The sequence below is a fragment of the Ensifer sp. LC11 genome, assembly GCF_001695835.1.
Taxonomy (GTDB): domain Bacteria; phylum Pseudomonadota; class Alphaproteobacteria; order Rhizobiales; family Rhizobiaceae; genus Ensifer.
In genome coordinates, this window is sequence record NZ_MBSO01000022.1 from 1 (window position 1) to 81,474 (window position 81,474).

82 protein-coding genes and 2 tRNA genes are annotated in these 81,474 nt (G+C 62.1%); 41 read left to right on the forward strand and 43 right to left on the reverse strand.

Annotation, left to right across the window (positions count from 1 at the left end; genetic code table 11):
* Positions 1-164: 164 nt before the first annotated feature.
* The 5 genes from dxs to BBX50_RS15960 all read right to left on the reverse strand — a co-directional run bounded on the left by dxs (position 165) and on the right by BBX50_RS15960 (position 5,627).
* Positions 165-2,078, reverse strand: a complete 1,914-nt coding sequence (dxs, locus tag BBX50_RS15940) for a 1-deoxy-D-xylulose-5-phosphate synthase (protein WP_065776312.1) — start codon at positions 2,076-2,078, stop codon at positions 165-167.
* Between the two features lie 246 nt (positions 2,079-2,324).
* Positions 2,325-3,248 (reverse strand): pirin family protein, encoded by a 924-nt coding sequence (locus BBX50_RS15945; protein WP_065776313.1) that lies wholly within the window; start codon positions 3,246-3,248, stop codon positions 2,325-2,327.
* A 160-nt stretch (positions 3,249-3,408) separates the two neighbouring features.
* A complete protein-coding gene (locus tag BBX50_RS15950) occupies positions 3,409-3,660 on the reverse strand; it encodes an exodeoxyribonuclease VII small subunit (RefSeq protein WP_043619815.1) in 252 nt (83 codons plus the stop codon).
* 2 nt (positions 3,661-3,662) lie between these two features.
* Positions 3,663-4,592 (reverse strand): histone deacetylase family protein, encoded by a 930-nt coding sequence (locus BBX50_RS15955; RefSeq protein ID WP_065776314.1) that lies wholly within the window; start codon positions 4,590-4,592, stop codon positions 3,663-3,665.
* A 63-nt stretch (positions 4,593-4,655) separates the two neighbouring features.
* Complete coding sequence (locus BBX50_RS15960; protein WP_065776383.1) at positions 4,656-5,627, reverse strand: zinc-dependent alcohol dehydrogenase family protein; 972 nt, start codon at positions 5,625-5,627, stop codon at positions 4,656-4,658.
* A gap of 16 nt (positions 5,628-5,643) precedes the next feature.
* On the opposite strand from BBX50_RS15960, the gene BBX50_RS15965 reads away from it, so the two are divergent.
* The gene (locus BBX50_RS15965) at positions 5,644-6,045 is read left to right on the forward strand and encodes a thioesterase family protein (protein WP_065776315.1); all 402 of its coding nucleotides are present in this window, start codon (positions 5,644-5,646) and stop codon (positions 6,043-6,045) included.
* On the opposite strand, the gene BBX50_RS15970 is transcribed toward BBX50_RS15965, so the two are convergent.
* Genes BBX50_RS15970 through BBX50_RS15990 form a run of 5 tightly spaced genes read right to left on the reverse strand, consistent with a single transcriptional unit; the run spans position 6,042 to position 10,602 of the window.
* On the reverse strand, positions 6,042-7,235 hold the full coding sequence (locus tag BBX50_RS15970; protein ID WP_065776316.1) for a thiolase family protein: 1,194 nt from the start codon (positions 7,233-7,235) through the stop codon (positions 6,042-6,044). The genes BBX50_RS15965 and BBX50_RS15970 overlap by 4 nt on opposite strands.
* On the reverse strand, positions 7,213-8,718 hold the full coding sequence (locus tag BBX50_RS15975) for an AMP-binding protein (RefSeq protein WP_065776317.1): 1,506 nt from the start codon (positions 8,716-8,718) through the stop codon (positions 7,213-7,215). Before BBX50_RS15975 ends, BBX50_RS15970 begins: the two co-directional genes overlap by 23 nt.
* Positions 8,719-8,722: 4 nt before the next feature.
* A complete protein-coding gene (locus BBX50_RS15980) occupies positions 8,723-9,286 on the reverse strand; it encodes a biotin transporter BioY (protein WP_065776318.1) in 564 nt (187 codons plus the stop codon).
* 36 nt (positions 9,287-9,322) lie between these two features.
* On the reverse strand, positions 9,323-9,928 hold the full coding sequence (locus BBX50_RS15985) for an energy-coupling factor transporter transmembrane protein EcfT (protein ID WP_065776319.1): 606 nt from the start codon (positions 9,926-9,928) through the stop codon (positions 9,323-9,325).
* Positions 9,922-10,602, reverse strand: a complete 681-nt coding sequence (locus BBX50_RS15990) for an ABC transporter ATP-binding protein (RefSeq protein WP_065776320.1) — start codon at positions 10,600-10,602, stop codon at positions 9,922-9,924. The genes BBX50_RS15985 and BBX50_RS15990 overlap by 7 nt, the downstream gene beginning before the upstream one ends.
* A 187-nt stretch (positions 10,603-10,789) precedes the next feature.
* Here BBX50_RS15990 and BBX50_RS15995 point away from each other — a divergent pair, with 187 nt between their 5' ends.
* Both BBX50_RS15995 and tldD read left to right on the forward strand, forming a co-directional pair.
* On the forward strand, positions 10,790-12,004 hold the full coding sequence (locus BBX50_RS15995; protein ID WP_065776321.1) for a winged helix-turn-helix domain-containing protein: 1,215 nt from the start codon (positions 10,790-10,792) through the stop codon (positions 12,002-12,004).
* A 158-nt stretch (positions 12,005-12,162) separates the two neighbouring features.
* Positions 12,163-13,578, forward strand: a complete 1,416-nt coding sequence (gene tldD / locus BBX50_RS16000) for a metalloprotease TldD (protein WP_065776322.1) — start codon at positions 12,163-12,165, stop codon at positions 13,576-13,578.
* Between the two features lie 136 nt (positions 13,579-13,714).
* Here tldD and BBX50_RS16005 read toward each other — a convergent pair whose 3' ends face one another.
* Positions 13,715-14,923: a D-alanyl-D-alanine carboxypeptidase family protein gene (locus BBX50_RS16005; protein ID WP_244513168.1), complete on the reverse strand. Its 1,209-nt coding sequence runs from the start codon at positions 14,921-14,923 to the stop codon at positions 13,715-13,717.
* Between the two features lie 273 nt (positions 14,924-15,196).
* On the opposite strand from BBX50_RS16005, the gene BBX50_RS16010 reads away from it, so the two are divergent.
* A complete protein-coding gene (locus tag BBX50_RS16010; protein ID WP_065776324.1) occupies positions 15,197-16,246 on the forward strand; it encodes a polysaccharide deacetylase family protein in 1,050 nt (349 codons plus the stop codon).
* Positions 16,247-16,256: 10 nt separating this feature from the next.
* Here the strand turns inward: BBX50_RS16010 and pdxH are convergent, their stop codons facing one another.
* A complete protein-coding gene (gene pdxH, locus BBX50_RS16015) occupies positions 16,257-16,877 on the reverse strand; it encodes a pyridoxamine 5'-phosphate oxidase (RefSeq protein WP_065776384.1) in 621 nt (206 codons plus the stop codon).
* A 140-nt stretch (positions 16,878-17,017) separates the two neighbouring features.
* Between pdxH and BBX50_RS16020 the strand changes: the two genes are divergently transcribed.
* The 4 genes from BBX50_RS16020 to BBX50_RS16035 all read left to right on the forward strand — a co-directional run bounded on the left by BBX50_RS16020 (position 17,018) and on the right by BBX50_RS16035 (position 20,462).
* Positions 17,018-17,470 (forward strand): RT0821/Lpp0805 family surface protein, encoded by a 453-nt coding sequence (locus tag BBX50_RS16020; protein WP_065776325.1) that lies wholly within the window; start codon positions 17,018-17,020, stop codon positions 17,468-17,470.
* Positions 17,471-17,690: 220 nt separating this feature from the next.
* Positions 17,691-18,809 (forward strand): DnaJ C-terminal domain-containing protein, encoded by a 1,119-nt coding sequence (locus BBX50_RS16025; protein WP_065776326.1) that lies wholly within the window; start codon positions 17,691-17,693, stop codon positions 18,807-18,809.
* A gap of 209 nt (positions 18,810-19,018) precedes the next feature.
* The gene (gene fabI / locus BBX50_RS16030; protein ID WP_065776327.1) at positions 19,019-19,837 is read left to right on the forward strand and encodes an enoyl-ACP reductase FabI; all 819 of its coding nucleotides are present in this window, start codon (positions 19,019-19,021) and stop codon (positions 19,835-19,837) included.
* Between the two features lie 40 nt (positions 19,838-19,877).
* Entirely contained in the window at positions 19,878-20,462 is a 585-nt protein-coding gene (locus BBX50_RS16035; protein ID WP_065776328.1) for a histidine phosphatase family protein, read from the forward strand.
* Between the two features lie 97 nt (positions 20,463-20,559).
* On the opposite strand, the gene BBX50_RS16040 is transcribed toward BBX50_RS16035, so the two are convergent.
* Positions 20,560-20,820: a DUF1344 domain-containing protein gene (locus BBX50_RS16040; RefSeq protein ID WP_065776329.1), complete on the reverse strand. Its 261-nt coding sequence runs from the start codon at positions 20,818-20,820 to the stop codon at positions 20,560-20,562.
* A gap of 295 nt (positions 20,821-21,115) precedes the next feature.
* On the opposite strand from BBX50_RS16040, the gene BBX50_RS16045 reads away from it, so the two are divergent.
* From BBX50_RS16045 to ribB, 3 genes are all read left to right on the forward strand, one after another.
* Entirely contained in the window at positions 21,116-24,289 is a 3,174-nt protein-coding gene (locus BBX50_RS16045; protein WP_065776330.1) for an EAL domain-containing protein, read from the forward strand.
* 114 nt (positions 24,290-24,403) lie between these two features.
* The gene (aroC, locus tag BBX50_RS16050; RefSeq protein ID WP_065776331.1) at positions 24,404-25,501 is read left to right on the forward strand and encodes a chorismate synthase; all 1,098 of its coding nucleotides are present in this window, start codon (positions 24,404-24,406) and stop codon (positions 25,499-25,501) included.
* 43 nt (positions 25,502-25,544) lie between these two features.
* Positions 25,545-26,645 carry a 3,4-dihydroxy-2-butanone-4-phosphate synthase gene (ribB, locus tag BBX50_RS16055; protein WP_065776332.1) on the forward strand — a complete coding sequence of 367 codons (1,101 nt, stop codon included), beginning with the start codon at positions 25,545-25,547 and terminating at the stop codon, positions 26,643-26,645.
* Between the two features lie 148 nt (positions 26,646-26,793).
* Here the strand turns inward: ribB and BBX50_RS16060 are convergent, their stop codons facing one another.
* A complete protein-coding gene (locus BBX50_RS16060; RefSeq protein ID WP_034801218.1) occupies positions 26,794-27,324 on the reverse strand; it encodes an invasion associated locus B family protein in 531 nt (176 codons plus the stop codon).
* 367 nt (positions 27,325-27,691) lie between these two features.
* Here BBX50_RS16060 and coxB point away from each other — a divergent pair, with 367 nt between their 5' ends.
* From coxB to rnhA, 13 genes are all read left to right on the forward strand, one after another.
* The gene (gene coxB, locus BBX50_RS16065) at positions 27,692-28,573 is read left to right on the forward strand and encodes a cytochrome c oxidase subunit II (protein ID WP_065776333.1); all 882 of its coding nucleotides are present in this window, start codon (positions 27,692-27,694) and stop codon (positions 28,571-28,573) included.
* 20 nt (positions 28,574-28,593) lie between these two features.
* Positions 28,594-30,282, forward strand: a complete 1,689-nt coding sequence (gene ctaD, locus BBX50_RS16070) for a cytochrome c oxidase subunit I (protein WP_065776334.1) — start codon at positions 28,594-28,596, stop codon at positions 30,280-30,282.
* Positions 30,283-30,380: 98 nt separating this feature from the next.
* Entirely contained in the window at positions 30,381-31,337 is a 957-nt protein-coding gene (locus BBX50_RS16075; protein WP_065776335.1) for a heme o synthase, read from the forward strand.
* Positions 31,337-31,477 (forward strand): zinc metallopeptidase, encoded by a 141-nt coding sequence (locus BBX50_RS29925; RefSeq protein ID WP_139108510.1) that lies wholly within the window; start codon positions 31,337-31,339, stop codon positions 31,475-31,477. Before BBX50_RS16075 ends, BBX50_RS29925 begins: the two co-directional genes overlap by 1 nt.
* A gap of 10 nt (positions 31,478-31,487) precedes the next feature.
* A complete protein-coding gene (locus BBX50_RS16080; protein WP_065776336.1) occupies positions 31,488-32,081 on the forward strand; it encodes a cytochrome c oxidase assembly protein in 594 nt (197 codons plus the stop codon).
* Positions 32,082-32,145: 64 nt separating this feature from the next.
* Positions 32,146-33,024 (forward strand): cytochrome c oxidase subunit 3, encoded by an 879-nt coding sequence (locus BBX50_RS16085; RefSeq protein ID WP_065776337.1) that lies wholly within the window; start codon positions 32,146-32,148, stop codon positions 33,022-33,024.
* 106 nt (positions 33,025-33,130) lie between these two features.
* Complete coding sequence (locus BBX50_RS16090; protein ID WP_065776338.1) at positions 33,131-33,616, forward strand: L,D-transpeptidase family protein; 486 nt, start codon at positions 33,131-33,133, stop codon at positions 33,614-33,616.
* A complete protein-coding gene (locus BBX50_RS16095) occupies positions 33,613-33,996 on the forward strand; it encodes a DUF983 domain-containing protein (protein ID WP_065776339.1) in 384 nt (127 codons plus the stop codon). The genes BBX50_RS16090 and BBX50_RS16095 overlap by 4 nt, the downstream gene beginning before the upstream one ends.
* Entirely contained in the window at positions 33,989-34,732 is a 744-nt protein-coding gene (locus tag BBX50_RS16100) for an SURF1 family protein (RefSeq protein ID WP_065776340.1), read from the forward strand. Before BBX50_RS16095 ends, BBX50_RS16100 begins: the two co-directional genes overlap by 8 nt.
* A gap of 56 nt (positions 34,733-34,788) precedes the next feature.
* Positions 34,789-35,154 (forward strand): DUF1304 domain-containing protein, encoded by a 366-nt coding sequence (locus tag BBX50_RS16105; RefSeq protein WP_083213702.1) that lies wholly within the window; start codon positions 34,789-34,791, stop codon positions 35,152-35,154.
* 3 nt (positions 35,155-35,157) lie between these two features.
* A complete protein-coding gene (gene ispH / locus BBX50_RS16110) occupies positions 35,158-36,168 on the forward strand; it encodes a 4-hydroxy-3-methylbut-2-enyl diphosphate reductase (protein WP_065776342.1) in 1,011 nt (336 codons plus the stop codon).
* Between the two features lie 40 nt (positions 36,169-36,208).
* Positions 36,209-37,189, forward strand: coding sequence for a homoserine kinase (locus tag BBX50_RS16115; RefSeq protein WP_065776343.1), 981 nt, complete (start codon positions 36,209-36,211; stop codon positions 37,187-37,189).
* Positions 37,186-37,653: a ribonuclease HI gene (gene rnhA, locus BBX50_RS16120; RefSeq protein ID WP_065776344.1), complete on the forward strand. Its 468-nt coding sequence runs from the start codon at positions 37,186-37,188 to the stop codon at positions 37,651-37,653. Before BBX50_RS16115 ends, rnhA begins: the two co-directional genes overlap by 4 nt.
* Positions 37,654-37,699: 46 nt before the next feature.
* On the opposite strand, the gene BBX50_RS16125 is transcribed toward rnhA, so the two are convergent.
* Together BBX50_RS16125 and BBX50_RS16130 are read right to left on the reverse strand one after the other, a co-directional pair.
* Positions 37,700-38,185, reverse strand: a complete 486-nt coding sequence (locus tag BBX50_RS16125; RefSeq protein WP_065776345.1) for a peroxiredoxin — start codon at positions 38,183-38,185, stop codon at positions 37,700-37,702.
* A gap of 74 nt (positions 38,186-38,259) precedes the next feature.
* Positions 38,260-39,102: a protein-disulfide reductase DsbD domain-containing protein gene (locus BBX50_RS16130; RefSeq protein ID WP_065776346.1), complete on the reverse strand. Its 843-nt coding sequence runs from the start codon at positions 39,100-39,102 to the stop codon at positions 38,260-38,262.
* Positions 39,103-39,270: 168 nt separating this feature from the next.
* On the opposite strand from BBX50_RS16130, the gene BBX50_RS16135 reads away from it, so the two are divergent.
* Positions 39,271-39,876 (forward strand): YqgE/AlgH family protein, encoded by a 606-nt coding sequence (locus BBX50_RS16135; protein WP_065776385.1) that lies wholly within the window; start codon positions 39,271-39,273, stop codon positions 39,874-39,876.
* Positions 39,877-39,996: 120 nt separating this feature from the next.
* Here the strand turns inward: BBX50_RS16135 and BBX50_RS16140 are convergent, their stop codons facing one another.
* The 4 genes from BBX50_RS16140 to thrC form a co-directional block, all read right to left on the reverse strand.
* On the reverse strand, positions 39,997-42,906 hold the full coding sequence (locus BBX50_RS16140; protein WP_083213699.1) for an EAL domain-containing protein: 2,910 nt from the start codon (positions 42,904-42,906) through the stop codon (positions 39,997-39,999).
* Positions 42,906-43,517, reverse strand: coding sequence for a GNAT family protein (locus BBX50_RS16145; protein WP_065776347.1), 612 nt, complete (start codon positions 43,515-43,517; stop codon positions 42,906-42,908). Before BBX50_RS16145 ends, BBX50_RS16140 begins: the two co-directional genes overlap by 1 nt.
* Positions 43,518-43,812: 295 nt before the next feature.
* Complete coding sequence (locus BBX50_RS16150; RefSeq protein WP_139108509.1) at positions 43,813-45,114, reverse strand: pitrilysin family protein; 1,302 nt, start codon at positions 45,112-45,114, stop codon at positions 43,813-43,815.
* 16 nt (positions 45,115-45,130) lie between these two features.
* Positions 45,131-46,531 carry a threonine synthase gene (gene thrC, locus BBX50_RS16155; RefSeq protein WP_139108508.1) on the reverse strand — a complete coding sequence of 467 codons (1,401 nt, stop codon included), beginning with the start codon at positions 46,529-46,531 and terminating at the stop codon, positions 45,131-45,133.
* A 280-nt stretch (positions 46,532-46,811) separates the two neighbouring features.
* Here thrC and BBX50_RS16160 point away from each other — a divergent pair, with 280 nt between their 5' ends.
* Complete coding sequence (locus BBX50_RS16160) at positions 46,812-47,363, forward strand: hypothetical protein (RefSeq protein ID WP_065776389.1); 552 nt, start codon at positions 46,812-46,814, stop codon at positions 47,361-47,363.
* 69 nt (positions 47,364-47,432) lie between these two features.
* On the opposite strand, the gene BBX50_RS16165 is transcribed toward BBX50_RS16160, so the two are convergent.
* Both BBX50_RS16165 and BBX50_RS16170 read right to left on the reverse strand, forming a co-directional pair.
* Positions 47,433-48,539: an ABC transporter substrate-binding protein gene (locus BBX50_RS16165; RefSeq protein ID WP_065776348.1), complete on the reverse strand. Its 1,107-nt coding sequence runs from the start codon at positions 48,537-48,539 to the stop codon at positions 47,433-47,435.
* A 297-nt stretch (positions 48,540-48,836) separates the two neighbouring features.
* Positions 48,837-49,532 (reverse strand): HAD family hydrolase, encoded by a 696-nt coding sequence (locus BBX50_RS16170; RefSeq protein ID WP_065776349.1) that lies wholly within the window; start codon positions 49,530-49,532, stop codon positions 48,837-48,839.
* Positions 49,533-49,711: 179 nt separating this feature from the next.
* Between BBX50_RS16170 and BBX50_RS16175 the strand changes: the two genes are divergently transcribed.
* Positions 49,712-50,380, forward strand: a complete 669-nt coding sequence (locus BBX50_RS16175; protein WP_065776350.1) for a GntR family transcriptional regulator — start codon at positions 49,712-49,714, stop codon at positions 50,378-50,380.
* Positions 50,381-50,450: 70 nt separating this feature from the next.
* On the opposite strand, the gene BBX50_RS16180 is transcribed toward BBX50_RS16175, so the two are convergent.
* On the reverse strand, positions 50,451-51,131 hold the full coding sequence (locus BBX50_RS16180) for a winged helix-turn-helix domain-containing protein (RefSeq protein WP_065776351.1): 681 nt from the start codon (positions 51,129-51,131) through the stop codon (positions 50,451-50,453).
* A 98-nt stretch (positions 51,132-51,229) separates the two neighbouring features.
* Between BBX50_RS16180 and BBX50_RS16185 the strand changes: the two genes are divergently transcribed.
* From BBX50_RS16185 to BBX50_RS16195, 3 genes are all read left to right on the forward strand, one after another.
* Complete coding sequence (locus tag BBX50_RS16185; protein WP_065776390.1) at positions 51,230-51,550, forward strand: NIPSNAP family protein; 321 nt, start codon at positions 51,230-51,232, stop codon at positions 51,548-51,550.
* 3 nt (positions 51,551-51,553) lie between these two features.
* On the forward strand, positions 51,554-51,904 hold the full coding sequence (locus tag BBX50_RS16190) for an antibiotic biosynthesis monooxygenase (RefSeq protein WP_065776352.1): 351 nt from the start codon (positions 51,554-51,556) through the stop codon (positions 51,902-51,904).
* A gap of 135 nt (positions 51,905-52,039) precedes the next feature.
* A complete protein-coding gene (locus tag BBX50_RS16195; protein WP_065776353.1) occupies positions 52,040-53,170 on the forward strand; it encodes a site-specific DNA-methyltransferase in 1,131 nt (376 codons plus the stop codon).
* A 131-nt stretch (positions 53,171-53,301) separates the two neighbouring features.
* Here BBX50_RS16195 and BBX50_RS16200 read toward each other — a convergent pair whose 3' ends face one another.
* From BBX50_RS16200 to mutY, 3 genes are all read right to left on the reverse strand, one after another.
* Complete coding sequence (locus tag BBX50_RS16200; protein WP_139108507.1) at positions 53,302-54,240, reverse strand: hypothetical protein; 939 nt, start codon at positions 54,238-54,240, stop codon at positions 53,302-53,304.
* A gap of 102 nt (positions 54,241-54,342) precedes the next feature.
* Positions 54,343-54,960 (reverse strand): HAD family phosphatase, encoded by a 618-nt coding sequence (locus tag BBX50_RS16205; RefSeq protein WP_065776355.1) that lies wholly within the window; start codon positions 54,958-54,960, stop codon positions 54,343-54,345.
* A gap of 23 nt (positions 54,961-54,983) precedes the next feature.
* The gene (mutY, locus tag BBX50_RS16210) at positions 54,984-56,075 is read right to left on the reverse strand and encodes an A/G-specific adenine glycosylase (RefSeq protein WP_139108506.1); all 1,092 of its coding nucleotides are present in this window, start codon (positions 56,073-56,075) and stop codon (positions 54,984-54,986) included.
* 89 nt (positions 56,076-56,164) lie between these two features.
* Between mutY and BBX50_RS16215 the strand changes: the two genes are divergently transcribed.
* From BBX50_RS16215 to smc, 3 genes are all read left to right on the forward strand, one after another.
* Positions 56,165-56,671 carry a DUF721 domain-containing protein gene (locus BBX50_RS16215; RefSeq protein WP_065776357.1) on the forward strand — a complete coding sequence of 169 codons (507 nt, stop codon included), beginning with the start codon at positions 56,165-56,167 and terminating at the stop codon, positions 56,669-56,671.
* 118 nt (positions 56,672-56,789) lie between these two features.
* A complete protein-coding gene (locus tag BBX50_RS16220) occupies positions 56,790-57,629 on the forward strand; it encodes a DsbA family protein (RefSeq protein WP_083213700.1) in 840 nt (279 codons plus the stop codon).
* Positions 57,630-57,731: 102 nt separating this feature from the next.
* On the forward strand, positions 57,732-61,193 hold the full coding sequence (gene smc / locus BBX50_RS16225) for a chromosome segregation protein SMC (protein WP_065776359.1): 3,462 nt from the start codon (positions 57,732-57,734) through the stop codon (positions 61,191-61,193).
* A 63-nt stretch (positions 61,194-61,256) separates the two neighbouring features.
* Here the strand turns inward: smc and BBX50_RS16230 are convergent, their stop codons facing one another.
* Positions 61,257-63,104: a caspase family protein gene (locus BBX50_RS16230; RefSeq protein ID WP_065776360.1), complete on the reverse strand. Its 1,848-nt coding sequence runs from the start codon at positions 63,102-63,104 to the stop codon at positions 61,257-61,259.
* A gap of 328 nt (positions 63,105-63,432) precedes the next feature.
* On the opposite strand from BBX50_RS16230, the gene ppdK reads away from it, so the two are divergent.
* The gene (gene ppdK, locus BBX50_RS16235) at positions 63,433-66,099 is read left to right on the forward strand and encodes a pyruvate, phosphate dikinase (RefSeq protein WP_065776361.1); all 2,667 of its coding nucleotides are present in this window, start codon (positions 63,433-63,435) and stop codon (positions 66,097-66,099) included.
* A gap of 54 nt (positions 66,100-66,153) precedes the next feature.
* On the opposite strand, the gene BBX50_RS16240 is transcribed toward ppdK, so the two are convergent.
* Together BBX50_RS16240 and BBX50_RS16245 are read right to left on the reverse strand one after the other, a co-directional pair.
* Positions 66,154-66,426: a hypothetical protein gene (locus tag BBX50_RS16240; protein WP_065776391.1), complete on the reverse strand. Its 273-nt coding sequence runs from the start codon at positions 66,424-66,426 to the stop codon at positions 66,154-66,156.
* A gap of 357 nt (positions 66,427-66,783) precedes the next feature.
* The gene (locus tag BBX50_RS16245) at positions 66,784-67,167 is read right to left on the reverse strand and encodes a hypothetical protein (protein WP_065776362.1); all 384 of its coding nucleotides are present in this window, start codon (positions 67,165-67,167) and stop codon (positions 66,784-66,786) included.
* Positions 67,168-67,424: 257 nt separating this feature from the next.
* Between BBX50_RS16245 and BBX50_RS16250 the strand changes: the two genes are divergently transcribed.
* Positions 67,425-68,333, forward strand: coding sequence for a DUF1499 domain-containing protein (locus BBX50_RS16250; protein WP_065776363.1), 909 nt, complete (start codon positions 67,425-67,427; stop codon positions 68,331-68,333).
* 9 nt (positions 68,334-68,342) lie between these two features.
* On the opposite strand, the gene BBX50_RS16255 is transcribed toward BBX50_RS16250, so the two are convergent.
* Genes BBX50_RS16255 through BBX50_RS16265 form a run of 3 tightly spaced genes read right to left on the reverse strand, consistent with a single transcriptional unit; the run spans position 68,343 to position 70,035 of the window.
* Positions 68,343-68,795: a DCC1-like thiol-disulfide oxidoreductase family protein gene (locus tag BBX50_RS16255; RefSeq protein ID WP_065776392.1), complete on the reverse strand. Its 453-nt coding sequence runs from the start codon at positions 68,793-68,795 to the stop codon at positions 68,343-68,345.
* A 2-nt stretch (positions 68,796-68,797) separates the two neighbouring features.
* A complete protein-coding gene (locus BBX50_RS16260; RefSeq protein WP_065776364.1) occupies positions 68,798-69,721 on the reverse strand; it encodes an MBL fold metallo-hydrolase in 924 nt (307 codons plus the stop codon).
* A 17-nt stretch (positions 69,722-69,738) separates the two neighbouring features.
* The gene (locus BBX50_RS16265; protein ID WP_065776365.1) at positions 69,739-70,035 is read right to left on the reverse strand and encodes a cupin domain-containing protein; all 297 of its coding nucleotides are present in this window, start codon (positions 70,033-70,035) and stop codon (positions 69,739-69,741) included.
* Between the two features lie 214 nt (positions 70,036-70,249).
* On the opposite strand from BBX50_RS16265, the gene BBX50_RS16270 reads away from it, so the two are divergent.
* Positions 70,250-70,324, forward strand: a tRNA-Gln gene (locus BBX50_RS16270).
* A 127-nt stretch (positions 70,325-70,451) separates the two neighbouring features.
* Positions 70,452-70,634, forward strand: a complete 183-nt coding sequence (locus BBX50_RS16275; RefSeq protein ID WP_057250604.1) for a YegP family protein — start codon at positions 70,452-70,454, stop codon at positions 70,632-70,634.
* 66 nt (positions 70,635-70,700) lie between these two features.
* On the opposite strand, the gene BBX50_RS16280 is transcribed toward BBX50_RS16275, so the two are convergent.
* Positions 70,701-71,135 (reverse strand): hypothetical protein, encoded by a 435-nt coding sequence (locus BBX50_RS16280; RefSeq protein WP_065776366.1) that lies wholly within the window; start codon positions 71,133-71,135, stop codon positions 70,701-70,703.
* A 317-nt stretch (positions 71,136-71,452) separates the two neighbouring features.
* Here BBX50_RS16280 and BBX50_RS16285 point away from each other — a divergent pair.
* A tRNA-Pro gene (locus BBX50_RS16285) sits at positions 71,453-71,529 on the forward strand.
* Positions 71,530-71,614: 85 nt separating this feature from the next.
* Here BBX50_RS16285 and BBX50_RS16290 read toward each other — a convergent pair.
* Positions 71,615-72,217 carry a hypothetical protein gene (locus tag BBX50_RS16290; RefSeq protein WP_201723489.1) on the reverse strand — a complete coding sequence of 201 codons (603 nt, stop codon included), beginning with the start codon at positions 72,215-72,217 and terminating at the stop codon, positions 71,615-71,617.
* Between the two features lie 74 nt (positions 72,218-72,291).
* Between BBX50_RS16290 and BBX50_RS16295 the strand changes: the two genes are divergently transcribed.
* Positions 72,292-72,486 carry a hypothetical protein gene (locus tag BBX50_RS16295; RefSeq protein ID WP_065776367.1) on the forward strand — a complete coding sequence of 65 codons (195 nt, stop codon included), beginning with the start codon at positions 72,292-72,294 and terminating at the stop codon, positions 72,484-72,486.
* Positions 72,487-72,523: 37 nt separating this feature from the next.
* On the opposite strand, the gene BBX50_RS16300 is transcribed toward BBX50_RS16295, so the two are convergent.
* Positions 72,524-72,769, reverse strand: coding sequence for a hypothetical protein (locus BBX50_RS16300; RefSeq protein WP_065776368.1), 246 nt, complete (start codon positions 72,767-72,769; stop codon positions 72,524-72,526).
* 172 nt (positions 72,770-72,941) lie between these two features.
* Between BBX50_RS16300 and BBX50_RS16305 the strand changes: the two genes are divergently transcribed.
* The gene (locus BBX50_RS16305; RefSeq protein ID WP_065776369.1) at positions 72,942-74,144 is read left to right on the forward strand and encodes a methyltransferase domain-containing protein; all 1,203 of its coding nucleotides are present in this window, start codon (positions 72,942-72,944) and stop codon (positions 74,142-74,144) included.
* Between the two features lie 390 nt (positions 74,145-74,534).
* Here BBX50_RS16305 and BBX50_RS30505 read toward each other — a convergent pair whose 3' ends face one another.
* The 6 genes from BBX50_RS30505 to BBX50_RS16355 form a co-directional block, all read right to left on the reverse strand.
* Positions 74,535-76,157 carry a hypothetical protein gene (locus tag BBX50_RS30505; RefSeq protein WP_065776371.1) on the reverse strand — a complete coding sequence of 541 codons (1,623 nt, stop codon included), beginning with the start codon at positions 76,155-76,157 and terminating at the stop codon, positions 74,535-74,537.
* Between the two features lie 827 nt (positions 76,158-76,984).
* Positions 76,985-77,221 (reverse strand): hypothetical protein, encoded by a 237-nt coding sequence (locus BBX50_RS16330; RefSeq protein WP_065776374.1) that lies wholly within the window; start codon positions 77,219-77,221, stop codon positions 76,985-76,987.
* Complete coding sequence (locus tag BBX50_RS16335) at positions 77,221-77,562, reverse strand: P27 family phage terminase small subunit (protein ID WP_065776375.1); 342 nt, start codon at positions 77,560-77,562, stop codon at positions 77,221-77,223. Before BBX50_RS16335 ends, BBX50_RS16330 begins: the two co-directional genes overlap by 1 nt.
* 123 nt (positions 77,563-77,685) lie before the next feature.
* Positions 77,686-78,207 carry an HK97 family phage prohead protease gene (locus BBX50_RS16340; protein ID WP_065776376.1) on the reverse strand — a complete coding sequence of 174 codons (522 nt, stop codon included), beginning with the start codon at positions 78,205-78,207 and terminating at the stop codon, positions 77,686-77,688.
* Positions 78,204-78,383, reverse strand: coding sequence for a hypothetical protein (locus BBX50_RS29935; RefSeq protein ID WP_065783953.1), 180 nt, complete (start codon positions 78,381-78,383; stop codon positions 78,204-78,206). Before BBX50_RS29935 ends, BBX50_RS16340 begins: the two co-directional genes overlap by 4 nt.
* 559 nt (positions 78,384-78,942) lie before the next feature.
* On the reverse strand, positions 78,943-79,341 hold the full coding sequence (locus tag BBX50_RS16355; RefSeq protein WP_139108504.1) for a hypothetical protein: 399 nt from the start codon (positions 79,339-79,341) through the stop codon (positions 78,943-78,945).
* A gap of 562 nt (positions 79,342-79,903) precedes the next feature.
* On the opposite strand from BBX50_RS16355, the gene BBX50_RS16360 reads away from it, so the two are divergent.
* Complete coding sequence (locus BBX50_RS16360; RefSeq protein WP_065783948.1) at positions 79,904-80,464, forward strand: hypothetical protein; 561 nt, start codon at positions 79,904-79,906, stop codon at positions 80,462-80,464.
* Positions 80,465-80,476: 12 nt separating this feature from the next.
* Here BBX50_RS16360 and BBX50_RS16365 read toward each other — a convergent pair whose 3' ends face one another.
* A complete protein-coding gene (locus BBX50_RS16365; protein WP_065776381.1) occupies positions 80,477-80,704 on the reverse strand; it encodes a hypothetical protein in 228 nt (75 codons plus the stop codon).
* A 22-nt stretch (positions 80,705-80,726) separates the two neighbouring features.
* Positions 80,727-81,371 carry a hypothetical protein gene (locus BBX50_RS16370; RefSeq protein WP_065776382.1) on the reverse strand — a complete coding sequence of 215 codons (645 nt, stop codon included), beginning with the start codon at positions 81,369-81,371 and terminating at the stop codon, positions 80,727-80,729.
* Positions 81,372-81,474 lie beyond the last annotated feature (103 nt).

Sequence of the window (81,474 nt, forward strand, 5' to 3'; positions counted from 1 at the left end):
CCGAGACCGGCGTGAGCGCAGGCCGCCACTTTTGCCACCCGGAAACCCGCCCCAACGTCAGCACCAAATCCACAAAACAAAACCCGCCGAAAAATCGACGGGTTTGTCAGCGGTCTGACCCCGGCGATGAGCCGGGGTTTTTGTTTGATGCCGATGCGAAAGGATTAGCCGGCGGCGCCGATGTCGATGTCGTGCTTCTGCCCGAGCGCCTTGAAAACCGTCGAGACGATGCCGGCGCGGTCGAGACCGGCGGCGGCATACATCGCCTCGGGTTTCGCCTGTTCCATCCAGATATCCGGCATGACCATCGGGCGCACCTTGAGGCCGCCATCGAGCAGGCCGTCTTCGGCGAGGAACTGCAATACGTGGCTGGCGAAGCCGCCGACGGCACCTTCCTCGATGGTGATGAGCACCTCGTGGTGGCGGGCAAGCTGGCGGATCAGGTCATGGTCGAGGGGCTTCGCGAACCGTGCATCGGCAACGGTGGTCGAAAGACCGGCCGCGTCGAGGTCTTCTGCCGCCATCAGACAGTCGGCAAGGCGGGTGCCGAAAGAGAGCAGCGCCACCTTTGAGCCCTGCTTGACGACGCGGCCCTTGCCGATCTCGAGGATCTGGCCGCGCTCCGGCATTTCGACGCCGACACCTTCACCGCGCGGATAGCGGAACGAAATCGGCCCGGCATCATAGGCGGCAGCGGTGCGCACCATGTGTTTCAGTTCCGCCTCGTCGGCGGCAGCCATCACCACGAAGCCGGGAAGCGTCGCGAGATAGGTGGTGTCGAAGGAGCCGGCATGGGTCGGGCCGTCGGCGCCGACGAAGCCGGCGCGGTCGATCGGGAAACGCACCGGCAGGCCCTGGATCGCGACGTCGTGCACCACCTGGTCGTAGCCGCGCTGCAGGAAGGTCGAATAGAGCGCCGCAAACGGTTTGTAGCCTTCGGAAGCAAGGCCGGCTGCAAAGGTCACGGCATGCTGCTCGGCAATGCCGACGTCGAAGCAGCGCGAGGGATGGGCCAACGCGAACTTGTCGAGGCCGGTGCCGGAGGGCATGGCGGCGGTGACGGCGACAATCTTGTCGTCGAAGCCCGCTTCCTGTGTCAGCGCTTCGGCGAAGACGGAGGTGTAGGCCGGCGCGTTCGGCTTGGCCTTCGCCTGGGCGCCGGTGATGACGTCGAACTTGTTGACGCCGTGATACTTGTCGGCGGCCGCTTCGGCGGGCGGATAGCCCTTGCCCTTCTGCGTCACCACATGGATCAGCACCGGACCCTTGGCGTTGTCGCGCACGTTGCGCAGCACCGGCAGCAGATGGTCGAAGGAATGCCCGTCGATCGGGCCGATATGGTAGAAGCCCATCTCTTCAAAGAGTGTGCCGCCGGTGACGTAGCCGCGCGCGTGTTCGACCGCGCGGGTGATCGCCCGGTCGACGGTCTTGCCGAGATAGGCCGTCAGCTTCTTGCCGACCTCGCGGATGCCCATATAGGTGCGGCCGGAGGCAAGGCGCGCCAGATAGGCGCTCATCGCACCGGTCGGCGGAGCGATCGACATGTCGTTGTCGTTGAGAATGACGATCAGGCGGGCGTCGAGCGCGCCGGCATTGTTGAGCGCCTCATAGGCCATGCCGGCCGACAGCGCACCGTCGCCGATGACGGCGATGACATTGCGGCTCTTGCCGTCGAGATCGGCAGCGACCGCCATGCCGAGGCCGGCGGAAATCGAGGTCGAGGAGTGCGCAGCGCCAAAGGGGTCGTATTCGCTCTCGGCGCGGCGGGTAAAGCCGGAAAGGCCGCCTTCCTGGCGCAGCGTGCGGATGCGGTCGCGGCGGCCGGTCAGGATCTTGTGCGGGTAGCACTGGTGGCCGACGTCGAAGATCAGCCGGTCATGCGGCGTGTTGAAGACCTTGTGGATGGCGATCGTCAGCTCGACGACGCCGAGACCCGCGCCAAGGTGGCCACCGGTGCGCGACACCGCGTCGATCATTTCTGCCCGGACTTCTCCGGCGAGCTGCGGCAAATCCTTGTCGTCGACCTTCTTCAGATCGTCGGGATAGGTCACCTTGTCGAGCAAGGGAGTAGCCGGCATCGGATTGGTTGGCAGTTGTGTCACGCTGCATGCCTCATGCGCGCCCCAAAAGTCGGGCGCGCGATAGTTGGTGGGTACCGTCGAAGCGGCTCTTTAGACGCAATCGTTGCTGAATGCAAAATTAGGCGTTCGTGCGTCGTCGACCAAGAGACTAGCGCATGATTCTGTGAATCGAAATCGATTCAAGCGGGATGAGGCAATGTTGCGCGGTTTTCCGCAGCCACTCCATTCCACTTTAGGTCGAGATCAGCCTTCGGGCAGCGGAACGAATTCTTCCTCGTCGCCGGGCACGATATCGAAGCGGCCGGTGCGCCACTCTTCCTTCGCCTTGTCGATGCGTTCCTTGGAAGACGAGACGAAGTTCCACCAGATGTGGCGGGCAGACCCGAGTGCCGCACCACCGAAGAGCATGACGTGACAACCCTTAGGCCCGGCCGTCACCGTGATCTCGTCGCCCGGGCGGAAGACAAGCAGCTGGTTGTCGGCGAAATGGTCACCGGCGATGATCGCCTCGCCCGAGAGAATGTAGAGGGCGCGCTCTTCCCACTGCGCGGTGAAGGGCGCGCTTTTGCCGGGTGCGATGTTGAGGTCGACATAGATCGTGTCGGTGAAGACCGAGACCGGCGACTTCGCGCCCTCGAAACTGCCGATCACCACGCGCGCCTTGATGCCGTCGTCGCTCATATGCGGCAGCATGCGTTCTTCGGTGTGGCTGAAGATCGGGTCGATTTCTTCCTTGTGGTCGGGCAGCGCCAGCCAGGTCTGGAGACCGGAGATCGAGCGGTCGTGGCCGCGCTGGTTTTCGGGCGAGCGTTCGGAATGCACGATACCGCGGCCGGCCGTCATCAGGTTCACGTCGCCCGGACGGATCACCATCTCGGTGCCGAGGCTGTCGCGGTGCTTGATCTCGCCGTCAAAGAGATAGGTGACGGTGGAAAGGCCGATATGCGGATGTGGGCGCACGTCGATCGCCTCACCGGCACGCAACAGCGCCGGGCCCATGCGGTCGAAGAAGATGAAGGGGCCGACCAGGCGGCGCTTGGCCGCCGGCAGCGCGCGGCGAACCTGCAGCCCGCCGATATCGCTGGTGCGCGGCACGATCAGGTGTTCGATGGCGTCGCAGGCGGGCTTGTCGCCTGCAAGCGGATCGGGGCCTGGAAAGAAGGACATTGCGCGTGCTCCCGTTTATGCTGTCATATCAATAGCTAGCGCCTGCACTCCCAGGCGGCTAGGGACCAGGCCGATACGCAGCGTTTCCGCGGAGCGATCAATCCCCTGGAGCGCCAGGCGTTCAAGTGAACGCATGAGGACGCTTCAGCGCTTTAACGCGCTAGTCCGCGTCGAGCGGTTCAACGCCCTGCGGCTTGCCGGCGCGGTCGAGGCGGATCTTTTCGATGCGGTCCTCGGCAGCCTTCAAGAGCGCCTCGCAATGTTTCTTCAGCGCTTCGCCGCGCTCGTAGATTTCGATCGACTTGTCGAGTGCCACGTCGCCGCGTTCGAGCGCCGAGACGATCCGCTCGAGCTCCTCGACGGCCTGCTCGAAGGAGAGGGCGGAAACGTCCGGTTGCGTGGTGGTGTTCATGGTTACCCTCTCATCAGTCTCAAGATGTGCAGGCCGGCCGATTCGGCCAGGCCCTGAAGGTCATAGCCGCCTTCGAGCAGGCTGACCATGCGGTTGCCGGCGCTGCGATCGGCGATCTCGTGCAGACGCCCGGTCGCCCAGTCGAAGTCCTCCGCGACGAGGTTGATCTGCGCCAGCGGATCGCGGTGATGCGCGTCGAAACCGGCGGAGATCAGGATGAAGTCGGGCCGGAAATTGGTGAGTGCGGCAAGCACGCGTGAGCGGAACGCCTCGCGGAAATGTTCACTGCCCATGTTGGGCGACAGCGGCGCATTGACGATGTTGCCCTTGATGCCTGTCTCATCCTTGGCGCCGGTGCCAGGATAGAGCGGCATCTGGTGTGTCGAACAGAAGAGCACCGATGGGTCGTTCCAGAAGATATCCTGCGTGCCGTTGCCGTGGTGCACGTCCCAATCGACGATCGCGACGCGTTCGGCGCCGTGCGCCTTCTGGGCGTAACGGGCGGCAATCGCCACCGTGTTGAACAGACAGAAGCCCATCGCCTTGTTTTTCTCGGCGTGATGCCCCGGCGGGCGGGCCGCAACGAAGGCGTTGTCGGCCTCTCCGGTAAAGACCGCATCGACCGCGGCGACCGCGGCGCCGATGCCCGTCAATGCGGCGTCGAGGCTCAAGGGGCTGGCATAGGTATCCGCCTCGAAATGATTGAGACCTTCCTCAGGAATGGCGCGCTTGATGTCGCGCAAATGTTCTTCCGGGTGGGCGAGCAGCACGAGATCCTCGCTCGCCTTCTTCGCCTCGATCCGCTTGAGGTCGATGAAGTTCGGGTGTTCGAGCGCAAGGTTCAGCGCCTTCAGCCGGTCCGGCCGCTCGGGATGTCCCTCCGGAACCTCGTGTTCCAGAAAGACCGGATTTTCATAGAGGAACGTGGTCATGTCCCGGAACCTAGTGCTGCGACCCTTGAAGGTCCATGGCGAGGCAGTCGAAAGACCGAATTTTCAACAGCGCGGATCGAGAAGCAGCTTGCCGTCGCGGCCGGCATCCGCCTGATGCGCCAGCGCCGCGTCAAGCTGGCTCAATGGATAGACCGCCGCGATCCGGCTCGAAAACAGGCCTGATCGCAATCCATCGAAGCTTTTCGCAAAGGCGGCTTCGATTGCCGCGCGACCGGCAGAGTGCACCCAGGTGCGCAGCCACAGGAAGGAGAAGCGGATGTCCGATCGCGCCAGGATCGCGGTTTGCGGCACCGGCACGCCGCTCAACGCCCCGTATTGGATGAAGGCGCCGCCCGGTTCGAGCGTGCGAAGGATAAGGTCGCCGGCAAACGGACCGCCGACGGCGTCGATGATGGCGTCGAGCCGGAGGTCGGGTAAGCGGATCTCGTTGCCAAGAACGATGCGGCCGGGAGCCTCGACGGCGAGTCGATCGGCGCTGCGCTGGCTGCGTACGATGCCGACGGCGTCGACCTGTTCGCCCACAAGCAGCTTCATCAGCATGCCGCCGATCGCGGACCCTGCCGCGGTGACGCCGACGCGGCGCCCTTCGAGCGAACCGAAATGCACGCGCGGCGCTTCAATCAGTTGCAGCGCGGTCAGCGGATTGACGTAGGAGGTCGCGGCATCTCTATCGCTGATGTCGTCGGGCAGGGCGAAGCACCATTCGGCTGGTCTGAGCAGATACTCCTGCCAGAGACCGCTGGCGCCGATCGGGATCACGCGATCGCCCGGCTTCAGCGATGTGACGCCGGCGCCGACGCGCGCCACCGTGCCGAAACCCTCGAAACCCGGCACGAAGGGCAGGGTGGTGCGGGCACTATAGGCGCCGGTGACGGGGATGAGATCGGATGGATTGATGGCGGCAAGCGACAGCGCCACCTCGACTTCGCCGGGTCCCGGCGCGACACGCTCCGCATCGACGAGCGCAATGACTTGCCGGGGATCGCCGAACTGGCTAACGAGGGTGGAGCGCATCGTCAGGGAGCCTCGCATGGACGGCAGGGAGCTGGAGAACGTCACGGAAATCCGCATTCCGTTTCGCGATATAGACATGCACGGCCACATGCACAATGCCGCCTACTATGCCCATGCGGAGGCTGCCCTTTCCAGTCTCTGGCGCCATCGCCCGCATGTGGTCAACGAGCCGAGCTATCTCGTTCGCCGGTCTGCCTGCGTCTATCACCGCGGCCTGCGCTACGACGAACCGGCCCGCTTCACTGTCAACGTAGCAAAGATCGGCGGCAGCTCGATCAGCTTCGCCGTCAAGGTCGAGGCGCGCGGCCAGCTTGTGGCGGAAGTGGAGGTCGTCTGGGTGGCGGTCGATCCGCAACGCCACACCCCGCTGCCGCTGCCGTCTGCGACACGGGAATGGCTCGCGGCCTATACGGTCTAATCAGTCACTTGAACCGCGCGAAACAGCGCGACGATGCCCATGCCGCCACCGACACCCATCATCGCCAGTCCTTCTGTGCCATTCGGTGATGTCAGCATCTGCGAGAAAAGCCTGACAGTGAGGATCGCGCCCGAGGCGCCGTAGGGATGGCCGAGCGCGATGGCGCCACCGTCCAGATTGACCCGCTCGGAGCCAATTTCCATCTGGTCGAGACTGCCGAGCACCTGTGAAGCGAAGGCCTCGTTGAACTCGATGAAATCGACCTTGGCCGGATCGAGCGCGGGTTGCCGCACTTTCAGCTTCTGCATCGCCGGCACGGGGCCGAGACCCAAGAGATTGGGATCGACGCCCGCCGTTGCTGCATCAACGAATGCGAGCGCGAAGGGAACGCCGAGCCGTTTCGCCTCGGCGAGGCTCGTCACCAGAACGACCGCCGCGCCGTCATTGATCGGGCAGGCATTGCCGGCGGTCACCGTGCCACCTTCGACGAACACCGGCTTCAGCCGCTGAAGTGTCTCGATCGAGGCATTGGCCCGCGGGCATTCGTCGCGGGAGATGGGGCCCATGACCGTCTCGATCGGCACGATCTCGCGCAAGAAACGGCCGGCAAGCTCGGCTTCGACGGCGCGGCGATGGCTTTGAAGCGCAAAGGCATCCTGCCGTTCGCGGGAAATGCCGCAGGCGGTCGCGACATTTTCGGCGGCGACGCCCATGTCCGGATCGCCGATCTCGTCCGGCGCCATGCGGGCGCGCTTGACCGGGGTCAGTTCGCCACCGCGCTCCATCGGCGGCCTCAGGCGGATATGCGCACGACTGGCGCTTTCGGTGCCGCCGGCGAGATAGAAACGGCCCGCACCCGCTTCGATCATCCGCGCGGCAAGGATGATTGCCTCGAGCCCTGATCCGCATTGGCGATCGATGGTGACGCCCGGCGTCGAAACCGGCAGTCCGGCTTCAAGCGCCGCGAGCCGGGCGAGATTGCCGGCGCTGTTGGCGGCGTTGCCGAGAATGACGTCGTCGATATCGGTCGCTGCCAGCCCGACATCATCAAGAATGCGGGCGATGAGCGGTGCCGCGAGCTGCGACGGCTCGACATCGCGAAGCGTGCCGTTGACGCGACCGATCGGCGTTCTGAGCGCCGCGATGATCACGGGCACGCGTGCAGGGTCAGTCGATGCGTTCGAGGTCATCGTTTTCGTCCGCGATCCATTGCCTGAGTTTACCCGCCGCCACCTTGCCGGATTGCGTCATCGGCATCCTCCGGCAAAGCCAAATACGGCGTGGATGTTTATAGCGTGGGAGGTGGGCAGCGAGATGACGGTCAAGTGCCTCCCGGTCGAAGACTCTGCCTTCCGGCTCGATCACCGCCACCAGTTCGGTGCCGAGATCCGGGTGATCGAGGCCGAGGACGAGGGCCGCATGAACGCCGGGATAGGCAACGAGCGTTGCCTCCACTTCCTGCGGATAGATGTTGTTGCCGCCCGAAAGCACCATGCCGCCGGCGCGGCCGAGAAGATGCAGCGTGCCCTCTCCATCGATGAAGCCGAGATCGCCGACGGTCGCGAGCTGACCGAAGCGCCGGAACCCGGCGCCGTCGTCCGCGCCGACGTAGCCGTCGGAGACAAGCGCGCTGTCGACGAAGATCGTACCGGTTTCGCCGGGTGGCACCGCGTTCCCCGTGTCGTTGAGAATCTGGAATGCGACACCCGGAAAGGCGCGACCGACAGCTGTAACCGCGGCCGTGTCGCTTTCGGTTGCCACACTGATGAACCCCAGTTCGGAAGCACCGTAGTATTCGATCACGCGGGCCTCGGGAAAGGCGAGGGCGGCGCTGGCGCGATCGCTTGGCGTCAGCTTGGCACCCGCGACCGTGATGCGCGCGACGGATCCCTGCGGTTTGCCGGTGGCCGCCGCACAGAGCCGCCGCAGCATTGTCGGCACCAGCACCAGTCGCTGCACCTCCTCCGCTTCGATGACGGCAAGGGACTGCGCTGCGTCGAAGTGGGTTGCACCGATGAACTCGGCGCCCGCGACGAGGGTTTCGGCGAGCGCATAGAGGGTCAGCCCGTGCGCCAGCGGACCGGGTGCGAAGGTTCTGCTGTCGCGGCAGATCTCGAAGAATTCCTGCCCGGTCGCAAGGCTGCGTCGCCAGGAGCCGCGATCGCGGACAATTGCTTTGGGCGTGCCCGTCGTTCCCGAGGTGAAGACGATCAGGAACGGCTCGGTGTCGGCGCCGACTGCGAGCCGCACTTCTTTCGCCCCGTCATCGTTTGCGGCGAACCGTCGCGTCTTGCCGCTTGCCAGAGCTTCGAGGCGAAGTCCGTCGCCATCGCCCCCGATGACGAGATCGGGAGACAGGCGCTCGTGCATGCTCTGCCGGACCGAATGCGGCAGATGCGGGTCGATCAGCGCGACGCAGTGGCCGCGGCTCGTGGCGGCGAGGAAGGCGGCGGCAAAGAGCGGATGGTTGCCGACCTCCAGCGCGACCAGCCGCCCGCGGTCGCCGAGCACGCTACGGGGCTCGCTGTCGCCGATGAGATCACCGAAAATGGCGACCAGCTGTTCGGCGAGGCGCCGCAGCTCACCGAAAGTGAAAACCCGGCCCTCTATGCGGAAGGCCGGGGCATACGGATGGTCGTCCGCGTGGCGATGGATCGCGCCGGCAAACGGCATCGGTTCAGGCGCGAGCCGGCAGCAGCGGGTAGCCGGCATAGACCGCGCGTGCGGCAAGGGTCGCGATGGCGGCCTTCAGGAGGTCACCCGGAATGAAGGCGAGCGAGCCTGTAGCGACCGTCAGGAGGGGTGTGCCGGTGACGGCCGAGACCCAGGGCATGCCAATCGCGTAGAGCACGACGATGCCGCCGATGACGGAGGCAAGGAAGAAACCGATGAACTGGCGCGTTTCCGCCTGGCCCTCGCGCACCGTGCGTTGTGCGATGAGACCGGTGACAAAGGTTGCCACCACCCAGCCGAGGATGAAACCGCCGGACGGGCCTGCAAAGACGGCGAGGCCGCCGCGCCCGCCCGAAAGCACCGGCAGGCCGATGGCGACCAGGAGCAGGAACAAGAGGAAGGCAAGCGCGCCGCGTTTGGCGCCGAGGATACATCCGGCAAGCATCACGCCCATCGACTGGGCGGTGATCGGCACCGGAATGAAGCCGAGCGTGATCGGTGGGATAAGGCCGAGCACGACAACGATCGCGGCGAAGAGGGCGATGAGGACGAGGTCTCTGGTGTTCATGAAGTTCCGGTTCCCTATGTATTAGAATTTTCGCATTTAATGGCGGCGAAATCCACGCGCGTCAATCGCCGCGGCAATCGTATCGGCATCCTTGAGCGTCAGGATGATCAGCGGGCCGATGATCGTCAACGGCCGGACCGGCAAACCGCGCGCCCGATGCGCCTCGCGGATTGCCTCGTAGCGCGCGAAAATGTCCGGGACGAAGCGCAGCACGAGCCCGAGCGCGAGGCTGACATCGGCCGCGCTGAGCCAGCCGAGCCTTTCGAGCGGGGTCAACAGGATGGTGATCTCGTCCATGAAGGCGCTGATCGTCGTCGTCGCCGTTATCGCTGCGGCCAACAGCACCAGCGCCATCAGGCGCAATGTCAGCGTGGCAACCTCGATGATGGGGAGCAGGAAAAGGTTGACGGCTGCCAGAAAGAAAATGGTCAGGAAGACGAAGCCAACGCGCTTCAGCGCTTCCTTCGGGGGAAGTCCAACGGAGAGATAGAGGCCGGCGGCGATGACGAAGGCGATCGCCTGAAGAGGCAGCGAAGCGCTGAGGAAAAGAACGATGCTCGACGCGACCAGCGCGATCAGCTTCACCCTGACCGGCAGACGGTGCAGTAGGCTGTTGCCCTCTATATGCAGGCTCGTCAGCATCCGGCGATCTCATGGTATCGACGAATGGTCTCTTGCGGCTTGCCATCGGCGGCAAGCCGGCCTTCGTGGAAAAGCAGCAGCCGGTCGACGTTTTCGACAAGCGCGAGATCGTGGGTGATCACGACCGTATCTTCGGGCAGGCCGTCGATTGTCTCGGCAACACGGCGCCGGTTGCGCAGGTCAAGTTGGTTTGTCGGCTCGTCGAGGATGAGGATCTTCGGATCGGTGACGACGACGCTCGCCATGGCGACGAGCTGAGTTTCGCCGCCCGAGAGCTCGTGCACCCGCCGTCGGGCCAGGTGTTCGACACCGAAGCGCGACAACGCACCTTGTGTGCGACGGTCGATTTCGTCGCGCGAAAGGCCGCGATTCTTGAGGCCGAAGGCGATATCCTCGGCGACGATGGGCATAATCAGCTGGTGCTGCGGGTTCTGGAAGATGAAACCGGCCTCTGAAAGCACGGCGCGATCATCCTCGACCGTGTTCAGCCCGTTGACGGTCACACTGCCTGCGGAAGGTTTGACCAAGCCGTTGATCAGTCGTGCGAAGGTGGTCTTGCCGGAGCCGTTGAGGCCGATGATGCCGATACGCTTTTCGCTGAGGGTCAACGTCAGCGAATGGAGCGCCACCCGTTCGCCGAAGCGGACCGCGCAATCGGTAAAGCGGATGTCCATCCCGTGCCTCGCTGTCTTCGGCCCGCGCCGGTTTCGGGTTGCTCTATAGGCCAAGTGCGACAAGAAGGGCAATGCGGTGGCCGGAGCCGTGTCGGATGCGCGTGAAGATCCGCCCACTCATTCCGTCCAGAACTGAATTATGGCCGCACTGGTTTGAATTATGGGAATAAAAGCCTATTCTCCTGTCATGACGATTCGCCTTTCCAACAGCGACGCCCGTCGCATCTTCCTCGCCAAGCAGGGCCTTTCCGGCGCGCCGAACCGTGCGCTCGGCAAGGAAGGGCTGCTCAAGCTGATCCATGATATCGGTTTCGTGCAGGTGGACAGCATCGCAACGGTCGAGCGCGCCCATCACCAGATCCTGTTTTCCCGCAACCAGACCTATCGTCGCGAGCATCTGACGGCACTGCTGGAGGATGACCGCGACCTGTTCGAACACTGGACGCACGACGCCTCGATCATCCCGAGCAGCTTCTTCCGTTACTGGAAGCACCGCTTCAAATGGGAGGGCGAGACGATCATCGCGCGCTGGCAAAAGTGGCGCGGCGAGGGCTTTGAAAAAGGCTGCGACGAGACCTATGCGCGCATTGCCGAAGGCGGCCCTGTCCTTGCCCGCGATCTCAAGGAAGCCGAACACGAATCCGGCGGCTGGTGGAACTGGCATCCGTCGAAAACGGCGCTCGAAGTGCTATGGCGTACGGGAAAGCTGGCGATCGCTCGCCGCGAGAATTTCCAGAAGGTCTATGATCTGACCGAAAGAGTGATCCCTTCCCATCATCACGACGGCGACGTCAGTCATCCGGAATTCGTCGATTGGGCGTGCCGCAGTGCGCTTGATCGACTGGGTTTCGCCACCCACGGCGAGATCGCCGCCTTCTGGGATCTGGTGTCGCCCGAGGAGGCCAAGACCTGGGTTGCCGAACACCGCGACGAACTCGTGGAGGTACAGATCGAAGCGATCGATGGCGGACGCCCGCGTCTCGCCTATGCCTTCGCCGGATTTCCGGGCACACTTGGTGATATTCCCGAGCCGCCGGGTCGGGTCCGGGTGCTCAGCCCGTTCGATCCGCTCTTGCGTGACCGCAATCGCACGGAGCGCCTGTTCGGGTTCTATTATCGCATCGAGATCTTTGTGCCGGAAGCCAAGCGCGAATATGGCTACTACGTCTTCCCGCTGATCGAAGGCGACCGGCTGATCGGCCGCATCGACATGAAGGCGGACCGCAAGCGCGGCAGTCTCGACGTCCGCAGGCTCTGGCTCGAAAAAGGTGTCCGGGCATCGGCCGGGCGGTTGGAGCGCATCGATGCAGAACTCGACCGGGTCGCCCGGTTTGCCGGCGTCGAGCGGGTGGAACACCTCGATGGATGGAACGCGTCGCTTGCAGCGCCGCGCGTCTTTTAAGACGCGCTAAGGTCGCTGTACCACTTTGAACTGCTGCATAACTCCACGGATTAGTCGCGATCCATGGAATTATGCAGCAAGTGATATTTTCCTTGGCTTGAACCCGCGGCCTTCCTAAATGGAGGCGATAGAATTTCTCGATGCGGGAGCGAAGCACCATGAACACCGATCTGATGAGCCTCTTCGATGCCGACGAGGCAACGATCCGTAAGGTTCTCTCGGAGACGCTCGCCGGCGCCGACGACGGCGAACTGTTCCTCGAACACGCCCAGGCGGAGGTGCTGTCCTTTGACAACGGCCGGCTCAAGGGCGGCAGCTTCAACACCGACCAGGGTTTTGGCTTGCGTGCCGTCGCCGGTGAAGCCGTCGGCTATGCCCACTCCGGCGAGCTTTCCCTGTCGGCGCTCCGCCGCGCCTCCGACGCGGTGGCGCAGGTGACGCGCGGCTATGCCGGCTCCTATGCCGCCGCCCCCCAGCGCACCAACAAGAAGCTCTACGGCGATGGCAACCCGATCGGCGAGCCGAGCTTCGAGGCGAAGGTTGCGCTGCTTCAGGAAATCGACGCCTATCTGCGCGCCAAGGATCCGAAGGTGCGTCAGGTCACGGCCACGATCGCCGCGAGCTGGCAGATGGTCGATATCCTCAGAGCTGACGGCCACCGCGTACACGATATCCGGCCGATGACGCGCATCAGCATCTCGGTCGTCACCGGCGACGGTGACCGGCAGGAAAGCGGCTCCTTCGGCACTGGCGGGCGCCGCGGCTTCGGCGATTTCGTCACCGAGGAAAACTGGAAGACGGGCGCCGACGAAGCGTTGCGCCAGGCGCTCGTCAATCTCGAAGCTATCGATGCGCCGGCCGGCACCATGGACGTGGTGCTCGCCTCCGGCTGGCCGGGCGTCATGCTGCACGAGGCGGTCGGGCACGGCCTTGAAGGCGATTTCAACCGTAAGAAGACGTCAGCCTTTGCCGGCCTGATGGGCGAACAGGTCGCCGCCAAGGGTGTGACTGTCGTCGACGACGGCACCATCGAAGCGCGCCGCGGCTCGATCTCGATCGACGACGAAGGCACACCGTCCGGCTACAACGTGCTGATCGAAGACGGCAAGCTGGTCGGCTACATGCAGGACCGGCAGAACGCGCGGCTGATGGGCATGCAGCCCACTGGCAACGGTCGCCGTCAGGGCTACGCCCATGTGCCGATGCCGCGCATGACCAACACCTACATGCTGTCCGGCGACAAGACGCCGGACGAAATCATCGCTTCGGTGAAAAAGGGCATCTACGCCGTCTCCTTCGGCGGTGGCCAGGTGGATATCACCTCGGGCAAGTTCGTCTTCGGCTGCACCGAGGCCTACCTGATCGAAAACGGCAAGATCGGCGCACCGGTCAAGGGCGCCATGCTGATCGGCAACGGTCCGGATGCGATGAAGCGCGTGACGATGGTCGGCAACGACACCAAGCTCGACACCGGCATCGGCAATTGCGGCAAGGCCGGCCAATGGGTGCCTGTCGGCGTCGGTCAGCCGCACCTGCGCATGGACCAGATCACGGTCGGCGGTACGCAGGCGTAAGGTCGGTCTCTGTCTCCGTTCGCCCCGGTGGGAAACAGGCAAGCCGCATCGCAATCGGCGGCAGGCTCCGCCTGATTGACAACCGTAGCTGCGAGAGCCCGCTTGAGAAGCTGCAAGCCGACGGCGAGTTTGAGGCTCAGCCGCGCGATGGCAGCATCATGCAATCATAGGAACGCTGCTTGAGAGCGTCGCAGGCCGCCGCCGCCGCGTCGCGGCTCGAAAAGCCGACGAAACGCGCGCGGTAGATCGCCTTGGCGCCCTTGCCAACGGCTTCGGTGTAAGGGGTGGCGTCTGCGAGCGGCGCGCCGGCTTCCGAGCGCGCCTGGGCGAGCAGCATGCGGGCTGCCTCGGCAGATGGTGCGGCTGAAATCTGGATCTGCCAGCTGCCAGCCGCTGTCGCTGCGGTCGTTTCGATCTCAACCATCTCGGTGGGGCGCTCCGCGGGGACCGCGGTCGTGGAGGTCGCGGAGATCAGGGCGGCGACGGAATCCTGCTTTGCCCGCTGCGGCGCGGCATAGGGCATCGGCACTTCGGATGTCGCGACCGCTGCCATCTCGACCGGCGCTTCGACCGTTCTTCCGCCGCGCGTGGATGCCACGAGCTGCCGCCCGCCCTTTGCCGCCTTGCCGACATGGCGATCGAGAAGTGCCGCCATCTTGGCATCGCGGCTGCGCGCCGTCTTTCCACCAAGCACGACGCCGACCACGCGGCGATTGCCGTCCTTGACGGCGCTGACGAGATTGAAGCCGGAGGCATTGGTATAGCCGGTCTTGATGCCGTCCATGCCCTCGTAGCGGTACATCAGATTGTTATGCCCGCGAACCTTCCGGCCGCGGAAGTTGAAGCTCTCTGTCGCAAACAGCCGATATTCTCTCGGAAAGTCGCGCATCAGCGCGACCGCCAACGTCGACATCTCGCGAGCCGTCGTCACCTGCTTGCTCGCCGGCAGGCCGGACGAGTTGATGAAGACGGTCTTGTTCATTCCCAGTTGCCGCGCCTTGGCGGTCATCATCCTGGCGAAATTAGCCTCCGAACCGCCAAGCTTCTCCGCCATGGCGGCGGCCGCATCGTTGCCCGAACGCACGATCATGCCGAGCACGGCCTCGCGGGCCGTGATCGTCATGCCGGCCTTGAGGCCGAGGCGCATCGGCGGCTTGGCCGCCGCTGCCTTCGACACCTTGACCTTGCTGTCCCAGGAAAGTTCTCCGCGCTTGAGCGCCTCGAAGGCCATGTAGACCGTCATCATCTTGGTGAGCGATGCAGGATGGTTGAGCACGTCAGGGTTTTCGGCCGAAAGAACCTTGCCGCTGCGCGCGTCCAGCACCAGCGAGGCGGTGCCGGCCATGGTCGTTGCAGTCCCAAGAGCGAGAGCGAAGGTCGCCAGCAGGAGGCAGCGCAGAGTTTTCATGTCGATCCCCGTCGAAAGCGCCGTCGGCCAGGCGCGAAACCGTTTCGTTTTGTGACAAGATCCGTGTCTTTGTTGCAACTTTAGGGCGGAATGTGGCGACCCCGTCCTGTTTTGAGGCGTGTGGTAAATGGCCGATGAATGCGGCTCCGTTCAACAAGGTTTAACGCCCCCGCCGTTAACCTTCCACGTCTCAACGCCGCGCGGGGGAACATGAGGTCGAACATCAAGAGCACGATCAGGACCGCCGTTCGCCGTGCTGCGATCGCGGCTGGGCTGGAAATCGCCAACGGACTAAACCGCGTCGGGTTGATGGCCGGGGCGCGAGGGCAGGGGGCGATCTTCACGTTGCACCATGTTCGGCCCAAATTCGCCCGACCCTTCGATCCCAACGCACATCTGGAGATCACGCCGGATTTTCTCGACGCGGTACTGACGGCGCTGAAACGCGATGGCTACCGTTTCGTGGCGCTGGAAGAATTGCCGGATGCGCTCGCCGCAGGGGAGGGGCCGCTTGCCTGCTTCACCCTCGATGACGGCTACCGGAACAATCTTGAGCACGCGCTGCCGGTCTTCGAACGTCACGCCGCGCCGTTCACGGTTTTCGTCGCCGGCGGTTTCGTCGATCGCACACATACGCTCTGGTGGGAAACGCTCGCCGAACTTCTCGCTGAAGGCGATGAACTGCGCTTCGATTTCGGCGTGGGCGCCGAGACGCTGCGCGCGCGCACGACCAGCGAAAAACAACTGGCATTCAACCGGGTGGCCGCCGTCATTCACAGCCGAGACGAGGCTGAGGCCATCGCTGTGCTGAACGCCGCGGCGCTGGAGTGCGGTATCGATCCTCTGGCGATTACCGAGCAACTGACATTGGACGAGGCAGGGCTTCGGCGATTGGCCGGAAGCCCGCTCGCAAGCCTTGGCGCCCACACGATCAGCCATCGGTCGGTAGCGCGTCTCGGCGCGGGTGAGGCGAGGCGCGAAATCGAGGATTCCGCGCGACGGGTAGAGGCAATCACCGGCCGGCGACCTTCGACCTTCGCCTATCCCTATGGCGACGCGCCGGCCGTGTCGCCGCGTGATCACGATATCGTCGCCGACCTTGGTTTCACCCTGGCGGTAACAACCCGACCCGGCACGCTCGGCGCGCAGGCATCAGGGTTTCACGCGCTGCCGCGAATATCGTTGAACGGCCATTTCCAGCGCGCGCGCTACGCATCGGCGCTGGCTTCCGGTATTCCTTTCCGCCTGGCGCGCGGCTGAGGCGTTCGCGTCAGGGATACATGCGCACCTTTTCCCAGCCGCCTTCGGGCGTCGGCCGACGGAACTCCATCCGGTCATGCAGCCGGAAGGGGCGGTCGTGCCAGAACTCGATCGACGTCGGACGGATGCGGAAGCCGGACCAGTAGCTCGGCCGCGGGATTTCGCCGAGCGCGTGACGGGCGGTGTATTCGGCGACTGCTTTTTCCAGTGCGAAGCGGCCCTCGAGCGGACGCGACTGCTTCGACGCCCAGGCACCGATGCGGCTGCCGCGCGGCCGGCTCTTGAAATACTCATCGGCCTCTTCGTCGGTGACGATCTCGACCGGGCCGCGCACACGCACCTGGCGCCTCAGTGACTTCCAGTGGAAACACATCGCCGCCTTGCGGGCGCCAAGGATCTCCTGGCCCTTCTGGCTTTCGAAATTCGTGTAGAAAACGAAGCCGCGCTCGTCGAAGCCCTTGAGCAAAACCATGCGGACATTCGGCAGTCCGTCGCTGTCGACCGTGGCAAGCGCAACGGCGTTCGGGTCGTTGATCTCGCTGCCTTCCGCGTCCTTCAGCCATGTGCCAAACAGGGAAAAGGGCTCATTTGATTCGGTGAAGTCACCGCTTGTTAACTCATTCGCCGCCATATTGCCTTCCAATGCCGTGATGTCTGGCGCGGAAATGCTTCGGGATGAGCCCGACCGGTATTTCCGCATCGAAAATGTCGGAGCCTGTATGTTGATCTTGTCGAGCAACGTGCAGCTCCAGCGAGTCTGACAGGATTGCCGTGCAAGACATAGCAAAGTGGATCGACGCCAAGAAGGGGTATTCCTTCGCCCTGCTGCGTGGCGCGGCAATTTGCCTGCCGGTCCTGGTTCTTCCCGGCTGCATGGGCGCGGGTCTCGACCTCTTCGGCAATGGTGTCGACCGCACGGTTTCGACGGGCACGGTTCCCGTCGCCAAGACGTCCGATGGCCTCTCGGACGCAGTCATGGTTCGTGACGCCGTGACATCGGCCGATCTCGCTACCGGCTCCATCAATCCCATTCCCTGGGCGAATGCTTCCTCGGGCAGTGCCGGCGTCATCAGCACCATTCAGGAAGACCGCGCCAGCGGCATGCTCTGCCGTCGTTTCACGACGACGCGTCATTCCTATGAAGGTATCGCCAAGTTCGACGGCAGTACTTGCCAGGGTGGCGATGGCGCCTGGTATTTGACGAGCTTCGGCCCGCGGGCCTGAACGAGAGTGCGAGCACTCGCGTAGAAATCGGCGATTAACCACAATTCCCTAAAAGTGCGAACGATTGCCGGTAGCGCTCCATCGGCGATCGCCGGCGTGGCTCCAGCTAACCACTATTTAGCAAGTTCCCGCAATCATCGGCGCCAATGGACGGGCGACAACGGCGCCTGAGTTTTGGGGCATAAGGCGGGCATCAGGGAGAAGCCGCCGATCAGAGAAGATGGTAGAAACCATGCGTGATCCCTATGCGATCCTCGGTGTCCGACGCAATGCGGGGCAGGATGAAATCAAGGCTGCCTGGCGTTCGCTGGCCAAGGCCGTGCATCCGGACCATAACCAGGACGACCCGACTGCAGCCGAGCGTTTTGCCGAGGCCGGTAAGGCCTACGAGCTTTTGCGCGACCCGAAGCTTAGGAGCCGCTACGACTATGCGCGCCGTGAGGCCGAGCTTCGCCGCATGGAGGCGATGAAGGCGAAGATGCGTGGGCCGGCGCAGGAGGAAGCACCGGTTGACGCTGAAACCGCAGAGGATGCCATTTCGCAGATTTTCGGTGCCGAGACACGCGCAAAGTCGGAGCGACCCTCGCCAAAGGCTGCGCCCAAACCGTCACCCAAGCCTGCGCCGAAGCCGACGGCGAAGGAAGCGGCCAGGGACACAGAACGTCCCGCCCAAGCCGCCGACGTGAGGCCTGAGTCGGCCGTCGAGCCGCAGCAGGAGGCGCCTGGCGCCAGGATGGAGGCGCCGCTGATGCAGCGCGCAGCCGCCCCCGCCGCCGAACTCGTCGCCGCGATCGTCAGGCGCATCCGCGGCCGCGCTGCGAAAACGGCCGAGAAGGTTCCGGATCTTCCCGTTGATCTCGCTGTCAGCATCGCCGATCTGATCAATCGCCAGCGGATGTCGGTGGAATTGCCCGATGGCGAAACCCTCAAGGTCCAGATTCCACCGGGCGCGGTTGACGGCCAGTCAATTCGTCTGCCGGAACAGGGCTATCGGGTCACCGGCATGACCCGCGGCGATGTCGTCGTCACGCTGAGGGTCGACCAGGGTGGCGCCTTCCGCACCCGCGGCCTCGATCTCCTGACGACCCTGCCGATCGACCTTCAGGGCGCGGTGCTGGGTTGCGAGGAGCACATTGAAACGCCGGTGGGGCCAGCAACGGTGGTCGTGCCCGCTTGGTCCGGTTCGGACAAGGTGATCCGCCTCGAGGGGCGTGGCCTGCCCGGAAGCTACGGCACGCATGGCGATCTCCTCGTGGAATTGCGGTTGATCCTCAAGGACACGCCGGACGACAAGGTGACTGACCTCATGAAGTCGCAGCGCGACGGCTTCTACTTGTGACGGTCCGATTGTGACAGTTCGCTGACACACTGAAGCAATATTACGGGGACTAACAGTTCCTGATCTCAGCCGCGCTTGAACCACCCTTGCGGCTATGCCATAGGCAATTCTCGACATTTTGCCGCACCCGTTTTCGTGGGGCGTCTGTGAGATATTTGAAGTTTGGCAGCGGCGCCGGCCGAGGCTGGAAATAGTATTGGGGACTTACCATGGCTCAGGCATCCGGTCTGATGAAGGGCAAGCGCGGCGTCATCATGGGCGTCGCAAACAACCGTTCGATCGCATGGGGCATTGCTCAGGCCATCCACGCGCAGGGTGGTGAAGTCGCACTGACCTACCAGGGCGATGCGCTGAAGAAGCGTGTCGAACCCTTGCTCGCCGAAATCGACGGTTTCATGGCCGGCCATTGCGACGTCAGCGACGAAGCCACCATCGATGCGGTCTTCGACACGCTCGAGAAGAAGTGGGGCAAGATCGATTTCGTCGTGCACGCCATCGGCTTCTCCGACAAGGATGAACTGACCGGCCGCTACGTCGACACCTCGCCCGAGAACTTCGCCAAGACGATGCAGATCTCGGTCTACTCCTTCACCTCGGTCGCCCGTCGTGCTGAAAAGCTGATGACCGATGGTGGCTCGATGCTGACCCTGACCTACTACGGCGCCGAAAAGGTCATGCCGAACTACAACGTCATGGGGGTCGCCAAGGCCGCGCTCGAAGCCAGCGTGAAGTATCTTGCGGTCGATCTCGGCCCGAAGAACATCCGCGTCAATGCCATCTCCGCGGGCCCGATCAAGACGCTTGCTGCCTCGGGCATCGGCGATTTCCGCTATATCCTCAAGTGGAACGAGTACAACGCGCCGCTGCGTCGCACCGTGACGATCGAGGAAGTCGGCGACGTCGGCCTCTACATGCTCTCCGACCTGTCGCGCTCGGTCACCGGCGAGGTGCACCACGCCGACAGCGGTTATCATGTTGTTGGCATGAAGGCCGTGGACGCGCCCGATATCTCCGTGATCAAGGACTGATCGGCACCGTCCGACAGCCTGTGCCGCCCGGAGACATGTTGTGCTGATCTATGTGATCCGTCACGGACAGACCGACTGGAATGCCGAAAGTCGGCTCCAGGGGCAAAAGGATATACCGCTCAATGATTTCGGTCGCCAACAGGCGACCGGCAACGGCGTGGCGCTTTCAGGCATACTTGGCGCCGATGCCGCGCATTTTGATTTTGTTGCCAGCCCGCTCGGCCGCACGCGCGAGACCATGGAACGCGTAAGGCGGGCGATGGGGCTCGATCCCGGCGCCTACCGCACCGACGAACGGCTGAAGGAAGTCTCCTTCGGCGATTGGGAAGGGCACACGCTGCCCGAACTCAAGCGCTCGGCGCCCGAGCGCATCGCCGAACGGCGCGCAGTGAAGTGGGATTTCATTCCACCAGGCGAGGACGCCGAGAGCTACGAAATCCTGTCCTGGCGCATCGCCGCCTGGCTGAAGGATGTGACGAGACCCACGGTCTGCGTCAGCCACGGCGGCGTCATCCGCGCACTTTTCAAGCTGTTCGGGGAAATGGAAGCCGAGGAGGCCGCGTCCGCTGCGATCCCGCAGGATCGGCTGCTGCGCATTGCCGGCAACGCCATCGGCTGGATCTGACCGGCCGCAACGAAAAAACCGCCCCACAGCAATTCCAGAGAAAGCTTGAAGCGGTTTTGCGTCGGACTGCGTGGTCGTCTGAAGGGCGGACCGCGGTTTACTGGACGATTTCGAGGTCGTTGATGACCCGCTTGCCGTCGACTTCCGTGTAGAAGACGAGAACCTTCACGCCAGCCTTCAAGCCCTCGAAGTTGAATTCTTCCGGTGCCTGGTAGCTCTTGCCGTCGTCGAGCTGCAGGCTGAGGCGGTCCGTGTCGACACCCGTAATGGTAGCTTCCACATCGGCGCTTTCGGCAAGGGCGGACAGGGGCGAAAGCAGGCCAGCGGCGGCCATGAGCGCGGCAATGACAAAACGCATCTTTCTTGCCCTCTTCAACGATTCTGCGAACATTCCTGTCATCACCCTTGATCCCCGATTGTGGCAAAAATTGCCTTGCGATTTGGCTTTTGGCCGGCCGACCCCGCTTTTTTGACGGCCCGCCCGACGCCGGAAGACTGGACGGCGATATTGTATTTTTCAAGCCGGGGAGCCCCGGAGACGGGCAGATGGCGTCGAAGTTTCCCCATGAATTGTAGGATTTTCCAAGGATTTGTGACGAAAGCCAATCTTAAGACTCGATCGCTACCTTTGGTTGGGGATCGAGGGGAATAGATTGAAGATCATTGACGTTCTGCGCCAGCGCATACGAGCGGCCGCCAGGTTTGCGAGAGCATCGCTCATACCGGCGGCGATCGCCGGCCTCGTCGTCTTTACGGGCGGGCACGGCTATGAGCGGCAAAATCGCGAAAACTTCCAGAACGACCTCAGGATCGACGTCGAGAACGAACTGAACCTCATCGCCAACCGGTTGCAATCGGAAGTAAATACCAACATTGCGGCGCTGAACGGCTTTGCGAACAGCATTGGCGTGCACCCGACCATGACACCTGATGACTTCACCGTCATGGCCACGAAGCTTCTTTTGCAGAATCCGCAGATGGCCCGGGCCTCGGCAGCGCCGGGCGGCGTCGTGCGGATCGCCTTTCCGCGCGAGAGCCAGCAATGGTTCGTCGGCAGTGATTTCAACCGGTTCGGCGCCACGAGGCACGCCATCCAACGGGCGTCGTCGACGGTGCGGCCGGTGATGATCGGCCCGATCCGCCTACCGAGCGGCCGCAGCGGATTTGAGCTTTTCCTTCCGGTGTTCTCCAAGATCCAGGGGCGCATGGAACGCTGGGGCTATGTCGAGGCGATCATCGACGAAAAGGCGCTTTATCGCGCAGCGCGCCTGCTCGAGACGGGCGGAGAAGCCCCGGAGCTGACGAAGGATCATCGCCACGTCGACGTTCACCTTGCGATCCGGGACATTTCCGAACCGGAACGGATTCAGGACGCGTTCTACGGTGACGACGCGCTCTTCCGCGACGCGCCGGTCACGCGTCGGCTTGACCTGGCAGGCGGCGTCTGGGAACTGGCAGCCATGCCGGTCGGCGGGTGGGAGCAGCTTCCCGAAAACAGTGACAGCATTCGTCTGGCAATCATTGCAGCCGTTGCGGTCGTCGTCATCCCGATCCTCTTGACAGGTGGTCTTGTCAACGAACGCCAGCGCAACATCGCCAAATTGAAGGCGCGCGAAGGGGAGGTGATGACGCTGTCCCACCGCCTGAACCTTGCGCTCGACGCCTCCAAGATCGGCATCTGGGAGATCGACGTCGAGACGCAGCAGCGCTCCTGGGATGACCGGATGTTCCACCTGCATGGGCTGGAAGCCCACCTGGACGAGCCGACCTATGAAGAGTGGCGCGCGACCGTGCATCCGGACGATATCGGCATTGCCGCCAATGCGCTGTTCCGCAGTCTCGACGATGGCCTGGAATACCGCTCGCAGTATCGTGTCGTCCTTGCCGGTGGTGCCGTGCGCCACATCCGCAACGTCGGCTCCAGCCATCGCGGCGCCGACGGCCGTGCAAAGGTCACCGGGATCAGCTGGGACGTGACCGAAGATGTTCTGAAGAACGAGCGGCTGAGTGCAGCCAAAGCGCAGGTCGACCAGCAGAACCTCGAGCTTGAGCAGGCGTTGAAGGGTCTCTACGAGCGGGAGCAGGACCTCGAGCTTCTGTCACGGCGCCTCGACCTCGCGCTCGATTCCTATCGCTGCGGCATGTGGGAGGCGGATCTCGACAACAACGTCGTCTATTGGGACGAGCGCATGCACCAGCTCTACGGCTTGGTCTACACCGACGGGGCCACGAACGAAGAGACATGGCTCGCGACGCTTCATGCCGATGATCGGCAGCCGGCACTGGAGGCGGTCAACCGCGCCATTGCCGCGGATGAAACCTACGTGCATCAGGCGCGTGTGTTGCTGTCGACCGGGGGCGTGCGCCACATTCGCTCGGTTGGAAAGCTTCATATGGCGCCCGATGGTGCGCGAAAGTTTGTCGGCATGGCGCTTGATGTCACCGAAGACGTGCTGATGACCGAGCAGTTGCGCGCGGCCAAGGCGATGGCGGACGCCAAGAATGCCGAGCTGGAACAGGCGCGGGTGCGCATCGAGCACAATTCGCTTCACGACCCGCTGACCGGGCTCGGCAACCGACGCATGCTCGACAAGGCGTTGGAGCGCTTGGCGCGGGCCGGCGATCGCGAAGGCATCGCCATTCTCCACATCGATCTCGACCGATTCAAGCAGATCAACGATACGCTCGGCCATGCCGCCGGCGACGCCATGCTGATCCATGCCTCCGAGATTCTGCGCGCCAATACGTCACCGGGCGACATCATCGCCCGCATCGGCGGCGATGAGTTCGTGGTGGCCGTCACCGGCGCGCCGGGCGAAGCGGCGCTCGCGGCGCGCTGCGATCGGATCATTGCCGCGATGCGGCAACCGGTCGACTATAACGGTTTTCCGTGCCGCTTTGGCGTCAGCATCGGCGTTGCGATCGGACGCGGACCGGAGATCGACGCGCGCAAACTGCTCGTGAATGCGGACATCGCCCTCTATCGTGCGAAGGAGGCAGGTCGAAACCGCTACCAGTTCTTCACAGAGGTGCTGCAGGCGGAAGTGGTGACGGCCAAGCGTATCGCCGATGAGATCCTGGAAGGCATCGAGCGCGACGAATTCGAGCCCTGGTATCAGCCGCAGTTCGACGCGACCACGCTTGCGCTTTGCGGCGTGGAGGCGCTGGTGCGCTGGCGGCACCCGCGCGAGGGGATCCTGACACCGGATCGTTTTCTTGGTATCGCCGAGGAATTGAACGTGACCGCCGCGCTTGATCGCCTGGTTCTGGAAAAATCCCTGACCGACCAGATGCGCTGGGCCGCGGCTGGTGTGCGGATTCCCAAGATCTCGGTCAATGTTTCGGCGAAGCGGCTGCAGGATGATGATCTGCTGTCCTCGCTTGAGGGTTTGAGCATCACGCCCGGCCAGATCTGCTTCGAGCTGGTGGAATCGATCTTCCTCGACGAAAGCGACGACATTGTCGCCACCAACATCGAGGGCATCAAGAAGCTTGGGATCGATATCGAACTGGACGATTTCGGCACCGGCCATACCTCGATCGTCAGCCTGCTGAAGATCAAGCCGAAGCGCTTGAAGATCGATCGCCAGCTCGTGGTTCCGGTTCTGAGCGCCCGCAGGGAGCAGGCTCTGGTCCGCTCGATCATCGACATTGCCCGCTCGCTCAACATCGAGACCGTGGCCGAAGGCGTGGAGACCATGGCACATGCCGAAATGCTCGGTATCCTCGGCTGCGATGTCCTGCAGGGCTACGCCTTCGCCCGGCCGCTGAGCGCGGAGAAGTTCCTCGCTTTTGCGACCGAACGTGGCCTGCGGCTGGCATCGTGACGAAGGTCGTCGCCTCGGGCCGCAAAAGTCTTTCCCCGTCTTCGGCTTTCCACTAAGAGAAGGCATCCGCGTACGAAACGTACGGCCGTTGCTTGGTTAGGGTCGGTTGCCTTCATGTCGCATAACACTTTCGGTCATCTCTTCCGCGTCACCACCTGGGGCGAAAGCCACGGGCCGGCGCTTGGCTGCGTCGTGGACGGTTGCCCGCCCGGCATTCGCTTCACGCTTGCCGAACTGCAGGCCTGGCTCGACAAGCGCAAGCCCGGCCAATCGCGCTTCGTCACGCAGCGCCGCGAGGACGATCTCGTCAAGGTACTCTCGGGCGTCATGTTCGACGAGGACGGTGAGACGATGATCTCGACCGGTACGCCGATCTCGATGCTGATCGAAAACACCGACCAGCGCTCGAAGGATTATTCGGAGATTGCCAAGCGCTACCGCCCCGGCCACGCCGACTACACCTACGACCTGAAATACGGCATCCGCGATTATCGCGGTGGCGGACGGTCCTCGGCCCGTGAGACCGCGGCGCGGGTTGCCGCCGGCGGTATTGCCCGCAAGGTGGTGCCCTGTCTGGTCGTGCGCGGCGCGCTCGTCCAGATCGGCAAGCATAAGATCAACCGGGCCAACTGGGATTGGGCCGAAGTCGACAACAACCCGTTCTTCGCGCCGGATCCGGAGATCGTGCCGATCTGGGAAGAGTATCTGGACGGCATCCGCAAAGCGGGATCCTCGATCGGTGCGGTTATCGAGGTCGTCGCCGAAGGCGTGCCGGCCGGCATCGGCGCACCGATCTATGCCAAGCTCGACCAGGACATCGCGTCGAACCTGATGTCGATCAACGCCGTCAAGGGCGTCGAGATCGGCAATGGCTTCGGCGCAGCCGAAATCACCGGCGAAGAGAACGCTGATGAGATGCGCATCGGCGCCGATGGCAAGCCGGTCTTCCTCAGCAACCATGCCGGCGGTATTCTCGGCGGTATCGCGACGGGCGAACCGGTGATCGCGCGTTTCGCCATCAAGCCGACGTCGTCGATCCTCACCGAACGGCGCTCGGTCGACAGCGATGGCAACGAGGTCGATGTCCGCACCAAGGGGCGCCATGACCCTTGCGTCGGTATCCGTGCCGTGCCGATCGGCGAGGCGATGCTTGCCTGCACGATCGCCGATCACTACCTGCGTGACCGCGGCCAGACCGGTCGCCTCAAGTAGTTGGCCCAAGCAAGTCGGCCCCAAGTAACTCGGGAAGAACACCATGTCCTATGACCAGAAGCGTGTCGTCGATGCCATCCGCGCCTTCGAGGCCGGCGAAATCGTCGTCGTCACCGATGACGACGGCCGCGAGAACGAGGGCGATCTGATCGTCGCGGCGGTGCATTGCACGCCGGAGAAGATGGCCTTCATCGTGCGCCACACCTCGGGCATCGTCTGCACGCCGATGCCGCGCGAAGAGGCAAAGCGCCTGAACCTCAACGCCATGGTGGCGGAAAACGATTCCGCCCACACGACGGCCTTCACCGTCTCGGTCGATTTCAAGCATGGCACGACGACGGGCATTTCCGCCGACGACCGCACGCTGACGGTGCGCAACCTCGCCAATCCCAATGTCGGACCGACGGATTTCGTGCGTCCGGGCCACATCTTTCCGCTGGTGGCGCGCGAAGGCGGCGTTCTCATGCGCTCCGGTCATACCGAAGCTGCCGTCGACCTCTGCAGGCTTGCAAGCCTGCCACCGATCGGTGTCATCTGCGAACTCGTCAATGACGACGGCACCGTCATGCGCGGGCCGCAGGTCGCAAGCTTTGCCGAGACCCATGGCCTGAAGCAGGTATCGGTCGCCGACCTCATCGCCTACCGCCAGCGCAAGGAAACCCTGATTGAACAGGGCGGTTCCTTCGATATCGAGACGCCCTATGGTTCCGCCAAGGGGCATTCCTATTCGCTTCCCTGGGATCCGATGCAGCATCTGGCCGTCGTCTTCGGCGACATCCGCGACGGCGTCGACATCCCGGTCCGGCTCCATCTCGAAAATGTCGGCGCCGACGTTTTCGGCAAGGACTGCCAGATCGACCGCATCATGAAGCGTATCGCCGACGAGGGCAGGGGGGTCATCGTTTACCTGCGTGAAGGATCGGTCGGCGTCGGCGTCTCGCAAACCGCCCGCAAGGGCAAGCACGACCGCGAAGCGCATGACGAGGCGCAGGTTCGAGAAAGCGAATGGCTGGAAATCGGCCTGGGCGCCCAGATCCTCAAGGACCTCGGCATCAGCTCAATCCGCCTTCTCGCCTCGCGCGAACGCCACTATGTCGGCCTCGAAGGTTTCGGCATCAAGATTGCCGGAACCGATATCATCTGAGGCACGCGGCCAGACACGGACGCTTCGAGTTTCCATCTTTAACAAGGCCCGGCTCGGTGATCCGGGCCTTTTCCTTTCTGCGGAAACGAGCGCAAAAAAAAGCCGCGGTCGAAGCGCGGCTCTCGTTTGTCCTGGAGTTCTGCGCAGGTCAGGGCAGCGCGTCGTAGCCTTCGCCAAAGCCCTTGAGGTCAACCGGGATGCCGATGCCTTCTTCGGGCGACTGGAAGACGATGAAGGTCGCTGTTGCGCCGGAGCGGAACGTCTTCAGCAGCTCGTCTTCGAGCACGACTTCGGCATAGCATCCGTCGGAGAAGCAGCGCACGAAATAGGCGCGGCCGATGTCCTTGCCGTCAACATTGAGGCCGAGGCCATTGGGCAGAAGCACGCCGAGCGGTGCGAGGACGCGCAGGATCTTCGCCTTGCGGTCCGCAGTCTTCAAGACGACCACCGACAGGCCAACTTCCGGCCGGTCTTCGGCAATGACGTTCTGCATCAAGGCGCACTGGTCTGCCGAGGCGCCGGGCGGCTGATCGCAGACGATCGACCACGCGCCATGGTTGGACTTGACCGTGCCGGGTGTGCCGGCGGGCTGTTGGGCCAGGCTCTGGGCGGGGAGAGCCAGAACGGCAAGGCCGAAGGCGGCGAAGGCCGACAGTCGGGAAAAGAGGGGCAGGCCCATGTAAACCTCAAAACGTCGAATCATCAGGGCTATTCTTGAAGCGCGCAGGAATAAATGAAAAGCCCCGCGGGGCACATTCCAGCGCCATATGGCGGAAATTGGGCGGGGTATGCGCCCTATCCTTTGTGTAGCCGGTCGGGTTGCGCCTGATCGCGCCGCCGAGAGCGGGAGAAGACGTCATATAAGTTGATTCGTGGCGGCTTCCGAGGGGTGCCTGTGTGAAAAGCAACGTTTGTGCAAAAATGCCGCATGGGGTTGATTGGTCAGATGTTGCGGCATCGGACAAACTGTGGTTTGAAGCGCAGCAGTATCGCAGGGATTCTGCGTTCCGGTTTGATCCTGATCAAGCGCATTGGGGAGACACATTGTGAAAAACAAGGCTTATGCAGTTCTGGCAGCGCTTGCCTGTCTGCTTTTTGCTTCGAGCGCCTTTGCTGACAAGCCTGTCGAATGGCAGACGAATTTTCAGACGGCCGCTACGGGCATCATGGAAGAAATCACGTGGTTTGAACACTATACCCTGTGGTTCATCATTCCGATTACCCTCTTCGTTCTCCTCCTTTTGATCATCGTCGTGGTCAAGTTCCGCGAGGGTTCCAACCCGGTTCCCTCCAAGACCAGCCACAACACTGCGATTGAAGTCGTCTGGACCGTCGGTCCGGTCGTCATTCTTCTCTTCCTCGCGATCCCGTCCTTCCAGCTTCTGACCGCGCAGCTGACGCCGCCGGCCAATCCTGACCTGACGCTCAAGGCGACCGGCAACCAGTGGTACTGGTCCTACGAGTACGAAGTCGGCGAAAGCCCGCTCACCTTCGACAGCATCATGATGAAGGAAGAAGACCGCGCCACCCTCGGCAAGGAAGACAAGAAGGAATACCCGCGCCTGCTCGCCGTCGACAACGAAGTTGTCGTGCCGGTCGGCAAGACGGTTCGTGTTCTCGTCACCGCTGCCGACGTGATCCACGCCTTTGCAATGCCTGCCTTCGGCGTGAAGATCGACGCCGTTCCCGGCCGCCTGAACGAAACCTGGTTCAAGGCCGAGCGCGAAGGTCTCTACTACGGCCAGTGTTCCGAGCTCTGCGGTAAGGACCACGCTTACATGCCGATCGCCATCCGCGTGGTTTCGCAGGAAAAATACGACACCTGGCTCGCAGCCGCCGCAGGCAATCTCGGCGATGCGAACAAGGCGCTCATGGCGTCCATCGAAGCGGCAAAGACCGTCGACGTCGCCGCTAACGCCGCACAGTAATCGGAAGGGGAGCTCGACCCATGGCTGGAACAGCCGTTCATCACGACCAACGCCATGATCACTCCGATCATGGCCACGCAGACCATGCGCATAAGCCGCTGAGCTTCTTCCAGCGCTGGTTCCTGTCGACCAACCACAAGGACATCGGCACGCTCTACCTGATCTTCGCGATCTTCGCGGGCATCATCGGCGGCACTTTGTCGATCTTCATGCGCGCCGAACTGCAGGAGCCTGGCATCCAGATCTTCCATGGTCTGGCGCAGATGGTCTACGGCTTCGAGGGCGATGCTGCCATCGACGGCGGCAAACACATGTTCAACGTGTTCACGACCGCGCACGCGCTGATCATGATCTTCTTCATGGTCATGCCGGCGCTGATCGGCGGTTTCGCCAACTGGATGGTGCCGATCATGATCGGCGCGCCGGACATGGCGTTCCCGCGCATGAACAACATCTCCTTCTGGCTGATCATCCCGGCCTTCCTGCTCGTGCTGCTCTCGATGTTCGTCGAAGGACCGGCCGGTGCCTATGGCGCAGGCGGCGGCTGGACGATTTATCCGCCATTCTCGACATCGGGCATGCCGGGACCGGCGATGGATTTCGTCATCCTCGGCCTGCACATTGCCGGTGCGTCGTCGATCCTCGGTGCGATCAACTTCATCACCACGATCCTGAACATGCGCGCTCCGGGCATGACGCTGCACAAGATGCCGCTCTTTGCCTGGTCGGTTCTGATCACCGCCTTCCTGTTGCTGCTCTCGCTGCCGGTTCTGGCAGGCGGCATCACCATGCTCTTGACCGACCGCAACTTCGGCACGGCATTCTTCGCTCCTGAAGGCGGCGGCGACCCGATCCTGTTCCAGCACCTGTTCTGGTTCTTCGGTCACCCGGAAGTGTACATCCTGATCCTGCCGGGCTTCGGCATCGTCAGCCACATCGTCTCCACCTTCTCGCGCAAGCCGATCTTCGGCTACCTCGGCATGGCCTACGCCATGGTCGCGATCGGCGCCGTCGGCTTCATCGTGTGGGCGCACCACATGTACACCGTCGGCATGTCGCTCGACACGCAGCGCTACTTCGTCTTCGCGACGATGGTCATCGCTGTTCCGACGGGCGTTAAGATCTTCTCGTGGATCGCGACGATGTGGGGCGGCTCGATCCGCTTCACCACCCCGATGGTCTGGGCGATCGGCTTCATCTTCCTGTTCACCGTCGGTGGCGTCACGGGCGTTCAGCTCGCCAACGCCGGTCTCGACCGTTCGCTGCACGACACCTACTACGTGGTTGCTCACTTCCACTACGTTCTGTCGCTCGGCGCCGTGTTTGCGATCTTCGCCGCCTGGTATTACTGGTTCCCGAAGATGACCGGCTACATGTACTCCGAGTTCGTCGGCAAGCTGCACTTCTGGGTCATGTTCATCGGCGTGAACCTGGTCTTCTTCCCGCAGCACTTCCTCGGTCTCGCCGGCATGCCGCGCCGCTACATCGACTATCCGGATGCCTATGCCGGCTGGAACATGGTGTCGTCCTACGGCTCCTACATCGCTGCCGTCGGCGTGCTGATCTTCCTCTTCGGCGTCTTCGAAGCCTTCGCCAAGAAGCGCGTCGCAGGCGACAACCCGTGGGGCGAGGGCGCGAACACTCTGGAATGGCAGCTGTCTTCGCCGCCGCCGTTCCACCAGTGGGAACAGCTCCCGCGCATCAAGTGACGGGCAACGAACAGAAGCCGCCGGTTCCGGCGGCTTCACCCCGCCGGGAAACCGGCGACACACGGCCATTGCGGCCGGGACTTTTGCAGGGACAGGACATGACGGTCATCGACAATCACGAAGCAGTCGGCATGGAAGGCGTTGCGCGCCTGTCCGAAGCCTCTGCGCGCGATTATTTCGAGCTTCTGAAGCCGCGTGTCATGTCCCTCGTCGTGTTTACGGCACTCGCCGGGCTCGTGCTCGCGCCGGGCCATATCAATCCCTTCATCGGTTTCATCGCCATCCTCTGCATCGCTGTCGGCGCTGGCGCCTCCGGCGCGCTGAACATGTGGTATGACGCCGATATCGATGCGGTCATGAGCCGTACCGCCAAGCGCCCGATCCCGGCAGGCAAGATCCTGCCGCAGGAAGCGCTGGCTTTCGGCCTGACGCTGTCAGCCTTTTCCGTGATCATCCTCGGGCTCGCCGTCAATTGGCTAGCAGCCGGGTTGCTCGCCTTCACCATCTTCTTCTACGTGGTCATCTACACGATGTGGCTGAAGCGCTCGACGCCGCAGAACATCGTCATCGGCGGTGCTGCGGGCGCTTTCCCGCCGATGATCGGCTGGGCCTGCGTGACCGGTGCGGTTTCGATCGAGAGCATCGTGCTCTTCCTGATCACCTTCCTATGGACGCCGGCGCATTTCTGGGCGCTTGCGCTGTTCAAGATGGGCGACTATGGCGCCGTTGGTGTGCCGATGATGCCGAATGTCTGCGGCCAGGCGACCACCAAGAAGCAGATCGTCATCTACGCCGTGCTGACCGCCCTGATCGGCATCTGTCCCACCTTGCTCGGTTTCGCGAGCATCGGTTACGGCGCGGTCGCAGCGGCACTCGGCCTCGGCTTCATCTGGTATTCGATCGGCGTGCTGCGCATGCCGGAAGCGGATGAGCGCATGCTGCCGGCCAAGAAGCTCTTTGCCTTCTCGATCATGTATCTGTTCGTGATCTTCTCCGCCCTGATGGCGGATCACCTGATCGTCAATATCTGGCTGAATGCCGGGAGTATTGCCTGATGGAAACCGTCAAGCTCACTGATGCCCAGAAGAAGTCGCGCCGCGGCCGCAACATCGCGCTCGGTTTCGTCCTTTTCGGGCTCGTCGTCCTCTTCTACGTCGTCACGCTGATCAAGTTCGGCAACGGCATGGTCAACTGAGGCGGCCGCTATGAAGAACGCACCGGAAACCGCCCCCAAACAGCGCTCCAACGGCGTCGTCGTCGGCACCTGCCTTGCCTTCGTCGCCGGCATGGTCGGCATGGCCTATGCCGCCGTGCCGCTCTATGACATGTTCTGCCGCGTCACCGGCTATAACGGCACGACGCAGCGGGTCGAGCAGGCTTCCGAGGTGATTCTCGACGAGAAGGTGAAGGTCACCTTCGACGCGAACACCTCGGGCGGTTTGCCCTGGGAGTTCAAGCCGGTTCAGCGCGACATCGATATCCGCATCGGCGAAACCGTGCAGGTGATGTACCGGGCGAAAAACCTGTCGTCGAAGCCGACGACGGGCCAGGCGACCTTCAACGTCACGCCGATGCAGGCGGGTGCCTATTTCAACAAGGTACAGTGCTTCTGCTTCACCGAGACGACGCTGCAGCCGGGAGAGGAGATGGAGATGCCGGTGGTATTCTTCGTCGATCCGGACATCGTCAAGGCGGTGGAGACGAAGGACATCAAGACGCTGACCCTTTCCTACACCTTCTATCCGCGCGAGCCGTCGAAACCGGTCGCGCAGGTGAAGACGGAAGAGAACAAACTTTGACTGGAGGTCCTTTTCGGCTATGCCGGAAAGGCGACAAGAGAGAGACATTTCGGGGATTACTGACATGGCCGGTGCGCATCAGAAGAATCACGACTACCACATCATCGACCCGAGCCCCTGGCCGTTGCTTGCCTCGATCGGCGCCTTCGTCATGGCGTTCGGCGGCATCTGCTACATGCGTTACCTGTCGGGCAGCTCGCTGAAGATTTTCGGCCTCGAACTCGCCAACGTCTGGATCCTGCTCGCAGGCCTCGTCATCGTCCTCTACACCATGTTCGGCTGGTGGTCTGACACGGTGAAGGAAGCCCATGAGGGTCACCACACCCGCGTCGTGTCGCTGCACCTGCGCTATGGCATGATCATGTTCATCGCTTCGGAAGTGATGTTCTTCGTCGCCTGGTTCTGGGCCTTCTTCGATGCAAGCCTGTTCCCGGGCGAAGCCATCCAGGCAACCCGCACCACCTTCACCGGCGGCGTCTGGCCGCCGAAGGGCATCGAGGTGCTCGACCCGTGGCACCTGCCGCTCTACAACACCGTCATCCTGCTGCTCTCGGGCACGACGGTCACCTGGGCGCACCATGCGCTGCTGCACAACGACCGTAAGGGCCTCGTCAACGGCCTGACGCTGACGGTCGTGCTCGGCGTGCTGTTCTCCTTTGTCCAGGGCTACGAGTACGCGCACGCTCCGTTCGCCTTCAAGGACTCGATTTACGGCGCGACCTTCTTCATGGCGACCGGCTTCCACGGTTTCCACGTTCTGGTCGGCACGATCTTCCTGCTCGTCTGCCTGGTCCGTGCGCTCCGTGGTGACTTCACCCCGAAGCAGCACTTCGGCTTCGAAGCGGCTGCCTGGTACTGGCACTTCGTTGACGTTGTCTGGCTGTTCCTCTTCTTCTCCATCTACATCTGGGGCAGCTGGGGCGCGCCGATCGCTCACGGCTGATAGCGCGAGCATCTAGGTTTTTTGTACGAGGCGGTTGCAGCCATGCAGCCGCCTTGTTCTTTTGGTTGTCTGAAAAACACGGGATCAGAGCCGAGGGGGATGAACAATGCGGGTCGCTTTGTTTGCGGGTGTCTTGGTGCTCTCAGCGAGCGTTGCGACCGCCGCCGAAGTTGCCGACAAGGTGGTCGTCCACAAGGAACGGCGAACCCTGCAGCTCTTCCAAGGCGGCCAGATCATACGCGAATACTCCGTTGCGCTCGGCGGCAATCCTGTCGGACACAAACGGCAGGAGGGGGACGAGAAGACGCCGGAAGGGCTCTATCTCCTCGACTGGCGCAATCCGGGAAGCGGCTATCACAAGTCGATGCACGTTTCCTATCCGGCTCCGGCTGATGTCACCGCCGCGGCAGCAGGCGGTGTCGATCCGGGCGGCATGATCATGATCCACGGCCAGCCCAACTATTTCGGCTGGCTGGCGTTTTTGACGCAGCGCTTCGATTGGACGAATGGCTGCATTGCCGTTACCAATGCCGAGATGGATGAAATCTGGACGATGGTCCCCAACAACACACCGATCGAGATCAGGCCGTGAACGAAGACAAGGCACATTTTCCGCCGGTGGATCCGGTAATGACCGGGATCAAGGGGCTTTGCCCGCGCTGCGGCCAGGGCAAGCTTTTTGACGGCTTTCTCAAGGTCAAGCCGTCTTGCGCAAGCTGTGATCTCGACTACCGCTTCGCCGATTCCGGCGATGGCCCCGTGGTCTTCGTCATTCTGATCGTCGGCTTCATCGTCGTCGGCGCGGCGCTGTGGGCGGAGGTCAATTTCAACCCGCCGCTCTGGCTGCATTTCCTGTTGTGGATCCCGCTGGCAATCATTCTGAGCCTCGGTCTGACACGGATGCTGAAGGGCGTCCTGATCAATCTGCAATTCCGCAACAACGCGCGTCCGGGTGAAATCGACCGTGGCTGATATCGCGACCAGGAAGAAGGGTAGCCTGATCGGGCGCCTCGGCACATTCCTCCTGCTCGCCGTTGTTTTCGCTATCCTGGTGTCGCTCGGCACCTGGCAGATGCAACGGCTGTACTGGAAGGAAAGCCTGCTGACGGCGATCGCGGAGCGGCGGTCGGCACCGCCGGTGACATTGGCCGAGATCGAGAAAATCCTCGCTGGCGGTGGCGATATCGACTACCGCACCGTCTCGGTAACCGGCACTTTCGATCACAGCAAGGAGCGCCACTTCTTTGCCACCTACAACGGGCGAACCGGCTACTACGTCTTCACGCCGCTGACGCTGGACGACGGCCGCATCCTCTTCGTCAACCGTGGCTTCGTTCCCTTCGAACAGAAGGATTCGTCGACCCGTCTCGCCGGTGAGCTCCCCGCCTTCGTCGGCATCCATGGCCTTGCGAGACCGAAGCTTGACCAGAAGCCGTCGTCGCTCGTTCCGGACAATGATCTCGCCAAGAACATCTTCTATTGGAAAGACCTCGACACGATGGCGTCGTCTGTCGGGCTTCCCGCCGACAAGGTGATACCCTTCTTCGTCGATGCCGATGCGACACCCAATCCCGGTGGCCTGCCGATCGGCGGTGTGACCCAGTTCGATCTGCCGAACAACCACTTGCAGTATGCGCTGACCTGGTACGGTCTGGCCGGCGCCCTGGTATTGGTCAGCGGCATCTACGCCTTGCGGCGCGGGCGATAGCCGCACGCGTTGCGCCATGGTAACGCTGCGTGCGGAGAATGGCGGCGGGGACAACGATGACGATCATATCGAATGGACTGATTGCTTTGACCGGATTGCTGCATTTAGGCTTTCTGGTGCTGGAAATGTTTCTGTGGACCGGCCCGCAGGGGAGGGCTGTCTTCCGCATGACGCCCGAACAGGCGGAGACGACGCGTGTGCTTGCCGCCAACCAGGGGCTTTACAACGGTTTCCTCGCAGCCGGTCTGTTCTGGTCGCTGCTGCAAGCGGAACCGACCTTCGCCTTTCAGCTGAAGGTGTTCTTCCTTGTGTGCGTGGTCGTTGCCGCTATATATGGCGCGTGGTCGGTCAAGCCGCGCATCCTGCTGATCCAGGGCGGCCCGGCGATCGCAGCGCTTGTTTTTCTTCTAGTGGCATCCTGATCCATGGCATCATCGGCAGAAGCAAAATCCCCGATCACCATTCGCCTCTGCGGGCCGCGCGGTTTCTGCGCCGGTGTCGACCGGGCGATCCAGATCGTCGTCCTGGCACTGAAGGAGTTCGGCGCTCCCGTCTATGTCCGCCACGAGATCGTGCACAACCGCTATGTCGTCGAGGGGCTTGAAGCCAAGGGCGCGATCTTCGTCGAGGAGCTTGACGAGATCCCGCCGGAGCACCGCAAGCAACCCGTGGTCTTTTCGGCTCACGGTGTGCCGAAATCGGTGCCGGCGGACGCGGACGCACGCAATCTCTTCTATCTCGACGCCACCTGTCCACTGGTCTCCAAGGTCCACAAACAGGCGATGCGCCATAACCGTCTCGGCCGCCACGTCGTGCTAATCGGTCACGCTGGCCATCCCGAAGTGATCGGCACCATGGGGCAGCTGCCGGAAGGCGCAGTATCGCTCGTCGAGACCGTTGAAGATGCCGATGTCTACCAGCCGCCGGACCCGGATAATCTCGGCTTCGTCACCCAGACGACGCTGTCGGTCGATGACACCGCTGGCGTCATCAAGCGGCTGCACGAGCGTTTCCCGAACCTGACGGCACCCGCCGCCGATTCGATCTGCTACGCCACCACCAACCGCCAGGAGGCCGTGAAGCAGGCCGCTCCCGGCTGCGACCTGTTCCTGGTCGTCGGTGCACCCAACTCGTCCAACTCGAAGCGGCTGGTCGAGGTGGCGCTGAGGGCAGGCGCGAAGAAATCCGTGCTTGTCCAGCGCGCGTCGGAAATCGACTGGGACGAAATCGGCGATATCGCTACGGTCGGCCTGTCCGCAGGCGCCTCGGCGCCCGAAGTGATCGTCAACGAGATCATCGAGGCGTTCCGCGAGCGTTACCAGGCAAGCGTGGAACTTGCCGACACGGTGGAGGAAAACGAGAATTTCCTCGTCAACCGCGAGATCCGCCACGTGCCGCTGACCGCCGCCGACATGGCCTTCGTCAACGGCGAGTAATCCGCATTTTTTGCCCGCATTTTCTTGAGAGTGGAAAACCTTGGCAGTTTACACCGATATCACGGAAGACGACCTCTCCCGTTTTCTCACCGCCTATGACGTCGGCCAACTGACCTCCTACAAGGGGATCGCCGAGGGCGTCGAGAATTCCAACTTCCTGATGCACACCACCAAAGGTTCCTACATCCTCACGCTTTACGAGAAGCGCGTGAATGCCGGTGACCTGCCGTTCTTCCTGGGGTTGATGCATCATCTGGCCGAAGGCGGCCTGTCCTGCCCGCTGCCTCTGCCGCGTGCCGACGGCAAGCTGCTCGGCGAGCTCTCCGGCCGTCCGGCCGCGGTTATCTCCTTCCTTGAGGGCATGTGGCTGCGCAAGCCCGAGGCGAAGCATTGCCACGAGGTCGGCAAGGCGCTTGCCGCCATGCATCTCGCCGGCGAAGGTTTTGCGCTGAAGCGCGCTAATGCGCTCTCCGTTGGTGGCTGGCGGCCGCTCTGGGTGAATTCCGAAGCCCGCGCCGATGAGGTGCAGCCGGGCCTCAAGGATGAGATATCGGCAGAGCTCGAACATCTCGAGCGCCACTGGCCGAAATCGCTGCCGGATGGCGTCATCCACGCGGATCTCTTTCCGGACAACGTCTTCTTCCTCGGCGACCAGCTTTCCGGCCTGATCGACTTCTATTTCGCCTGCAACGACTACCTCGCCTATGACGTTGCCGTCTGCCTCAATTCCTGGTGCTTCGAGAAGAACGGCTCCTACAACATCACCAAGGGTATGGCGATGCTCGCGGGCTATGAGAGCGTGCGCAGGTTGACGCCGGCCGAGGTCGAGGCCCTGCCGCTGCTCTGCCGCGGTTCGGCACTGCGCTTCTTCCTGACGCGGCTTTACGATTGGCTGATGACGCCAGCCGGCGCGCTCGTGGTCAAGAAGGATCCGCTCGAATATCTGACGAAGATCCGCTTCCACCGCGCGATCGTTTCCAGCGCCGAGTATGGCTTGCGTGTTGGCGAGGCGTCCGCATGAAACATGTCGATATCTTTACCGACGGCGCCTGTTCGGGCAATCCGGGCCCTGGCGGCTGGGGTGCGGTGCTGCGCTACGGCGAGGTGGAAAAGGAACTCTCGGGCGGCGAGGCGGAAACGACCAACAACCGCATGGAGCTGTTGGCGGCGATCTCGGCGCTGAATGCGCTGAAAAGTGCATGCGAGGTCGATCTGCATACCGACAGCAAGTATGTGATGGACGGCATCTCCAAGTGGATCCACGGCTGGAAGAAGAACGGCTGGAAGACCGCGGACAAGAAGCCGGTGAAGAACGGCGAACTCTGGCAGGCGCTGGACGAGGCCAACCGGCGGCACAAGGTGACCTGGCACTGGGTCAAGGGTCACGCCGGCCATCCCGAGAACGAACGCGCCGACGAACTCGCCCGCAAGGGCATGGAGCCCTATAAGAAGGGGCGTCGTTCGGACTCTCTTCTCGTCAAATGAAAAACGGGCCGTTGAGGCCCGTTTCCAATTGCACTTGCGTCAGCGCTCAGAGCTGTTCGAGCATGGCGGCAGCGCCGGAAACGGTCGCCTGGCCCGGGCTCTCTTCGAGATTGAGCGTCTTGACCACGCCGTCTTCGACCAGCATCGAATAGCGCTTCGAGCGGATGCCGAGCGTCCCGGCCGACAGGTCGATGTCCATGCCGAGCGCCTTGGTAAAGGCGGCGTTCCAGTCCGAGAGGAAGTGGATCTTGCCCATGCCGCCGGAGGCCGTCGCCCAGGCGCCCATGACATGCAGGTCGTTGACGGCGACGACGGCGATATCATCGACGTCGCGGGCGAGAATGGCGTCGCGGTTTTCGAGGTAACCGGGCAGATGGTTGAGCGAGCAGGTGGGGGTGAAGGCGCCGGGAACGGCGAAAAGCACGACCCGCTTTCCCGCAAAGAGCTGATCGGTGGTCACCTCCACCGGACCGTCGGCGGTCTTTTCCTTGAAGGTCGCGGCTGGCAGCTTGTCTCCGACGGCAATGGTCACGGCACTCTCCTTGCGTTGCTTGCGTCTCAGCTTCTCCGCGCGTGTCGGAGAACTCGGCGGACTATAGAGGCGCCCTAATCAAAGGCAAGGGTCGTCTCCATGCTGCGATCTCGTGCGCGTACCGTGACAACGATCGGCTTGCCTTTGAGTTCCCGGTCCTTGCCGGTGAGCCTGACCGGAATGGTTGCGCTGAGTTCCGTGTCGCCTTCGGGTCGGATTTCCGGCTTGCCGAAGGTGACGCCGGAGGGACCTGCGAGAAAGAGCTCCGGATGGCCTTCGCCAGCCGGCAGGCGCAAGGAAAGGTGCAGCAGAGCGTTGGCGGGATCATACCGGCTCGCCGTCACAGAAAACTCCTTGGAGGGCGCTTCCGGCAAGGCGGCGACCGCATCGTCGATGCGTGCGCCATCAAGAGGGTTGTCGAAGTCGCCCTGCTTCAAGGCCAGCGTCAATTCCCCCTGGACAGGGATACAGATGTCCTCGCAGATGCCAAGAAACACCGACGCACGGATGTTGACGTCGCCCTCGCCATGGACGCGCTTCAGCGTCAAGGGGAAGGCAACCGACCTGTCATACCCGACATAGCGCACCACGCCGTCGTCGAATGTCTTCGGTACGGGAAAGCCGATCTTCTCAAGAACGACGCCGCTTTCCGGGTCGAGGGTGACCTGCGGAGGAATGCCGCTTGCGCCCGGCTCCCGCCAATAGGTCTTCCAGCCCGGGTTGAGTTTGACTTCGAGCGTTGCCGGGATCGTGCCATCCGCTTTCGGCGGCGCCGCGACCAGCCGGATCATGCCGCCTGGGGAGCTGACCCAGTCACTGGTGGTCGCCATGGCCGAGGTGGGGACAAAAAATGAGACGATAAGACTTGCCGCACCGATGAGCTGGGCCATGTTTTGATGTGTGGAGCACTGGAACATGTCGAAGCAATATCGCTTTTGCCGAGAACGCTCCAGACGCCCCAAGGGAAGTGACGATCATAATTGCTTGATCGCACACAAAGAGGTGAACGCCGTGCGTGCAATATTTCATGACCGCGACGCTGGGGCGCTTTTCATTTCGCAGCGAATTGATAGGCTGTCGGCATGATGGCAACTCCGGTGGCGCAAAAAAGACGCGAGCGAGGCTTTCTTGACGGTCAATTCCTGATCGCCATGCCCGGAATGTTTGACGCCAATTTTGCCCGTACAGTTATCTTTATCTGCGCCCATTCGGACGACGGCGCGATGGGCTTCGTGCTCAACCGGCCACAGCAGCTGACTTTCCCGGATGTGCTGCTGCACCTTGATCTTCTCGATGAAGAGGAGGCGATCCGGCTTCCGGCGATGACACGGGATTTCCAGATTCAGGCGGGCGGCCCTGTCGAGACCGGACGCGGTTTCGTGCTCCATTCCGACGATTATCTGAGCGATTCCAGCATTCCCGTCAGTGACGACATATGCCTGACGGCAACGCTTGATATCGTGCGTGCCATTTCGCGCGGGGAGGGGCCGGTCAGGGCGACGATGATGCTCGGCTATGCCGGTTGGGGTCCTGGCCAGCTCGAAGCGGAAATCGCCCAGAACGGCTGGCTGACTTGCCCGGCACGCGAGGAACTGATCTTCGACAAGGCGCTGGACGACAAGTACGACCGGGCGCTTGCGCTGATGGGCGTTTCGGCAGCGATGCTCTCGATGGACGCAGGTCACGCCTGACCGGCCGCAACGGCGGGCGATTTCCAAGCCGTATTTTATTCCGAAAGGCCTCGCCCGCCAGGTTTGCCGACGGGCGAGGGAAACGTTGTGCGCCTGTGTGAGCGGCGCCGCCTTGGATGCCTACGCCCGCTTCATCAGCGGAAAGCGTTCCTTCAAGAGCCTCTGAATCGATTCTGAGCCGATCGGCGGGCCGAAGAGGAAGCTCTGTCCGTAGTCGCAGCCCATCTGCGAGAGCTGGATCGCGTCGTCCTCGGATTCGATGCCCTCGGCCACCACCTGCATGTCGAGCTCGCGCGCCATTGTGATGACGGAACGCAGCAGAATACCGCGCTTGTCGCTCGGGTCGCGCACCAGCGCCTTGTCGATCTTGATCGTGTCGAAGGGGAAGCGGGTGAGATAGGAGAGCGACGAGTGACCGGTGCCGAAGTCGTCGAGCGCGAGCTTCAACCCGGCCTCCTTCAGCTTTTCGAGAACCAGGCGGGCCTGCTCCGGATTTTCCATCACGAGCGATTCCGTCAGTTCCATCTTGACCTTGCCCGGATCGCAGCGGTTCTTGTTGAGGATCGCGCGCACGTCGTCATAGAGCTCGTTGTTGAGCAGCTGCGCGCTCGAGAGGTTGATCGAGACGAAGATCGGCAGGTCGCCGGTCTGAAGCTGCCATTCCGTCAGGTCGCTCGTCGCCTGGTCGAAGGCAAACATGCCGAGCTGGTTGATCAGATCGGAGTTTTCGGCGATCGGGATGAACTCGGTCGGCGAGACATTGCCGCGCTTGGGGTGGTCCCAACGCATCAGTGCTTCGAAGCCGGCAATCTCGGCGTCGTTCAACCGTACGATCGGCTGATAGACCAGAGACAGTTCCTTGCGCTCGATCGCCCGCTTGAGATCCGCTTCCAGCTGCATCCGGTCCGATCCCGAGGTGCGGAAGGCGGGGCGGAAAGGCTCGACGCGGTTGCCGCCTTCCTTCTTCGCGCGGAACATCGCGAGCTCGGCATCATCGAGCAGACCGGCCGCACTCTGTTCCTGGTCGAGCCAGGAGACGAGGCCGATCGAAGCCGTGAGATTGATTTCGCGGTTGCCGTAGTTGAGCGGCACCATGATCGCCTTGCTGACGGCATCGGCGAAATCTGCGACTTTGGCCGGATCGCGCTCGGACATCAGGATCAGGCCGAACTGGTCGCCGCCAAGACGGGCGAGCGTATCCTGCGGTCGCAGCAGCCGGCGCAGGCGCCGTGTCAGGGCGATGAGGATATTGTCGCCGGCGGCAATGCCCAGGAGATCGTTGACCTGCTTGTAGCGGTCGATGTCGATCGCAAGCACGGTCGGGCGCACCGAATTGCTGCCGTCGGCCATCAGCAGCATCGCCTGCAGCCGGTCGAGGAACACCTGCCGGTTCGGCAGGCCCGTCAGATTGTCGAGCAGCGCATTGTGCAACAGCCGCTCGACCGAATTGCGCTGCTCGGTGATGTCGATGATGGTACCGACACAGCGGATGATTTCGCCATTGGCGCCAAGGACAGGACGGGCGCGAATGGAGAGCCAATGATAGTGGCCATCCTCGGCGCGCACGCGGAATTCATGATTGAGCTTGCCGCGGCGGCGCTCCAGAAGCACGTCGAGGGTGGCGCGGAAACGGTCGCGATCATCCGGATGCAGGCGCGGCAACCAGTTGCGCAAGGGGCCGTGCATGCTGCCGAGCGACAGGCCGAGCTGGGTCGAAATGTCGGGCATGGTCACCACGCGGTCGCGGGCGACATCCCAGTCCCAGACGGTATCGCCCGAGCCGGTCAAGGCGAGGGACTGGCGTTCAAGATCCGAGAACAAGCCCTGCTGGTAGCCGCTTCCCGCGACCGCATGCTGCATCACGGTGAAGCCGATCAGAAGCACGATGAGCACGAGGCCGCCGCCGAGGGCCGGCTGCACGATGTCGTTGGCAAGCTGGCCGGTGACCGCCAGCCACGCGCCGAAGAGCCAGACGAGGATGAGCAGCCACGCGGGAACGAGAAGAATGGCCCGGTCATAGCGGTTAAAGCCGAGATAGGCGATCAGGATGATACCAACCGTCGCCGTCAGCGCGAAGGAAAGGCGGGCGATGCCGGCGGCGATCGCCGGGTCGTAGACGGCGACACCGAAGAGCAGGCCGAGGCCCAGAATCCAGGCGAGCGTCGCATAGCCAAGGTGCTGGTGCCAGCGGTTGAGATTGAGATAGGTGAACAGGAAGATCACTAGACCTGCCGCAAGGAAGACCTCGGTGCCCGCTCGCCATATTCGCTCGTCACCGGCAGTGACGCTGATGAGCTTCGACAAGAAACCGAAATCGACGCAGATGTAGGCAAGCACCGCCCAAGCAAGTGCTGCCGTTGCCGGCAGCATCGAGGTTCCCTTGACGACGAACAGAATGGTCAGGAACACCGCGAGCAGGCCGGCGATGCCGAGTACAATGCCGCGATAGAGCGTGAAGGCGTTGACCGTATCCTTGTAGGAATCCGGTTCCCATAGATAGATCTGCGGCAGTTCCGGCGTCGCCAGTTCTGCGACGAAGGTAATGATGACGCCCGGCGGCAGCGTGATGCGGAAGACATCGGCCTCGTCGCTCGGTTCGCGGCTGAGCGCTGAGCCTTCGCTGGGGGCAATCGAGAGAATGCGCTTGGAGCCGAGATCCGGCCAGAAGAGCTTGGAGTTCACCAGTCGGAAATGCGGCGCGACGATCACGCGGTCGAGCTGTTCGGCAGAGACATTGGCGAGCGCGAAGACCGCCCAGTCGCCCCGGTGATCCTCGCTGTTCGAACGCACCTCAATGCGCCGCACGATGCCGTCGGTTCCCGGTGCCGTCGAGACCTGCAAGGCTTCATTGCGGCCGCTATAAATCTCAGTCGTCGCCGTCAGGTCGAGAGCGGTGTCCTCGCGCGAAATCTTCACAGGCTCAAGAGCCTCAGCCGCACCGCCGAGCGCGCAGAAAAACGTTGTGAGCGTGATCAGAAACGCTGCCAGCTTTGTGGCTGACCGGGCGAAGGGCGAGCGGGTTAGAGGCATCAAAGGGGCATATTCCTGTTCGGTAGGGCGTCGTCGGACAGAAGAGAAAAGAGCACGTGGTCCCGCCACTGGCCATTGATTCTCAAGTACTGTCTTAAGTAGCCTTCACGCTCAAAACCGGCCTTTTCAAGGAGCCGGATGCTTCTTGAGTTGTCCGGAATACAGGCTGCTTCAATACGGTGCAACTCAAGGGTCGAAAAGATGTAGGGAATTGCGAGCCTGAGGGCTGCATACATGTGGCCCTTGCCGGCGTGACGCGCACCCATCCAATAGCCGATCATGCAGTTTTGCCCGGCGCCGCGGCGAATATGCCCGATCGTGAGCCCACCAAGCAGAACTTCGCCTGGCTTGTGGAAAAGGAAGAGCGGCACCGCCTGGCCGGAGGCATATTCCTGTTCATTGCGGATAACACGGCTGCGAAAGGCGCTCTCGGTCATCTCGTCGGGGCGCCAGGTCGGTTCCCATGGCTCCAGGAAGGCGCGGCTCTCGTTCCGGAGCTGATACCACTGGCGATAGTCGGCGTAACGAGGAAGCCGCAACAAATAATTCTGGTTGGCGATCTCGACCGTCTCCGGCTGCCGCGACAGGAACCGAAAAACCGATCGTGTCATAGCTGCCTCCGAGGCCGTCCAGTTTACGCGGGACCTTAAATCGTCCGCCCGACAGCGCGCCTTTGCGCTGTCACAAACCGAAACGTTGCACAACTTTGCGCGCAAATCGAATCCGATTTTGCGAAAAGGCACAAAGACTTCACTGTTCGAACACGGTGGTTTGCGTCGGCGATCATTTGGCGGGCCCGGAGCAATTCCAGGAGCGATGTCAAACGGTTTTCCGTCCGCGATTGCGCGCCCCAGGCGCGGGATCATTTCACTGTTCCAATGAAGCAATGAAATGATCCAAGCCGAGTTAGCTTGCGACCGCCTGCGGTACCGGCGCCTTGCCAGTCAGAGATGACAGGATGTCGCCCATCGGGGCAAGCTGCTCCAACGGGCCGATCGCCGAGAGCGTCGGCGTCGTATCGAAGAACAGCCGGCCGGCAAGGTCGGTCAGGCGCTCGATGGTGATGCCGGACAGGCGCTCCATCAGTTCTTCGTTGGGGATCGGCCGACCGTAGAGCATCATCTGGCGGGCAATCTGGCCGGCGCGGGCGGCCGGGCTTTCCTGCCCCATCAGGAGCTGTGCCCGGATCTGGGCGCGGGCGCGCTCGATTTCCTGCTGCTCGATGGTCATCGAGGACTTGCGCAGCTCATCGACGATAACGGGCATCAGTTCCGGCAGGTTCTCGCCGCCGGTCGCAGCATGTACGCCGAAGATGCCGGTGTCGGAAAAGCCCCAGTGGAAGGCATAGACGGAATAACAGAGGCCGCGGTGCTCGCGCACTTCCTGGAAGAGGCGCGAAGACATGCCGCCCCCGAGAATGTTGGCGAGGATCTGCGAGCAGTAGAAGTCGCGCGCATGGTAGGCCTTGCCTTCGAAGCCGAGCAGCACCTGCGCGTCCATCAGATCGCGCGTCTCGCGGCTCTCGCCGCCGGTGTAGCGGGCGGCTTCAAGCACCGGTGTCGCGAGCGGCGTGCGCGGGAGCGACGAGAAGCGCTCTTCCACCTGGCGAACGAAGGCGTCGTGCTCGACGGCGCCAGCCGCGACGACGAACATGCGGTCGGTCGTGTAGTTGCGACCGAGATAGTGACGGATCTGATCGGCGGAAAACGACATGACCGTCTCGGGCGTGCCGAGGATCGGCCGGCCGACGGTCTGGTTGCGATAGGCGGTTTCGGCGAAGCGGTCGAAAACGACGTCGTCCGGCGTATCGTCGGCGGCACCTATTTCCTGCAGGATAACCTGCTTCTCGCGTCGCAGTTCCTCGTCATCGAAGACGGATTCCGTCAGGATGTCGGCGAGAATGTCGACCGCCAGCGGGACGTGGTCCTTGAGCACGCGAGCGTAGTAGGAGGTCGTCTCCGTCGAAGTCGCCGCATTGACTTCGCCACCGACATTTTCGATTTCCTCGGCAATCTGGCGGGCGGTGCGCCGCGCGGTGCCCTTGAAAGCCATGTGCTCCAGCAGATGGGCAATGCCATGTTCGCCCAGGGTTTCATTGCGCGAACCAGACTTGATCCACACGCCGAGCGCCACGCTTTCGAGATGCGGCATCTGCTCGGTTACCACCGTCAACCCGGAAGGGAGCCGGGTGCACTCAACTTTCATCATACGTTTCTTCTCGTTCTTACCCCCGGAGGCGGGTGCGCTCGCCGATAAAGGTCTCGACGCTCTTCAGGTCCGGATCCAGGATATCGAAACGCTCCTCCCTGTTCATCAGGTCAGCAAGCCACGTCGGAAGCGCCGGGTCAATACCACAGGCCGATTTTACCGCGTCCGGGAATTTCGCCGGATGAGCGGTGGCAAGCGTCACCATCGGGGCGGATGCCTTCTCGTACTTCTCGGCAACGAAGACGCCGACGGCGCTGTGCGGGTCGAGCAGATAGCCGGTTTGCTCCAGTGTCTTGGCGATCGTCTTGGCCACTTCCTTCTCCGAGGCGCGACCGGCACGGAACTCCTTGCGGATCGCTTTCAGCGCCTTCTCGCGAATGGTGAAGGAACCGGATTGTTTGAGGCCGTCCATCGCCGAGCGCACTTCGCCCGGGTCGCGGTCGTTCGCCTCAAACAGGAGCCGTTCGAAGTTCGAGGAGATCTGGATATCCATCGATGGCGCCGTGGTCGCCTTGACGTCACGCATCTCGTAACGTCCGGTTTTCAGCGTGCGGGCGAGAATGTCGTTTTCGTTGGTGGCGATCACCAGCTTGTCGATCGGTAGGCCCATGCGCTTGGCGACGTAGCCGGCGAAGATGTCGCCGAAGTTGCCGGTCGGGACGGTGAAGGAGATCTTGCGATCCGGCCCACCGAGCGCGATCGCCGTCGTGAAGTAGTAGACGATCTGGGCCATGATGCGCGCCCAGTTGATCGAGTTGACGCCTGAAAGTTTGACGCGGTCGCGGAAGGCCGCGTCGTTGAACATGCTTTTGACGAGGTTCTGGCAGTCGTCGAAATTGCCTTTGACGGCGATGGCGTGCACGTTCGATGCCTCTGACGTCGTCATCTGCCGCTGCTGCACCGGCGAGACCTTGCCGTGCGGGAAGAGGATGAAGATGTCGGTGCGCTCGCGTCCGGCAAAGGCGTCGATCGCCGCGCCGCCGGTGTCGCCCGAGGTCGCGCCGACGATGGTGGCGCGCTCGCCGCGCTCTGCAAGCACGTAGTCCATCAATCGGGCGAGCAGCTGCATCGCCACGTCCTTGAACGCGAGCGTCGAACCATGGAAGAGTTCCATGACGAAGGCATTCGGGCCGGTCTGGACGAGCGGCGCCACCGCCGGATGACGGAAGGTGGCATAGGCCTCGTCGATCATCTCGCGAAATTTTGCAGCCGGAATCTCGCCGTTGGTGAAGGGCTCGAGCACGGCGAAGGCGATTTCCTGGTAGGACTTGCCGCGCAAGGCACGGATTTCCTTTTTGGAGAACTTCGGCCATTCCTTGGGGAGGTAGAGACCGCCGTCGCGCGCGAGACCGGCAAGCAGCGCGTCGCAGAAGCCGAGAGGAGCGGCTTCGCCGCGCGTCGAGATATACTTCACCATGATTGTCCTTCGTCCACCTCAAGCATTGCGGCAACCGTACAAGGCAGCGCCGCGCCACGCCCGTCTTATTGCGTCAGTGCTTGACAAAGTCTGCACGCATTCTTGTCACCGACCCAATTTCTGGCTCTGGCACAGACTTCGGAAAATTCGGAAGGGATGGGCTGACCCAATCGATTTTTCAGTTTGTCGCTGCTATAGACGATGCCCGAAGGCCACGAAAGGCCTTCCGGCCGAGATTTCGGTCAAGGAGTCTCAACCGGTCCAGCAGAGGTTGTTCAACGTGTTTGGCAAATTATCCCGGCCTGTTCTCGCAATTTCATTTCTCGCGGTCCTCGCCGGCTGTAACAAGACGCAATCGGGCGGGGCGATCGATGCGGGCGGCAGTGCTGCCGCGCCGACGCCGGCCGTCGTCCAGGCCGCATGCCCGCAGGTCATCCTGCGTGACGGCACTTCGGTGTTCACCAGCTATGCCAAGGGAGCCAAAAACGACCCAACGAAGGTCGTCTACCAGGCTTCTCTGGCTGACACGACACGGCAATGCGTGCAGAGCGAAAGCGCGCTGACGATGACTGTTGTCGTGCAGGGGCGCGTGGTCAGCGGTCCGGCGGGCGGTCCCGGCAAAATCACCATGCCGATCCGTGTTGCCGCTACCGACGAAGACAAGACGCTCTATTCCGAGCTGACCCAGCACGCGGCCGAAATCCCCTCGACCGGTTCGGGGCAATTCGTGTTCACCAAGACGAACGTGACATTGCCGGCCGGTGCCGGTTCCAACGTCACCGTCTATGTCGGCTTCGACGAAGGCCCGCCGGCCAAGGGCAAGAAGAAGTAAGCTGCGACAGCCGTCGCAAAAAAACGCCGGGGCTTGCCCCGGCGTTTTCATTTCACTGCACGTTTCGGCTCACTCGGCCGGAACGCTCTTGCCGCCTTCCCACTTGTAGAGCGAGAACGCCTGCGAGGTGAGGTCACCGGCTTCGCCATAGGTCAGCTTGCCGAGAACCGTGTCGATTGCTTCGCCGGACTTGATCGCGGTTGCAACCGCGGTCGCATCTTCGGCGGAGCCTGCCTTTTCGATGCCGGCCTTCAGCACCTGAACGGCGGCATAGGCGTTGAGAGTGAAGGCTTCGGCCGGGATGTTCTTCGCCTTCAGCGCTTCTACGGCCGGAGCCGACGCCGGGTTGCGGGTCGCGTCGCTGGCATTGGTGTAGACCGTGCCGGTTGCCGCTTCGCCGCCGATTGCCCAGAACTCGGTGTTCGACAGGCCGTCGCCGCCAAAGATCTGTGCCTTCACGCCCTGGTCGTGCATCTGGCGTGCGAGCAGGCCGCCTTCCGGATGGTAACCGCCGAAATAGACGACATCGACGTTCTCGGCCTTCAGGCGGGTGACGATGGCGCTGAAGTCCTTGTCGCCCGGGTTCAGGCCTTCGTAGACGACTTCGGTGATGCCGCCTGCATTGATCGCCTTCTTGAAGCTGTCGGCGAGACCCTTGCCGTAGGGAGCCTTGTCATGAAGTACGGCGACCTTCTTGTCCTTGAGGCTCTTGACGACATAGGCGGCGGCGACCTCGGCCTGCTGGTCGTCACGGCCGCAGGTGCGTAGCACGTTCCAGAGACCGCGCGTGGTGAGATCCGGCGTCGTTGCCGTCGGCGTCACCATCAGGATGCCGTTTTCGGCGAGAACGTCGGAAGCCGCCATCGAGGTGCCCGACAGAACCGGGCCGACGACGAAGCGGATGCCTTCGCCGGCTGCCTGGTTTGCGACAGACACGGCCTGCTTCGGGTCGCCCGCGTCGTCAAGCAGCTTCAGCACGATCTTCTCGCCGTTGATGCCTCCGGCCTTGTTGATCTCTTCGGCTGCCGCTTCGGCGCCGTTCTTCACCTGCTCGCCATAGGCCGCGACCGGGCCGGTGAGCGGCGTGATCACGCCAACGGTGATATCGGCGAAGGCAAGCGGGCCGAAGGCGACGCTGGCCGCCAGGGTCAGCCCGGTCAACAGTGAAAGACGCATAGTGTTTCCTCCTTGAAATACCCCGATGGGGCTTGCTTGATATGGCCCTCGTGCGCGGCTTTTCGAAAACCTACTGCATGTTTCCTTAAGCCGTAATCGATTCAAGGACAAAAACATGCAGCAATTCAAAGTGCTACGCCTCTGATAAGAGGCGCGACGCTGTGGAGATTTTCTAGGGAACGCGACGGCACTTCAATGTGTCATCGTGTCCCTCGACGTCTAATCGGACGCCGGCCGTGGTGGCCGAAGGCTTCTTTCCGCTCCGGCGGCAGCCGGAGCGAAGGGGTGTGCGGCGTTTCAGGCCGTCAGCGATTCAGACCATTCCGAGAGCGCTGCGATAACGCCCGGAAGCGCCGTCATGCGCGAGATCACCGTCTCGGCACCGGCTTCTGTCAGCTTGTCGGCGTGCGACGGGTAGGTGTGCGAACCGCCGGTGAAGCCGACGACGCGCATGCCGGCTGCGCGGGCGCCATGGATGCCATGAACCGAATCTTCAATCACCAGCACGCGTGACGGAGCGACGCCCATCTGCTTGGCGCCATGCAGGAAGATGTCCGGCTTCGGCTTGACGCGATCGGGACCGAGGTCGCGCGCAGAGTAGATGCGCGGGCCGAAATGATCCTTGATGCCGACCTTGCCGAGCATCATCGCAAGCCGCGCCGAGGTGGAGTTGGAGCAGATGCAATGGGGCAGCGTCAGCTGCAGCAGCATCGGCTTGACGCCTTCGATGATCTCGACGTCGCGAGCCAGGCGTTCGTCGAGGATCGTGTCGACCTTGTCGATCAGCGAGGCGGAAAGCGGAATGCTCGCCTCCTTCTCAACCTGAAGCAGCGTGTTGTGCCAGGTCATGCCGGCAAAACGCTCGGCCATTTCCTCGACGCTGATCGGGTAACCCGCTTCGGTGAGCAGCGCTGCTTCGACTTCGGAGGCGATGATTTCGGAATCGACGAGAACGCCGTCGCAATCAAAAATGATGAGATCGATACCGGTCATTTGGAACTATTCCCTGGGAGGAGGAGACGCCGCAGGCGGGGGAGGTGAGCTCGCGCGGCGTGGGGCTTTCGTACGGCAGAGCTTTATACGAAGGCGGCCGAAAGCTCAACCTTTGGAAATTATCGATACCGCTGCTTCGCTTGCTCGACAGCTTTGTTTCGCGGCTCTATCTGTAGGCGATGGAAAAGCAACAGGACGATACGCTTGCAAGTCGCATCAGCAGGGCGCTGGCCGAGAGGATCATCTCCGGCATATTGATGCCCGGAGAGCGCTTGCGCCAGGATCACATCGCCGAAGAATTCGGCGCGAGCCACGTCCCCGTTCGCGAAGCCTTTCGGCGGCTGGAGGCGCAGGGCCTTGCCGTCAGCGAGCCTCGCCGCGGCGTGCGCGTCGCCTCTTTCGACTTGAAGGAGGTGCGGGAGGTTGCGGAAATGCGCGCCGTGCTTGAAGTTCTGGCGCTTCGCCACGCCATTCCGCATCTCACACCGGCTATCCTCGACCGGGCTGAGGCGGCGACGGTTGCTGCCGATACATCGCGGGATGTGCGGTCCTGGGAGGCGGCCAACCGCGCCTTCCATCGGCTGATCCTTCAGCCCTGCGGCATGCCCCGGCTGCTTGCCGCGATCGACGATCTGCATGCGGCAAGTGCTCGCTTTCTTTTTTCGGCCTGGCGCACGAGCTGGGAGGCCCGCACGGATCACGACCATCGCGCGATCCTTTCGGCCCTGCGCGAAGGCCGGGGCGATGAGGCTGCCAAGATCCTAGAACGGCATGTGGGCTGGATCGGCAAGACGCCAGTCAGGACCGCTGCCGGCGAGACCCGCGAGGCTTTCTCGATCGTCGGCTAGCAGCAATTCCAGGAAAAGTGTGAAGCGGTTTTCCCGTCCGCAATCGCGCCGATTGAGAGTTGCCGGCCACCTATTGTGGGAACAGCTCGGAAAAGGCCTTTTCGCCATTGGCGGTAAAGCGGATGGCGCGGCTGTTGGATTCTCGTTTTGCCCAGCCCTTGTCGATGAACAAGGTCAGCAGCGCCTCGCCGAGCGAGCCGGCGAGATGCGACCGGCGTTCGCTCCAGTCGAGACAGGTGCGGCAGATCGGGCGGCGCGATTTTGTGAGCGCCGCGTAATCGATGCCAAGCGCCTCGATCCGGGTCTGCCCCGCCAGTGTCAGCGCCAGATCGTCGCCGGTTACCTCGATCTGCTTCTCGGCGATCAGGCTGTCATACATGCGCACGCCAAAATCGCCGGCGAGATGGTTGTAGCAGACACGCGCCTTTCTGAGCGCCGGATCCTTCGGGCCGGGACGGTGCCGGTTCATGCCGCGGCTTGCGGCAAAGCCCATCAGGTTTTCGAGCATCAGCCCGACTTCGTCTTCGGCAAGCTGAAAATACCGGTGCCGTCCCTGCTTGCGCTGGCTGATGAGGCCGCCGGCCTCGAGCTTGGAAAGGTGGGAACTGGTGGTCTGAAGCGTGATCCCGGCATGGGTGGCAAGCTCGGTCGCCGTCAGGGCACGGCCACCCATCAGCGCCGTCAGCATGTTGGCGCGAGCGGGGTCGCCGATCAGCGAACCGATGAGAGCGATGTCAGGACCTTCCTTCATACTTCGATCGTAGTCGAAGCATCCCCGCAGCACAAGCAGGCATAGTCACCCCCATCGAAGGCCGGGCGAAACGCCCCGACGACATGGAGACGACGACGATGATCACCTGTTTCATCCGCTACGAAATCGACCCCTTCAAGAAGGAGGAGTTCGCCACCTATTCTCGCTGCTGGGGCGAGGTGATCCCCCGCTGCGGTGCGGATCTCATCGGCTACTTCGGACCGCACGAGGGCTCGGCCACGACAGCCTACGGTGTCTACAACATCGAGAGTCTCGCGGCCTATGAAGCCTATCGCGCCCGGCTCGCCGCCGATCCGCTCGGCCGGGAGAATTATGCCTTTTCCCGCCGGGAACGGTTTATCCTGAAGGAAGACCGCATCTTCCTGAAGAACGTGTCGATGCCCGCCGGAGGAAAGTGAAACATGATTGCCGTCATCTTCGAAGTCCTGCCGGCCGAGGGCCAGCGGGACGCCTATCTCGGCATTGCCGCCGATCTTCGTCCCTTACTCGACGACATCGATGGCTTCATCTCGATCGAGCGGTTCCAGAGTCTCACCAATCCCGACAAGGTGTTGTCCTTGTCCTTCTGGCGCGACGAGGAGGCGGTGAAAGCCTGGCGCAACGGTGCCGAACACCGCGCCGCCCAGGACGCGGGGCGTCATGGTGTCTTTGCCGACTATCGCCTGCGCATTGCTTCCGTCATCCGCGATTACGGGCTGAACGAGCGCCATGAAGCGCCGGCCGATAGCCGCGCATTTCATGACGCCAAATGAAACGGCCAGAGATCAGAAATCGCTAACATGGCGTGACTACGCACATTTTCGGAACGGCCTTCAGGCTTTGGTAACCATCTTCGGTAACCATAAGCTCCATCGTCCGTTCCGAGTAAGCGTATTTGCGAGTTGTCCATGTCTTCAGTTGTTTCGCTTGCCGAAGTCTCCCGCTCCGCCCGCCCGCAAGGCTGGCTCGACACCATCATCAAGGGTGACTGCGTTGCGGCGCTCAATGCGCTTCCCGACAATTCGGTCGACGTCGTTTTCGCCGACCCGCCCTATAACCTCCAGCTCGGCGGCATGCTGACCCGTCCCGATCAGTCGGTGGTCGATGCCGTCGACGACGAATGGGACCAGTTCGCCTCGTTCGAAGCCTATGACGCCTTTACCCGCGCCTGGCTGCTCGCCTGCCGCCGCGTGCTCAAGCCGACCGGCACCCTCTGGGTCATCGGCTCCTACCACAACATCTTCCGCGTCGGCGCCATCCTGCAGGATCTGCACTTCTGGATCCTCAACGACATCATCTGGCGCAAGACCAACCCGATGCCGAACTTCAAGGGCCGTCGTTTCCAGAACGCCCACGAAACGCTGATCTGGGCGACGCCGAACGCCAATGCCAAGGGCTACACCTTCAACTACGATGCGATGAAGGCGGCCAATGACGACGTGCAGATGCGCTCCGACTGGCTGTTTCCGATCTGCTCGGGCCATGAGCGGCTGAAGGACGACGACGGCAAGAAGGTGCATCCGACCCAGAAGCCGGAAGCACTGCTCGCCCGTATCATGATGGCCTCGACCAAGCCGGGCGACGTCATTCTCGATCCCTTCTTCGGCTCCGGCACGACCGGTGCGGTCGCCAAGCGCCTCGGCCGTCACTTCGTCGGCATCGAGCGCGAGCAGGACTATATCGACGCGGCATCGGCGCGCATTGATGCTGTCGAGCCGCTCGGCAAGGCCATGCTGTCGGTCATGACCGGCAAGAAGGCCGAGCCGCGCGTCGCGTTCAACACGCTGATCGAGAGCGGCCTGATCAAGCCCGGCACGGTGCTGACGGACGCCAAGCGCCGCTATAGCGCCATCGTTCGCGCCGACGGCACGGTCGCGTCCGGCGGGGAAGCCGGTTCAATTCATCGCCTGGGCGCCAAGGTCCAGGGGCTTGATGCATGCAACGGATGGACATTCTGGCACTTCGAAGAGGGGAACACCCTGAAGCCCATCGACGAACTCAGAACCGTCATTCGAAATGATCTGGCAAAACTGAACTGATCAACCAGTTCCACCGGATCCTTCGAAAAAGCGCTCCGACTGGTTTTTGTACCTTCAGTCCCGGAAGGAGAGCTTTAAACGCCCGGAATCCTCAAGAGGGGATTCCGGGCGTTTGTATTTGCATTAACGGCTCAGCCCATGGCGCGTGCCGCTTCGTCCCGTGGGCGCAGGTGATAGAGGGTGCGGGGGCCTTTGTCTTCGAAACCGCACTTCGCAAGCACCGGTTCAAGCAGCTCCCGCTCATTATCGTGCAACTCGACGGTTGCGATTCGGATGTCGGGATGGGCGGCGGGAATGCGCTGAAGCAGGGCGGCTATGAGCGCGACCAAGCCAGAAGTGGGAGCGTGATGCTGGGTGATATGGATCATCATTTCGTCATTCCAGACGAAGGCACAAGCTTCGGCTACGAAGCGGCCTTGTTGTTCCAGTATCTGCGTGAGCAGATGGTCCTCACGTTCGGCGAGGTTTTCTGCGATTTTGGCCGCGTCCCAGGTCATGGTGCAGCTCTCTCCGCTGCAGTCCGATATCTCCGCCTTGGTAAAGAACTCGGCGTATTTGGCGAGGAGATCGTCTGCGAGGGGCGCGTGAATCTCGTGGACAATAGCGCCGCCCAGGGCCACCGGAGCCGACCAACGCTCGCGCGGTGCTTGCCAAATTCTGAATAGCTCCCGATGCGCGATTGCGCCTGTCTTTTCAGCGACCTGTTGATTGAGTTCGCTCTTTCGCGCGTGCCAGACAATGCCAGTCGGCGCTGCTTCGACGGCCGCAAATTCAAGGAGCTGCGCCAGAAGGTCGGCGTCGTCCTGATCGATCGGGAGTACAACTGGCACGCCTGGAACTGAGGCTGCCTCGTCGTCGTCTCGTTCTGAAATGGTTGCAGGAAGGCTCAGCCAGCCGGCGATCGTTTCGTCTCGTCTCGCGACGACGATGCGGTCTTCGGCAAGGTGCTCCCTGAATTCTTCGAGGGGAACTTCTTTGCGATAGCTTGCCTCGGTCGTCGCATAGATCTCGCTAACGACCGTGTCCTTGGCGTCGCCATCATGAACCACGTACAATTCTAAATCACGCATATACTTCTCCTGCGAATGTGAAATCACAGGTAGCGCAAGAGATTCGTGGCAAAATCGTGCTGTCGAGTGCTCAGAGGAGCTGCCGGGTCCTGCGATCCGAGCTTACGGATGGATGCCGTAGGCAGCGAGGTCGACCTTCAGTTTCTCCGGATCGACGAAGTGCACCGCATGCCAGCCGGCCAGCCGCGCGGCTTCGACATTCGGGATGCTGTCGTCGATGAAAAGGGTTGCCGACGGGGTGAGGTCGAAGGCCCGGGTGTGTGTTTCGTAGATGGCGATGTCTGGCTTGATCAGTTTGACGTCGCCCGAAACTGTGACGCCGCGTGGCAGGGTCAGGAAGGGGTAAAGCTGCTGCGCCTCGCGAAAGGTATCGGAGGCGAAATTGGTCAGCATCGTCACGTCACGTCCTTCGGCAATCAGCCGCTCCAGCAGCGAAACCGTTTCGACATAGGCATGCGGCACCATCTCCTGCCAATGCTTGCGGAAGGCGCGGATGTGCTCTTCGCGATCAGGAAAATCCTTGATCAGCAGCGCTTCGGCCTCTTCCCACGGCCGGCCGCGATCCTGCTCGATGTTCCAGTCATGGGTGCAGACATTGGCAAAAAACCATTCCCGTTCCGCCTCATCCGGAATGATGCGGCTATAGGGCAGGTTGGGGTCGTAGTGGATCAGCACCTTGCCGATGTCGAAGACGATGTGACGGATCTCGATGCTGCTCATGGAAGATTTCCTAACTCGATCTTTCAGCGTTCCGCCTTGAACGCATGCGGGATCGCCTGAGCGATCGCCTTTTTCATCACCGTCGGCAGCGCCTGGGCTTTCAGGGAGTGAACCGGCTCCCACCAGCCATCGCCCTCAGTTCCGGCGCGCGCGACATTGGCCCGGTAGACCGAGAGACGCAACTCGAAATGTGTGAAGACATGGCTGATGGTGCCGCAGTTTTCCCAAGGGCCTGCGAAGGGCTGCGAGGCGAGCGACGTGTCGCCGTCCTGCCGCGATGTCCAGTCGGTGCCGGGCACCTCGGTCATGCCGCCAAGCAGGCCGGTTTCGACCCGTTTGCGCAGATAGACGGCGTTGTCCGCGTCGATTGCGACAAAGGCGGCGCCGCGCCGAAGCGGCTTGTCTTTTTTCTTCGCCTTGCGCGGAAAGGTTTCGGGATCGGCGATCAAAAGCGCGCGACAGTGGGAGCGGAAGGGACAGAGCGAGCAGGCCGGCCGCTTCGGCGTGCAGATCGTCGCGCCGAGGTCCATCATCGCCTGGGCGAAATCGCCCGGCCGGTCGTCGGGCGTCAGCGCGGCGACACGTCCCCGCATCTCGGGCTTCGCGGCCGGCAGCGGCGCCTCGATCGCGTAAAGCCGCGAGATCACGCGCTCTACATTGCCGTCAAGCACCGCGCTTTTGCGGTTGAAGGCGATGGCCGCGATCGCAGCGGCGGTATAGTCGCCGACGCCCGGAAGGGATTTCAGCGCATCCTCGGTGTCCGGAAAGCGGCCGTCGTGGTCCTTGGCGACAGCTTCGGCGCATTTCTTCAGATTGCGCGCGCGGGCGTAATATCCAAGCCCCGCCCAGGCTTTCATCACGTCCTCGTTGTCGGCGCGCGCCAGATCCTCGACGGTCGGCCACAGCGACAGGAACTTTTCGAAATAGGCCTTCACCGCCTGTACGGTGGTCTGCTGCAGCATGACCTCGGACAGCCAGACATGATAGGGGTTGGCGACGATTCCCTGGGTGGCCATCGGCGGTGACACCCGCCAGGGCAGGTCGCGATGATGCCTGTCGTACCATTCAAGGAGCAGGGGAGCGGCGTCGGCCGCTGGTATCGTATCGTGCATGATTTGCCGGGAGTTCTCTTTCCGGCCTATACTTGGCGAAGCGGAGCCGCGTCATCAAGGCTCAATCGACATTGCCTACGGAAAGTCCATACGTGAGTGAGCAAAAATCCCGCAAGGGCGTTGTCCAGATCAGCGAGGTCGCCAACGGCTTGATCGACCCCGTGCTCGCCAAGCGGGCTGGCATCAACACCATGCTGCTCGGTTCCTGGGACGAAATCGCCGGCGAGGACTTTGCCGATTGCACGCGACCCGAAAAAATCGCCTGGCCACGCCGTGTCTCTGAGATTTCAGGCGAGGGCGGCCATCAGCCGGGTGTATTGACGGTTGCCTGCGAAGGGGCTCGCGCCCTGTTCCTGACCCATGCGCAGGGCGAATTGATCCAGCGCATCAACGGCTTCTTCGGCTTCTATGCCGTCGGCCAGCTGCGCATCGTCCAGAAGCCTGTGTCGCCACAGGTAAAGCACCGCGGCAAGCCGAAGCCCCTTTCGGGTGAACCCGCCCGCCGGCTGGAGACGATGGTCGAGGGCATCGAGAGCGAGGAACTGAAGGCGGCACTGCGGCGGCTGGGTACCGCTGTCCTCAATCCCCGCCGCCGCTAACGCGGCCATCGGCCGGTCACAATTCTTTGAATTCTGTTGACGCAGCGCCACTTGCCGCCCTGCACGTGGCAAGCTATCGAATCCGCACTGCAATTCCCTCCGAACACGGGTCAAATTCATGTCCGCTTCCTCAATGAACCTTACCAAACGCCTGCTTAGCGGCGCTGCCATCGCAACCGTCGCCCTGGTGCTTGCCGCCTGCAGCGACGAAAAGAAGGAAACGGCTTCGACTGCGCCGACTGCGGCAAGCGAGACGGCGGCAAAGGCAGAGACCAAGCCTGCGACCGACGCGACCACAACGGCATCGACGAGTGCGACGCCGGCGACCACCGAGGCCAAGCCGGCCGCGGGCACGCAAGTCGCCCAGTCGACCGCAGCTCCGGTCAAGGTCGAACTCCCCTCGTCGGAAGGTTCCGTCGACCCGGCCAAGCTGATGGAGCCGGGTGCCCTGCCGGAAATGTCGATCGGCGACGCCAATGCGCCGGTGACCATCGTCGAGTACATGTCGATGACCTGCCCGCATTGCGCGGCCTTCCACAACAACACCTTCGAGGCGATCAAGACGAAGTATGTCGACAGCGGCAAGGTCCGCTTCGTACTGCGCGAGTTCCCGTTCGATCCGCGGGCGGCGGCCGCCTTCATGCTGGCGCGTTGCGCTCCGGAAGGCCAGTACTTCCCGATGATCTCCATGCTGTTCAAACAGCAGCAGCAGTGGGCCGCAGCCCAGAACGGTCGAGATGCATTGCTGCAAATGTCCAAACTCGCCGGTTTTACACAGGAGAGCTTCGAGGCCTGCTTGACGAACCAAAAACTTCTGGATGATGTGAACGCTGTCATGCAACGGGGCGCAAAGGATTTCGGCGTTCAGTCGACGCCGACCTTCTTCGTCAATGGTGAGCACTATTCGGGGGACATGTCGGTTGACGTTATGTCGGCCCTCATCGACAGCAAGCTCTGATCCTTCGCTTTTCCTGAAAACGGGCGACGGCAGCAGCCGTGCGCCCGTTCTTTTCGTTCGGGTTGACGGCAGAGGGGGGTATCTTGCCCCAGCGTCGCCCGCATGAAATTCAACAAGCTTCGCCTGCTCGGTTTCAAATCCTTCGTCGAACCGACCGAGTTCATCATCGAACGGGGGCTCACCGGCGTCGTCGGGCCGAACGGCTGCGGCAAGTCGAACCTTGTCGAAGCCTTGCGCTGGGTGATGGGAGAGAACTCCTACAAAAACATGCGCGCTTCCGGCATGGACGACGTGATCTTTTCCGGATCCGGCAACCGTCCGGCGCGCAACACGGCCGAAGTCGGCCTCTACCTCGACAACAGCGACCGCACCGCCCCAGCGGCCTTCAACGACAGCGACGAGATCCAGGTGACGCGCCGCATCGAGCGCGAGCAGGGTTCGGTCTACCGCATCAACGGCAAGGAGGCGCGCGCCAAGGATGTGCAGCTCCTCTTTGCCGACGCCTCGACCGGCGCGCGTTCGCCATCGATGGTTGGGCAGGGGCGTATCGGCGAGCTGATCGCTGCCAAGCCGCAGGCCCGCCGTCAGCTTCTCGAAGAGGCTGCCGGCATCTCCGGCCTGCACTCGCGCCGCCACGAGGCTGAGTTACGGTTGAGGGCGGCCGAGACCAATCTCGAGCGTCTCGACGACGTGACCTCGCAGCTCGAAAGCCAGATCGAGAGCCTCAAGCGCCAGTCGCGCCAGGCCAACCGCTTCAAGATGCTCTCGGCCGATATCCGCAAGCATGAGGCGATCCTCTTTCACATCCGCTGGGTACAGGCCAAGGAAGCGGAAGCCGAGGCGACGAGCCAGCTCAATCAGGTGACTGCGCTGGTTGCAGAAAAGGCGCAGGCGCAGATGCAGGCGGCCAAGGACCAGGCGATTGCCAGCCTGAAGCTGCCGGAGCTGCGCGAGAATGAAGCAAAATTCGCTGCCGCTTTGCAGCGCCTGCAGATCGCGCGCTCACAGCTCGAAGAGGATGCGGGCCGGATTCTCAGGCGGCGCGACGAATTGCAGCGCCGGCTGGCGCAGCTTGCAGAAGACATTGCCCGCGAAGAGCGCCTTGTCGTCGACAATGCCGGCATTCTGGCGCGCCTCGACGAGGAGGGGGCCGAGCTCAACGACATGCTGGCCGAGGCCGACGATCGCGCGACGGAAGCGCGCGATCGGCTGGAAGAGGCAAATGAAAAGCTTGCTGGCAGCGAGGCAGTGCTGGCACGGCTGACCGCCGAGCGTGCCGAAGTGCAGGCCGGGCGCAACCAGCTCGAGCGCACGCTACGTGATCTCTCCGAACGCCAGGCTCGGCTTGCCCGGCAACTGGCCGATCAGTCGCGCGATCTCGACGATCTCGACCGGCAGATGGCCGCACTTCCTGATCCGCATGAGAAGCAGGGCCAGGTTGAGGTCGCCGAAGCGGCGCTGGAAGACGCGGAAACCAACGTTCTTGCGATCGAAGAGGCCCTAGCGGAGGCGCGTCGCGCGGAGGTCGAGGCGCGCCCGCCGGTCGATCGCGCACGTGCCACCCTGAACGGCATCGAAACGGAAGCACGCACAATCCGGCGCATGCTGGAAGCAGTTGCCGGCGGCGCCTATCCCGCTGTGGTCGAGGATATGAAGGTCGACCGTGGCTTCGAGACGGCGCTCGGCGCTGCCCTTGGCGATGATCTTGATTCGCCACTCGACAGGGACGCGCCGGCCCATTGGCGCGAGCCAGGGGACCATGCCGGCGACGCTGGCCTGCCTGAAGACGTGTCGTCGTTGGCCGCCCATGTGAAGGCGCCGGACGCGCTGGCGCGGGCCTTGAAGCAGATCGGCATCGTTGCAAGCGAGGCGGAAGCCGAGCGGCTGCTGCCACTGCTGAAGCCAGGCCAAAGCCTCGTCACCAAGCAGGGCTCCGTCTGGCGCTGGGACGGCCACGTCACCGGCTCTGAGGCGCCGAGTGCTGCCGCCCTGCGGTTGGCCCAGAAGAACCGATTGGCGGAACTCGATGCGGAGGCCGAGAACGCGGCCGAGGCACTAGGCCGCGCGGAGGCGGAATTGACCGCTGCCGGTAGCCGTATCCGTGCCGAGGACGAACGGTTGCGGCTTGCGCGCGATGCGCAGCGCATGATCACCCGACAGCTTTCCGAAGCGCGCGATGCGCTTGCGGCCGCCGAGCGCGCGTCTGGTGATCTTGCCCGCAGGCGAGCCGTGCTTGCCGAAACGCGAAGCCAGATCGAAGCCCAGGTTGAGGAAGTTGCCGAGCAGATCGAGACGGCGAACGACGCGTTGGCTGATGCGCCTGACCTTTCGGAGCTGGAACTGAAACTGCGCACACAGACCGCCGATGTCGCTGCCGATCGCGCTGCCGTCGCTGAGGCTCGTGCCGCCCATGATGGTCTCGCCCGCGAGAACGAGGCCCGACAGCGGCGCATCACCGCGATTGCCGCGGAACGGCAGACCTGGAAGGCGCGTGCCGCGAGCGCCGAGGAGCATATCGCGACGCTGCGCGACCGCGAAGCGGAAGCCCGCGACGAGGTGGAAGAACTGATCGACGCGCCCGACGAGTTCGAGGACAAGCGCCGGGCGCTGATGAACGAGCTGCAGAAGGCGGAAGCGGCACGGCGCGAGGCAGCCGATCTGCTCGCCGAGGCCGAAAATCGTCAGCGCGAGGCGGACCGTCTGGCAGCGACAGCTCTATCGGAACTGGCGGAATCGCGCGAAAAGCGCGGCCGGACCGAGGAACGCCTGGTGTCTGCCCGTGAGCGTCGCGTCGAGATCGAGGCACGCATCCAGGAGGCGCTCTCCTGCGCGCCGCATGAGGTCATGCGCCTGACCGGGCTTGCGGTCGACGAGGCGCTGCCGGATATGCGCAATGTCGAACGGGAACTCGAACGGCTGAAGATCGAGCGCGAACGGCTTGGCGCCGTCAACCTGCGGGCCGAAGAGGAGCAGAAGGAGCTTTCGGAAAAGCTTGGCCTTCTCCTCAGGGAGCGCGACGACGTCATCGAGGCGATCCGCAAGCTCAGGAGCGCCATCCAGAACCTGAACCGTGAAGGCCGCGAACGCCTGATCGCCGCCTTCGACGTCGTCAATGTGCAGTTCCAGCGGTTGTTCACCCATCTCTTTGGCGGCGGCACCGCGGAACTGCAGCTGATTGAAAGCGACGATCCGCTGGAAGCGGGCCTGGAAATCCTCGCCCGTCCACCGGGCAAGAAGCCGCAGACGATGACGCTGCTTTCGGGCGGCGAGCAGGCGTTGACGGCGATGGCGCTGATCTTTGCCGTGTTCCTCACCAATCCGGCGCCGATCTGCGTGCTCGACGAAGTCGATGCGCCGCTCGACGACCACAATGTCGAACGCTACTGCAACCTGATGGACGAGATGGCGGCCTCGACCGAGACCCGCTTCATCATCATCACCCACAACCCGATCACCATGGCCCGCATGAACCGTCTGTTCGGCGTGACCATGGCCGAGCAGGGCGTTTCACAGCTCGTATCCGTTGACCTGCAGACGGCCGAACGGCTGAGAGAGGTCGTGTAGGCTACACGAATTCGATGATGAAGCTGTTCGTCGTGTTGGTTGGGCCGGGTCGGCAAATGACGGTCATTCGAATTCGAGAATGAGGCCGCCCGTTCCATCGGATGACCCCATATCGTCCCAGGTATTGACATAGACGGACGTCGTGTCGGCTCTGCCGTTGCGATGGGCGTAGTACATGCCGATATCGTCGCCTTTCTTGCCTTCGTTGGGCATGTCCTGGAACCATTTCGTATACGTCATGGGCGCACCGTTGTCCCAGTGCCAGCCGCCTCTGGGCTCCTTACCCTGTGGATCCTGCGTCAGGCCGATCCAGGGGCCCATCTTGTAGCTGACATTGCCTGAGGGGTCGTAACCGGTATTGAAGAAGCTCTGGTCGGCATTGAAAAGCGATGCGACGAACGCGTTTTCCTCTTCAGAAGAAATCGACGCAAGATGGGCGCCGCAACCGCCGGCGATCCCACGCGCATAGACTGCCAAAATCGTTCCCGTCCGCACGGCGACATAGAGGTGCCCGCCGAACACACCATATACGGTATCGAAGTGGCGCAGGCAGGTCAGCGCCCGCAGGACAGTTTGATCGGTTTCGAGGCCTTCGAGATTGGCAACATCATAGCGGCGGGCCTTGGTCGCGCTGTAGATGCCCTCCGCACGGTCGTTGACCTTTATTCCGAGGGCGGCGGCTGTGCGTTCAGTGATGAAACCGCTCGCCGGCTGGCGGTTGGTGCTCTGGAAGAGTTTGATCGCTTCGCGCGTCTGTCCGCCGAAAACGCCGTCGGCTGTTCCTGCAGCAAAGCCCTGCGCGGCAAGTGCGAGCTGCACGTTTCGCCGCTTGTCTTTGTCCGGCAACAGCCGCGCTTCGACGGATTGCGGCAGATGAGATGCGTTGCGCACGGCCACAGGTTCGATCTGAGCCAGCGCCTGGCGCCCAAGATCGGCATATTCGCCGGTACGATGCTTCTCGACGAAGAAGTGCCAGATGCGCGCCGTTCCGATCTTGAGGGCCTTCTTGAAGTCCTTTTCCGCCTCAATTGCCTCGGGGTCAACGGCCGGTATCGCGAGTGCCGGCTGCGCCGCGGTCTGTGGCACTGCGGTTTGTACCGCCGGGGTCTGCACCGCCGCCGTCTCCGGCCCGAAATAGAACTCCAGCGACAGCGAGGACAGGATCTGCGGCTGCTGCTTGCCCTGCGTTTCCTTGCGCACGTCGCGCACGACCCGCTTGAAGGCGGTCCCGACCTCCAGGCCGGCGCCGGAGAGATTGGCGATCAGCGCCCGGGTAAAGGGCGAATGCCCGTCGGTGCCGTCTGCGGCGACCTGGCCAGGGGCGGCCGCAAAGGCAACGAGCGTTCCGCCACTCTGCGTTTCGATCGGCGCCAGACCTCTCGTCGCAGCCCCACGGGTGGCACCCTCCACGTCGCGCGTGAGCCGCTCGGCAAGTGGATTGTTGCGGCAGGCGTCGAGGAAGACCAGCGATATCCTGGCGCGCTTCTCCAGGGCGTTGATGATTTCGGAAAGCGCCACGGTCTCGGCCGGCACGTCGAATTCGCTTTCGAGCTTGGCGTCGGTGCCAACAAGAAAATTCTCGCCGTGCAGCTGCATGCCGTGTCCGGCGTAGTAAAACAGGGCGACGTCGTCTGGCCCGATCTTGCGTGAGAAGTTTGAAAGCGCCCCTGCAAGGCCCCTGCGATCGGCGTTGAGCACAAGGCTCGTCTCGAAGCCCTGAGCCTTGAGAAAGGCGTCGAACGCCTCGGCGTCGCGCGAAGCGTTGGGCAGCGTTCCGGCGAGCACGTAGTTGCTCATGCCGACGATGAGTGCCAGCCGTTTGCCGTTTCCTTCGGCCAGAGCGTTGCCCGCAGCAAACAGGACCATCAGCGCCGGAAGGAGCCAATATCTCAGATTTGCACGCCATTTCATGACCTACCCTCCGAGCCCTTAAGACTGAAACGGATTGCCATGCCGGGATATTCTCGGATACGCCCCCGTCGCGCCAATTTATATTAGGTATTTGTAATGTATCGCGCAATCTCGGATAGGATGCATAGTGCGTGGTTATCACGAGATGTGCCGCCTGCGCCGCAGGGGGCTGGGAGCCTGGAGCGAGAGCGGTGGAGACGCCAATGCGATGTGTCGTCCTGTTACAGAAAATGATGCGGTGCAGCATAAATCTTCACCGGGTGCATTTCCAGGCTGAAGCATATACTGTAAATCGTCACAAAAGACTGTTTCTGGGTGGAGAGCAGGCATGACGAAATGGGTTTACACCTTCGGTGGGGGCAAGGCCGAGGGACGTGCGGGTGACCGCGAGCGGCTGGGCGGCAAGGGTGCAAACCTAGCCGAAATGTGCAACCTCGGTTTGCCGGTGCCGCCTGGCCTGACAATCATAACCGAGGCCTGCAACAGCTTTTTCGATAACGACAGGCAGATGCCGGAAGGCCTGCGCGACCAGGTGCGCGATGGTATCAGCCGGATGGAAGAGGTGACCGGTCGCGTCTTTGGCGACACGACGCATCCTCTGTTGCTTTCGGTTCGCTCGGGCGCCCGCGCTTCGATGCCCGGCATGATGGACACGGTCTTGAACCTCGGTCTCAACGACGAGTCGGTGCATGCGCTTGGCCATGATGCTGGTGACGCGCGTTTTGCCTGGGACAGCTATCGCCGGTTCATCCAGATGTATGGCGATGTCGTCATGGGGGTCGACCACGACGTCTTCGAAGAAATCCTGGAAGACGAGAAGGCACGCCTTGGCCACGAGCAGGACACCGAGCTTTCCGCAGTGGAATGGCAGCACCTCATTACACGCTACAAGGAGGCGATCGAGGAGGCGCTCGGCGAGCCCTTTCCGCAGGATCCCGAAGTCCAGCTCTGGGGTGCGATCGGCGCCGTCTTTTCAAGCTGGATGAACCCGAGGGCGATCACCTATCGCCACCTGCACGCGATACCTGCCGCCTGGGGAACCGCCGTCAACGTTCAGGCGATGGTGTTCGGCAATCTGGGCAATTCCTCGGCGACGGGCGTTGCCTTCACCCGCAACCCCTCGACGGGCGAGAACGAGCTTTACGGCGAGTTCCTTGTCAACGCGCAAGGCGAAGACGTCGTTGCCGGCATCCGCACGCCGCAGAACATCACCGAGGCCGCGCGGCTTGCCTCTGGGTCGGACAGGCCGTCGCTGGAAAAGTTGATGCCGGAAGCTTTCGCCGAGTTCCGCTCGATCTGCGATACGCTCGAGCGCCACTATCGCGACATGCAGGATCTTGAATTCACCATCGAGCGCGGCACGCTCTGGATGCTGCAGACGCGCTCGGGCAAGCGCACCGCCAAGGCGGCGTTGAAGATCGCGGTTGATTTGGCGCAGGAGGGTTTGATCTCCGAGCAGGAGGCCGTCGCCCGCATCGATCCGGCTTCGCTCGACCAGCTGCTGCATCCGACCATCGATCCGCATGCCCGGCGCGACATTATCGGATCCGGTCTTCCGGCTTCGCCGGGTGCTGCCACCGGCGAGATCGTCTTTACCTCCGAGGAGGCGGTGCAGGCTGACAAGGAGGGCCGCAAGGTCATCCTGGTGCGTGTCGAAACCAGCCCGGAAGACATTCATGGCATGCACGCCGCCGAAGGCATTCTGACGACACGAGGCGGCATGACCAGCCACGCGGCCGTCGTTGCCCGCGGCATGGGCACCCCATGCGTTTCAGGCGCCGGCAGCATCCGCGTCGACCTTCGTAACGAAACGATGACGGCCGGAGGCGTGACGCTGAGGAAGGGCGATGTCATCACCATCGACGGGTCCTCCGGTCAGGTGCTGAAGGGGGCGATTGCCATGCTGCAGCCGGAACTTTCCGGCGACTTCGGCAAGATCATGGCCTGGGCGGACGCCAGCCGCCGCATGACCGTCAGGACCAATGCGGAGACGCCGGCTGACGCGCGCGCTGCACGTTCCTTCGGCGCCGAGGGCATCGGCCTTTGCCGCACGGAGCACATGTTCTTCGAAGATGATCGCATCAACGTCATGCGCGAAATGATCCTCGCTGACGATGAAGATGGCCGCCGCTTGGCACTGGCAAAGCTGCTGCCGATGCAGCGGTCGGACTTCGTCGAGCTGTTTTCGATCATGCACGGCCTGCCGGTGACGATCCGCCTGCTCGACCCGCCGTTGCACGAATTCCTGCCGAAGACTGACGAGGAAATCGCCGATGTCGCCGGCGCCCTCTCGCTCGATCCGTCGGAACTGCGCCAGCGTGTCGATGAACTGCACGAGTTCAATCCGATGCTCGGCCACCGCGGCTGCCGGCTGGCGATCTCCTATCCCGAGATCGCCGAGATGCAGGCCCGCGCCATCTTCGAGGCGGCCGTCGAGGCGGCGCACGAAACCGGCGCTGCAGTCGTTCCCGAGATCATGGTGCCGCTCGTTGGCCTGCGTGCCGAACTCGACTACGTCAAGGCACGCATCGATGCCGTGGCGAAGGACGTGATCGGCGAATCCGGCATCGGTATCGACTATCTGGTCGGCACGATGATCGAACTGCCGCGCGCGGCATTGCGCGCCCATGTGATTGCCGAAGCGGCCGACTTCTTTTCCTTTGGTACCAACGATTTGACGCAGACGACCTTCGGGATTTCGCGCGATGATGCTTCGCAGTTCCTGGCGACCTACCAGCAGAAGGGCATCATCGAGCAGGATCCCTTCGTCTCGCTTGATTTCGACGGTGTGGGCGAACTGATCCAGATCGCTGCCGAGCGCGGTCGGCGAACCAAGAACGGCCTGAAGCTCGGCATCTGCGGCGAGCACGGCGGCGACCCCAGCTCGATCCGCTTCTGCGAGGACGCCGGCCTGGATTATGTTTCCTGTTCGCCGTTCCGTGTGCCAATCGCCCGGCTTGCCGCCGCGCAGGCCGCGATCAACGGCAAGGGGTGAGGACACAGAGACAGCCGGCGCCGCCAAGGCGGCGTTGGCTCGACGACCTTGGCGTCACTTCGGCTGGACGATGACTGGCCGCGAGACGATGATTGGCCGGTCCCAGCCCCACATCATCACGTCACTCTGATAGCGGAAGGCGCGCGATTCAGCGCGCCGGTCGAGCTCGATGCGTTGCAGGCAGGTGGCAAAGGCATCGGTGCCGCGGCGGAAGCCGTAGGAGGCGCAGGTATTGCCGTCGGCGATGCGCCGTTCCTCCGGCGTCATCGTCTGGCACGCCGTCAGCAACAGAGCGGCTGCGACAAGGATGGTCAATCGGGTGGTCATGGTCTTCGCGCCTCCTGCGCGCTCCGGGGCCTGTTTGAAATCGGGCCGGTGCGCGTCACGTCGTGAGCAATCGAGCCGCATGCCGCCCAACTCCTCGAATCACAGTCAATATAGGGAGTTGTACTGAAAATCGAAGCGAACAGCGCCAAATCTGTGGCAGGTCCTGGTTGTGCGCGATCGATGGCTTCCCGTTATGGGCTGCTGCGCATCCTTGGTGGGTGCTTGGTCTCATGAGCGACGTTCGCGCTGCTGGTGAACGCGTCCGGCAGTTGCCGCCCCTTGATTGGCCAGGCTGATGCAGGCTCTACGCGTTGTCCGAGGTATATTCCAGCATATGCCGCTGCGACCTGGCCGCGCTTAGATGCGCTCGAGCACGCCGACGAAGGATTCGGCGAAGCGCTCGAGGTCACGCGTGCCGTCGCTTGGATGCTCGATGCGCACGGCCGCCCCTTGCTCGTCGAGGCAGGCAAACAGGATTGAAGCGCCGCCTCCTGTATCGCCCAATCGAAGCACGGCAATGCTCCGGCAGTCCTCGATCAGATCCGAGGCGGGCAGGGCAAACAACAGCTCGCCGCCGGCATTATCGGCGACCGTGCGAACGAAGCTGGTGAAATCGTCGTTGTTTCCGGAAAAGCCGTCAAGGGAGAGTTCGAGCTCGATGAGCCCCATCGGAATGCCGCTGTCGCCTGCCGGAAGAGGGGTAGGCGTGGCGATGGCCACGGCTGCTTGCGATGCGCCCATGTCGGTTCTCCGTCGCTTGCCGCGCGCTTTTGAACGATGTCGCGCAGACCGTTGCCTCCGATTGAAACCCCGCACGCCCCAAGCGCGCGGGCACAGTCCCATAGGGTGATAGGTGGTTAAGGAGAATGGCGATTTTGCGGCGAAGCGGGCTGCGGTCGTCACGGGCGCTGCCTTGACTGGTGCATTGCCTGTTTTCACGGCACGGGGCATGGTCTAAGAATGCGGTCTGTTTTGCGGCAGGGAATTGATTCAACTACATGATGGTTCGGTACGAGCGCCCCTATTCCTATGCCGCCCACTGGGCGCGCCGCTTCGCCCGCGTCTCCTTCGTGCTCTTCGCGCTGTCGCTGCTTGCCCATCGCTTCGGACCGCTGACGACGCCGCATTTCCTGGCCCTCGTCGGCTTGTCCGGCGTTTTCGCGCTTCTTGGTGTCCTGCTTGCCGTCGTTGGTCTCGCGCGCCTGTGGCAGGTTGCGGCGATCGGCGGGCTGGCGTCTGCCGCGGCGCTCGTCTATGCCGCGCCGGCGCTTGGCTTCATCGGTTTCGGCGCCGTGCAGTATCTCACCCGACCAGCAATCTACGATGTCAGCACCGATACAGTGACGCCGCCGCCATGGCTGAAGGTGCCGCAGACGGAAGAGAGCTGGCTGAAGCGCAAAGCGGTGGTCACGCCTGAGGATAGGGAGGCGCAGATCCTCGCCTATCCGGGGCTCACCGGCCGGCGCTACGATGGCGCGCTCGACCGCGTCTACCAGGGGGTGCGCAACGTCATCGAACAGAGCCGCGTCGGCATCACCGAGGAGCTCGGCGTCGAAAACGCCCGCGCTGATCTTGAGGATCTGACGGTCAGGCCAAATGCCGGGGCCGACACCTCAGCAGAACCGGAAAACGTTCCCGTGCCGGCGGCGCGGCCGGAACTGGCGCTCGAAGGGGCGATTGCAGGACGACGCGCCAGCGACGTCGTGCTTCAGGGTGAATGGCGCACGCTGATCGCCGGCTTCCGTTTCGATGTGTTGATCCGGCTGCGCGAGGAGGCGGAGACGACCTTTGTCGACCTTCGCGTTGCCTCACGCTACGGTCCGCATGACCTCGGCATGGGGGCCGCCTTCGCCGACCAATTCCTGCGTGCGCTCGACGCCGAGCTTTTGGGCATTGCCGGCGACTGAGGTGCAACCTTACCCGATAAAGCGCTGCCGTTCCTCCGGGCTCGGTACAAGGCAGCTCCGGCTGCGTCCGGCGATGCGATAGCGATCGCGGGCAACGAGGTCGTAGAGCGGGTCTCTGCACACCGCCGGCACGAGCCTTAACACATTGACGAGCGACCACGGCCGGCCGAGACCGGCGAGCGTGCGGATCGATCCGTCGGATTTGAAGCGAGCCACACCGTCTTCGATCAGAATGTTACTCTCCAGGGTATCGGCATCGAGCCGATAGTGCCGATAGAGCGCCTGGCCGAGCGGCGACTGCGCCGTGAGGTAGCGGTAGCGCCCGTGCCGGTCGTGTCGCAACAGGAAACGCACCCAGCCCGAACAGAAGATGCACGCGCCGTCGAAGACGATCACCGGTTTGTCGTCGGCAAAGGCAGGCACCGAGGGATCGCTGCGATAGCTGTAGGCTTCCTGCCGCATGTTCATCCGGCTCCGCCGGGCGCCAGCCGATAGGCACCAAGGAGCGATGGTGGCCCGTCGGTCTCGACCCGACCCTGCTCGATCAGGTCTTCAAGATGCGCAAGCACCGAGAGTGCCGCCGCCCCATGCAACCGGACATCGGTGGAAGCGTAGATGACCTTGACCATGTCGGGTATCCGGCTGTCGCCGGCGCGGATGCGTTCGAGCACGGCGCGCTCGCGCATCTTGCGGTGGGCGCGCAGGCCCCGAAGGAACGATGCCGGCTCGATGACCGGACCACCATGGCCAGGCAGGTAGACACGGTCATCCCGGTCAAGCAGCTTTTCGAGCGATGCCATGTAGTCGGCCATGGCGCCGTCCGGCGGCGCGACGATCGTCGTCGCCCAGGCCATGACGTGATCGGCGGAAAAGAGGATGCCGGCGCCGTCGAGCGCGAAGGCCATGTGGTTGGCGGTATGGCCGGGCGTGGTCAGCCCCGTCAGGTTCCAGCCGTCGCCCTCGATGCGCCCTCCATCAGCAAGCGCGACATCAGGCGCAAACTCCATGTCCGAGCTTTCAGCGAAGGGATTGGTCTCTCCCGCATGCAAGGGGCGGGCCGGCCGATGCGGGCCCTCGCCGACGATCAAGGCCCCAGTCGCAGCCTTCAGGCGGCGAGCAAGCGGCGAGTGGTCGCGATGCGTGTGGCTGACGGCGATATGGGTGACCTCACGGCCGGCGAGGGCCGCCATCAGTGCCTGGAAATGCGCTTCGTCATCCGGGCCGGGGTCGATGACCGCAACGGACCGCCTGCCGACGATATAGCTGTTGGTGCCGTGGAAGGTGAAGGGGCCGGGATTGTTGACGGTGATGCGCTGCACGTCGTCGGCAACCGTCACGGCCACGCCATGGGCCGGCTTGAAATCGAGATCGAAATCTGGCCCCTGCATGCGTCTCTTCCTGGCTTTCACTTGTATTCGATCTCGATGAACGACATCGGCTCGGCTCCGGCGTTGACGACATTGTGCGCCACGCCCGCCTCACGGCGATAGGCAGCCCCCTTGGCGATATCGACTCGGCGGCTGCCGGCCTCTTCCTCGAGCAGGAACTGGCAGTCGGTCATCGGCACGACGACATACCCAAGACCGTGCACATGGTGACCCGTGTCGGCGCCGGGCTCGAAATCCCAGCGGGTGACCCTGACGACCGCATCATCGACAAGCACGCTGGCAACGGCAGGGGGACGGGCGCGGAACTGGCTCATGACATTCTCCATTTGCCGGGACAATAGGAGGTGCGGCGCGCGAAGGGAAGGGTGCATCCGGTAACGTGTCGAGGGGCCTGCAGTGCCTTTTGCGTGAGGGCGCCAACAAATCCGCCGAAAATTCAACTTAGTGCCAACTTAGTGATTGTGACGGACGGCGAGCTTTGATAATCAGGCGCTCGATTTGGCGGACGTGTCGTCCCGCCACATCCGTTGGGGCGTCGCCAAGCGGTAAGGCACCGGTTTTTGGTACCGGCATTCCCAGGTTCGAATCCTGGCGCCCCAGCCACATTCTCAAATCATACGATCCGAAGTTGTCAGCGTCGCCTGCGCGAGGGTTTCTACGTGCACTCTTGTCAAGTCACTCTGCAACTGACACGCTAGTCCGGTTGATTCCTACTTGTATGAGGGAGAAGATGGCTCACAAATTCGAAATCTACAAAGACAAGGCCGGCGAGTACCGCGTTCGCTTCAAGTACAACAGCGAAGTGATGTTCTCGACCGAAGGCTACAAGACCAAGGCTAGTGCCCAGAACGCCATCGACTCGATCAAGAAGAACGGTCCGGACGCGCCCGTCGAGGATAACAGCAGCAGCTGAGTTCGACGCTCTTCCATAAGAAAAGCCCGCCGATTCATGACCGGCGGGCTTTTTGTTTCGGGAAGCTTAGCCTGCGGTTGCGGCCGGCTTGGTCTGAGCCGGCGCACCCAGGAATTCCTCGCACCAGCTCGGACCTTCGGCGCGCTTGCGGTCGCCGGCAATGTGGATCGAGCGGATGACGTAGTCGGACGAGACGGTGAGTTGCACCGCGCAGCTCAGGTATTCCGTGCGGGCTGACGAAATGCGCTTGCCGCGCTTGCCGTCCTTGGTGGTTTCGTATTGTGCCGGGATCTTGCGGGTCTTGTAGCCGCCCTTCCAGCTGTAGACGGTGGAGCTGCCGCTCTCGACGTCGGAGATCGGCGGGCCGTACTGGGCGAAGAAGCCCCCGGCCGGCTGGCCGAGCCAGCGCGCTTCGACCGCGTTCCTGGAGATCCCCGTCGTCGTCGTGCAGCCGGCGAGCACGAGCGCGAGGCCCGCCACCGTCATCATCCGGAAGTTCATGTGTCTGTCCCTTTGGTTCTCGTTCTGAAATAGGCAGGGCGCGCAAGCCCGTATCCCCCGGTTTGCAGCGCTTTCCGTTGTGGCTCTAGCGCCAAAAGCAGCGAAAGGAAATCCACGCTGCGGCTCCCCTTTCAGGAAAATATGAAGCGTTGCAGAAAGTCCCTATTGCTTGGGCTCCCGGGTGTCGTTGCGGTTATCCGGGGGTGATCTGCCCTTACGTTTTCCACCGTCACAAATTTTTTGAAAAACGCGCAATGTTTTTCGGGGTAGGCGCTTGTGAAATCAAAATGCCTGTTCTATAGAGGCGCCGCTGGTCACGGAGTGTAGCGCAGTCTGGTAGCGCACCACGTTCGGGACGTGGGGGTCGCAAGTTCGAATCTTGCCACTCCGACCAGCCAAAAAGCCCGGATTTCCGGGCTTTTTTCGTTTTTGGCCGTAGGTTATGTTTTCGCCACGGCAACGATAACTGCAACGATTTCTCACCTTATCCGCCCCGCTCGACCGGACGTGAAGGCTGCCCCGACATTCGCCTGATGATCGGGATGGTGGTGGCCGTAAGTCTTCTCCAGCGTCTCAAGCGTCATGCCGAGATAGCCTGAGGCCTCCCACTTGTCGGTGGCAGCCTGCATCAGCCATGTGGCCGCGGTGTGCCGCACAATCCCATCGGCATCATCCCCCATCACGGTATCGACCATGTTACGGAAAGCCCGCTTTGGGTCTGCCGGCTCGCCGTTGTATTCGACGACGTATTTGGCGCCCATGCGATGCCACCGGCGCATGTGTGCGAGCAAGCGAGCGGGGAGGCGAATGGGTGGTGCGCGCTTGTTGTCTGCGACGACTTCGCCCTCCCATGCGCGATAGAACACCCCCGCCTCAAGGTCGATGTATGGGCGGCCCGCCTCTTTGGTGAAGGACGCCTGCCACACGCGCGCCGATCGGCTACCGGTGCAGACGGCGGTGATGACAAATCGCGCGATATGGAGGGTCGGTTTTCGTTTGGTGGGTACGCCCCTGAACTTGCCGCGCTTCTTGTATGCAGCCCAGATCAAACGGGCCATTGTCGAACGATCGAGATGTTTCACTCGACCTTTTGCCTTCGGTGGCAGTTTCACAGTAACGGCCTGGCGCGCGACGTTGTCCGCTGGCACAAGAACTGATGAAAGAACAAGGCAAGCTTGCCAGCCTCTCGAAGCAGCAGAACGACGCCGCGACCGGCGACGCCATGGGTGTGTTCCTGATCGGAGTGCCGATGTCGAGCACCTTCGGTGGCGACAAGGAAGGCCAGGTGGCGGTGTCCAAGGGCAAAGTCACGGCCATCGAGTCTTCGCTCAAGGCGAAAGGCTGCAAGTGACGCGCCTATGCGGCGCGCCCGTTGATGGACGCGCCGGCTACCCCCGATACCCCGCGGCCACCTTGTCGAGCCAGGCGGCGATCTCTTCCGCAGGCTCTCGAGCCTCCATATCGCCGGTATCGTCGCGGATCTCCTCGGCGATTGCCATTAGTGTCGCTGCGGCTTCTTTTTTCGTCAGCACTTGCTTCGCCACTAGCACGTCGATGATGCGGCTGGTGGCGGCCATCGTTGCGAACATAGCGGCCTGAGCGCCGCCGAGGGTTTGCATAAGGGGGTCAGTCATTTGATATCCTTTCGGTTAGCCAGCCAACTGCCGGCGAAGCACCGCGCGCCAGTTGGCGATCGGGGTCATGTGCATTAACGATTTGTCGCTACAATTTTTGGTTGACACAATTTAGCATTGTGCGAGCAATACCTCTCGTCGCGGGCCGACAGAGGAGGAATTTGAAGTGGCGATGAACATCGTTGACATGCTGCCCATCCTGAAATGCCCCCGAACGGGCGCTGACCTGCTTTTTGAAGACGGGCGATTGATCTCAAAAACGGGCGAGGAATACCCAATCGTAAACGGCGTTCCGATCTTGGTGCGGCATGTTCAGGATTTCCACATCACGCCGCCGCCAAGCCAGCACATATCGAAAAACACCGCGAATTACGCGCCGCCGCGGCACATATCTGGATCCGCAATTTGCTTGCATCTGGGCTCTGGGGCAGTCCCGTCTGCCGATAAGCGCGTCATCTCCATGGACATCCTGCCGACCGAAACCGTCGACATCGTTGCTGAAGCGGAATGCCTCCCCTTCAAGGACAACAGTCTCGACTATATTGAATCTGGGGCCGTGTTCGAGCACGTCGTCAACCCGCTTCAGTCAATCAAGGAAGTTAGGCGCACGCTGAAATCAGGCGGTGAGATGTTCATCGATACCGCCTTCCTTCAGGGATATCACGGCTTCCCGAGCCACTATTTCAACATGACGCCTCAAGCGGTTGAGGCACATCTATGCGACGATTTCATTCTGGAAGAAAGCTACGTCCCGCCTGCGGCGACCGTTACGCATGCCCTGACGACGCAATTCGACAGGTTCCTTGAACTGATCCCCCTCGCCGACCAAGCCGTCCTCAAGGCCATGCCCCTGTCCGAAGCACTCGACTTCATGCGGGCGGCCACTGCTGGACAACATGGCCTCAATTCAAAAATATCCGAATATGGCCACAGATCCCTGGCCGCCAGTTTCGCGATCAGGGCCACCAAGCCGCATGGCACGAAGCATGACAGCGAACAGGACCGCATAGATAGGCTGGCATATTACGCTGCGCGGTTCGGAGCCATCCAGCGCCACCACGAGATCGAGCTCTATCGACGGTTTGCAGCCGAAAAACACGATAAGGATGTTCTGGAGTGGATGGATGCGCCATCGTTGAGGGATATCCTGTTGGCCTGCAAGGTTACGAACCCTCGGGAAGAGGGGGCATACCGAAGGGCAACGTTACTGTTGCGCGAATGGGATGGGAACCTATCTCAGATCAGAAATGACGCAATCGCTGTATATCTCAAGCCGAAACTACTCGAAGAAGAACAGACGCCGCCAGAGCCGGAGGCTGCCACGGTCCACGTGGCGGCGTCTTCTCGCAAGTGGTTCAATATCTTGTCGAAGTGAGCGTTCTCAGCGCTCCATGTTCACTTCCCATTTTACCGGGGCTCCCGATGCGCCAGGGTCATTGCGGCAGACAGCGCGGAATGTTGTCGCCCCAATGTGTCTGCTATGAACTCCCCAGGCGCGTTGTTGGCAAACCCGTCGGCGTCAATCTTGATGTCGCTCGAGGACGGGGTGTAGGCAACGCCGTGGGGGATAGTGGCAATCTTCGTCGTCGTCGCCAGCGTGGCCGTTCCCTTCGCACGCAGAGTCATGCCGGCCATCTGGCGGCCATAGCGAAGGCCTCCGGAAATGCTCGACGGCTTGGTGGAGGCGCTGAAATCGCAAAGATCAACACGGCCGGTGACGCCGGTTCCCTCGACGATCGAAACTGAACCGGAGAAGGACGCCCTTCTAATCGTGGTGTTTCCGCATAGGTGAGCTGAATGTCGCGCAAGCATGGGTCTGCGCCGTGTCATCCAGGCTCCTGCAATAGAGCAGCGTGCCGCCGGCTAGGCCGTTGAAATAGATGCCTGCTTCCTGCCAGCCGACGTACGTGTTGTTGAACGATTTAACGTCACGGACGTTTCCGACCACGTAAAGACCGTAGTCAGCGTTGGCGGCTCCAGACTGCCTGCCAATCCAATTGCTCTCGACTTTGATCGAGTGAATCGCGTTGGTTTGGCCGTCAATGATGATCGCAGGGCCAGTCGTGATTTGGTCGAAGATGTTTCCTAGGATCGAGATCTCCAGGCCGCACCCCAACTGAACGCAATACGTGCCGCTTGCGGGAAGAAAGCCGTTGTTCTGGATATATGCGCCTTCCGCGCCCTGCGTGACCTTCTGAAGGCTGACGCCGTTCCCGCCGATCGCATAGTTGCCGGAGATTGTAGAGTTGCGCCCATCGTCAGCGAAGAGAACGAATGTCCCGTTGCTGACGCCGGTGCAGTTGGTCACCTTGAGGCAATCGCCGCTTGTGAGACGAACCGCCCGAGTGAACTGCGAGAAGTAAATATCATCAATGACGCAGCTCAAATTGTCGGCTGGCTTGGAGACGATGATTGCATTTGTCGCCAAGCCTGATGGATTCACTAAAAGACCGCCCGAAATACCAGACAGGCCACCTTGAGAATCAAAGAGGCTCGCGGTCGCCGCGCTCGGCTGAATCACGGCGCCCTTGTCGAGTACTAACTTGATGTTCTGTGGGACCGCCTTCTGCGTGATCGAGTAGGTGCCGCGGGGCACAAAGATGGTCGCACCATTTGACAGCGCTGCCGCAGCTGCGATGGCCGCAGTGAACTTCGCGTTGTCCTCGGCGCCGGCAAAGTTGACCAGCGACAGGTATACGTCTTCTGGCTGAATGGCACTCGCAGCGAGACCAACCAGTGCAACCGCATCAGCCGCAGCATCCTCTGCCGCGGCTTGCGCAGCTTCAGCAGCAGCAACGATGGCACTCGACACCTGATCATTGAGAATGCGGAACGTGCTGCCGGAAACGATGCCGAGAACAATCATGCCGGCAACGAGGCCGCCAGAAGCAACATTATTGCCGGTGTTCGTCTTGATCGTCAGCGCCGCGCCGCCGTTGAAAGACACGGTTACCGGAGAAGCCGTGTTAGCCTCAAAGACGTTCATCCAGATCAGCGCCGAACCAGAAACCGGGATCGACGTTGTTGCTTGGATGGCGTTCGCCGTGCCGGCGCCGGTATCCGAGGCGATGATGAACGAGAACGGCAGGTCGGCAACACGAGTCCACGACCCGGTGCCAGATGCTCCGACCTTGCGATATATGCCGTTGTTGGCAACCGTGGCATCGCCAAGCACCCAAGCCATCGTGTTGGCGGCGTAGTTGAGGCTAGCGTCAAGTGTCGCCTTGGAGGCGAAGATCAGTCCGCCGTTGGTGAGAAAAGCGGAAATAACCGCGTCGATACCGGCGTGGATGGCACGGACTTCGGATTTCTTGATTTTATGCGACCCTGAGGCCGGCACGCTGTCGACTTCATAGTCGCGGAAAACCGTGGCTGCGTTGAGCGCCATGTTTGCTCCCTGAGATGAGAAGGCCCGCGCGAAGGCGGGCTAGATGTTAACGCCAGTCGGAGACCGCTTTTTTTGGTCGAGGGGATTGAAAGCGCTGCAGAGAGCACTCAACTATGATGATGTAAGCGAAAGGAGGCACACCATGGCCGACTTTATACATGCTCCCTTCCCGAGGGCGATTTTTCTCCGCTAAGTGCGGCTGCGCAGTTGAAGCCAGGGGATTATAAAATTCGGCTTCTGCCACCTTGATGGGTGGTCCTCGGGTTATCGCCTCTTTTACGACCTACCCCGCGTCTGCCACTCTGGGTCGAGTCAAATGCCCAAAACTACAGGGATGTGAGTCATCATATGATATGCGCTGACATGATCCGAAATGCCAGCTTTGCGGAGGGCTTCGAGGCTGGCTACAGGGCCATCAAAGGGACCACAGTAAGCCTACCTAGTATTCCTAGCCAGTCTTCAACACGCAGCAACAGCACGCCGTTCCTCATGGGTGTGCGCAAGGGAATTGAGCGCGCCCTGCATAAGTCAATCAGCGACTTGCACGAGTGAATGGCCGACGCTTCCTTGTGTCCGCCGGCCCGAATTCTGCTTCAGCCCAGTACGGCCTGGCCGGAGGGTGATAACCATCATAGAAGCGGTCGAGATATGTGATGACATCGGCCCCAATGCGGCGCCACGTCTCTTCGGCTATCGGCCGCGCACTTTCCTCGGTGAGACCAAGCGAACCCAGCTCATCGAAAAAATCGTGGCCGCTCTGGAAGTAGATGGCCCAAGCCTCTACCTCTCCGGAGCGCCGTTTGTTGGCCTTCCTGCGAACCGGCACGCTATGGTTTCCCGAACTCGTCGAGCGCCCAGCACTCGCCGCCGTCATGACGGAGCAGGAATGCAGCCCCGTAGCGACGCCATGCAGCGCGCGCCTCGTTGATATCTGGCTCGAGTTTGTCGTTCAGCACGATGCCGCCGGCGTGGGCGCGGTTCAGCATGTCGAAGCTATAAACGAAAATCTCATCCCACGCCGACCCGTCGGTAGCACGCTTGTTTGCTCGTCGTCGCACCGGCATTAGCGACGACTCCCGTAGTCAGCAGTTCGCGGGGCGCGTGGCGCCTCTGGTGCATCGACGCCGTCCAGAGCGAGCTCTCTGAGACCCCTGAAAAAGGCCGTTCGGCTGTCGCGCTCGATGGCCACGCATGGGTGCGCCTTAGGCGTCTCATACCGATCTTTGACGACCAGGCCGTCTGTGGCTAATTGCTCGCGTGCTTGTTCGCACCGGTCAAAAGCCTCAGCGGTCTTCACCAATACGCGGAAATGATGCGATTCCAGGTCGAATTCTCCTAGAATCTGACGGATCCACTTGCGAGTTTCCGGCCGCAGATGGGCCGGAACCTTATGTTTTTCGGCCATTTGGGGCCTCCGTACGGTGTGGAAAAATTCACCAGTCGATTCGGGGCAAGGCGAATGTGCGTTGTTGGGGGCGGCCGGTGTGCGGCGGTGGCGGGCTGAAGGGCTGACTCACCCCCCTCCCGGTCAGGTGAGGGGAATGCCTCGGGCCAGCATCGCTGCCTCAGCCTTACCCCTGAACGCCGACGCCTTGGCGTTCGGACTGCCATCGACGCGCAGGCTTGCCGTCGTTGACGGGTAGGCTGGCGCCGCGGTCAGCGTGACCTCGTATAGGTCGACATCCTCTAGGATACGAAGAGGTAGTCTATCTCCGCCATCCTCCCACCTCTCGGCCCGCACTCGAAAGGAGAAGCTGCAGCCTTTGACGTCGCCGCGGCGCACCGTGCCTATCGCCTCCTGGCCGCTGGGGGTGGAGGGGTCAGGAATGAGCGAGAACCACAGGCCAGTGCGATCTTCCTTAAGCTCGAGTGTGCCTGCCGTTGTGCGGCCGAGAATGCGACCGAAATCATGGTCCAACACCATCAAGACGTCTGGGTTGTCCTTGAGCGTGCGAGTGAAGCAACCTGGCGCCAGCATCTCTCGGAACTCACCGGCGATCGTGGTCGGTGAGTTGAATGTAGCAGCGTGACCGCTGATTCTCTCTGTCACTTCAGCTTAGCCTCCGCAGCGGCGAGCTTGGCCTCGCGTTGGCCCAGTCGAGACATCGCCCGCAGCTCGCGGGCGATGTCGACTGGATCCGTGGCCATATGTGCGGGCCGCTTGCCGGGGAGGGTGACGCTGCGCGTCGACTTGGTGGTCTTTTTCGTTGCGCGCTCAATTGCCATAGTAACCAGCCTCCCGCGCTTCCTTGAGATACCGAGGAATGTGCCCGTCGCGGGGGTCGCCGAGGAAGGTTGGCGAAAGAGGGACAAGGCGCGACCATGCGAGGTCCTCTCGCTCAAACTGGTCGCGTAGCTCGTCGAAATCTGCTCGAGCTTCAGCAACAGCTTCTAGCGCTTGGCAGACCTTGACGACGCGCCTGCCGTATTCCGCCTTGACCGTATCGCAGATGCGCGCGCTCGCAGTCGATCGGGATTGCATGAGACGCTGGCGCACGACCTCCAAGCGTCGATATCGCGCTCTAAAGCGTTGAGCTCAGCGAGCCGAGCGCGCTGCCCCGTGGTGCTGTCAGAAGCCTCGCCGAGCAGGGCGGCAACTCCGGGACGAAATGCCGGGGCTGGCGTCTCCGTAATCTGCCGCTCGAGTTCGCGTCGCTCGACGAGGACTTCGGCGCGCCGCTTGTTTAGTTCCGCCTGCTTGGCGTGGTGCGCGCCATATTCTGGATCTGAGGTGAGTGACGGCACGCGGACGGGCTCTGCGGCCGGCGTTGATTTCTTGAACATCTTATTCTCCGTTGAAAGCGGCGCGGATCGCGCGAACGAACGCGGCCCCGTTAATGGTGACGGCACGACGCTGCCTGGTCTCCTGCCAATGATCCGGAAGCGTCCCGACGGGCTGGAAACGAAGCGTTGTGCCTGCCTCGCGAATGGTGATCTCCGGCCAGGTGCTGACGATTTCGATCAATGATGCGGAAACATCGCGCTGGGCGTCTGGCGTGCCGTTGGCGGCCATTTCTGCCGTGACGTCGAGAAAGTCGCCGGCAGATCGTTTCAGATGTGCGGGAGCCCCCGAAAGGTTGCGGATATCCGTGTTCGTCTCGGACAAGCTGGCTAAGGGCGTCACGCCGGAACTTCGTGCTTTGCCGATACGGGTGGCGCTCCATTTTGGAGAAGCCTGCGCCACGTTCTACGGCACCGAGCCATTGGCCTCTGTCCGATACCGGAACGTCCTTCCAATCCGGTTTGTTGTCATTCGCAGGGATATGCTTGAGCGGAATAGAGGGCAACGAGATTTTCTTCGACAAGGGCGCATCCTTTTCGAAAGAGGGATTCCTGCCGACTCGGTCGGCGGTGGCTGTTTGGGATTACAGTCTCTAGATGTAATTGAATTTTACGTCAATATCTCAACCAAAAATTAGTTGACAATGATGGCTAGATATGTATCTCGCCGATTTTCGAGTTTTGCGGACGACCAAAATTTCTTGCCGAACCGGTAATCTTGGCGCCCAAGGGAGGGATGCAACGCACCCCCTGGTGGCCTACTATCGCCCATTAACCGTGGTGCGTTCGAAAACGTCAATGGGCTCGGGTTTGATCAAAAAATCAAAACTCGGAAATAAAAAATCCAAATGAGGGGAAGGCGGGTACGGCGGCGGCGATCGATTTTGCTCGGCGACCACCCCCGCTGATCTTGCGGCACCTCGATTCCGTGGAGCCGCAGACGATTTTGGTTGTGGAGAGGCTCGTTGCTGTTCTTTTTGTTGAGTTCTAACCGCAGTACCCTCAATGCATTGAAAGAGCGGAGGCTTGCAATGTCGAGGCGAAAGAAACCGGAACGGTTAGCGATACTAAACGCCAATACAGCGTGGGTCACGTCGGAACTGGCAAAACTCCACTCCGAATGGAAGGAGTGGGAGACCTTCGTAGCTACAATCGAAGACCATCCCTATGACAGAAATACTCACTCGGAGTGCTTCGCCGACGGCGAGCACAATCTTCGAAAGCATGCGGTCTTGCGTACGAAGACGCTCGTGTTTCTCGACAACAACATCCAGGGCCACAACTTCATGCTCAGCAATGAATATGAAGAGCCGTGGGAAGACATCACTTCTCGCTTAAGAAACCGGGTTCCCCATCAAGTTCACCAACTGGATATCCTATTGGCATCCCTGCAGTACGCTATTGTGCCAGATGGCTTCTGGAAGGAGCAGGGCAAGAAGATGATGGACAGTCTTGCAAAGTCCGCACCCGAGAAGGCGGCGGACGTTGCTGCAAGTTGGTTGAGAAATCCGCTTTCGTTCACGTGAAAGCAGAGAGGGTTATGCGGCAAGTCCAGTCTTAAAAACGCTGCCCTCGATCGCCGGCCAGAGTTCGTCGCCGTCCTCGCCGGTTTTAATCACGACAAAATCCAGATCTTCGGAGTCACCGGCTATGGCAACCACCTGCACCTCACGGCCGTCGTGGTCGAATGCCTTGAATGGTTGGACCCTGACCATCTGACGGCCCGCTTGCTTAGGCAGCGCGAGCTCCAGGCGTTCGTCGATCATTGCGTAGATCTGATTTCTTCCATCAGGCTGCTTTCTGTTCAAGATTGTCGTTGGCCGGCGCCGGGAGGAAATCGCCGCCGTCGGTGATGGTGAAGGGTATGAATAGCAGTTGGTCTACGTCCTCGACGTTCTCGACGCCGATAGCTTGCACGAGGTCTTGAAACTGCTTCTGGCCGGTTTGCTGCTCCGCTGCGTCCCGCGATTCGAGGACGATTTCTAGAAAGCCCTCTGGATCGTTGACACCGTCTCCGCGGGCCGCTTGCAATTCCAACACGACCTTCCTCTTCCCGCTAACGGGCTCGGGTATTGTTCCATAAGCAATGATCACCTCGCGTCGTCCTGCCTTCGCCGCCAGTATCCTCTGGACGATGTCGCCGCTCGTATCGAGATGCACGCGCGAGCCCACCAAGCGAGCGACATCAGTGTTTAGCCTCAATAGGTCTTGGTAAGCCGGGTTGCCATCGGCAGGACCGTTTTCACTGAGGACATGCAGGACTCGCTCCTGAATATCGCCCTGCGCATTATCTAGCCGCAGCTTAATTCGATAATCGCCGAACGGGCTGCCGATTTCTTCGACTGATAAGATCCTCAGTTTTTCGCTAACTCGCTGCTTTGTCGTGGTCGGCGAGGGACTATCGGCTTTCGTAGCCTTAGGACCAATCGACATTCAGGATTCCCAAATCGCTTAATCGCTGATTCATAAGATACCGTGTTAGGCACGGAGGTCGATGGTGGCGGTTAGGCGGTATGAACTGAGCGACGCTCAGTGG

Coding starts and splice junctions, on each gene's coding strand:
- dxs (WP_065776312.1), bottom strand. CDS start 2,078: ATGCCGGCTACTCCCTTGCTCGACAAGGTGACCTATCCCGACGATCTG.
- BBX50_RS15945 (WP_065776313.1), bottom strand. CDS start 3,248: ATGTCCTTCTTTCCAGGCCCCGATCCGCTTGCAGGCGACAAGCCCGCC.
- BBX50_RS15950 (WP_043619815.1), bottom strand. CDS start 3,660: ATGAACACCACCACGCAACCGGACGTTTCCGCCCTCTCCTTCGAGCAG.
- BBX50_RS15955 (WP_065776314.1), bottom strand. CDS start 4,592: ATGACCACGTTCCTCTATGAAAATCCGGTCTTTCTGGAACACGAGGTT.
- BBX50_RS15960 (WP_065776383.1), bottom strand. CDS start 5,627: ATGCGCTCCACCCTCGTTAGCCAGTTCGGCGATCCCCGGCAAGTCATT.
- BBX50_RS15965 (WP_065776315.1), top strand. CDS start 5,644: ATGGACGGCAGGGAGCTGGAGAACGTCACGGAAATCCGCATTCCGTTT.
- BBX50_RS15970 (WP_065776316.1), bottom strand. CDS start 7,235: ATGACCTCGAACGCATCGACTGACCCTGCACGCGTGCCCGTGATCATC.
- BBX50_RS15975 (WP_065776317.1), bottom strand. CDS start 8,718: ATGCCGTTTGCCGGCGCGATCCATCGCCACGCGGACGACCATCCGTAT.
- BBX50_RS15980 (WP_065776318.1), bottom strand. CDS start 9,286: ATGAACACCAGAGACCTCGTCCTCATCGCCCTCTTCGCCGCGATCGTT.
- BBX50_RS15985 (WP_065776319.1), bottom strand. CDS start 9,928: ATGCTGACGAGCCTGCATATAGAGGGCAACAGCCTACTGCACCGTCTG.
- BBX50_RS15990 (WP_065776320.1), bottom strand. CDS start 10,602: ATGGACATCCGCTTTACCGATTGCGCGGTCCGCTTCGGCGAACGGGTG.
- BBX50_RS15995 (WP_065776321.1), top strand. CDS start 10,790: ATGACGATTCGCCTTTCCAACAGCGACGCCCGTCGCATCTTCCTCGCC.
- tldD (WP_065776322.1), top strand. CDS start 12,163: ATGAACACCGATCTGATGAGCCTCTTCGATGCCGACGAGGCAACGATC.
- BBX50_RS16005 (WP_244513168.1), bottom strand. CDS start 14,923: ATGGCCGGCACCGCCTCGCTGGTGCTGGACGCGCGCAGCGGCAAGGTT.
- BBX50_RS16010 (WP_065776324.1), top strand. CDS start 15,197: ATGAGGTCGAACATCAAGAGCACGATCAGGACCGCCGTTCGCCGTGCT.
- pdxH (WP_065776384.1), bottom strand. CDS start 16,877: ATGGCGGCGAATGAGTTAACAAGCGGTGACTTCACCGAATCAAATGAG.
- BBX50_RS16025 (WP_065776326.1), top strand. CDS start 17,691: ATGGTAGAAACCATGCGTGATCCCTATGCGATCCTCGGTGTCCGACGC.
- fabI (WP_065776327.1), top strand. CDS start 19,019: ATGGCTCAGGCATCCGGTCTGATGAAGGGCAAGCGCGGCGTCATCATG.
- BBX50_RS16040 (WP_065776329.1), bottom strand. CDS start 20,820: ATGCGTTTTGTCATTGCCGCGCTCATGGCCGCCGCTGGCCTGCTTTCG.
- aroC (WP_065776331.1), top strand. CDS start 24,404: ATGTCGCATAACACTTTCGGTCATCTCTTCCGCGTCACCACCTGGGGC.
- ribB (WP_065776332.1), top strand. CDS start 25,545: ATGTCCTATGACCAGAAGCGTGTCGTCGATGCCATCCGCGCCTTCGAG.
- BBX50_RS16060 (WP_034801218.1), bottom strand. CDS start 27,324: ATGGGCCTGCCCCTCTTTTCCCGACTGTCGGCCTTCGCCGCCTTCGGC.
- ctaD (WP_065776334.1), top strand. CDS start 28,594: ATGGCTGGAACAGCCGTTCATCACGACCAACGCCATGATCACTCCGAT.
- BBX50_RS16075 (WP_065776335.1), top strand. CDS start 30,381: ATGACGGTCATCGACAATCACGAAGCAGTCGGCATGGAAGGCGTTGCG.
- BBX50_RS29925 (WP_139108510.1), top strand. CDS start 31,337: ATGGAAACCGTCAAGCTCACTGATGCCCAGAAGAAGTCGCGCCGCGGC.
- BBX50_RS16080 (WP_065776336.1), top strand. CDS start 31,488: ATGAAGAACGCACCGGAAACCGCCCCCAAACAGCGCTCCAACGGCGTC.
- BBX50_RS16085 (WP_065776337.1), top strand. CDS start 32,146: ATGGCCGGTGCGCATCAGAAGAATCACGACTACCACATCATCGACCCG.
- BBX50_RS16090 (WP_065776338.1), top strand. CDS start 33,131: ATGCGGGTCGCTTTGTTTGCGGGTGTCTTGGTGCTCTCAGCGAGCGTT.
- BBX50_RS16105 (WP_083213702.1), top strand. CDS start 34,789: ATGACGATCATATCGAATGGACTGATTGCTTTGACCGGATTGCTGCAT.
- ispH (WP_065776342.1), top strand. CDS start 35,158: ATGGCATCATCGGCAGAAGCAAAATCCCCGATCACCATTCGCCTCTGC.
- rnhA (WP_065776344.1), top strand. CDS start 37,186: ATGAAACATGTCGATATCTTTACCGACGGCGCCTGTTCGGGCAATCCG.
- BBX50_RS16130 (WP_065776346.1), bottom strand. CDS start 39,102: ATGTTCCAGTGCTCCACACATCAAAACATGGCCCAGCTCATCGGTGCG.
- BBX50_RS16135 (WP_065776385.1), top strand. CDS start 39,271: ATGGCAACTCCGGTGGCGCAAAAAAGACGCGAGCGAGGCTTTCTTGAC.
- BBX50_RS16140 (WP_083213699.1), bottom strand. CDS start 42,906: ATGCCTCTAACCCGCTCGCCCTTCGCCCGGTCAGCCACAAAGCTGGCA.
- BBX50_RS16145 (WP_065776347.1), bottom strand. CDS start 43,517: ATGACACGATCGGTTTTTCGGTTCCTGTCGCGGCAGCCGGAGACGGTC.
- BBX50_RS16150 (WP_139108509.1), bottom strand. CDS start 45,114: ATGATGAAAGTTGAGTGCACCCGGCTCCCTTCCGGGTTGACGGTGGTA.
- thrC (WP_139108508.1), bottom strand. CDS start 46,531: ATGGTGAAGTATATCTCGACGCGCGGCGAAGCCGCTCCTCTCGGCTTC.
- BBX50_RS16165 (WP_065776348.1), bottom strand. CDS start 48,539: ATGCGTCTTTCACTGTTGACCGGGCTGACCCTGGCGGCCAGCGTCGCC.
- BBX50_RS16170 (WP_065776349.1), bottom strand. CDS start 49,532: ATGACCGGTATCGATCTCATCATTTTTGATTGCGACGGCGTTCTCGTC.
- BBX50_RS16175 (WP_065776350.1), top strand. CDS start 49,712: ATGGAAAAGCAACAGGACGATACGCTTGCAAGTCGCATCAGCAGGGCG.
- BBX50_RS16180 (WP_065776351.1), bottom strand. CDS start 51,131: ATGAAGGAAGGTCCTGACATCGCTCTCATCGGTTCGCTGATCGGCGAC.
- BBX50_RS16185 (WP_065776390.1), top strand. CDS start 51,230: ATGATCACCTGTTTCATCCGCTACGAAATCGACCCCTTCAAGAAGGAG.
- BBX50_RS16190 (WP_065776352.1), top strand. CDS start 51,554: ATGATTGCCGTCATCTTCGAAGTCCTGCCGGCCGAGGGCCAGCGGGAC.
- BBX50_RS16195 (WP_065776353.1), top strand. CDS start 52,040: ATGTCTTCAGTTGTTTCGCTTGCCGAAGTCTCCCGCTCCGCCCGCCCG.
- BBX50_RS16200 (WP_139108507.1), bottom strand. CDS start 54,240: ATGCGTGATTTAGAATTGTACGTGGTTCATGATGGCGACGCCAAGGAC.
- BBX50_RS16205 (WP_065776355.1), bottom strand. CDS start 54,960: ATGAGCAGCATCGAGATCCGTCACATCGTCTTCGACATCGGCAAGGTG.
- BBX50_RS16220 (WP_083213700.1), top strand. CDS start 56,790: ATGTCCGCTTCCTCAATGAACCTTACCAAACGCCTGCTTAGCGGCGCT.
- smc (WP_065776359.1), top strand. CDS start 57,732: ATGAAATTCAACAAGCTTCGCCTGCTCGGTTTCAAATCCTTCGTCGAA.
- BBX50_RS16230 (WP_065776360.1), bottom strand. CDS start 63,104: ATGAAATGGCGTGCAAATCTGAGATATTGGCTCCTTCCGGCGCTGATG.
- ppdK (WP_065776361.1), top strand. CDS start 63,433: ATGACGAAATGGGTTTACACCTTCGGTGGGGGCAAGGCCGAGGGACGT.
- BBX50_RS16240 (WP_065776391.1), bottom strand. CDS start 66,426: ATGACCACCCGATTGACCATCCTTGTCGCAGCCGCTCTGTTGCTGACG.
- BBX50_RS16245 (WP_065776362.1), bottom strand. CDS start 67,167: ATGGGCGCATCGCAAGCAGCCGTGGCCATCGCCACGCCTACCCCTCTT.
- BBX50_RS16250 (WP_065776363.1), top strand. CDS start 67,425: ATGATGGTTCGGTACGAGCGCCCCTATTCCTATGCCGCCCACTGGGCG.
- BBX50_RS16255 (WP_065776392.1), bottom strand. CDS start 68,795: ATGCGGCAGGAAGCCTACAGCTATCGCAGCGATCCCTCGGTGCCTGCC.
- BBX50_RS16260 (WP_065776364.1), bottom strand. CDS start 69,721: ATGCAGGGGCCAGATTTCGATCTCGATTTCAAGCCGGCCCATGGCGTG.
- BBX50_RS16265 (WP_065776365.1), bottom strand. CDS start 70,035: ATGAGCCAGTTCCGCGCCCGTCCCCCTGCCGTTGCCAGCGTGCTTGTC.
- BBX50_RS16275 (WP_057250604.1), top strand. CDS start 70,452: ATGGCTCACAAATTCGAAATCTACAAAGACAAGGCCGGCGAGTACCGC.
- BBX50_RS16280 (WP_065776366.1), bottom strand. CDS start 71,135: ATGAACTTCCGGATGATGACGGTGGCGGGCCTCGCGCTCGTGCTCGCC.
- BBX50_RS16295 (WP_065776367.1), top strand. CDS start 72,292: ATGAAAGAACAAGGCAAGCTTGCCAGCCTCTCGAAGCAGCAGAACGAC.
- BBX50_RS16300 (WP_065776368.1), bottom strand. CDS start 72,769: ATGACTGACCCCCTTATGCAAACCCTCGGCGGCGCTCAGGCCGCTATG.
- BBX50_RS16305 (WP_065776369.1), top strand. CDS start 72,942: ATGAACATCGTTGACATGCTGCCCATCCTGAAATGCCCCCGAACGGGC.
- BBX50_RS30505 (WP_065776371.1), bottom strand. CDS start 76,157: ATGGCGCTCAACGCAGCCACGGTTTTCCGCGACTATGAAGTCGACAGC.
- BBX50_RS16330 (WP_065776374.1), bottom strand. CDS start 77,221: ATGCCGGTGCGACGACGAGCAAACAAGCGTGCTACCGACGGGTCGGCG.
- BBX50_RS16335 (WP_065776375.1), bottom strand. CDS start 77,562: ATGGCCGAAAAACATAAGGTTCCGGCCCATCTGCGGCCGGAAACTCGC.
- BBX50_RS29935 (WP_065783953.1), bottom strand. CDS start 78,383: ATGGCAATTGAGCGCGCAACGAAAAAGACCACCAAGTCGACGCGCAGC.
- BBX50_RS16365 (WP_065776381.1), bottom strand. CDS start 80,704: ATGATCGACGAACGCCTGGAGCTCGCGCTGCCTAAGCAAGCGGGCCGT.
- BBX50_RS16370 (WP_065776382.1), bottom strand. CDS start 81,371: ATGTCGATTGGTCCTAAGGCTACGAAAGCCGATAGTCCCTCGCCGACC.